This is a genomic window from Gilliamella sp. LMG 34361 (genome assembly GCF_984569075.1).
Window position 1 is genome coordinate 2,648,452 of record NZ_OZ474903.1, and the last position, 115,343, is coordinate 2,763,794.

87 protein-coding genes and 3 tRNA genes (1 of these 90 running past the window's edge) are annotated in these 115,343 nt (G+C 34.5%); 49 read left to right on the top strand and 41 right to left on the bottom strand.

Annotated elements, in window-relative coordinates; translation table 11 throughout:
* Positions 1 to 241 precede the first annotated feature (241 nt).
* The 17 genes from tssB (at position 242) to tssE (ending at position 21,431) form a co-directional block, all read left to right on the top strand.
* A complete protein-coding gene (tssB, locus tag AC5LXI_RS12425) occupies positions 242 to 742 on the top strand; it encodes a type VI secretion system contractile sheath small subunit (RefSeq protein ID WP_493442619.1) in 501 nt (166 codons plus the stop codon).
* 73 nt (positions 743 to 815) lie between these two features.
* Entirely contained in the window at positions 816 to 2,348 is a 1,533-nt protein-coding gene (gene tssC / locus AC5LXI_RS12430; RefSeq protein WP_493442620.1) for a type VI secretion system contractile sheath large subunit, read from the top strand.
* Positions 2,349 to 2,383: 35 nt separating this feature from the next.
* Positions 2,384 to 3,736, top strand: a complete 1,353-nt coding sequence (gene tssK, locus AC5LXI_RS12435; protein ID WP_493442621.1) for a type VI secretion system baseplate subunit TssK — start codon at positions 2,384 to 2,386, stop codon at positions 3,734 to 3,736.
* Between the two features lie 10 nt (positions 3,737 to 3,746).
* Positions 3,747 to 4,412 carry a type VI secretion system protein TssL, short form gene (gene tssL, locus AC5LXI_RS12440; RefSeq protein WP_493442622.1) on the top strand — a complete coding sequence of 222 codons (666 nt, stop codon included), beginning with the start codon at positions 3,747 to 3,749 and terminating at the stop codon, positions 4,410 to 4,412.
* 11 nt (positions 4,413 to 4,423) lie between these two features.
* Complete coding sequence (locus AC5LXI_RS12445) at positions 4,424 to 6,184, top strand: OmpA family protein (RefSeq protein ID WP_493442623.1); 1,761 nt, start codon at positions 4,424 to 4,426, stop codon at positions 6,182 to 6,184.
* 36 nt (positions 6,185 to 6,220) lie between these two features.
* Positions 6,221 to 6,709, top strand: coding sequence for an Hcp family type VI secretion system effector (locus AC5LXI_RS12450; RefSeq protein WP_086363291.1), 489 nt, complete (start codon positions 6,221 to 6,223; stop codon positions 6,707 to 6,709).
* 77 nt (positions 6,710 to 6,786) lie between these two features.
* The gene (gene tssH / locus AC5LXI_RS12455) at positions 6,787 to 9,558 is read left to right on the top strand and encodes a type VI secretion system ATPase TssH (protein WP_493442624.1); all 2,772 of its coding nucleotides are present in this window, start codon (positions 6,787 to 6,789) and stop codon (positions 9,556 to 9,558) included.
* A 20-nt stretch (positions 9,559 to 9,578) separates the two neighbouring features.
* Positions 9,579 to 10,775, top strand: a complete 1,197-nt coding sequence (locus AC5LXI_RS12460; RefSeq protein ID WP_493442625.1) for a hypothetical protein — start codon at positions 9,579 to 9,581, stop codon at positions 10,773 to 10,775.
* Positions 10,768 to 11,178, top strand: coding sequence for a hypothetical protein (locus AC5LXI_RS12465; protein ID WP_493442626.1), 411 nt, complete (start codon positions 10,768 to 10,770; stop codon positions 11,176 to 11,178). Before AC5LXI_RS12460 ends, AC5LXI_RS12465 begins: the two co-directional genes overlap by 8 nt.
* A 95-nt stretch (positions 11,179 to 11,273) precedes the next feature.
* Positions 11,274 to 11,540: a PAAR domain-containing protein gene (locus AC5LXI_RS12470; RefSeq protein ID WP_493442627.1), complete on the top strand. Its 267-nt coding sequence runs from the start codon at positions 11,274 to 11,276 to the stop codon at positions 11,538 to 11,540.
* A gap of 4 nt (positions 11,541 to 11,544) precedes the next feature.
* Complete coding sequence (locus AC5LXI_RS12475) at positions 11,545 to 12,678, top strand: hypothetical protein (protein ID WP_493442628.1); 1,134 nt, start codon at positions 11,545 to 11,547, stop codon at positions 12,676 to 12,678.
* Entirely contained in the window at positions 12,679 to 16,008 is a 3,330-nt protein-coding gene (locus AC5LXI_RS12480) for an ImcF-related family protein (RefSeq protein WP_493442629.1), read from the top strand.
* A 26-nt stretch (positions 16,009 to 16,034) separates the two neighbouring features.
* Positions 16,035 to 17,657: a type VI secretion system protein TssA gene (tssA, locus tag AC5LXI_RS12485; protein ID WP_493442630.1), complete on the top strand. Its 1,623-nt coding sequence runs from the start codon at positions 16,035 to 16,037 to the stop codon at positions 17,655 to 17,657.
* 46 nt (positions 17,658 to 17,703) lie between these two features.
* Positions 17,704 to 19,467 carry a type VI secretion system baseplate subunit TssF gene (gene tssF / locus AC5LXI_RS12490; RefSeq protein WP_493442631.1) on the top strand — a complete coding sequence of 588 codons (1,764 nt, stop codon included), beginning with the start codon at positions 17,704 to 17,706 and terminating at the stop codon, positions 19,465 to 19,467.
* Positions 19,431 to 20,471: a type VI secretion system baseplate subunit TssG gene (gene tssG, locus AC5LXI_RS12495; protein WP_493442632.1), complete on the top strand. Its 1,041-nt coding sequence runs from the start codon at positions 19,431 to 19,433 to the stop codon at positions 20,469 to 20,471. The genes tssF and tssG overlap by 37 nt, the downstream gene beginning before the upstream one ends.
* Before the next feature lie 16 nt (positions 20,472 to 20,487).
* A complete protein-coding gene (tssJ, locus tag AC5LXI_RS12500; RefSeq protein WP_493442633.1) occupies positions 20,488 to 21,006 on the top strand; it encodes a type VI secretion system lipoprotein TssJ in 519 nt (172 codons plus the stop codon).
* Positions 21,003 to 21,431: a type VI secretion system baseplate subunit TssE gene (gene tssE / locus AC5LXI_RS12505; RefSeq protein ID WP_493442634.1), complete on the top strand. Its 429-nt coding sequence runs from the start codon at positions 21,003 to 21,005 to the stop codon at positions 21,429 to 21,431. Before tssJ ends, tssE begins: the two co-directional genes overlap by 4 nt.
* A gap of 653 nt (positions 21,432 to 22,084) precedes the next feature.
* On the opposite strand, the gene AC5LXI_RS12510 is transcribed toward tssE, so the two are convergent.
* The 7 genes from AC5LXI_RS12510 to AC5LXI_RS12540 all read right to left on the bottom strand — a co-directional run bounded on the left by AC5LXI_RS12510 (position 22,085) and on the right by AC5LXI_RS12540 (position 33,793).
* Positions 22,085 to 22,996 (bottom strand): putative type VI secretion system effector, encoded by a 912-nt coding sequence (locus AC5LXI_RS12510; protein ID WP_493442635.1) that lies wholly within the window; start codon positions 22,994 to 22,996, stop codon positions 22,085 to 22,087.
* Between the two features lie 253 nt (positions 22,997 to 23,249).
* Positions 23,250 to 24,161 carry a putative type VI secretion system effector gene (locus AC5LXI_RS12515; protein ID WP_493442636.1) on the bottom strand — a complete coding sequence of 304 codons (912 nt, stop codon included), beginning with the start codon at positions 24,159 to 24,161 and terminating at the stop codon, positions 23,250 to 23,252.
* Positions 24,162 to 24,414: 253 nt separating this feature from the next.
* Complete coding sequence (locus tag AC5LXI_RS12520; protein WP_493442637.1) at positions 24,415 to 25,329, bottom strand: putative type VI secretion system effector; 915 nt, start codon at positions 25,327 to 25,329, stop codon at positions 24,415 to 24,417.
* Positions 25,330 to 25,582: 253 nt separating this feature from the next.
* Entirely contained in the window at positions 25,583 to 26,494 is a 912-nt protein-coding gene (locus AC5LXI_RS12525) for a putative type VI secretion system effector (protein WP_493442638.1), read from the bottom strand.
* 116 nt (positions 26,495 to 26,610) lie between these two features.
* Positions 26,611 to 30,015 carry a T6SS effector BTH_I2691 family protein gene (locus AC5LXI_RS12530; protein ID WP_493442639.1) on the bottom strand — a complete coding sequence of 1,135 codons (3,405 nt, stop codon included), beginning with the start codon at positions 30,013 to 30,015 and terminating at the stop codon, positions 26,611 to 26,613.
* Complete coding sequence (locus AC5LXI_RS12535; protein WP_493442640.1) at positions 30,002 to 30,964, bottom strand: hypothetical protein; 963 nt, start codon at positions 30,962 to 30,964, stop codon at positions 30,002 to 30,004. Before AC5LXI_RS12535 ends, AC5LXI_RS12530 begins: the two co-directional genes overlap by 14 nt.
* 3 nt (positions 30,965 to 30,967) lie before the next feature.
* The gene (locus AC5LXI_RS12540) at positions 30,968 to 33,793 is read right to left on the bottom strand and encodes a type VI secretion system Vgr family protein (protein ID WP_493442641.1); all 2,826 of its coding nucleotides are present in this window, start codon (positions 33,791 to 33,793) and stop codon (positions 30,968 to 30,970) included.
* 523 nt (positions 33,794 to 34,316) lie between these two features.
* Between AC5LXI_RS12540 and AC5LXI_RS12545 the strand changes: the two genes are divergently transcribed.
* From AC5LXI_RS12545 to AC5LXI_RS12555, 3 genes are all read left to right on the top strand, one after another.
* On the top strand, positions 34,317 to 35,210 hold the full coding sequence (locus AC5LXI_RS12545) for a tyrosine-type recombinase/integrase (protein ID WP_493442642.1): 894 nt from the start codon (positions 34,317 to 34,319) through the stop codon (positions 35,208 to 35,210).
* Positions 35,211 to 35,355: 145 nt separating this feature from the next.
* On the top strand, positions 35,356 to 35,574 hold the full coding sequence (locus AC5LXI_RS12550) for a hypothetical protein (RefSeq protein ID WP_493442643.1): 219 nt from the start codon (positions 35,356 to 35,358) through the stop codon (positions 35,572 to 35,574).
* Between the two features lie 5 nt (positions 35,575 to 35,579).
* Positions 35,580 to 35,981, top strand: a complete 402-nt coding sequence (locus AC5LXI_RS12555; RefSeq protein ID WP_493442644.1) for a tail fiber assembly protein — start codon at positions 35,580 to 35,582, stop codon at positions 35,979 to 35,981.
* On the opposite strand, the gene AC5LXI_RS12560 is transcribed toward AC5LXI_RS12555, so the two are convergent.
* From AC5LXI_RS12560 to AC5LXI_RS12605, 10 genes are all read right to left on the bottom strand, one after another.
* The gene (locus tag AC5LXI_RS12560; RefSeq protein WP_493442645.1) at positions 35,978 to 36,412 is read right to left on the bottom strand and encodes a tail fiber assembly protein; all 435 of its coding nucleotides are present in this window, start codon (positions 36,410 to 36,412) and stop codon (positions 35,978 to 35,980) included. The genes AC5LXI_RS12555 and AC5LXI_RS12560 overlap by 4 nt on opposite strands.
* 3 nt (positions 36,413 to 36,415) lie before the next feature.
* On the bottom strand, positions 36,416 to 37,426 hold the full coding sequence (locus AC5LXI_RS12565) for a phage tail protein (protein WP_493442646.1): 1,011 nt from the start codon (positions 37,424 to 37,426) through the stop codon (positions 36,416 to 36,418).
* An 875-nt stretch (positions 37,427 to 38,301) separates the two neighbouring features.
* On the bottom strand, positions 38,302 to 41,616 hold the full coding sequence (locus AC5LXI_RS12570) for a hypothetical protein (RefSeq protein WP_493442647.1): 3,315 nt from the start codon (positions 41,614 to 41,616) through the stop codon (positions 38,302 to 38,304).
* On the bottom strand, positions 41,606 to 42,961 hold the full coding sequence (locus tag AC5LXI_RS12575) for an SWIM zinc finger family protein (RefSeq protein WP_493442648.1): 1,356 nt from the start codon (positions 42,959 to 42,961) through the stop codon (positions 41,606 to 41,608). The genes AC5LXI_RS12570 and AC5LXI_RS12575 overlap by 11 nt, the downstream gene beginning before the upstream one ends.
* Before the next feature lie 330 nt (positions 42,962 to 43,291).
* Positions 43,292 to 43,489: an ATP-binding cassette domain-containing protein gene (locus AC5LXI_RS12580; RefSeq protein WP_493442649.1), complete on the bottom strand. Its 198-nt coding sequence runs from the start codon at positions 43,487 to 43,489 to the stop codon at positions 43,292 to 43,294.
* A gap of 59 nt (positions 43,490 to 43,548) precedes the next feature.
* Positions 43,549 to 44,763: an MFS transporter gene (locus AC5LXI_RS12585; RefSeq protein WP_493442650.1), complete on the bottom strand. Its 1,215-nt coding sequence runs from the start codon at positions 44,761 to 44,763 to the stop codon at positions 43,549 to 43,551.
* Between the two features lie 464 nt (positions 44,764 to 45,227).
* Entirely contained in the window at positions 45,228 to 46,829 is a 1,602-nt protein-coding gene (locus AC5LXI_RS12590; protein ID WP_065614542.1) for a bifunctional aspartate transaminase/aspartate 4-decarboxylase, read from the bottom strand.
* Between the two features lie 29 nt (positions 46,830 to 46,858).
* On the bottom strand, positions 46,859 to 48,559 hold the full coding sequence (gene aspT / locus AC5LXI_RS12595) for an aspartate-alanine antiporter (RefSeq protein WP_493442651.1): 1,701 nt from the start codon (positions 48,557 to 48,559) through the stop codon (positions 46,859 to 46,861).
* Positions 48,560 to 48,857: 298 nt separating this feature from the next.
* Entirely contained in the window at positions 48,858 to 49,256 is a 399-nt protein-coding gene (locus tag AC5LXI_RS12600; protein ID WP_493442652.1) for a hypothetical protein, read from the bottom strand.
* A 26-nt stretch (positions 49,257 to 49,282) separates the two neighbouring features.
* Positions 49,283 to 50,350: a class I SAM-dependent methyltransferase gene (locus AC5LXI_RS12605; RefSeq protein ID WP_493444307.1), complete on the bottom strand. Its 1,068-nt coding sequence runs from the start codon at positions 50,348 to 50,350 to the stop codon at positions 49,283 to 49,285.
* Positions 50,351 to 50,487: 137 nt separating this feature from the next.
* On the opposite strand from AC5LXI_RS12605, the gene AC5LXI_RS12610 reads away from it, so the two are divergent.
* From AC5LXI_RS12610 to AC5LXI_RS12685, 16 genes are read left to right on the top strand one after another with little or no spacing between them, the layout of a single operon-like run.
* Positions 50,488 to 51,207: a beta-ketoacyl synthase chain length factor gene (locus tag AC5LXI_RS12610; protein ID WP_493442653.1), complete on the top strand. Its 720-nt coding sequence runs from the start codon at positions 50,488 to 50,490 to the stop codon at positions 51,205 to 51,207.
* A complete protein-coding gene (locus AC5LXI_RS12615) occupies positions 51,204 to 51,986 on the top strand; it encodes a lysophospholipid acyltransferase family protein (RefSeq protein WP_493442654.1) in 783 nt (260 codons plus the stop codon). The genes AC5LXI_RS12610 and AC5LXI_RS12615 overlap by 4 nt, the downstream gene beginning before the upstream one ends.
* Positions 51,987 to 52,006: 20 nt before the next feature.
* Entirely contained in the window at positions 52,007 to 52,261 is a 255-nt protein-coding gene (locus tag AC5LXI_RS12620; RefSeq protein WP_493442655.1) for a phosphopantetheine-binding protein, read from the top strand.
* A 16-nt stretch (positions 52,262 to 52,277) separates the two neighbouring features.
* Entirely contained in the window at positions 52,278 to 52,526 is a 249-nt protein-coding gene (locus AC5LXI_RS12625) for an acyl carrier protein (protein ID WP_493442656.1), read from the top strand.
* Between the two features lie 4 nt (positions 52,527 to 52,530).
* The gene (locus AC5LXI_RS12630; protein ID WP_493442657.1) at positions 52,531 to 53,094 is read left to right on the top strand and encodes a COG4648 family protein; all 564 of its coding nucleotides are present in this window, start codon (positions 52,531 to 52,533) and stop codon (positions 53,092 to 53,094) included.
* The gene (locus AC5LXI_RS12635; protein ID WP_493442658.1) at positions 53,064 to 54,443 is read left to right on the top strand and encodes an AMP-binding protein; all 1,380 of its coding nucleotides are present in this window, start codon (positions 53,064 to 53,066) and stop codon (positions 54,441 to 54,443) included. The genes AC5LXI_RS12630 and AC5LXI_RS12635 overlap by 31 nt, the downstream gene beginning before the upstream one ends.
* A complete protein-coding gene (locus AC5LXI_RS12640) occupies positions 54,440 to 54,796 on the top strand; it encodes an ApeI family dehydratase (RefSeq protein WP_493442659.1) in 357 nt (118 codons plus the stop codon). Before AC5LXI_RS12635 ends, AC5LXI_RS12640 begins: the two co-directional genes overlap by 4 nt.
* Positions 54,787 to 56,520: a glycosyltransferase family 2 protein gene (locus AC5LXI_RS12645; protein WP_493442660.1), complete on the top strand. Its 1,734-nt coding sequence runs from the start codon at positions 54,787 to 54,789 to the stop codon at positions 56,518 to 56,520. The genes AC5LXI_RS12640 and AC5LXI_RS12645 overlap by 10 nt, the downstream gene beginning before the upstream one ends.
* Positions 56,513 to 56,935, top strand: coding sequence for an acyl-CoA thioesterase (locus AC5LXI_RS12650; RefSeq protein WP_493442661.1), 423 nt, complete (start codon positions 56,513 to 56,515; stop codon positions 56,933 to 56,935). The genes AC5LXI_RS12645 and AC5LXI_RS12650 overlap by 8 nt, the downstream gene beginning before the upstream one ends.
* Entirely contained in the window at positions 56,932 to 57,537 is a 606-nt protein-coding gene (locus AC5LXI_RS12655) for an outer membrane lipoprotein carrier protein LolA (RefSeq protein WP_493442662.1), read from the top strand. The genes AC5LXI_RS12650 and AC5LXI_RS12655 overlap by 4 nt, the downstream gene beginning before the upstream one ends.
* A complete protein-coding gene (locus tag AC5LXI_RS12660; RefSeq protein ID WP_493442663.1) occupies positions 57,515 to 59,824 on the top strand; it encodes an MMPL family transporter in 2,310 nt (769 codons plus the stop codon). Before AC5LXI_RS12655 ends, AC5LXI_RS12660 begins: the two co-directional genes overlap by 23 nt.
* A 21-nt stretch (positions 59,825 to 59,845) precedes the next feature.
* On the top strand, positions 59,846 to 60,412 hold the full coding sequence (locus tag AC5LXI_RS12665; RefSeq protein WP_493442664.1) for a DUF3261 domain-containing protein: 567 nt from the start codon (positions 59,846 to 59,848) through the stop codon (positions 60,410 to 60,412).
* Positions 60,413 to 61,594, top strand: a complete 1,182-nt coding sequence (locus tag AC5LXI_RS12670) for a beta-ketoacyl-[acyl-carrier-protein] synthase family protein (protein WP_493442665.1) — start codon at positions 60,413 to 60,415, stop codon at positions 61,592 to 61,594.
* Positions 61,594 to 62,067, top strand: coding sequence for a hotdog family protein (locus AC5LXI_RS12675; protein ID WP_493442666.1), 474 nt, complete (start codon positions 61,594 to 61,596; stop codon positions 62,065 to 62,067). The genes AC5LXI_RS12670 and AC5LXI_RS12675 overlap by 1 nt, the downstream gene beginning before the upstream one ends.
* 5 nt (positions 62,068 to 62,072) lie before the next feature.
* The gene (locus AC5LXI_RS12680) at positions 62,073 to 62,804 is read left to right on the top strand and encodes a 3-ketoacyl-ACP reductase FabG2 (protein ID WP_493442667.1); all 732 of its coding nucleotides are present in this window, start codon (positions 62,073 to 62,075) and stop codon (positions 62,802 to 62,804) included.
* Positions 62,801 to 64,027: a beta-ketoacyl-ACP synthase gene (locus AC5LXI_RS12685; RefSeq protein ID WP_493442668.1), complete on the top strand. Its 1,227-nt coding sequence runs from the start codon at positions 62,801 to 62,803 to the stop codon at positions 64,025 to 64,027. Before AC5LXI_RS12680 ends, AC5LXI_RS12685 begins: the two co-directional genes overlap by 4 nt.
* Positions 64,028 to 66,172: 2,145 nt before the next feature.
* Here AC5LXI_RS12685 and purD read toward each other — a convergent pair.
* Together purD and purH are read right to left on the bottom strand one after the other, a co-directional pair.
* The gene (gene purD / locus AC5LXI_RS12690) at positions 66,173 to 67,477 is read right to left on the bottom strand and encodes a phosphoribosylamine--glycine ligase (RefSeq protein WP_493442669.1); all 1,305 of its coding nucleotides are present in this window, start codon (positions 67,475 to 67,477) and stop codon (positions 66,173 to 66,175) included.
* Between the two features lie 27 nt (positions 67,478 to 67,504).
* Positions 67,505 to 69,097: a bifunctional phosphoribosylaminoimidazolecarboxamide formyltransferase/IMP cyclohydrolase gene (purH, locus tag AC5LXI_RS12695; RefSeq protein WP_493442670.1), complete on the bottom strand. Its 1,593-nt coding sequence runs from the start codon at positions 69,095 to 69,097 to the stop codon at positions 67,505 to 67,507.
* Positions 69,098 to 69,349: 252 nt separating this feature from the next.
* On the opposite strand from purH, the gene idnO reads away from it, so the two are divergent.
* From idnO to idnR, 3 genes are all read left to right on the top strand, one after another.
* Complete coding sequence (gene idnO, locus AC5LXI_RS12700; RefSeq protein ID WP_086359370.1) at positions 69,350 to 70,114, top strand: gluconate 5-dehydrogenase; 765 nt, start codon at positions 69,350 to 69,352, stop codon at positions 70,112 to 70,114.
* 126 nt (positions 70,115 to 70,240) lie between these two features.
* A complete protein-coding gene (locus tag AC5LXI_RS12705; RefSeq protein ID WP_110432875.1) occupies positions 70,241 to 71,491 on the top strand; it encodes an MFS transporter in 1,251 nt (416 codons plus the stop codon).
* Between the two features lie 135 nt (positions 71,492 to 71,626).
* Positions 71,627 to 72,619, top strand: a complete 993-nt coding sequence (gene idnR, locus AC5LXI_RS12710) for a DNA-binding transcriptional regulator IdnR (protein ID WP_493442671.1) — start codon at positions 71,627 to 71,629, stop codon at positions 72,617 to 72,619.
* A 75-nt stretch (positions 72,620 to 72,694) separates the two neighbouring features.
* On the opposite strand, the gene araC is transcribed toward idnR, so the two are convergent.
* On the bottom strand, positions 72,695 to 73,618 hold the full coding sequence (araC, locus tag AC5LXI_RS12715) for an arabinose operon transcriptional regulator AraC (RefSeq protein WP_110432873.1): 924 nt from the start codon (positions 73,616 to 73,618) through the stop codon (positions 72,695 to 72,697).
* A gap of 203 nt (positions 73,619 to 73,821) precedes the next feature.
* Between araC and AC5LXI_RS12720 the strand changes: the two genes are divergently transcribed.
* From AC5LXI_RS12720 to AC5LXI_RS12730, 3 genes are all read left to right on the top strand, one after another.
* Positions 73,822 to 75,483 (top strand): ribulokinase, encoded by a 1,662-nt coding sequence (locus AC5LXI_RS12720; RefSeq protein ID WP_493442672.1) that lies wholly within the window; start codon positions 73,822 to 73,824, stop codon positions 75,481 to 75,483.
* 39 nt (positions 75,484 to 75,522) lie between these two features.
* Positions 75,523 to 77,031 carry an L-arabinose isomerase gene (araA, locus tag AC5LXI_RS12725; protein WP_493442673.1) on the top strand — a complete coding sequence of 503 codons (1,509 nt, stop codon included), beginning with the start codon at positions 75,523 to 75,525 and terminating at the stop codon, positions 77,029 to 77,031.
* Between the two features lie 124 nt (positions 77,032 to 77,155).
* The gene (locus tag AC5LXI_RS12730; RefSeq protein ID WP_493442674.1) at positions 77,156 to 77,848 is read left to right on the top strand and encodes an L-ribulose-5-phosphate 4-epimerase; all 693 of its coding nucleotides are present in this window, start codon (positions 77,156 to 77,158) and stop codon (positions 77,846 to 77,848) included.
* Between the two features lie 627 nt (positions 77,849 to 78,475).
* On the opposite strand, the gene AC5LXI_RS12735 is transcribed toward AC5LXI_RS12730, so the two are convergent.
* From AC5LXI_RS12735 to AC5LXI_RS12780, 10 genes are all read right to left on the bottom strand, one after another.
* The gene (locus AC5LXI_RS12735; RefSeq protein ID WP_493442675.1) at positions 78,476 to 79,861 is read right to left on the bottom strand and encodes an MFS transporter; all 1,386 of its coding nucleotides are present in this window, start codon (positions 79,859 to 79,861) and stop codon (positions 78,476 to 78,478) included.
* A complete protein-coding gene (locus AC5LXI_RS12740; protein WP_493442676.1) occupies positions 79,854 to 81,893 on the bottom strand; it encodes a beta-galactosidase in 2,040 nt (679 codons plus the stop codon). The genes AC5LXI_RS12735 and AC5LXI_RS12740 overlap by 8 nt, the downstream gene beginning before the upstream one ends.
* A gap of 356 nt (positions 81,894 to 82,249) precedes the next feature.
* Positions 82,250 to 83,155 (bottom strand): GTPase Era, encoded by a 906-nt coding sequence (gene era / locus AC5LXI_RS12745; protein ID WP_493442677.1) that lies wholly within the window; start codon positions 83,153 to 83,155, stop codon positions 82,250 to 82,252.
* Positions 83,152 to 83,826: a ribonuclease III gene (gene rnc, locus AC5LXI_RS12750; protein ID WP_493442678.1), complete on the bottom strand. Its 675-nt coding sequence runs from the start codon at positions 83,824 to 83,826 to the stop codon at positions 83,152 to 83,154. The genes era and rnc overlap by 4 nt, the downstream gene beginning before the upstream one ends.
* 11 nt (positions 83,827 to 83,837) lie before the next feature.
* Positions 83,838 to 84,836, bottom strand: a complete 999-nt coding sequence (gene lepB, locus AC5LXI_RS12755) for a signal peptidase I (RefSeq protein ID WP_493442679.1) — start codon at positions 84,834 to 84,836, stop codon at positions 83,838 to 83,840.
* Between the two features lie 20 nt (positions 84,837 to 84,856).
* Entirely contained in the window at positions 84,857 to 86,653 is a 1,797-nt protein-coding gene (lepA, locus tag AC5LXI_RS12760) for a translation elongation factor 4 (RefSeq protein WP_493442680.1), read from the bottom strand.
* A gap of 127 nt (positions 86,654 to 86,780) precedes the next feature.
* A complete protein-coding gene (locus tag AC5LXI_RS12765) occupies positions 86,781 to 87,689 on the bottom strand; it encodes a MucB/RseB C-terminal domain-containing protein (RefSeq protein WP_493442681.1) in 909 nt (302 codons plus the stop codon).
* Between the two features lie 98 nt (positions 87,690 to 87,787).
* Positions 87,788 to 88,348, bottom strand: a complete 561-nt coding sequence (locus AC5LXI_RS12770) for an RseA family anti-sigma factor (protein WP_493442682.1) — start codon at positions 88,346 to 88,348, stop codon at positions 87,788 to 87,790.
* A 47-nt stretch (positions 88,349 to 88,395) separates the two neighbouring features.
* Positions 88,396 to 88,968: an RNA polymerase sigma factor RpoE gene (gene rpoE, locus AC5LXI_RS12775; RefSeq protein ID WP_493442683.1), complete on the bottom strand. Its 573-nt coding sequence runs from the start codon at positions 88,966 to 88,968 to the stop codon at positions 88,396 to 88,398.
* Between the two features lie 199 nt (positions 88,969 to 89,167).
* Positions 89,168 to 91,639 carry a class I adenylate cyclase gene (locus tag AC5LXI_RS12780; RefSeq protein ID WP_493442684.1) on the bottom strand — a complete coding sequence of 824 codons (2,472 nt, stop codon included), beginning with the start codon at positions 91,637 to 91,639 and terminating at the stop codon, positions 89,168 to 89,170.
* Positions 91,640 to 91,746: 107 nt separating this feature from the next.
* Between AC5LXI_RS12780 and AC5LXI_RS12785 the strand changes: the two genes are divergently transcribed.
* The 3 genes from AC5LXI_RS12785 (at position 91,747) to AC5LXI_RS12795 (ending at position 95,225) form a co-directional block, all read left to right on the top strand.
* Positions 91,747 to 92,373, top strand: coding sequence for an NUDIX hydrolase (locus AC5LXI_RS12785; protein WP_493442685.1), 627 nt, complete (start codon positions 91,747 to 91,749; stop codon positions 92,371 to 92,373).
* Positions 92,374 to 92,686: 313 nt separating this feature from the next.
* Positions 92,687 to 93,487 carry a YdgH/BhsA/McbA-like domain containing protein gene (locus AC5LXI_RS12790; protein WP_493442686.1) on the top strand — a complete coding sequence of 267 codons (801 nt, stop codon included), beginning with the start codon at positions 92,687 to 92,689 and terminating at the stop codon, positions 93,485 to 93,487.
* Positions 93,488 to 93,719: 232 nt separating this feature from the next.
* Positions 93,720 to 95,225 carry a hypothetical protein gene (locus AC5LXI_RS12795; RefSeq protein ID WP_493442687.1) on the top strand — a complete coding sequence of 502 codons (1,506 nt, stop codon included), beginning with the start codon at positions 93,720 to 93,722 and terminating at the stop codon, positions 95,223 to 95,225.
* Between the two features lie 266 nt (positions 95,226 to 95,491).
* Here AC5LXI_RS12795 and AC5LXI_RS12800 read toward each other — a convergent pair.
* The 5 genes from AC5LXI_RS12800 to AC5LXI_RS12820 all read right to left on the bottom strand — a co-directional run bounded on the left by AC5LXI_RS12800 (position 95,492) and on the right by AC5LXI_RS12820 (position 97,620).
* Positions 95,492 to 95,566, bottom strand: a tRNA-Gln gene (locus AC5LXI_RS12800).
* Positions 95,567 to 95,591: 25 nt separating this feature from the next.
* Positions 95,592 to 95,676, bottom strand: a tRNA-Leu gene (locus tag AC5LXI_RS12805).
* A 37-nt stretch (positions 95,677 to 95,713) separates the two neighbouring features.
* Positions 95,714 to 95,790, bottom strand: a tRNA-Met gene (locus AC5LXI_RS12810).
* Positions 95,791 to 95,907: 117 nt separating this feature from the next.
* The gene (locus tag AC5LXI_RS12815) at positions 95,908 to 97,005 is read right to left on the bottom strand and encodes a tRNA nucleotidyltransferase/poly(A) polymerase-related protein (protein WP_493442688.1); all 1,098 of its coding nucleotides are present in this window, start codon (positions 97,003 to 97,005) and stop codon (positions 95,908 to 95,910) included.
* A complete protein-coding gene (locus tag AC5LXI_RS12820) occupies positions 97,006 to 97,620 on the bottom strand; it encodes a TIGR04211 family SH3 domain-containing protein (protein WP_493442689.1) in 615 nt (204 codons plus the stop codon).
* A gap of 216 nt (positions 97,621 to 97,836) precedes the next feature.
* Between AC5LXI_RS12820 and AC5LXI_RS12825 the strand changes: the two genes are divergently transcribed.
* Together AC5LXI_RS12825 and AC5LXI_RS12830 are read left to right on the top strand one after the other, a co-directional pair.
* Positions 97,837 to 99,954 (top strand): alpha-galactosidase, encoded by a 2,118-nt coding sequence (locus AC5LXI_RS12825; RefSeq protein WP_493442690.1) that lies wholly within the window; start codon positions 97,837 to 97,839, stop codon positions 99,952 to 99,954.
* A 335-nt stretch (positions 99,955 to 100,289) separates the two neighbouring features.
* Complete coding sequence (locus tag AC5LXI_RS12830) at positions 100,290 to 101,294, top strand: substrate-binding domain-containing protein (protein ID WP_493442691.1); 1,005 nt, start codon at positions 100,290 to 100,292, stop codon at positions 101,292 to 101,294.
* A gap of 89 nt (positions 101,295 to 101,383) precedes the next feature.
* Here the strand turns inward: AC5LXI_RS12830 and AC5LXI_RS12835 are convergent, their stop codons facing one another.
* Entirely contained in the window at positions 101,384 to 103,165 is a 1,782-nt protein-coding gene (locus AC5LXI_RS12835; RefSeq protein WP_493442692.1) for a carbohydrate porin, read from the bottom strand.
* Between the two features lie 374 nt (positions 103,166 to 103,539).
* Here AC5LXI_RS12835 and AC5LXI_RS12840 point away from each other — a divergent pair, with 374 nt between their 5' ends.
* Positions 103,540 to 106,638, top strand: coding sequence for a beta-galactosidase (locus AC5LXI_RS12840; protein WP_493442693.1), 3,099 nt, complete (start codon positions 103,540 to 103,542; stop codon positions 106,636 to 106,638).
* A gap of 49 nt (positions 106,639 to 106,687) precedes the next feature.
* On the opposite strand, the gene recB is transcribed toward AC5LXI_RS12840, so the two are convergent.
* The 3 genes from recB to AC5LXI_RS12855 are packed head-to-tail and all read right to left on the bottom strand — an operon-like array spanning position 106,688 to position 110,899.
* Positions 106,688 to 110,155: an exodeoxyribonuclease V subunit beta gene (gene recB / locus AC5LXI_RS12845; protein WP_493442694.1), complete on the bottom strand. Its 3,468-nt coding sequence runs from the start codon at positions 110,153 to 110,155 to the stop codon at positions 106,688 to 106,690.
* Positions 110,134 to 110,577, bottom strand: a complete 444-nt coding sequence (sixA, locus tag AC5LXI_RS12850; RefSeq protein ID WP_493442695.1) for a phosphohistidine phosphatase SixA — start codon at positions 110,575 to 110,577, stop codon at positions 110,134 to 110,136. Before sixA ends, recB begins: the two co-directional genes overlap by 22 nt.
* Positions 110,578 to 110,602: 25 nt before the next feature.
* Positions 110,603 to 110,899 (bottom strand): YfcZ/YiiS family protein, encoded by a 297-nt coding sequence (locus tag AC5LXI_RS12855; protein ID WP_493442696.1) that lies wholly within the window; start codon positions 110,897 to 110,899, stop codon positions 110,603 to 110,605.
* 149 nt (positions 110,900 to 111,048) lie between these two features.
* Between AC5LXI_RS12855 and AC5LXI_RS12860 the strand changes: the two genes are divergently transcribed.
* Positions 111,049 to 112,443: an MFS transporter gene (locus AC5LXI_RS12860; RefSeq protein WP_493442697.1), complete on the top strand. Its 1,395-nt coding sequence runs from the start codon at positions 111,049 to 111,051 to the stop codon at positions 112,441 to 112,443.
* 50 nt (positions 112,444 to 112,493) lie between these two features.
* Here the strand turns inward: AC5LXI_RS12860 and AC5LXI_RS12865 are convergent, their stop codons facing one another.
* Both AC5LXI_RS12865 and nlpI read right to left on the bottom strand, forming a co-directional pair.
* A complete protein-coding gene (locus AC5LXI_RS12865; protein ID WP_493442698.1) occupies positions 112,494 to 114,260 on the bottom strand; it encodes a DEAD/DEAH family ATP-dependent RNA helicase in 1,767 nt (588 codons plus the stop codon).
* Between the two features lie 296 nt (positions 114,261 to 114,556).
* A protein-coding gene (nlpI, locus tag AC5LXI_RS12870; RefSeq protein WP_493442699.1) for a lipoprotein NlpI crosses the window boundary here: on the bottom strand, positions 114,557 to 115,343 show its 3' portion. It continues 68 nt past the right edge of the window; only the last 787 of its 855 coding nucleotides appear in the window; its start codon lies beyond the right edge, outside the window — the gene reads right to left on this strand; the stop codon is at positions 114,557 to 114,559.

The window sequence follows — 115,343 nt, forward strand, 5'->3', positions numbered from 1 at the left end:
ACCAAAAAGTAAAAAAAACTTGTCAACTTATTTTACAATAGTTTAACATATTAGGTATTGAAAAAATAAAAAATCTGTGAAATTGCAAAAAAGTTTGTATTGTATTAACTAAGTTAAGCTATACATCGCTATAGGATATTTTTATACAATAGTTGATTGTAGACCATAGAATAAAAAGTAATTTTACATAAAAAATTATCTATTTTGCTTTGATAAATATTAAATTTAATAAGGAAAAATTATGTCAAACAGCTATCAAAATGAAGTTCCTCCTGCTCGTGTCAATATTCATTTAGATCTCCACACTGGTGGGGCTAAAAAGAAAATTGAATTACCACTAAAAATTTTATCGATTGGTGATTATGGTCGTGGTAAAGATAAACGTTCATTATCCGAAAAAGAAAAAATATCAATTAATAAGAATAACTTTGACGCCGTCCTAAAAGATTTTCGACCTGAAGCAACAATTAGTGTTCCTAATACCCTTGCTGATGATGGTAGTGAAATTAGTATTAATCTAGCATTTGAATCAATGAGTGATTTTTCACCCGAACAAATTGCTAAGAAAATCCCACAACTTCGATCGTTACTCGCTATGCGTAATTTATTAAGAGATTTAAAGTCAAATTTGTTGGATAACGCTACACTTCGGTATGAACTTGAAAAAATCGTGAAAGATGAACAACTATCTGATGAACTTCGTGCTGAATTAGAATCAATTGTATCTCAAAGCATTAAATAGATATTTTTAATAAATCAGTTTAGCAAATTTCAAAACAGGATCGCTGTTTTAATGGCAATATAAGGGAAGAGTTATGACCATACAAAAGGAACAAAAAAATACGAGTAAAATTGAGTTAGACGATAATGGTAGTGTTTACCAGTCTTTATTTAACAAAATCAATTTAAACCCGATTGAAAAAGCAGGTGGAATAGATAAATATGATGACAATGACGTCTTGTCAGAGTCTTCACTAGATGAGCGTGTTACAATGGCTGTTAACATTTTGCTTAAATTGATTCAAAATTCCTCTCAAAAAATTGAAAAATTGGATAAACATTTATTGGATTATCATATTAGCCAAATAGATCAGAAATTGAGCCGTCAACTTAATGCTATTATGCATAATGAAACATTTCAAGAAATTGAAGCAACATGGCGAGGGTTGAAGTTTCTCGTCAACCGGACTGATTTTCGTCGCAATGTAAAAATTGAATTATTAGATGTATCAAAAGAAGAACTTCGTCAAGATTTTGAGGATGCACCAGAAATTATCCAAACAGGTTTTTATCGACATACTTATATTCAAGAATATGACACTCCAGGTGGAGAACCAATCGGTGTAACAATTTCAAATTATGAATTCGATCGTGGTCCACAAGATATTGCTTTATTACGCAATATCTCAAAAGTTTCAGCTGCAGCACATATGCCATTCATGGGTTCAGTCGGCCCTAAATTCTTTGGTAAAGAGACCATGGAAGAAGTGGCTGCAATAAAAGATATTGCTAACTATTTCGATCGTGCAGAGTATACAAAATGGAATAGTTTCCGTAATACAGACGACTCTCGTTATGTGGGGCTTACATTACCAAGAGTATTAGCGCGTTTACCTTATGGTCCTGATACTGTGCCTGTACGTAGCTTTAACTTCATTGAGGACGTTAAAGGCCTTGATCATAACCGTTATTTATGGGCTAATGCTTCATATGCTTTTGCTGCTAACATGGTACAAAGCTTTATTCGCAATGGCTGGTGTGTTCAGATTCGAGGGCCGCAAGCGGGTGGACTGGTTGAGGATCTACCAATACACCTTTACGATTTGGGAATGGGTAACCAAGTTAAGATTCCAACAGAGGTACTTATTCCAGAAACACGAGAATTCGAATTTGCAAATTTAGGCTTTATTCCACTCTCTTTTTATAAAAATAGAGACTATGCATGCTTCTTCTCTGCTAATTCAACACAAAAACCAGCACTTTATGACACAAAAGAAGCTACAGCTAATAGTCGAATTAATGCGCGTTTACCTTATATTTTCTTATTATCACGTATTGCACACTATTTGAAGGTGATTCAACGCGAAAATATTGGTGCAACAAAAGATCGCCGAGTATTAGAACTTGAATTAAACAAATGGATTAGTAACCTAGTTACAGAAATGACTGATCCTAGCGATGAAGTTCAAGCTGCACATCCATTACGAGAAGCTAAAGTGATGGTTGAAGATATTGAGGATAATCCGGGTTTTTTCCGTGTTAAAACTTTTTTAATCCCTCATTTCCAGATTGAAGGAATGGATATTAATTTGTCGATGGTATCACAAATGCCAAAAGCCAAAGCATAATATCATTTATATAAAAACAGGGAGTGTTAGGATACATGAAAATCTTTCGACCTCTATGGAACGAAGGCGTCTTTTTGACGCCTCAACAATTCCAACAGCAAATATTGTGGAATCAATTTTCTTCACAAAAATTAGCCACTTTGTCGGTGGCTAATCCATGGGGCATTGAAAAACTGATTATTGATACGCAAGCACTGACGGTAGATCGTCTTAAAGTCGAATCAATCAGTATTCGTTTTCCTGATGGTGTGTTCATCAATACCGATGTTGCCGATAAATTACCGGAAATCAGGGCACTTAATACTGATATACCAGTTGAACTTGAAGAAGTTACTGTTTTTGTGGGCATTCCGTTATTGCTGGCTAATGGTGGAAACTGCTTGCAAGATAATCAACATCTTGAGAGACCGTTACGTTATCGACAAGAATGGATGGAAGTGACCGATCTGTTTGGTCAAAATGCTGAAACGATTGCCGTTGAACGTTATGCCTTGACATTTTTATTCGACTTTGAAGACCATAGCGACTATTTAACCTGTCCGATTGCAAAATTAAAACGAGATCTTAATGGCCAATTTGTCCTTGATTTTGGCTACATTCCACCACTAATGAATCTATTTACTCAAAGTGGAACATTATTAAAAGAGTTAGAGCTTCTCTGTGTTCAAATACAAGCAAAACGTCAGCGATTAATGGGTATGCGTCATGAACGCAATCAACAAATGGCCGAATTTGCGATAGCTGATGTTTCTTTATTTTGGCTTTTAAATGCATTAAACACATTTGAACCGCAGCTTAAATTCTTGCGGGATAATCCGACTATTCATCCAGAAAATCTTTATCAAACGTTAACCGCATTAACAGGTGCTTTACTTACATTTTCATTGGCGAATGATGTTGATGGTATTCCCACTTATCAGCATACTACACTCAATGACGTGTTCCCTCCCCTTTTTGGATTAGTACGCAATTTATTAGAAGAAAGTTTACCATCTCGCGTGATTAAAATTGATTTGGTTCATGACAAAGATACGTTATGGACAGGAAGATTAAACGATTCTAGACTGGTTGAAGATGCTGATTTTTATCTCTCTGTTCGTTCAAGTATGCCGGGACATCAATTACAGTCACAATTTCCAATTTTATGTAAAGCTGGAGCACCTGATGATGTAAGGCAGATTATACATTCAGCTTTATCCGGAATCCCACTAAAAGCGCTCAGTCATGTACCCGCGGCTATACCGATGCGTTTAGAAAATCAATATTTTGCATTAGATCTTTCACATAATGCGGCAAAAAATATGTTGCTAACACGATGTTGTGAATTTTATGTGCCGAGGGCAATGCCTGATATTTCATTGGAATTGTTCGCGGTTTTGCGATCATAGGATAAACATTATGAGTATAGAATCCCAAAAACTGGTTATTGATGAGTTACTAAGAGATTCAATCTTAGTGGTAGTACAACTAAAAGCCAAAGCAGATATTCCTTCTGGACATAAACTATACGAGCTTTGTAAACAGCAGATAATAACGGTTCGTGACAAATTGAATAACGCTCAATATAGCCATGATGTGATTGACGATATCAGTTACGCTTTATGTGCATTATTAGATGAAACGGTCTTGCTTTGCCATCGAGATAACCCTAAAAATCAAGATTACGATGAATGGTTAGGTTCGCCATTACAAGTTATTTTTTTTAATACCCATAATGCCGGTAATGATTTATTTGAAAAAATTCGAACACGATTGAAAGCGGATATAAAAGAGATGTTAGTGTTGAGTTGTTTTGATCGAGTATTAGGATTAGGATTTCAAGGGCGTTATCTTGATAAACCTCAAATAGAACGAGAGCACCTCATTTTAGCATTGCGCGAAGCTGTTCGCGAATATGAACCCGAACAATCTCACCCGATAATTGAGTATACACAAACTTATCGGTATTGGGGACGAAAAACCCTTTTATTATCTTGCACTGCATTATCAGTTGTTGTTGTTGTTGCGCTATATTTCATATTAAATCATCAACTTGATACATTGATTCAACAAATTGTCGGTTAAAAAGGAGTTTTATGAGCGATTACCCTAGGCGTATCGAGATTATCTACGCGGTCATATTAAGCTTATTGCTACTGTTTGTTTTCTTACCGATAACAATTGGTTGGAAGATGATTGGTTCCATCCTAGTTGTAGCAATTGCCAGTGGATTATTATGGCGAATGCAACACTACCGACGAGTACTTGCTTCATCAACAGCAAACATTCAGTTTTTGACACAAAAACTTGATTTATTACCAGCAAGACAACGTTATCGTTTACCAATTTTATTAGTAACGGGGAGTGCTGCGAAAGATTTTTTTCCTCACGATTTATCATTGGCTGAATCGAATGTGTTAGTCTCATCTGAAGCGGTTTGGATCTATGTTGATGAGTATTCTCATCTTCCTATAGTCTATGATTCATTAATCGCAAAATGGCCTGATATGTTAGGGCGGGTAGGCTTATTTCTTGCCCTTGCTCCAGAATTAGAAGATAAACAAGGATTATTGATCGCTAAATTGCAAGCATTTCGTCAATCTTGGGTTGACACATGTCGTATAGCAAAATACCAAGTGCCTGTCTATTTATCAACACATATTGGTTTTAACGATTTAATTTATGATGAACAAAATCCATTGCCGATTTACTGGTTTCAACTGGTCAATAAACGTCTATACTTACTTGATCGTTATTTATCACCTATTAATAACTGGGTAAATGACATCAAAATTGCTTCAGATGAACGAGAACGTCGTTTGAGAATACGACCTTTTTTGAGCGAAACTCAGTCTTGGATTGAACGTACTATATTAGCGACGTTAGTCGATTCAAAACAACCTATCGCTAAATGTGTACCAACTGCTATGGCGATTTATCCCACTAATCAATCGGTCACGAACGATAATATAATGCAGAAATTATGGGAAAGCTTGACCACATTGTCTCTCCCGAATACACATAAAATCCAAGAAGGCATCAGCCCGCCTGATGCATTAGTTAAATTTATGCCTATAGCGTACCCATTCTCGCCAATTTGTACGATGATCTGTAGTTTAATCATGATCACCTCTGTTTTTGTGAGCGGTTGTTTGGGTGCGTCGTTTTGGAATAACCTTAAACTTGCCCATCAGATACAAAATGATATTCACCATTACAGACTCATTTCTATGGAATCTTATGAAGAAAAACGGCAAGCGCTTGCACAATTAAAAGATGATATTTCCATATTAAATCAATATCTAGCGCAAGGTGAACCGGTTCGTTTAGGATTGGGACTTTATCGAGGACAACAGTTGGTTGAACCATTAAATATTGCAATGAGTGATTATATAGCAAAACCCCCAGAGCCTGAAAAAATCATTGTCAAAGAAACCGAAGTAGTGATCAAAGATCCACCTCCCGTTATACGTTTAGATAGTTTATCACTCTTTGAAAGTGGGCAGTCAAACCTAAAACAAGACTCAAGTAAAGTATTAATTAATGCTTTAGTAGAAATGAAAAAACAGATCAATGCTAATCAAGGAACAGGATTGCTTATTTTAATTACAGGTCATACTGATTCGACTGGTGATGAAAGCAAAAATATACAGTTATCATTAGAGCGGGCGGTTGCAGTAAGAAACTGGATCATAAAAACAAGTGATATTCCTGAAACCTGTTTTGCAATACAAGGATATGGTGCTAAAAAACCGTTAGTAAATAATGATACATTAGAAAATCGAGCAAAAAATCGACGAGTAGAAATTAGTTTAATTCCTCAAATGTCAAATTGTATTTTGACAAATGAACAATGAAAATGTGTAAAAAAACCAACGAAAGGAGTAAATACCATGGCAGTTCCAGCATATATGTTTTTAAAAGATGACGGTGGGGCAGATATTAAAGGTTCTGTAACCGTAGTAGGTCGTGAAGGTAGTGTTGAAGTGGTTGAGTTTGACCATAAAGTCTACATACCGACAGATGGCAATACAGGTAAATTAACAGGAACTCGTGTCCATAAAGCACTTGAATTTGTTAAAGAAGTAGATGCATCATCGCCTTATCTTTATAAAGCAGTTACCACTGGCCAAAACTTAAAATCTGTTGAAATTAAATGGTACAAAATTAATGATGCAGGGCAAGAAGTTGAATATTTCAATACTTTAATGGACGGTGTGAAAGTAGTATCCATTAAACCTGAAATGCATAACATTAAAGATCCAACCAAAGAACAATATAATCATTTAGAACGTATTGAACTGCGTTATGAAAAAATAACGTGGACTTACAAAGATGGCAATATTATTCACTCAGACAGTTGGGTTGAAAGTCGCGGCTAATGTCTCATTGGTTGATCCTGTTGAAAAACTGGTTCAACCATTATTGGTTTAAAAATGAAATAATAAAAGGAATAGTCATGATTGCGGATCCCTCTGTGTTATTAAGAAGACTAAATCCCTATTGTGCAAAAGCACTTGAGGCAACGGCTGTATTATGCCAAACACGCGCACATACGGAAATCACACTTGAGCATTGGTTATTAAAATTATTAGAACAAGGATCTGGCGATATTACGGTTATTGCAAGGCACTATCAGCTTGATATGGATAACGTTTGGCAAGGATTACTCAGCTACTTGGATTCAATACCGCATACGATTAATAAAAAACCCAGTTTATCATCATCGTTGATTGCTATATTACAGTCAGCATGGTTAAAAGCCTCATTAGAAGATAATGAAGACATGATTCGCTCCGTGCATATTTTACAGGCACTACAAACCATGCCTCATTGCTTAAAAGCGCAACAAGCATGGCCTTTGTTGAGTCTATCGGTTATCTCATTACAAAAAATGCGTTCAATGTTAGATCAAATGTCTGATGAAAATCCGAGTAATCAATATAGTTATTCATCAAATGAGATCACCGCATTACCCGATCAAGTAGATAAAGAGTTGCAATCGTCCGCTTCAAATACTCATTCTAAGCAGAATCATCACCAAGCAGCACTTAGTCGCTTCACTGAGGATGTCACTGAAAAAGCCAAAACCGGAAAAATTGATCCAGTATTTGGTCGTGATGATGAGATTCGACAGATGGTGGATATTTTATCCCGTCGTCGTAAAAATAACCCCATTTTAGTAGGAGAACCAGGAGTCGGGAAAACCGCACTAGTTGAAGGATTAGCATTGCGTATCGCTGAAGGTAATGTACCAACCAATCTTAAAGGTGTCAGTATACTTACGCTTGATCTCGGTTTGCTCCAAGCAGGAGCCGGCGTTAAAGGTGAATTTGAACAAAGGCTTAAAAATGTTATTGACGCGGTTCAGCAATCTCAAGTACCGATATTATTGTTCATTGATGAAGCTCATACTATCATTGGTGCGGGGAATTCTGCCGGTGGTGCAGATGCCGCCAATTTGTTAAAACCAGCTTTAGCAAGGGGAGAGTTGCGAACCATTGCCGCCACAACATGGTCGGAATATAAACAATATTTTGAGAAAGATGCCGCACTTGAACGGCGTTTTCAAATGGTCAAAGTCGATGAACCGGATGATGAAAAAGCTAGCCTTATGTTACGCGGATTAAAATCACGATATGCGCAGCATCATGGCGTTCATATTCTTGATGAAGCAGTCAAAACCGCGGTTTTATTATCTCGACGTTATATTAGTGGTCGTCAATTACCTGATAAAGCCGTTGATCTATTAGATACAGCATCTGCCCGTGTCAGAATGGGGCTGGATACGATTCCTGAATCAATTACAAAAATTGAAGCTAAAATTGATGCACTCATTATTGAAAAAGAAGCCATTGAGATTGATGTTTCTCTTGGTGAACCCGCCTTAACAACGCGTCTAATCGATATTGATAACCAATTAAGCCAATTACATAAAAAATTAACGTCCGCGCAAACTCAATTCGAAAAAGAAAAAAAACAGATTGAAACATTAATTGAATTACGAAAAAAACTAACACCTAAAGCTGATAAAAAAATACGCAAGCAATTGGCCGAAGTTCAGAAAACATTAACTGAACTGCAAGGTACTGCACCATTATTGTCGTTAGATGTGGATAGCCGCACAGTATCTTCTGTCATTGCAGATTGGACAGGTGTTCCATTAGAAAGTCTATTAAAAGATGAACAAAGCCATTTATTGACACTTGAGGACGATCTTCGTTTACGTGTAGTAGGACAAGATAATGCGTTGTTTGAAATTGCCAAACGGATTCGGGCAGCTAAAACAGGACTCACTTCAGAAGAAGCCCCGATGGGGGTATTTTTGCTCGTTGGGCCTTCGGGGGTGGGTAAAACCGAAACAGCTTTGGCACTAGCTGATACATTATTCGGGGGTGAACAATCGCTGGTTACTATCAATATGTCTGAATACCAAGAAGCACACACTGTCTCCCAACTCAAAGGATCACCTCCTGGCTATGTCGGATATGGTCAAGGTGGCGTTTTGACAGAAGCTGTCAGAAAACGGCCTTATAGCGTGGTTTTATTAGATGAAGTTGAAAAGGCGCATCGCGATGTGCTTAACTTATTTTATCAAGTTTTTGACCGTGGATTTATGCGAGATGGAGAAGGTCGGGAAATTGATTTTCGCAACACATTAATTCTTATGACGTCGAATTTGGGTAGCGATGAACTTATGGCACTTTTTGAACAAATGCCTGACGCAGATGTAGCTACACAGCATGAATTATTACGTCCGATTATTCGAGAACACTTTCAACCAGCACTGCTTGCACGTTTTCAAACTGTTATTTTCACACCCCTATCAAACGATTCACTACGACATATTGTGGAAATGAAATTAGACAAAGTAGCTTCACGGTTACAAAAACATTATAAAATCGATTTTAATGTGGGCAAACAACTCTACGATCAATTGGTTAGTGCGTGTTTATTGCCAGATACTGGAGCAAGAAATATCGATAGTATTTTGAATCAACAAATTTTACCCGTGGTATCAAGCCTTCTCTTGCAAAGAAATAGTCATCATCCTGATACAACACAAACATTAATTCTCGATTTTGATAAAAGCGAAGGCATTGTACTTGAGTGGGCAAAACAATCAAATCAGAAGGTAAAATCGAAAAAAGCACAGACAACTAAATCGACAAAAGTGGCTCCTTTGAAAACCATCAAAAATAGTAACAAACCAAAAAGCAAGATTAGGTAGATAAAAAGGGTATATTTATAATGAATAAATTTCAGCCCATTTTTGACAAATTAGGAAATGCACTATATTCAGTCAGTACATTAATGTTTAAAGGTTTAGCCCTTGCAACTGCCGGGGTATCAAAAGGCTCGATATTTTGTTATCTACAATTGGAATATCAATTTCTTTCAGCATTAATTTCGCTGGATAAAGGCCCCAATTTGGGTACTACAGATCTCCCTCTTTATCACAACCGCTGGAATTTAAGAACCAAGGCGGCAGTTGAAAAAACTCGTTTATTATTAAATGATGCAATAGCAAGAATGGATAACAAAATAACATTAGGCGTTAAGCGAATATTTCCTCAAGCCAAAGTAAATAAATTATTTTATCTAGGTTTTAAAGCATCAGAAGGCGATATTGGTATATCTAAAAAGATGGCCGGAACATTAAAATCAATGCGGATTGCCGTTGTTGTCGCAATGTTAGAACTCTATAATTTTAATAGTATCAGCAAAAGTAACCCCAGTTTAGATAAAGATGAATGGTTTTCGACATTGAAAATGTCTGCCGGATTTGCGTTAGCATCCGCGGGGGTAGAAGTGTTAGCCATGGTCACTGCCGTTTCAAAAGGCACACGTAATGTGATTTATGGTTTAGGTAAAGCACTATCCGGGGTTTTAGGTGGCATTGCCTCATTTTTTACTGCATGGCATGCTCTTGAAAGAGCAGATGAGGCAGAGAGTAATGAAAATAATGGCATTGCAGGATTACTTAGAGTATCAGCTTTTACTGGTTTTATCAGTGGAGTTTCGTCGACGCTAGCGGCTTTTTCCTACCATTTTGTTTGGTGTCGCAGCTTACTAACTACTCGGGCGATGTTTGCAATAATAAAAAAACTCGGAAAGGCCGTATTTGTGCGTAGAATTGCTTCATTTGCAGCACTAAGAATGGTACTTTTTAGACTTGCAGGGTTATTAGAAGTCATAACGTTAGTATTTGATATTGTGGTATTACTTGTTACGGATAATAATTTAGAAACTTGGTTAAAACGTTGTGCGTTAAGAACTGATAAACATTTAATGCCTCATAATAAAAAACATATTTATAAAACTCCGCAAGAACAAAGAAATGCCTTTAATCAAGAAGAGAGCGAATCTAATGATGCTATAACGTTCACAGAAGCGTTAGTATTAGTGGAGCAAGATATCGACGAACGAGGACTATTATATGTCTAGTGATTATCAAGTATTAAAAGGTACGGTGAGTCAATTGGTTGTAACTAATGAGGAAAAAGAGATGCGTTCAGACCATATCGGTTTAATAAACCTTATTGGAATTATTATACTCAGCTTCTTTGAGGTAATCGTCTCAACAGCATATATACTCGGCTCATTAACCAGTGGTAGCGTAAAAATAGCTGGGCAAGGTTTTTGTTGTTATATCGGTAGCAAATGGGTGGAAGTTAAACTGGTTGGTGTCGGTTTTAAAGACAGTGATTATATTGAAGTGATTGTCAAACCACAAAAAAATAATAGCTATAAAGCCTATGCCCTACGACTACCGCAGCAACATGCTTTCTTTTTTCCCGTTCTGTTGGCACCACATAAAAATGATGTTGTTACACGAAATGAAACATAGTCCAATAGTTGAATAATAGGACGGACCATTTCATTCACGTTTAAAGTACAAAGGTTATTGATAATAAATAAGTTAAGTAACATGGAGTAGTAAAAATGGGAAAAAATGTGGTTAGATTAGGTGACCCAACAACACATGGTGGAGAGGTAATTTCTGTTTCATCAACAATGACTGTTGAAGGCAAACCTGTTGCGTTGATTGGTGATCTAGTGAGTTGCCCTAAAAAAGGGCATGGTGTTAACAAAATTATTGAAGGATCTCAAACTTGCTTCTCCGATGATAAAGTTGTGGTAATTGACCAGTGTTTGTGTGAATGTGGTTGTAAAGTAATTTCAACCATTCACAGTATGGAGATGGAGTAATATCATGTCTTGGCCTAAACCTAAAGTGATGGACACGTTAAAACCACCTGTAAAGTTACATCTAGGGCGATGGTTTTTATTTTTTATAGTATTGATATTTATTACCGGCATAATACTTGCTTTGATGTGGCCAAATAGTGATTACAGCAAACAGTGGACATTTTGGGCTGGTACAATATTTATACCATCAATGATTGGTGGTATTGCGATTGGTATTCGTTTTTATCTCTATGGCCTAGCACAAGAAGAATATGAAATATGGCAACATGAGCAGAAACATATTGAACAAAATTGGCAAGCATGGGCAATGAAATCATTAGTGGTTCTTGATAGTTATTATCTTTTACCTAATCAAATAAGCATACAACAACTATTTTCAGGTAGTGCTGATTTAGAGAATCAAATCAATAAATCATTAGCATTTAATGATACAGTAGAACTCCATCAACGCATTGAAGATCTGTTTTTTTCTATCCATCATCAATTATCTATTATTCCTGTAACTGAGCCTATCAACATCACTGTGTATTCATCAAATGACGCTTACAATTATGTCGATGATGATATCCATCAAGCCTATAAAACAGTAAAAATAGTACAGCCTTATACTCTCACTCATCAGATTATGCCTTCTGCTAATCCCGACAAATTGACAGAATGGATTGACTCAACTCAAACTGGCTTACAGTTAGTGATTATCAATAACACTATTTCATCAGGTACCGCTTTCCTATGTGCTTTTTTATTGATGGATAAACAACATTATCTTGATTTAGCAATTGATATTGCAAAAAGTGAAATATTACGGCCAATGGTAACTGACGATCTATTTGTCGGTGTTAATCAGATGGTTGAGATACAACCTGCAACACATCAAACAAATCAACTATGGTTTGCCAACTTGGATCACAAACAAGAAGTCAATATTGCAAAACTGTTAACTGAATTGAACATCTCCCCAGAACAGATATATAAATTAGAAAGCCTCGCAGGTAATCAAACTGAACTTTCTTATTGGCTTTCATTGGCGCTAGGATGCGAGATGATAACAAAAACAAAACAAAATAATTTAATTGCTGCAAGAAGCCAAAATCAATGGCTATTTTCAGTGGTGACAGCAGTAAGCGAGGAATCATAAATGAAAAATAAATGGAAGAAAATTGGATTAATTTTCATTATATTATTGACCGCACTATTCTTCGCTGTTGGTCTCTTTTTTTGGGGAACTTGGTTAGGTTACCCAACAATAGGACAAAAAATTACCATTTGGTTACAAGCGATGCTATTGTTATTCGGCTTATTATTGACGCCGATCATTATTACAAACAGTCGTAAAATATGGGCTAAAGATAAAGCCAAGCGAGAATCATTAAACCCAATTGAACCTAAAAAATCTGAAAAACCACTGCCATTTCCCGAATTTTTAGAGATAAAAAAGCAGTGTCGATATCGTTCAGGATTGTTTTGGCGTTATAAAATTCGCAAATGTTTAGTATTGGGGTCTTCTTCTGATACTCAACAATTATTACCTAATTTGACAACTGAACTCTGGCAATTATGCGATGATACCTTAATGATTTATGGTGGTGATATTAAGGATGAAGTAAATATTTCATGGCTGCAAGCGTTAAAAAAACAGTTTTCACGTTGTATTCCTTTTTTACGAAAACCACTTGATGCGTTAATTATAATCCTACCTAAGCATTATCTTGACAATACACGACAACAACAATTAGCGCTAGAAAAGGATATACTACAACTGCAAGCTCTTAATAAAGCATTAAATTGGTCTGCGCCAGTTTATTTAGTTGCGGGGCAAAGTAGCGAATGGTCACAAGCAGGACGTATGGAACAAAGCGTTGGTCTGCTTTTTCCATCATTAAACAAAGAGACGATGGAATCTGTTGTGGTGTCGCTGAATCAATTGGCTAAAGAGTGTTGCCAACGTGGCGTAGAGCAGATTAAAAAAAATACCCATTACTCTTTTTTGCTTAAACTGAGTCAGGATTTAGTTAAATGTGATATCAATAACATTACACGTTATTTAACGTCGCTTATTTCATTCCCTTATTCTCCACATGTTCGCGGACTTTTTTTTACACCTGATCAGTTATCTGCGAAAGAAGATCAACCACTTTTTGAACATTATTTGTCAATGACACCTACATTGCAGTCAATTAGCGATGATGCTCAATTACAATTAGGGCAAAGAATGGGCGTTCAATGGGGAACTTTGTCTTGTTATGTTTTACTTATGTCCATGGCAGTGACAGGAGTGGCATTACTCACATCATATTTCCGTAATGCCTCACTAATTGATCATAGCCTTGAACTTGTTAAAAAAGCGGATGATTCTGTTACACAAGATTATGTCATTCAATTACAAACACAATATGAGTTGCAACAACGATTAGAACAACTACTTTATCGTCAGGAACAAGGTGCACCGTTAACTTATCGATTTGGATTGAATCATAATGATGTTTTATTAAATAAATTATGGGCTAGCTATCGAGTGACCAATTCGCGTAATATTGCTACACCATTTTATAATCATATTACCAACTACCTAACCCAGCTAACAGGATTACCGCCTAATGATCCAAACCGCATAAAATTAGTCGATTCGGCCTATGATTTATTAAAAGCCTATTTGATGATTAACCTTCCTGACAAAAGTGATGGGGTGTATTTGAGTCAATTTGCTACAAAAATATGGCGAGCACCTAAAGGCGTCAGTGATGGCGATTGGCAGCGGTTAATGCCAGAATTAGTTCGGTTTTGGGGACAAGCACTCAATTCACACCCTGATTGGGCACACCAAAATGATCCTCGTTTAGTCAAAGATGTTAGGCAGATTCTAATTAACAGAATTGGTGTTAAAAATGCTGTTAACACGCTTTATCAAGAGATAATTCAACGCGCAAGTCAACATTATGCAAATCAAAATCTGATTCAATTACTAGAAGGATTAGATAGCCGATTACTATTTTCCAATGATGTTGACATACCCGGTGTATATACTAGAAAAGCATGGGAAGAGACAATAAAAGATGAAATTGATGATGTCGCTAAATCACGGCAAGAGCAAATCGATTGGGTGTTAAGTGATGGTGAAAGCACATTAACAGAATCCATTTCACCTGAAACACTAAAACAACAACTTACAGAACGATATTTTAGTGAATATGGTATGGCATGGTTACATTTTTTAAATACTATTCAATGGAATCAAACCAATAATGTTTCAGATGTGATCGAACAGCTAACCCTGCTGGCAGATACTCGGCAATCTCCTTTAATTGCGTTAATGAATGTAGTCAAATACCAATCAGAAGTGGCTGATACCGGAGGCAGCTTGTCAGATAATTTACTACGTTCTGCCCAAGAGTTAATAGGTAATAAATCACAAACTGGGTTACCAAAAAATAATGATGCCTCAAGTCCATTAACGGCTATATTTTTACCCATAACCAGTTTGCTTAAAAATGACAATACAAATGGACTATCTTTGCAAACATACCTACTACGAGTTACTCAGGCTCGACTAAGATTGCAAAATGTCGTAAATAGTGCCGATCCACAATCAAGAATGCAAGAATTGGCAAAAAGCGTTTTTAAAGGTACTTCTGTCGATTTAACCGAAACGCGAGATTATGGTAACTTAATTGCGGCAAATCTTGGCGAAGAATGGTCTGGTTTTGGCTACAGCCTATTTAAGCAGCCGTTAGAACAATCATGGCATGTAGTATTGGCTCCAGCCGCAAAGAGTTTCAATAATATTTGGCGAGATTATGTTGTGAGTCAATGGGAAAAATCTTTTGCTGGGCGTTACCCGTTTAAAGATAGTGATAATGAAGCATCATTAGCTGAATTGGCTCGTTTTTTGCGCGCTGATACCGGAATTATTGATCGTTTCATTGCTAATGAATTAAACGGTGTATTAGAAAAAAAAGGCGGAAGCTGGGTTATTAATACCGCAAATGCACAAGGACTTAATTTTTCACCAAAGTTTATTGAGACACTTACATTCTTTAATGAAATTTCGACAGAATTATTACCATCGGGTGATGTCTCTTTTTCATTTGATTTAATGCCAAGAAGTGGCAACAATATTACTCGAACCGAATTAGTAATTAATAAACAGAAATTGGAGTACTTCAATCAAATCCATATATGGCAAAGATTTAATTGGCCTGGTGATGGATATTCACCTTATTCACAACTTAGTTGGAGCAGTGACACATCTGGACTGCGACTTTATGGTTATTATAGTGGTGATTGGGCATGGATACGTCTACTCGAATCAGCATCAATAAAGCCTTTAGATTCAAGTCGCTATGAACTGGTTTGGAAAGCGCCGGATCAACGTAAATTACGGTTCATTTTACGAACACAGTTAGGGGGTGGTCCATTGACGTTACTGAAATTACGTAATTTTACGTTACCACAAACGATATTTGAATAATAATTAATAAATAATGGGTTATTGTTATGTTTAGTCAACTATTGAGTCATATTTTTGGACAGCAAGATTCTAAAGAATCAATGACTCTGCAATTAAATCAACATTGGGCTGATTGGTTACAACCAATTAGTCTGGACAAGCCGGTTGGTGAGGATTTAACGTATTATGATTCTTTTCAAGAAATCAAAGAAGAAATTACCAAACTGTCAGGTGTTAATTACACGTTTATCTCAACAGAAAGCGAAATAATATTGAAACAAAACAGTAAAGATATTCGTGTTGCCACTTATTATTGTTTAGCTCGTTTACATCTCGATGGTAGCGAAGGATTTGCTGATGGTCTTGAGCTGCTCGCCGGATTATTGGATAAATTCGGTTCGTCAATTTACCCTTCACGTCACAATATTCGCAAAAATGCCATAGAGTGGCTTGCCAGTAGTAAGTTTATTGATGAACTCAATAAATTACAGCCAATTCCAGAGACGTGTTTAACGCGCATTATTGTCGCATTAAACTTGATTGATATCTGTTGCGAAGCGTTGTTTGTTAGTGAGGATCTTAATCATCCGATTAGTTCTCCCGATTTGACAGCATTGGTTAATTTTTTCACTAATGAACTAAAACAACCTGTCAATATAAATAAATCTGAAGAAAATACCGCTTCATCGACGGCTTCTCCTTCTCCATTATCAGTACCAGATAGCGTTGATGGTGAGATAAAAATTAGCTCTCAACGAGACTTACTTGAACAAGCACGAAAAATGGCATCTTTTTTACGTCAACAACCAGAAGGCTACTTAGCCGCAGGGCGCTTTTTACGAGTTGTTCGTTGGGATACTATTCTTGATTTACCACCAGCTGATTATCGAAGTAGAACACGATTACCTGCACCAAGAACTGCGCTCAAACAACAAATCAATCGTTTAATTATTCAACAAGAATGGCTCCAGCTTTTTGAACGAGTCGAAGCCGCGTTTACGGAAAATGCTAACCACTTATGGTTAGATTTACAGCGAGCGACAATAATGGCACTGAAAAAAATGGGCGGACAGTATCAATCATGGGGTGATATTTATTTGACCGATATCGGCTTGATGCTTGAACGGTTAAATGGTATTGAACATCTTTGTTTTGAAAATGGCATGCCTTTTGCTGATGATGAAACATTAAGTTGGATCACTAACAATGCACGTATCCATCGTTTAGATGACGGTGACAGTATGGCCCCAATTTCCGTATCAGGCGAAAATGACTGGAATGAGATTGAAAAACAAGCGTTAGAACTCGCTCAGACCGAAAATTTAGAGAAAGCGTTTCAATGGCTGCAAAATTTACCGTCACTATTTTCTCCTAAACAACGATACTTTTTGCAATACACGCAAGCACGAGTCGCTGAACAATTTGGTGAGCATGATATTGCATTTAAACTTTTAAGTGGTTTAAATGAACAACAACAATGTATTACATTATTACAATGGGAACCGGAATTGTTATTTGATGTAAAACGATGTTTATTGCGATTAGTCAAACAAAAAAATCAAGTTAAAGACGGCATAAAATTTAATGTCTCCAATCAAATTGAATTACTACAACATGAATTAATGCAACTTGATCCAGCAAGAGCATTGAGTTTGATGAAGAGTCATTAATTATATATACAGAGGAATAATAACATGATAATGAAAGAGATAAATAATGGATGATTTAATTCTACGCTATTACGAATCAGAGATGCGCTATTTACGAGAAGCAGGAAAAGAGTTTGGGAAGATTCATCCTGATCGGGCCAGCCAATTGAATTTAGATCGTGTGGGTGACCGCGATCCTTATGTCGAACGCTTATTTGAAGGCTTTGCTTTTTTGACGGGACGACTACGTCAAAAAATTGATGACGATTTACCTGAACTTACTGAAAGTTTAGTTAATCTGCTTTGGCCACATTATTTACGTTTAATTCCCTCATTATCGATTGTAGAGCTTACGCCTGATTATACAACGCTGTCACGGCAAGAAATCATTCCTAAAGGATTGAAAGTGCAAAGTGAACCACTTGGTCAGGTAGGCACTAAGTGTCCTTATCGAACAACCCAAGACGTAATTTTGCAGCCCATCAAGATTAGTCAAGCTAAATTAGGGGTCCATCACGATGGACGAAGTCTCATCACCTTACGCTTAAGTTTTGGTGAGTTAGCTGATTTTGAACAGCTTGATTTGTCTAAGTTACGACTATATTTAAATGCAGATGGCCCTATTGCATCAACACTGCATTATGCCTTAACGCAACAGGTTGCTTCAATACATTTACGCTATTCAACCAATTCTGAAAATCGGATAGCAGTGCAAGGGAAAATAACATCGGTTGGTTTTTCTGATGATGATCGCCTATGGCTAAAACCAGATAACGCTTTTGCTGGATATCAGCTTTTATTAGAATATTTTGCTTTTCGTGAAAAATTTATGTTTGTTGATCTGCATGGATTAAATATTAATGAACTACCTGAGCATTGCAGCTACATTGATGTTGAGCTAGTTTTGAATCAAAATTGGCCAAGTGATATGCCGTTTGATCATGATAATATTCGTTTGCATTGTGTTCCTATTATTAATCTATTTGATATGGAAGCTGATCCGATTACTGTCAACCAGTTAGAGAGTGAATATTTACTGCGTCCATTATTGCGCCAAGATGGGCATGTGGAAGTTTATTCTGTTGAGCATGTTGAAGCCATTACCCGTAATGGGCGTTATCGTTATGTCCCCTTCACCAGCTTTAAGCATCGAGGTGGTATGTTAAGACATGATGCTCCAGAAAGATACTATCATACCCGAGTTCGCAAAGGTGCATCTGGATTACATGAAACTTGGTTAATTCTAGGCGGTAAAATTTGGGATAAAGATGAAGTACTTGAAACTGAAACACTATCATTACAAATAACCGGAACAAATGGTATGCTGCCTCGTAAAGCATTACGAAATGCTCGTATTAATGAGCTTTTGCATGCCCAAAACAGTATAGCCCATGTTCGAAATTTGTGTTCGCCAACATTACCTTGTTATCCGCCAACAGAAGATCGCTTTTACTGGCGAGTTTTGTCACACTTAGCACCTAACTATCTCTCATTAATGAATGCGGAAGTCTTGCGTGGAACTTTGGCATTATATGATTGGACAGATAACGAACTTAATCGCAGGCGGTTAGACGGCATTGTTAATGTATCTCATAGAATGATTAAGCGTATCGAAAAAGGGATGTTACAACGAGGTATAGAAATAGAAGTTACGCTTAATAGTTATCAATTTGCTGGTGAAGGCGATGTGATACTTTTTGGGGAGCTGTTGCATCAATTTTTTGCATTGTATGCCGATGTTAACTTATTTACCAAATTGGTTATTATTCTTTTACCAACAGGACAAAAAATTGTATGGAACCAGAGCAAAATATCGAAAACAGCCTTTTAATGCAAACACTTGAAAATGTGTTGCCAAAAACGAATTTTTATCGTTTTTGTCAGCTACTTGAACAGATGTACGCAGATGAACCGGTACTTGGTAGGTATGAAACACCAGCTGCAGATCCCTTGCGTTTTGCTCCGTCTATTGATATGTCTTTTCCTGCAGGTGAACTAAACTATATCGAAAGAGCGCCTTACGTAAATCGACCAACTACTGTAAGAACTCGATTTTTAGGATTATATGGAGTTGACTGTGCACTACCTCTTGGTTTACTTGATAATATCATCCGTCGTGAAGAAAATTATCAAGCGATGACTGATTTTTTAGATATATTTAATCATAGAATCATAACACAGTTTTATCGAATCTGGTTAAAATATCATTATCCGGCAAGTTTTTTAAGTGGAGGTAAAGATCCAATATCACAATGTTTGCTAGGATTGACGGGATTGGGTGTCAAAGGGGCAGCTGAACAAATTGGAGCACCATCATCCCGTTTTTTGGCATTATTAGGTTTGATCACACAAAAAACGCGGACAGCGGAAGGAATTATGGGGTTAGTACGTGTTTTGGTAGATGATGCAAAAGTTGTTGTCAATGAATTTTATCCTATTTGGCAATCAATCGATAACCCAGCTAAATTAGGCAGTAAGGAACAACTAGGTCTAAATGGAAGTGCCGTGTTAGGGTCTCGTTTCAGAGAGTGTAATCAAACCATTCATATTGCGATCACTCCACAACATAAAGAGCAAATTGTTGATTTATTACCGGGTGGGCAATTACATCATGATCTTTTGGCTTTGTTACGGGCTTATCTAGGTTACCAAGTTGATGCAAAAATGACACTCTATATTCAACGTCATTTTTTACCGCGTAGCAGGCTTACATCGAAAAATAGCCGATTAGGCCAAACAGCATCATTTACTAAGATCTCTGAAAATGGTGGAATTACTCAAGATGAAGTTGCTGTAAATATTGGACATTACTCAGGAATTGATTATGTTGCATAATAAAAAAGGAATAAGTATGAGATTAATTAATACATTTATGGCTAGTGTATTAACCATTGGGTTAACCGGATGTGGAATTGTACAAAGCGCATATGAAGGCACGGTTGACTTAAGTAATTCTGTTTTTTCATGGGATGTTAGGACAATACATCTAGATATTACTGCAAGAGCTGAATTAAATATGGATGATGACGACCTTTCTTCGCCAGTCGTCATTCGCATTTATCAATTAAAAAATGCCGATATGTTTAATTCAGTGTTTTATGAAGATCTGGTTAATCAAGATAGTGATGCACTAAAGGAATCATTACTCGAAAGTAAAGAACTGATTTTAAAACCAAACACGTCAGTTTCTGTTGATATTCCTTTTGATAAAAAAGCTGACGTAGTCGGTATTGCCGCACTTTATAAAGACCCAAATTTGAAAGAAAATAGTTGGCGACTTGTGTTGACACGTAGTGATTTGCATATCAATAAACCACGTGAGATTATCGCAAGCCAATATACAATTAAACTACTGGATGAAAGTAAATGAGTGCTTCATTATACGATATTCTTTATGGTTATTTTGAATCAGGTATCCCCATTGATGATGTTGCCGAAAATGAACAAACTGTTATTAGTGTTATGGATAATATTGAACGTATCTTAAATAGTCGGGCTGGTACAATAAAACATATGCCTGACTATGGTTTGCCTGATATGTCAACAATCTTCCAAGCCTTGCCTTCATCAGCTTATATTTTAATGAGAGCGATAGAACAAACATTATTAACGTATGAACCAAGGATTTCCTCGATTGATATCAATATCGAAGAAACAAACAATGATGCCATGGTATTGGCTTATGAACTTATTTGTCATTTAAAAGAAGGTGGACTAGTAAAGTATGGGACTTACTTTATGCCTGATGGCAAAGCCCTTTTAAAATATACCCGTAAAGGAACAAATACTAACTAATATTAGAGACATTTTTAATGCGTTTTTAGGATAATGTCAAGTTAACTCATCTTAAGTATAATCATATAGATGAAAACAAGTAAAATCTATCAACATCATCATTATCTAGGATATTATTAGTCATTGTGTATGACTCTATTATCGTTTTACGATAAGCTATCGTGATATTGAACTCATCATGATGTAAAATGATATCTTTGTGACTTATAAATCCATTGGTTATTGGTGCTGAATTTACCACCAACAGATTCACAAATTGAGAAAAATAACATGGAATAACCCTAAATTATATTAAACCAGGTAGTTCTTATAAAAACAGTTATATAGAACAATGAAACAAATAGTATAATTTTCTACTTGGTTTGGGTACTAATCATGGGATATTTATTGGATATTTTCCTTAATTGATGATTTATCATGCCGTTAGAATATATCCCAAAAAGTATAGCGTTACCGTGTTGCCTAAGGTCAGTTGCCCAAGTAAAGGCAAACTATTAAAACTGCCTTTACCCCAAAACACTAAATGAGTATCAATATATTACTCTTGCGGATAATTTTTTAAAAATAGTTACTCTTGGCGTTTATCTTCAAGATTATTATCCATTTCGGTATCAATTACCGTAATATAATCTGGTTTAGCTAATAAATTCCGATTATTTTTTTTTACAAAACATTTCTGGATCATAATAAAAAAAACTCCAGCCATCCCCTCCTTTATAAGGTCTTATAAAACGATCAACATTATCATTCCATTCTAATGAATATTTACCTTGGGCAATTAATTTCCGCACCTGCTTTTTACTTATATCAATTAAATCAATATTAGTAACATTTTGCCAACCCAATACGGAAAAAATTCGTTCTGCCAATTTAACATGCGTATTTATCATTTTATGATTTAAAATTAAAATTGTTGGTATATAAAGTGCACCAATTCCAATATAAGCTGGAATTAGATTATCCAAAGTAAAATCACTTGATAGATAGACTAAACCTGCTGTAAACAATAAATAAAATAAAATTACTGGGATATGATAACGTTTTAAAGCGTGTTTACGTCCAGCAAAACAATGGGGAATAAGCGAAATAATTTGCTCACTTGGTTTAAGCATAGCATACACTTCATAATGGTCAGTATGCTTTTCGGCTACAACTTCAACCAAATCACCGTCATTAAATTTTAAATAACCTAGCCAACCTTTTAACTTAATTGTATTATTTAGTTTAGCTGTAAAATATTGTGCTGGAAAATAATTACTTACATGTATACTATCATCATGCCCTAATGCCGCTAAACCAGCACTATTATTCCCAGTTAATGTTGCAAGCGCCGCTCTACTTCGTATTTTAGCATTCAGTTTTTTCCTCTCTTCTTTGCTCATATAAGCATCATCACCCACCGGCGCATAACAGAATATTCCTTTAAACTCTGTAAGTGTACCCGTTATTTTTACTAAATTTTTAGGCGGTAAGATGGGATCAGTAATACTCACCCCTGTTTTTTTTAATAACTCTTCTTTATTATTATAAAGAATATCGGTTCCATCATATTTTGCGTAGGGCATAATAGGCCTTTTTAATTTTTATTATTACAGTTTTTTTGCTTTCGCATTCAATAATAGGTATTCATTTAAGATCAGTTACCATAATCAACGTATTTTCTGGTTTTTTCATCGCGAACCCACCGCTCTAATCGGCTCTCGAAAATGTCATTTTGCACGGAAAATAGACAGTTACCCTTTGTGTTTATCTTCAAGATTATTATCCATTTCGGTATCAATTACCGTAATATAATCTGGTTTAGCTAATAAATTCCGATTATTTTTTTTTACAAAACATTTCTGGATCATAATAAAAAAAACAAAAGCCATCTCCTCCTTTATAAGGTCTTATAAAACGATCAACATTATCATTCCATTCTAATGAATATTTACCTTGTGCAATTAATTTCCGCACCTGCTTTTTACTTATATCAATTAAATCAATATTAGCAACATCTTGCCAACCCAATACGGAAAAAATTCGTTCTGCCAATTTAATATTGGTTGTTATCATTTTATAATATAAAATTAAAATCGTTGGTATAACGAGTACACCACTTCCAGCATAAGCTGGAATTAGATTATCCAAAGTAAAATCACTAAATAGATAGACTAAACCTGCTACAAATAATAAATAAATTAACAATATTGGGATATGATAGCGTTTTAAAGCGTGTTTACGTCCAGCAAAACAAGGGGGGATAAGCGAAATAATTTGCTCACTCGGTTTAAGCATAGCATACACTTCATAGTGATCAGTATGCTTTTCGGCCACAACTTCAACCAAATCACCGTCATTAAATTTAAAATAACCCAGCCAACCTTTTAACTTAATTGTATTATTTAGTTTAGCTGTAAAATATTGTGCTGGAAAATAATTACTTACATGTATACTATCATCATGCCCTAAGGCCGCTAAACCAGCAATATTATTCCCAGTTAATGTTGCAAGCGCCGCTCCACTTCGTATTTTAGCACTCCGTTTTTTCCTCTCTTCTTTGCTCATATAAGCATCATCACCCACCGGTGCATAACAGAATATTCCTTTAAACTCTGTAAGTGTACCCGTTATTTTTACTAAATTTTTAGGCGGTAAAATGGGATCAGTAATACTGACCCCCGTTTTCTTTAATAACTCTTCTTTATTATTATAAAGAATATCGGTTCCATCATATTTTGCGTAGGGCATAATTGGCCTTTTTAATTTTTATTATTACTGTTTTTTTTCTTTCGCATTCGATAATCGGTATTCATTTAAGATCAGTTACCATAATCAACGTATTTTCTGGTTTTTTCATCGAGAACCCACCTCTCTAATCGGCTCTCGAAAATGTCATTTTGCACGGAAAATAGATAGTTACCCTTTGTGTTTATCTTCAAGATTATTATCCATTTCGGTATCAATTACCGTAATATAATCTGGTTTAGCTAATAAATTCCGATTATTTTTTTTTACAAAACATTTCTGGATCATAATAAAAAAATCCAAAGCCATCTCCTCCTTTATAAGGTCTTATAAAACGATCAACATTATCATTCCATTCTAATGAATATTTACCTTGGGCAATTAATTTCCGCACCTGCTTTTTACTTATATCAACTAAATCAATATTAGCAACATTTTGCCAACCCAATACGGAAAAAATTCGTTCTGCCAATTTAACATGGGTATTTATCATTTTATAATATAAAATTAAAATTGTTGGTATATAAAGTGCACCAATTCCAATATAAGCTGGAATTAGATTATCCAAAGTAAAATCACTTGATAGATAGACTAAACCTGCTGTAAACAATAAATAAAATAAAATTACTGGGATATGATAACGTTTTAAAGCGTGTTTACGTCCAGCAAAACAAGGGGGAATAAGCGAAATAATTTGCTCACTTGGTTTAAGCATAGCATACACTTCATAATGGTCAGTATGCTTTTCGGCTACAACCTCAACCAAATCACCTTCATTAAATTTTAAATAACCCAGCCAACCTTTTAACTTAATTATGTTATTTAGTTTAGCTGTAAAATATTGTGCTTCAAAATAATTACTTATATGTATATTATCATCCTTATGCCCTAATGCCGCTAAACCAGCACTATTATTCCCAGTTAATGTTGCAAGCGCCGCTCTACTTCGTATTTTAGCATTCAGTTTTTTCCTCTCTTCTTTACTCAAATAAGCATCATCAGCCACAGGTGCAGAACAGAATATTCCTTTAAACTCTGTAAGTGTACCAGTTATTTTCACTAAATTTTTAGGGGGTAAAATGGGATCAGTAATACTCACCCCTGTTTTTTTTAATAACTCTTCTTTATCTTTGTAAATAATATCGGTTCCATCATATTTTGCGTAGGGCATAATTGGCCTTTTTAATTTTTATTATTACAGTTTTTTTGCTTTCGCATTCAATAATCGGTATTCATTTAAGATCAGTTACCATAATCAACGTATTTTCTGGTTTTTTCATCGAGAACGCACCACTCTAATCGGCTCTCGAAAATGTCATTTTGCACGGAAAATAGACAGTTACCCTTTGTGTTTATCTTCAAGATTATTATCCATTTCGGTATCAATTACCGTAATATAATCTGGTTTAGCTAATAAATTTGGATTATTTTTTTTTACAAAACATTTCTGGATCATAATAAAAAAAACAAAAGCCATCTCCTCCTTTATAAGGTCTTATAAAACGATCAACATTATCATTCCATTCTAATGAATATTTACCTTGGGCGATTAATTTCCGCACCTGCTTTTTACTTATATCAATTAAATCAATATTAGTAACATTTTGCCAACCCAATACGGAAAAAATTCGTTCTGCCAATTTAATATTGGTATTTATCTCTTTTTTATATAAAATTAAAATTGTTGGTATATAAAGTACACCAAATCCAATATAAGCTGGAATTAGATTATCCAACGTAAAATCACTTGATAAATACACTAAACCTGCTACAAATAATAAATAAATTAACAAGAATGGGATATGATAGCTTTTTAAAGCGTGTTTACGTCCAGCAAAACAAGGGGGGATAAGCGAAATAATTTGCTCACTTGGTTTAAGCATGGCATACACTTCATAGTGATCAGTATGCTTTTCGGCTACAACTTCAACCAAATCACCGTCATTAAATTTAAAATAACCCAACCAACCTTTTAACTTAATTGTGTTATTTAGTTTAGCTGTAAAATATTGTGCTGGAAAATAATTACTTACATGTATACTATCATCATGCCCTAATGCCGCTAAACCAGCACTATTATTCCCAGTTAATGTTGCAAGCGCCGCTCTACTTCGTATTTTAGCACTCCGTTTTTTCCTCTCTTCTTTGCTCATAAAAGCATCATCACCCACCGGCGCATAACAGAATATTCCTTTAAACTCTGTAAGTGTACCCGTTATTTTTACTAAATTTTTAGGCGGTAAGATGGGATCAGTAATACTGACCCCCGTTTTTTTTAATAACTCTTCTTTATTCTTATAAAGAATATCGGTTCCATCATATTTTGCGTAGGGCATAATTGGCCTCTTATCTAATTTGATTAAATCAAAAATATGATTGAAAAAGATTTGCCATTCGCCAGAAGTGTATACTGGTCTATTTTTTTCAATCTCTCTTTGTTGTCGCTCTTCTCTTAAGGAACAACAGGATAAGTTAAAATGTTTTGCCAATCACCAGGCATAATTACTGGTTGATTTTTTTGCATCTCAATTTGTTCTCGCTCTTGTTGAGCTTTTTCCCACTCTTTTTCGTATTTCATTAAAATCGCTTTAAATGCTTCGACTTCTTGTTGCTGAGATTTAAAGCGAGAAGATTCATTGTAATGTGGATAACTTTGAAATCTGCCAAAACGGCAACACTCTAACCACTCTTCTATATCATCAGGTTTATTCAATTCATATATCGCTTGGCAGATAAATAGCCCTAAACTTATCCATGGATTTAGTGCGAATATAAATAATAGCATTACACTTTTACCAACAGCCCATATTATTCTTGTTAAAATAAATTTTTTAACAAGAGCTGTAGTTATTAATTTAAGACAGGTATCCGTAATTTGCAGTAAACTTCTCTTTCCTAATTGCAAGAATATATCAACGGTACTAACAATAGCTGTAATAAATCCCATCCAATAAAAGGCTTTTTCTTCTTTTGTTTTATTTGATGTATCCTCATTCCAACTTATCGCAATTTGGGTGACACCTGAGATAAAGCCAAAAATGTTACCAAAAAAATTAAACTTATTAAGTATTTTTTCATTTAGCTGATTATTTTGACCATGAACAATAGCAAATTTAAAACTTAACGAGATTATCCCTGTTGCCGCCATTATGAGTTTATAATTCGCTTCAAACTGTTGTGCTTCGGTTTTATAACGATCATCTGAAATTATTTCATATAAAGTTTTTAGTTGATAAAACGCCATAAAACCAATTAAGCCCTTGCCTGCGGTTGTGGTACTTAATATACCGTTCATTTTTTGATTGATGTTTTGGTAAACAATACTCAACTTTGTGCCTGCTGTATTAAAATTATTAGCTACTGTTCTTTTAAGGCGATTTGACCAATTATAATAAGCTTGCATTTTCCTTCGTAAAGCCGATTTAGATAACTGAGGAGATGGATTAGTAGCAATAAAAAAAGCTTCAGCAAAAGCAGACGAAATTTTACCGCCTTGGACTTGCAGATATTTTAGAAAAACCACAGATGTAGCAAGTATATTTGCTTTAATAGGTTGTATATACATAGCCGTAATTTGGGCATCGGTTGAATTGCCATTTACTAAAAAATTACGTTGACTATCGAATATAGTTGCAAATCTTTTGCCTAATTCAAGTGAATTTGATGTTTCTTCTTTGTCTAAAATGCTAAAATCGAAGTTAATCAGAGTATCTACCCAAGCTTCAAATATTTTCGATTCTTCAGATTCTTCAGCTTCTTCAGAAAAGCTTAAAACTGTTGACAATTTATCTAATAATTGCTCATAATCTTCTCGTTGCATTGGTGTTGTTTTATCTAAACCATGCATAAGATTGATGTATTTTTGTTGCTGCTCTTTAGTTAATTTTCGTTTGGCAAATACTGCTGACCAGACTATATTATGTGCATCTAAGGTTTGATCAGTAATGAATTGTGTAAATAGTTTAACAACTCTATCATTATCAACATGCGTTCCTAACGTCATTAAAATATCGTTTGCAAATGCAAGATAATCATCACTGTCTTGTGCAAAATCATCGGCAGCCAATGATAGCGGGTGTTTTTCCTTTTGTTTGAAGCAATCAATCCACTTAATTAAATCTTCAATTAGTCTTTCAACATAACTGCCACTTTCTTGTAAAAATTGATTATATTTTTTTCTGTAATTATCATAAGCAAAGGAGCGCAATTCATTGTGTAATAACCTATTTTTATACTTACGCCAGCGCTTTTCAGCCGATGCTTCAGTTCCGTTTTGTTTATGCCAATTTACTTCATAATCTTTAGCTTTTACTTCAAGCTCATTTCGAATTAAGATACATTGATTCTTTAATTTTTCAATTTCGCTTCTATGTGATCTATCATTTAATGCAAATATATCTTCAAGAATACTTGCATACTTATCCTCGCCTAACTCTTTTAATAAGTAATTTTGCTCCGTGAAATTTACCAATTCTTTGGCATTCCATTTACATGAATTCAAATGAATATCTGAATCAGATGTATAGGGGTTGTGATAAGAAAAATTTGGATCATATGCAGTAAAATTTTTTGCCTGATTGACAATTTTAATTACTCTTTCGCCTTTTGCTTTCTCTGCTGTAGACCATCCTGGTATTCTTCTTGTAGAAGACGGTAGACCAGAGGCGCTTGGAGGATCTATTGGCTTTCTATAATATTCGACATCTGAAAGATATTCTTTATTTTGTTGGTGAATATGTTTTTTAAAATTTTGCTGGTTCTTGATTGAATCATCATTTTTAACAAATTGTTCAAAAAATTCAATACTACTGCATGTGGAGTTTTCCCATTGTCTTTCTGTTATCACTTTTTTAAATGCTGCAAGTGCGCTATTTCCCCAATTACTTAATTCAGCTACAATTCCTATACTATCCATCAAAGCTACCATCATAGCCGGAGCTTTTGTATTATTACGTTGTTTTGATTGGATCTTACGATATATAAAAGCTGAGTAACCTTCTGTTAACTGAGAGGATTCTTTAGAATAGTATGATAAATTAAGCCAAGGGGTTAAAGTTGTTCTTCTTTCAAATAAAGATTTATCATAATTGAATACTTTATGCTCAGAGATTTCAGTAATTTCACTTGTTGAAATTGGTGAATTATTATCCCGATAATTATATAAATAAGGAAATGTTTCAGGATTTTTACCATAAAATAGGTTAGATACATCATTCGGTTGTAATAAATAATCACTATATTGACTTTCTATTGTACTGGCTATCGCATCTTTAGTTACGGGGGTGATACCATTTGCGCTTTCTTGTTTTTGTATCCACTCTTTTGGTCTTATAACCTGCATACGAATATCACGTTTATCTTCTTCATTAAGATATTTCCTTAAAGTATCTAGACTCCATTTATGTTCACTATAAGCTAACCATGCTTTATCGCATTTATCGGGTTTGGTCAGAACTATAAATGCAATATTACTTGATTCATGTGCACTATTGCTGCAACTTGTTTCAATATCACCTAATGGGATGGTCTGTTGCTCATTATTTGCATTTTTTATATCATCACCAAATCGTAATAAATCTAATTCTTTGCTAATATCTATCTGCCAAAATCCACCATTTTCATCTACTTTATATACCGAAACGTCTAAATCTATTGCATTATCTTCATATTGACAAAAAAGATAAAGATAACCTTTTCTAGTCGTTCTTAGTACATATTTACTATCTTTATTTAAGGATAAAAGTTCTTTTTTTTCTGCCCATTTGGGTAAATCAGCAACCATTTGTGCTGGAGATACAGCATAACGAACAGGATAGATTGGTAATCCACAAGAACGACATTTTTCACATAAACTCATTTTTTCCTCCTGTTTTGTTCATATTTAAATCATCTTTGATTTTATTCCATTGTGACGAGGTAATATTTTTTAGTTGAGCAATCAATGGGCAATTATCATTTTGTTTAATAACTTGTGAAATAACATCATGGTCGATAAATTCAGGATGGATAGTTAAACTGTAATAAGCGTATTCTGATAGGTCATTTTTATTTTTATATCCTCTTCTTTCAGCATTTTCAAAAGCTTTCATTATAATTGCATCTGCTTGATTTTCGGATATCGTATAGTGAGGATGAAAAAAATGGTAACGAGCAAGTGTTTGATTACGACTTTCAATCCAACCAATTTGTCTCCACTGCTGTTGGCTAATAATACAATTAAAATTTGTATGTCGGCTCATATGTCTAGTATTTTTTTCGATAACTAATTGTCTATCACTATTTATATACAACCAAAAATAGATGAATTTAACTAACATGTTTATTTGCTCATCAGATAAAATATTCAATAACACAGGTAGTACTGCCGGATCGTAATAACGTAACAGTTCAATGCTTTCATTATTCTGTTGAATAGCCACACAACCCATATTTTTGGCTAACATTTCAATATTCAATGGTGAAAAAATCCAACCATATACAGAGCGAGGTTTTGCAAATAACGTATTTTGAGGAGTTACCTCCAAATAAAATTGCTCAATGCTTTGTTGTAATATAATTCGATCTTTTTCTTTAGCTAAATTAAGTTTAATTAATCCAGGTGTAGGCTTAATGTTGTAACTTACATATTGAAATAGTACTAACTCTTTTTTTGCGATTTTATCCTCAAAGTTTGTTTTTTTATTATTAGATTGATAAATAAGATAAAAATATCCATCCGTTTGTGATGATAAATCTATAATCTTCTGAAAAATTTCCTTTATTCTTTCAGAGTTATCTCTTGGTATTACTTGATTATTACTATTCATTATTTATCCCAGTGTAACGTTACCTTTTTGTAAATTACTTGCTTCTTGAATAGATATTTCACAACCAGTAGGTAATTTAGGATTCATTTTTTGACTTACCGGTCCCATTTTTTGTAATGCATTACTTTTGATATAAACATTATCAGCCGTGCCTAGCTCAATCCCTGAACTGCTGATTTTGATATATGAGCCACCGCAGATTAATGTGATTTTTTCACTGGCGGTAATTGTCATTTCTCCATCAACACTGTCTATTTGAATATCTTGCTTGGCAGCCATATTCAAGTCGGCATTTTGTGCCTGCACCTCAATATCACCCTGATTGGCAAAGATTTTCATTCCTGATTGATGAGCAAATAGACCGATGGATTCACCTGACGAGATGGTGATATTTTTTAATGCATTAATGTCAGTTTGGTTTTCACTGGTTACCGATACACTGTTCGAGGTTGACAGTTGGATGTTTTCCGGACTGGTTAAAGCTATCCCCTCTTGTGCATAAGCTATAATGCCACTTTGGGATAACTGGGTTAATGTCGCTTTAAGTTGCTCTTGACTGTCGGTATCCGCACCATGGGCTTCAGATTCGGTGGCGGCATTTTGTAAGGCTTTGGCAATCGATAGCGCATTTTCAAGCTGAGCAATGGCTGCTTGCATATCAAGCTGTTTGCCTCGTGCCTTAGGCGCAGTCTGACTGGTTAGGTATAAGCCTCTATTGGCAGCAATTGCCCCCCATTCATCAGTGCGCAGCTCAAACCCTTCGCCACGTCGGATTTTGTTTTGGTCAACTAAATGCCCGATATTAAGCTGAGATTTACCATATTCGGTCGCTAACTTGATGTGCTCTTGTCCGCGCTTATCATCCATCCGTAACTTATTATTCGCCGGTGTGCGAATCACATTACGATGTTTGTTTATGGTGGTCACATGGTCAGGGTGAGTGCTGTCATGCATCGCATGCGCGATATAAGGTCTGTCAGGATTACCATTAGTAAAGGCAACTGCAACTTCTGTGCCGTCAATCAATGGAAAGTGAAAACCATAAGTACTACCGGCATACGGTTTAGCTAACCTTAACCATAAGCTCTCTTTACCGTTTCGCCACTCTTTTAAGTCAAAGTTAAATTTAACCCGATAGCGCCCTTGAGTATCAATATAACCATACGTGTCATTATCCGGACTGGTCACCCGTGCCGGTAAGGTGCCATCAATGGTCGGGAAAGGAATTGGCTCCGGGCGGTAAGATTTTGATGGCTGGTAAGGTATGGCGGTAAAACTCAGTTCATATGCATCACTGCGGTTTCCCTGACCTTGTACCGTCAATATCATTATCCCTTCATCTATTCCGGCAATGGTACTGCCTTTGATGCGAATATGTTGTCCCGGCGCTAAATTGGCTTGGTTACTCTTACCCCGGATAAGAATTTGACGGCTTATTGCTCGCTCATGACGAATACGGGCATACCATTCACCACTTTCAACGCTCTTACTCGCTTTACCTATATTACCTATACTACCTAGAATACTACCTATACTATCCGTATTACTTGCACTAACAAAACTAGTGCTAATAGAACGACTATTATCGTTATTATTGTCGTTACTGTCTTGACTGTCGTCGGTATCGATATTGTCACTGTTTTCATCATCGTCATCATTATTTAGAGGGGTACTATTAATGCTATTATTGCTGTTACCATTGCTATTTAACCCTTTATAGTGTTCATCATAACGATAATCGGTGCCATAAGTGGTGTTATCTTTCGGTTGGCTGTTGACTTCACCGAGTAAATTCGCCTGCGCATCCCGGTAGTTATACTCCTGCACTTTTACCGAAGTTTCCACCATTTGGCTGTGTAATGACATATCCCAGACACTTTCAACGCCGTTATCCAGTGTGCCACTCGGTTGTTTGCAGACAATATCCGCCACCTGCTGATAGCCTTGTTCATAATCACTGATAACCATCACATCACAATGGTGTTCACCATGCGCTTCAAAGCGAAAATAGACCCCCACATCAGCAAGCAGCCTTTGAATAAACTCAAGGTCACTCTCCTGCCACTGGGTGATAAACTCTCGCTCCGGATATTGCTCTTTAAGCGCTAAGCGATAATCAATCCCGGTATAACCATGACCACGCAACACCTCTTCAACCACACTAATAACGCTTTGATTTTGAAAAATGGCACAGTTATGACTTAATGCCAGTTTGGCCAATCGCGAGGACAAAACAACTTGATAACGCGCCTCATCTTTACTGACTGATAATTGACTGAACTGGGTTATCACACCATACAGCGTGCGTGAGCCACCTTGAGAGAAGAGTGAGTTTAATAAATTGAGCGGGTTGAGTTGGGTTAAAGAATTAAGTGAATCGAGAGGATTGAATTGGGTTAAAGAGTTAATTGAATCAAGTGGATTGGACGGTAGAAATTTATCTAGCTGCTTTAATGACTCAGGCGGTTTTAGTGCATCTAAAGGATTAACGGAGGAGAGAGAGGAGAGAGAGTTAAGTGCCTTAAGTCCTTTATTAGCAATACCACTTAAATTGTTGGGAATAGCCGGGTTAAAAATTAAATGGGCATTTTGATTAAGAAATGACGCAACAGATAGATGTTTATTCGAGCAAGTGAAGGTAATGGTATAATGCCAAGGCTGGTTAAGTTGCTCATTCCCCTCAACCTGCAAGACTGAAACCTCAGCCACTAAACCATCAATATTTAACGTATAACGATTGTGACCTGCTCCATTAACTAAACCATGCTTTAGACCACGACTTAAATCATTGCCCAACTGACTGATCAAATTGGTTAATCCTTTATCCATGTTATCCTCAATATATTTTATGCATATAGCAAATACAATTGTGTTTTATTGAACTATTTTAAGATTATTAATAATTATTTAGTGTAATTCTTCACTAAGGATTTATTGTTATAAGTAAAACGATTTAATGAATTTACATTAAAAAAATAATCTAAATATGAATATAAAATACACTGTTGTGCGTATTTTGCAATATGCTTTACATTTCTTTAAATTTCAATTAAATAGATAACTCGGTGATACTGTTAATAAATAAAATAGTATTAAAAACTTGTTACCTAAACATGTTCAAGCAAGGATTAACAAAATTTTACTTTTTTAGATTTCTTATTGAATATTTTAGGGATAGTAGAATGCTACATAATCAACAGTCGCAACAAGCATAACTATGTGTTCTAACATTATATGGATGAAATTGCTGATTCTATGGTTTTTAATAAGACGATAGAACATTACGCATAAGAAATTAATAACAGATTTTCTCTATTTTAGTGCAAAATATCTAATTTTTAAGCGGTATATTATGTTTTTCTTATCTAAATTATTCCAATCATACAAATCAAAAACTGTTAATAAATGGTTAGACGAATATGTAAAAATCTTAGCTGAACGAGAATTAAAACCTAAAACTAGAGAAATAAAGGCTTATCTTATTAAAGTTATTCGTCGAGAAATTGGCAACAAATTAATAAAGGAAATAACACCTGCCAATATAACTAAAATTATTAAAATCTATACAGATCAAGACAAGACCCCTTCTGGTAAAAATATATATCATCTTTTAACGGATGTGTTTAGGGAAGCCTACGCCCAAGGTTGGAATGATAAAAATCCTGTCGATCCAATTAAATGCCCAAAAGTTGTGGTGAAACGATCGCGTATGACCTTAAATGAGTTTAAAAAAATATTAAACGAGGCAGAAAAAACAGGTAACAAGGTTATGCATAAAGCAATGATGCTAGCATTAGTAACGGGTCAACGCCGTTCTGATATAGCAGTGATGAAAAAATCAAATGTAAAACGAAACCACTTATTAATTGACCAATACAAAACTGGCGCAAAAATAGCATTACCAGTTAAATTAGCGTGCAAAAAAATTGGCATGTCATTACGGGATATTATCGATTCCTCAAAAGAAGATTATTTACTTACTATTAATAATAAACCGATTAAATTAGAAAGTATAACCAAACAATTTGCGCAATTACGTGATAGGACGTTCAAAAGAAGTTATTGGACTGGTACACCTACCACGTTTCATGAAATTAGATCACTGGCCGAGCGTCTGTATCGGGAGCAAAACATAGATACAATGACCTTGCTCGGTCATAAATCTCAACAAATGACTGATAAATATAATGATAATCGGGGTAGAGAATATAAAAAATTGAAGGTGGGTAAATCCACCTACTTATGAGGTAGGTGATCAAACAACGTTTAAAAAACGGCCGAAATATAACGAGTCAGAGTTAACTACATTAAATGATTATACATATCATATAAATGGCAATACTGTTGTTTTAAGACGGGCAGACGGACTTATTATTCAATATTTTACGGCAATGTATTACGGTTGTGATTCAAGAAATGGAAATGGAACAGTAGCAACATTACCTATCTCATTTTCAAATAATTTCTATTTTGCGATAGCAAATGACGGCGCTGAAGGTTGTCATACTGTTACAGCATTACCGGATACACTTTCAACGGTCAAAATTTGGGGCAAAGTTGGCGATATTTATGTTGATTCCCTACTTCAAATAATTGCAATCGGGAGATAAATAACATGATCTATTATAATCCAAAGAATAACTGCTTTTATGATTCAAATATTAATGACGTTCCAACAAACTCAGTCGAGATATCCAATAAAGATCATGCTGAATTGTTAGAAAAACAGTCGAAGGGATTTGTAATTAAATCTGATATAAATAGGCGCCCTGTTGCTATTGAACGCGTTTTTACTAACGATGAAATAATATTACAAAATGAATCACTGCAACAACAATTGATAAATATTGCCAATGAACAAATAATTATTTTAGAGCGAGCCATAAAATATAATCGTGCGGAGGATGCAGACAAACTTCTACTTGAACAACTTGAACTATTTACAATCAATGTATCCCAAGCCAATTTGTCTGATCCTGACTTAACATTTCCTGAACTACCTAAAAAAGCCCTTTAGGGCTTTTCAGGAATAACAACATCGGGGTTACTTAAATCGAGTTCATATAAATCAATTGAGTAATTTTCTAATAACTCTAATCTTTTTTTGTCTGCGTCAGTCGCTCGACGTAGACGAACTGATCTATTCAATATATCAATTTCTGCATTTGCAACATTTAATAATGAATCGTGCAATGCTTTTTTTTGTTGTATTTCATATTCCTTTTTATATTGTTCATTCAACACCCAATCATCGATTTTCCATTCATGAAATTCTGACGGTTTAGGTTCTGAATATGATAAATCACTAAAAATTACACATCCTTTATTTATAGCACTATATAGCTCATTATGTTGCTGTTCTGATATTTCGATAGAATCCGCTGATATTTCATTGTTAATTTCATCGATATAAAATGACTGCGTTTTATAATTAAAAAAATGTTTCATTATTTAAAATCCTATTGCTATGTAAAATAACCCCGTATCCGCAAATTGTCCTATTGGATTTTTTCCCCAACATCTGAAATGTGTATTAGATATTGGATTGGTTGCTGTCGAATTGACACCAGCATAACCGTCATTGGACACAATAGATAAACAGCGATTAGGGAATGCAGTATAAAATGGGCATACACACCCTTCTACATCTTTTATTGAAAGGTATGAAACCAGTCCCCACTGAATTATTAGTCCTGAGGGAAATCTTTGATAACCAGAGCCTTCAAATGCATTCGCAAACAAGTCAAGACTGATTACATTACTATCGTTAATCATAGGCCGTTTTTTAAACGTTGTTTGATCACCTACCTCATAAGTAGGTGCACCATTCTGCATTTTTTTTATCGCCGGCAGAGCGTTAATATCATTAGCGGTTAAAGTAACATTTGATTTCAACTCATAACCATTAATTTGAGTTATTTTCGGAACCAGTTTGTTTAACTCTTTTTGTAGTTCTTGCTGAGTATTCGCCTTGTGATTTTGCATCGTGGTTGATAATAAATCATCGACATATTTACGAGTAGCGAGTACCACAGATGGATCTATTTTTAACGCTACAGAATCAACATTATCAACAATAATAATCATTCTGATAACCTGCGTTCGGCCACTGCCTTCGGATAGTTGTGGTTTATAAGTTGCCGGGCAATTACCAACAGCGACTAAAGTATTATTCTCATCATATAAACCTATTTCATGAATAAACCAACCACCTTGTGTTTCAGGAATAACTAATTCAGCAATAATTTGATTGGGATTTTTTTCATCAGTTGTTAATGAATTAAGTGGTGCTTTATAGACTTCATGAATAAGGTTGGTTTGAGTGGCATTTGGTGTAGTCGCACTACCATTTCCATCCCCAACGGCCATCTTAGTTAATTTGAGCGGAGTACTTAAAGCAGCCGCATTTGCTAGTAATGCCGCCCCTTGTTGGGTAATTAATGTATAAAATTTTTGACTCATATTTTCATCCTATAAATAAAAAATCGAATCGCCAATAAAGCGATCGAATGAGCTGATTGTGTTTGTTTTAAATATCCAATTTATGAATAAATTATCAAAATGCATTGAATTTGCATTCCATAAAATGGCTTGCTAAAGATAATGACACAATTAAAAAGAGTGAGTTAATGAATAGATTTGTAACCCAAATTATTACAAACCGCTAAGGAAACTACTTGCTAGGAATATAAGATATGAAAACACTTCCAAGAAATTAGTAAATTTTTTGTTTATTAGTTAACTCTATTTTGGTTGGTTTGAATATTAAATATTTAGTGCTGGTTGTACATCAACATGATTAATAAATACTCGATATTTTTTCAATATTTTAGTTTTTCTTCATAAACATTTAGTAATATGAGGAGATCAATTACATCTTGTAGTATTGATATTTTATCATTACCTACTTTTAATAGCTGACATCTTAGAGTTAATTAATCATCTAATAGTATAAAAGTAAGATAAGTTAAGAATTAACCAGAGTTAACTTGCCGTTTTCGCATTCCAAGGCATTAGTTCCCCTGTTTGTTCTTATTGAAAAGACGAATGAGTTTTTTGTTAAGTATATGTGTCAACTATAACGTCACCATTTGCTTGTAAAAATAATTGAGGAGTGTATACCATCAAATTAATATTTGAGGATTAATAAAGCACTCTCGTTTGGGTGACTATGGATAAAGGGTTAGCTATGCTTAAGGCTCATTCTAAATAAAAAACAATTACCTAAATAGACATACTACTACAAAAGTATAACATTCTACTTAGGCATTAAGATTGATAATGCACTATAAATAACTAAATAAATATAGAGTTAATAGTGCTGTAACAATCTTTGATTAAAGGTTAATATTCAAAGCTTCTTGCAACTGTTTTGCTTTCGCAACCGTTGTTGACTTTAATTTTGATGAAGCTATCTCGTGCAGACCTTCCCATTTAGCATCTTTGATGTAACCACGCAATGCAGCTTCTTTCAAATAAGCGGCATACTGTAACGATATATCTAAAATACGATTTGTCCAGACTGGTATTTTTTCCCCTCGACTAATTAGATTACCAACAAAACGAACACATTCAATTAAAATAGGCCAAAGTAATGGTAAAAATTTAATTTCTTTTTCTAATGACCTAATAAGTTTTACAGGACTTACAATGGGATTTTTTAAAAATAGTAAAATTGCTCTACGAACAGTTTCTTCATCAATGTGACTTGTTAAAATATAATTTTCAGCAAAATAGGCACCCTCGCCATTTTGAGCGAGAAGTCCAATAACAACCATCAATAAAGTATTTGATAATGCGGGTATTTCTGTACTAGACAATGGTTCATCTTGATTGCTTAGCCAATTCCGATATTTGCTAACCAGTAAGGCCTTTTTATCATTATCCCAATGCAAATAAACACTTTCTTGGCTATCTGTTGTAAATTTAGGGTGTTCTATGGGGGCGGGATATGCTTGACATTGCCCTTCTATTTCTAAATCAAAAAACCAATTTGTTTTTACTATATGAAAAACACGGTCATTAATATCTGGTAGTTTCAATGTAAAAATGAAAGCGGAATTAGATTTGCTTTGCTCAAATAAATCAATTGAGATAATAGCGCCATCATCAAGTACTGGAATATTTTTTTCTTTTTTAGGCCAAATTTTATCAAAATCAGTTATATTAACTTCATTAGATTTTTTTGATTTAACAGACTTAATGTCTGGTAATTGGGTAATAATATATTTTGCTACACTGATTGCCCGTGAACTACCTGTTTTTTCAGCTAAAGCTCTCAAACCTAAAAGATCCAGTTGGTTTGGCGACGCAAGTCCATTGGTAACTGCAAACTGAACTTCGGGTAAAAATTCTGCCATAGCATTTACAATTTCATCAGTTCCCACTAGTAATCTCGGTGCATGTACAGATGCTAAAATTAATTCATCTAAAATTGGCCATACAACGGATAAAAGCCCTTGCTGAGCAATATTTGACAGTGTTGCAACTAAGCTCATTAATTTAGAAGGGGTTCTATTTGCCCAATCTAGCAAGAAAACATCAGCAATTCCTGGGATAAGTAAGCCTCTTTCCCATGCCTCATTCACTGCTAAGGCTATATCAGCTATAGCACGAGATGATGCTGAACGCTGTGCTGCAAGAAAATTCATTGCCGCGCCAGCAGTTAACGGTATTTGCCTCCTAGCAATTTGCCTAAAAATGAGTCCCTTGACATGTTCCGTTTCATTGAAACAAGAAACACTCATACGCATAGCGGCATCCCCCCACAGCGGAAACACCGAAAACGCATTAGTCAAATCGTGTAAAGAACCAAATCGTTTAGGGAAATATTGCAATGATGAAGTGGTTGGAATTTTTATATCCCAAAAATATTCCTCATTATAATCTAATAAAACTTCTTTTACAGGGCAATCAAGATAAGCTAAAACTATGTTACCAGCGTTAACAGGCATTTTTTTACCTGATTGTAAAATGACATCAACATTTAACGTTTTTAATAAGTTTAAATTTTTACTACTTTGTGTTTTGGTATCCAAACGAGTTAAAGCTAAAAATATATCCGCTTCAAGTGCATCAATATTATTTTTCTGGTATTTTTCTAGTCGTTTACAAAGATCATCTACTGTAATTGAAAGGTCATTCTTACTGGGAGTTGATAAAATACAAGGCAATTGATCTAAATTTTTGCACACTACATAATTACGAGCATGCAATACTTCATGTATCATATCTTTCTGATCTGCTCCCCAATAGCCTTCAGGTTCGATTCCTTTCACCCAACAAGCAATCAAATTAAGTAGTACATCAACAGATGTTGGTTTCACCCCCGCCAAACTTGTTCTAGCCGATTGAGGATCGGTATAAGCGATCTTATTTGCAACAGCTAAAAATCTTTCAGCAACAGTATCACAAACAAACTCTCTTCGACTAACCAGTTCACTGGCAAGCTCTGTTAGTGCTTGAGGTGTAACTTCTCCCGAATCAAATTGAGGACATGTCCACAAAGATGGTGTTTTTTGCCAAAGATGTTTAATGTCCTGTGTATGACTTTCTTCATTTTGTGCATAATTGAGTTGCCAATGGTTAGCCAATTGACTAGTTAGCTTTGCAATAGATTTATCTTTATCGTCACACCATATTGCCAGCCATGGTGTGAGTTGCGCTACATCACTAGGGGCTTTTCTTGTCATTGCTGTTTTTAAAACTAACTGTTTTGTTGATTTAACCTTTGCTGAGAATGAAGCTATCATTACCTCATTTAAAAGTTCATCATCAACATTCTCAATCAATATAGGCGCAATTTTTGCAATTACATCTGATTCACCTTTGGCAAGTAAAGGAATCAAAACAGCTGTTCTTTCACATAACGTTGTAGTACTTATCCCTAACTCCTCTATTGCACTAACCCAAACCTTTCTATCCCCATGTCGAATGGCAATATCTAACGCAAAAAAGATAAACTCTATGGCGTCTTGTTTTGAGAGCCAACCTTGTTTAACACCTTCGATAAATACAGAAAAGAATGGTCCAGTTGCAGGTACATTGACGGCAATCCCTATTTTAATATGCTCAGAAAATCTGCGTTTTATTTGTTCTTGTGTTGGTAACTCTTGAGTCGATACTGCTCTAGAATAGTCTTCAGCAGGTAATCCCATAGACAAAGCAGCATAAACAGCCCAATCTTTCATATATTCGTAGCTTTCAGGAATAGCTAAATTTAACTGATCAACAAGTTGAACGGCAATATCACCAAATACACTTGAAGAGTGTTCAAATACTCTTCTTCTGGATACGCAAGCTTTGCTGATAAAGTTAGTCGCATATTTTTCACCTTTATCCTTAATAATAGGCAGTAATAAGGGCCTATCAGCAAAATAAGCAAACTCTAGAGCACGGGTGATAGAAACGCCAATCCTAATAGCATACAATGTGATATGTTTGAGATTGCATTCAATATATCCTTCATTGCTGTAATCGCTGTTTGCCTCTCTTTTAATAAGACGCTCCCAGTCTCCATTTTTTAGACCATTCAGCGCTATTTTTTGTTGTTCTTTTGTGCCTAGTGGTTGCTGTAATATGGTATCTATAGTTACTTTTTCCCATCCCAAAGAGTTAAAAATAGCAACGGCTTCTTCAAGCTTAGAGTTCATAAATACCTTCCTTGATTTGTACAGCTAAAACATGCTTACAAGGGCCTTTTTTCTGTTGATTTTTAAGATACCAAGTACATGTACATTGTGGATTGCAATTCAGTTGATTTATAGGAATAGACACACGATAACTATCATCTGTAGAATTGACTATCCATGTCATCTCATCAATTTTTTCGATCCGATCAACTAATTTATGCGCACCAATAAGACGTGGATTATCTTTTAAAATTCGGTTCGGATCTTCTGGTAATTCGCGATGAAAATAAGAACCTTCGTATGCATCAAACCCAAGTTTCCCAGAAACGGCAAGATAAGCAAGTGCGCGCTCAATGCGATAATCCTCTAATGCTGAAATATTTGACAATTGTTCTTTATTAATAAGCGCATCAAACTGTAAAAGATCATTCACTATTTTTGAATCTTCTTGTTCTACTGATGAAACTAAAGAGGTTAACAATGCTCCTTCACCAGAATATCCTTGCCATGCTTCAGCTGTTAAGCTAAGTGTTAAACGAGCACCCAAAAGGCTTACTTCAATCATGCATGGCCCCTGCTCGTTATTTTGCAAACAGTAAAAGGTTAAACTTTTAATATTCGTTATTAGGCGCTTAAGTGCATTGAGACGATGCAAGCCAGATATATAAACACTATGCGTATCGCTTCTAGACATTAATTTAATACCTGAACGCGATAATACAAGCCAACCAGATTGATTTTTACTCGTTACATTAGGTAGAGTACTCACAAACATTTGTGCTTGAAGTCCTTTTATTGTAAAAACTGGCTTCATGTTTTTATGAATTTCAGCGATATTGCCTAAAGCTCTTATCCACCGATTAGGCATTTGAACAGGCCGTTGTAAAATGATTTTATCTAACCTATTGAGATGATTGCCTTTATCCTCTATATGCCGTGTTGCTAACCCTTGATCACCTATATTTAAATGAAGTCTGTCTTTACTATTAACCTTAGCAAGCGCTTGTCTTAAACCAATACCAATATCAACATTAGTCGTACCTCGATAAATCTCTCCATCAAGGCCTTCTCTTAATAAATCTAAACGTGCATATACCCCATTACAGGCAGAAAAACACTCTGCTCTTACACGATCACCTTGCGCTGAAAGTACCGGATCTTTTTGAAACTCAGGCTTATACTGGAAATAGTTCGTAGAAGTAATGTCTGCTAATACAAGCAAGCCTCTTGCAATAATTTGAGGGTAAAGAGAAAAACCAGAAAAAAATACCGGATGATGAACAATACCTGTTGGCGTCAAAGCAGGCGAAAGCGCTAAAGCTAGTGCTCCATCAGTAAAATTTGATTGCTGAAAAAAAGCCCGCACGGTTTTTCCTAAATAAAAAAATTAAAACAAATGCTACATATGATATCTGTTACGATTATATAGTTTATTGATGATTAGTTTATCAAAAACCACCAAAAAAGTGAGTTTTTTTAAAGGGAAACATTGCTTTTAGCATTTATTTATCAGAAGATTATTTATATTAGGTTTTTTATGAAAAATATCTATTTTTAACGCTTATCTGTCCATTTTGTTGGCAATATTGAGCGCCAAATATTTGTACAATAACCAAATTGAAATGCAATAAATAATCTATTATTTGGTTGAGTTATTAAAATAGCAATATAATTAAAAAATTGAATAATTATTTAATTAACTAAAATCTATTTTTTCATCTAATGTGATAACACCAGATGTCGCGGCAATTTGCTCTGCTAATAATTTAATAAATATCGATTTGCCAGAGCCGTTATGACCACCATAGACAAACCCTCGTTCAAATTGAGTCGTTACATGATTAACAACAAGGATATCTTGAATTTGGTATTCAATATCTTGAGCAATAAGCATACTAATTTAATTATCCATCCAATTACACTTTAAAGTTATCCTATCTACCTATTCTGATCCTATTTTCCCATTGTTCGGTTTGCATAGAATGCATTTAAAAATGCGAGTACTATTGAGCCGATTACGACGGGGAAATAACCAAATTTTTGTGCAAGATAATAACTCAGTGATATCACGATAAATCCACATATAAAACTTGGTGCCGATTGAGCATTACAGGCAGTAGAACGTGCCTGTGAACTATCTGAGTTGTCCATTATGATAGCTGTAATCGCAATAGACATTAAAGGTAAACTAAAGAAGTAAAGAAAACAGGCTAAATAGACATTAAAAATATTAACATAACCTAACGAGATCGGAATGAATGCAAGTAAAGCAAACGCCTGAAAAAGTAATGAATAGGTTAAACTTTGTTTCCTAGATAATCGCTTGAGGATTTTTGCAACTAATATAACCGCCACTAAGCTAACAATGGATCCAAATACTTTTAATAAAATAGCAATATCTGATAATGCCCAACCATCATCGACAAGTATTGGTGATAATAGATTATAAGCCGGTAGGAAACTAAACGGCATAAGTATCAAAATAATTAACCAATTAATTCTACCTTTCCAGATGATAATCAGATCTTTCCAATATTTAGGATCCATATTTTCATATATTGGTTTATTTTGACAGTAACGGTACTCTGCAAAAAAGAAAAGTTGAATTAATGTAAATCCAATTAAAATAGCAATTAATAATAAACAACCCATCCAACCAATATAGGCATAAAGTAGTAAAATTACTCCGCCACCTAAAATATTACCTATCATAGAACCACTGGTTTTGATACTTGAAATTAGATAACGTTGCTGAGCTAAAAAAATATTACAGGCTAATCCTGATATGGCTAATTCTTGAGTTGCAGTCATGGTCGAAAAAATAAAAATGATGGGTAAAATGATATAAAACTGTTGTATAGGATCTAACAAAGCTATAAATATTAAACATACTAACATTAGCGTTAAAGAGATAAATAACCAATTACGATAATGAGACATTCGCCGTTTTAAATATTTATCAATAACCGGTGCCCATAGAATTTTTAACCCGATTGGTAACATCATTAAAGGAATAAGACTTAATTGGTCTAACTCCATGCCATCTTTTCTTAAAATTAAAGCTAAGGCGATAGTCAAAAAGCCAATACCAACATATTCTGTAATATAAAGACTTACAAATAATAACCATACATTTTTAGGTAATTTAATTGTTGCATTGTCATTCATTTACTAATTATCCTTTTGCAGTACCTATTTTGTGGTCATAATATTTTCATTAATACCATTCTTTAATAGTAAAAAATAAAACAAACTTAAACCTTTCGTACATATAATATTTAACTGATTTATCAATAATTTATTTGTCCAGAAATACCTACTTGTCGTGGTTGTTGATAAGTGCTATATCGAGAAGATGAGGACATAAAGCACAAGCTAAATAAACTAAATTTTGCAGTTATTTCTACATCCGAACACATCAAAATTGATAATGATTTTCATTTGCGATCATATAGATTGGGAAATAAGCTGTCAAATTACTGTTTAAAAAAAATCAATATTATTAAATTAACTTGATTTTATTCAGAAGGAATAACTAAAATTTATAATCAAGTTGAATGATATATAAAATAAAACACCCTAGTTAAACTAGGGTTTGATATGTAGACAGATGAATTAATCTAAGTGATTAACTATTTTTTCTTCGCTTTTCCTTGATACTCAGCATAATACTCTTGAGCAAGTTTTCGCATTGATAAACCAATCGCTGCATATTGGTATTCATTTAAGTTGGCTAATGAAGCTCGAGCCGAAGGATGCTGTACAGCAAATCCTTTACCAGGTAATAAAACAACCCCTGCTTCATCGGCAATTCTAAATAACATCTCAGATGGATTTTTATTTTTTAAGATCCATTTAGCAAATTTGTCATCATAAAGCTCACGACAAATATGTTCTAGGTCAATTAAGGTATAGTAATCGACACTATTTTCATCAGTATGATGCGCAAGCCCTAAATGTTGATATAACGAAGCCGCTCGACGACGGATCAATGATTTTAATGCTGCTTTATAACTTTGATCGGTATCCATCATCTCACACAAAGCAAATAACACCATTTGTACTTGTTGTGGAGTTGAAAGCCCAGCAGTATGATTTAACGCCACTGCACGACTGTCGGCCACTAAACGGTCAATAAATTTTAGATTTTCAGGATCAGTTACAATAGAACTATAGCGTTTATCTAAAATTTGTCTCGTTTTGCTTGGTAATGCCTTAATTTTTTTATCGAATATATTATCACGTGCTGTGGCAATCACCCCTAAACGCCAACCAGTTGCGCCAAAGTATTTAGAAAATGAATAAACTAAAATGGTATTTTTTGGACAAATAGCAAACAAAGATTGGAAATTATCGGCAAATGTGCCATAAACATCATCAGTTAAAATAATTAAATCAGGACGTTTTTTCACAATATCAGCAATGATCTGCAAACTTTTATCATCAATTTTTACTGATGGGGGATTAGATGGGTTAACTAAGTAGAAAGCTTTAATAGTCGGATCTTCTAATTTGCGTAATTCCGCTTCAGGATATTGCCAGTTCGCATCAGGATCAGAGTTAACTAAAACCTCTACTAATTGATAATCATTAAGCTCTGGAATTTCTAAATAGGGTGTAAAAATAGGTGCGCCAATGGCAATTTTGTCACCTTTTTGGATTAAGTTATTTTCTTTCATCGAATTGAAAATATAGGCCATTGCCGCTGTACCGCCTTCAACGGCAAAAAGATCCAGATCATCACGTCTTAGATATTGTGCTCCCATTTGAGTGAGGACATATGCTTTAACTACCTCTTCACTAAAACGTAGCATTCTGTCTGGTACAGGGTAATTACAGCCTAAAATACCCTCCACCATCTCTTGTAAAAATGCATTTTCATCTAGGCCTAGCTGATCGCGAATATAAGAAAATGCTTTACCTAAAAAAGACACACCAGGTGTTTGATAATTTTGACGAACAAAATGTTCAAAACGCCCAGTTAAACCAACTTTAATTGGCATGCCTCCGACACCTTCATTCATATATGAAAAAGACATTTCAGATTCTTGTAACGCAAACACACCTAGTTGAAAAAACGCTTGTCGTGGCCAAGTTGCCAAAAAGTTGGGATTACCACGCCCCGCATTTAACATCACACGATCAGTATGGCTTTGTGCTAGTTTAATTAAATTATCTTTCAATTCAAAAGGACTTAAATTCGCGTATTTCGCATATTCATTATTACTTTTCATAACCATGTATCCTTAATTTGAGATGTCAATTAAACAAAAGCAACAACTAATGGTCCTAACAAGGTAAGGAAAACATTAGCTAAAGCATAGGTAATTGCAAAAGAGTTGGTAGGCGTTGAGTTACCGGCTTTATTTAGTACTTCACCAAAAGCTGGATTCGCACTGCGAGAGCCAGCTAAAGCCCCGGCAAATACAGCCGAATTTTTATAACCTAGCACATACTTACCAAAATAAATGCCAAGTAACATCGGCAATAAAGTCACCACAACACCGATTAAGAATAATGAAAGACCTTGATCTTTAATAGTATTAATGGCTTGTAAACCTGAGCTTAACCCAACCACGGCTACGAAGCCAGCTAGACCAAAGTCTTTAAGTAATTGCACTGCTCCAGTTGGAATATTTCCAACAGTTTGATGTAAAGAGCGATACCAACCAAACAATAAACCTGATAATAATGCACCACCACCTGCACCTAAAGTGATTGGAATATCACTGACTCGGATCACAATAAGACCAATAATAAGTCCAACTACCAGACCTAAACCATGGAATATCCAGTCAGTTTTTTCACTTTTGGTAATCGGAGCACCAATTCTGTCAACCACACGCCTTAAATCACCATCGGTACCATAAATGGTAATAACATCACCTAACTTAAATACCATATCATTATTTAATGGCAATGGTTGCCCATCACGATGAACAGCAATTAAATAAATACCATGTTTTAACTTCATCACTTCGTCAGATGAAAGCACTTGCGTTAAATTTTGACCGACATATCGAGTATTACGCATTTCAACATCTTGGGTATTCATCACCACATCCATACCCTGTGCTGAATTCACTTCTTCACCCAATAAATCAGCTGCAGCAATCATGGCATCCCGATGACCAACAACCAAAATAATATCTTTGGCTTTTAATAAGGTTTCAGGTGCAGCTTCAATAATACGATTGCCACGTTTGATTCGCTCAATACTAATACCATTAATCACCTTTTCTAAACTTTCAACGGTTTGATTAACCTTATTAGTAATACGATATAAACGACCAGTTACATCAGATAAAGCAAAGTTTTGACCACTACCTAATAAAAGTGAACCATGTAATTGTTCTGCTTCGGCCTTAATTGCATCGTCGTTAATTTCTCGCCCCATAATTTTCGGCAAAATGTTAACACAGACAATAATCGCACCGAGTGAACCGAAGATATAAGTCACTGCATAACCAATGGTCACATTACCTTGTAATCGGCTTAACTCTTCTGGGCTTAAACCTAGCTGAGTTAACGCATCTGATGCCGTACCCATAATGGCAGATTGTGTTAATCCTCCTGCAGCTAAACCAGCAGCAAGACCTTTATCTAAATTGAATAATTTGGCTAAAACTACTACCGTTACAAAACCAGCAACAGCAATAAATAGCGCTAAAAAGATTTCACGTAGAGTTTTAACTCCTAATGAACGGAAGAATTGTGGTCCACTTTCGAACCCGACTGCATAAATAAATAGAGCGAAAAGCACAGCTTTAACACCAGCATCGACAGTGACACCAAATACACTTAATGCAACTGCCACCAATAATGAACCCGCAACCCCACCTAATTGGAATTTACCGATTCGAATTCCACCAATCAAATACCCTAAGCTTAAAGAGAGAAATAAAAGTATTTCGGGTGAATGCTTAAGTCCATCTAAAATCCAATTTGAAAGCCATTGAAACATAATAATTGTCCTCAAGTGCTAAGATTTATGAAATAGAAAAAGATAGAAAAGAAAAGATTGGAACTTGAATAATATTCATACTAATTTATGAATATGGATATATTTTAAACTTCAATACCAAGAATAGATAGTTAATTTTAACGATTAATATTATTGTCAGTAAATAATAAAATGTTTTATAGAAAGTAAAGGAAGGTAATATTGGCGCATCCAACTATTATGAATGAGAATAAGCCCAAACCAATGTTGGGCCTACCGGTTTTTCATTAGAAAATAGGATTCATTTTAGATAAAATTCTTAGTTAGCTCTGAATAGACTTTCTCTAATTTTAACATCAAGATTATTTACCCAACGATTGTAATTACGGTGAACTTTTCCACTGCTGCCTTGTAAGTTTGGACTAACAGACACATAATTAATTGAATAACTTGTCGCAGAATAAGGGATATCAACTATAACTTCAAATTTACGGTTGAATAAATGCCCCCTAATAGTATTACTATTTAATACTTCCATTTTCCAAGAACCAAATGATGCTTTGCTTTTTGTTTCACAATCCAAAATAGCTTGCTTAACCTGTGCTTTAGTCAAACCATTAACTGGGGTAGTAATATTTTTTGGCGTTTGATATTTACCTGCACAACCAAATAATAGTGAAACTAAAAAAAATGCTGCAATATATTTAAAAAATCTCATTGTTTACTCCTTAAAGATGATTTTAATTAACGTTTTTTACATATTAGTAAAGTGTGACCAAATCCAAGTCCATCAATATCTGTCTCAACATGGAATCCAGCTTCATTTAGGCATTGATAAAATACTTTAGAGTGATAAAAGCGACTATTACCATTTGCTAAACAAGAAAAATAGAGGGAGGAAGCATTTAAACTTAAAGCGCCTGCTGCAAAATTTTGGCGATCCCAAAAAAGATCCATAATACAAACATATGCATCATCATGCATACTACGGTTTATCAATTTTAAAATATGTACAATTTGCTCTGTACTAAAGCAATCTAAAAACTGGCTCATCCACCATAAATCAGCATGATTGGGTAAAATATCTGTTTCTAGTAAGTTTACAGCAATACCATCGATACGATTTTCAAGGTTTGCTTGTTTAACATTTTCTTTAGCAACTGCTATTTGCTCAGGCAAATCTAAAATTGTTACTTGAGTTTCAGGCAAATGTTTAGCTGAATAAATCGCCCATTTGCCAGTATTACCGCCAATATCATAAATATGCTTGGGTTTTAATTCCATAATATGAGATAAAGCAACAGGAAAAGAGTGATCGGAATAAAAGTGATCAAAATCAAACCAACTTTTTTTCGCTTGTTCGGGCAACGACTGCAACATAGGGTAAATCGTGTTTCCATCACCAAAAACTTTAAGACCGCTTGGTTCGCCTTTTTCAAGTGCTTCTTGCAGAAAAAACATACTTTGGTAGCAAATATCTTGGGAAAAATTTAAGTTAACTTCGGTCATTTTATCATGTAATAAAAAATGTCCAACTTTACCTAAAATATAATTGGAGTCTTGCTGATAAATGACACGCAGACTAAGTGCAACATCCAACAAAAGTTCAATTGCATAAGATGATAAAGACACTTTTTTAGTTAACTCTTCTAAATCAATACCTGTTTTACCAGACTGATCTATATAAAACAAAATTCCTTTGTTTTTTAGACAAATAATGGCTTGAAATAAAATAGGAGCAAAAGCAATTTTTTGAGCTTCTGTGATCGCCTCTAAGGCTGTATAAATTTCCTTATTAAATCCATACTTGATGTTTTCTTGTCCTGTCAATGTATTGCCTTTTTATGGTTTTACTGTATTGTATAAATAAATCGAAAATTTTAAGTAATTATCGAATCAATAATATTACAAAAAGTTACTAAGTAAAGAATTAATTAAAAAACATTAATATGAGATTTTCTTTTTCAATCGAAAATTGGTTTGCTTTATCTGCTGGTTTATCTTCTAAATCTGACTGGGAATTGTGGTCTAAACAGGAAAGTCATAATTGGGATTTACCATTACCCAAACTCAATAAATTGCCTATGATGCAAGCAAGAAGAATGAGTATTCCTTCACGTCTCGCTGTTGAAGTTGGTTTAGAGCTTATTGAAAATAACGAATTGGATTTGGCAATTTTTTCAAGCCAACATGGTGAATTAGAAAGAACATATAAAATTCTTACCTCACTTAATCAAGCTAATGACATTTCACCTACTGATTTTGCACTATCTGTACATAATACTGCATCGGGACTATTCACCATTAATGCTAAACAATCGATCCCCATCACATCGCTTAGTGCGAATAATGATGGTTTTCAACAAAGTTTGATTGAAGCACTACCAATATTGCAACAAAAAGATAAAAAAGTACTATTAATTGATTTTGATGGAATTGTTCCTAAGCCTTATCTAACTCATATTAATCAATTAGTTCCGTATTATGCAGTAGGTTATATCTTAACTAATGGCGATCAGTTTACTTGCCAAAGTGTTGATAAAATCTCTGAACAAAATCCAATTAACTACCCACAATCACTGATATTTTTACAAGCTTATCTAAATAAAAAACAGAATTTTATCATACAAGGATTATCACAAGACTGGCAATGGACAATAAATATATGAATAAGCGAAAATTCTACACCATAAACCAGTGGTGGCGATTATTTGCGACCGCCTTGGGATTTATTATATTTGGCCTTTATGGATTATTCGTTTTATCTTTAATATGGTTTAGTTTATTAAGATTATTTGTTTGGAATAAACAAAAAAGAACCCTTATTGCTCAGTATAGTATCAGTGTTAACTTTAAAGTGTTTTTATGGATAATAAAATCATTAGGTATTTTCAACTATCAATTTAATGGTATTGAAAAATTAAAACAGGATGAAGGATGTTTGATCGTTGCCAACCACCCTTCCTTGTTAGATGTTGTCCTTCTAGCATCCGTCATGGGGCGATGTGATTGTTTAGTTAAAGGTGCATTACTTAATAATATTTTTATCAGTCGCATTATAAAAACAGCTGGCTATATACTTAACGGTGAATCAAGCCGAATATTAACACAATGTAATGAAATCCTATCAAATAAAGGTAGAATTTTGATATTTCCTGAAGGGACTAGGAGTATACCTAATCACCCTATTACGTTGCAAAGAGGCGCAGCTAACATAGCATTAAGGTGCCATGCTAATATACGAATCATACATATTGAATGTAATCCACCATGGTTGATAAAACAACAAAAATGGTATGACATCCCTGAAAAAAAAGCGAGATTCAATATAACAGTTGGCGAAAAAATTATAATCGGTGACTTTCTAGACGAAAATACAACTATTGCAGCAAGAAGGCTTACAAGGCATCTGACAACGTTGTTAACGCTAGAATCCCCAAAAGAGTAAGAGACAAAAAGGGAAATTAAATGGAAAAACTACATCACGATTTAAAAGCATTAATAATCGAAGTTCTTAATTTAGAAGAGATCACACCTGAAGATATTGATACTCAAGCACCATTATTTGGTGATGGTTTAGGTTTAGATTCAATAGATGCATTAGAACTAGGTCTTGCTATCAAAAATCAATATGGTATTGTTTTATCATCAGAAAGCGAAGAAACTAAAAAAGCATTTTACTCAGTCAAAACGCTAGCTGATTTTATTAGTTCTCAACAGTAATTAAGGAAGATTTTTAATGGATAAGCAACAAATTTTTCAACAAGTACAATCAGCACTAGTGCAACTTTTTGAATTATCTGCCGATCAGATTAAACCAGATTCTAAACTTTTTGAGGAATTAGACTTGGATAGTATTGATGCTGTAGATTTAGTCGTGCATTTACAAAAAAAGATTGGCAAGAAAGTTGATCCTGAAACTTTTAAAGCAGTAAGAACGGTTCAAGACGTTGTTGACGCTGTATACAATTTGCTAAATACTAAATAGTATAATGAATAAAGTTAGGTTAATAATAAAAGCAATAACAGGTTTAATCCTGTTTTGCTATCCATTAGTTATCTACTTATCTTTAAAATATCAAGTTATTAATTTCGCCGTTTTAGCTATTGCTGCATTATTAGTACTTCGGCTAATTACCTTACCTAATTTAATATCAAATATAGGTTGGTTAACCAAAGTAACAACTTGTTTAGGTTTGTTATTGGCGTTAATCAGTTGGATATTTAATAAATTTCAATTTTTGCTCTATTACCCAGTAGCAACTAATCTTCTATTCTTAATATTTTTTGGATATTCATTATATCAACCACAAAATATTATTGAAAAATTCGCTAGATTAAAGGACGATCATTTACCAGAAAGCGCTATAAATTATACCAGAAAAGTCACTATCTGTTGGTGTTTATTTTTTATTTTAAATGGTTCGATTGCATTAGCAACTTGTCTTATTAACGATATGTATTGGTGGACCATGTACAACGGATTAATAAGTTATATTCTCATCGGATTATTAATGGGGGTGGAATGGATTGTTCGTCAAAAAGTAAAACATTAGTTTTATTATCTGAGCAGTTATCACGACCTGATAATGAAATTATTGCCTTCAGAAAACAACTAGCTTTAACAGTTAGCGATCTAAAACAACAAATTAGCATAATTGTTAATAAATTAGATAATCATCCTGAAAAAAATTGGGTTTTATATATGGATGATAGTTTTAATTTTATTGCAGGATTTCTTGCTCTTCTCTATTCAGGGAAACATCCTCTTTTACTAAATCCTAATCATCTAGAATTCCCCTATGAAGCTATTTTAACCGATATCGATATTAATATTAAAAATACTAATTTGCCAAATAACTTACCGATTATCAATATCAGTAATATCGATCGACAGGAAGTCTCAAAATCAATAAAGTTCAATAATTTGGAATTTGCACAAACATTATTTACATTATTTACTTCTGGATCAACAGGCTTACCCAAACCAATAAAAAAATCAATTTCTCAACTTGAACAAGAAATTGAAATACTAGTAGATAATTTAGCCGTTTTAACAAATGACCTATTTATTGCCTCTGTTTCACATGAACATATGTACGGATTAACTTTTAAGATAATGCTGCCTTTGAGCTGCAAAATACCTTTTGTATGTGAAACAATACTCTATCAAGAACAATTAGCAACTTACCAAGCTAAAAAAATAACTTATATTTCAACGCCATCAATTATTAAAAATTTAGATAATAATTTATCTTCAATTAATTGTACTTGCGTATTTTCTTCTGGCGGTGAACTTAGTTTTGAAAACGCTAAGTTTTGTTTACAAAATTTCAATGTTTTACCTCATGAAATTTATGGTTCAAGTGAGACAGGTATTATAGCCAAAAGGCAACAACAATCGGTTAACACGCCTTGGGAACTATTTTATCCATTACAAATAAAATTTGATTCAGATCAACAACCATTATTAATATCACCATTATTAAATCAACCCGAACCACTAAATGACAAATTACAAAAAATTGATGACACTAAATTTTATTTAAAAGGTCGCATGGATAAAATTGTCAAAATTGCCGAACAGCGTTTATCCCTAACCTATATTGAGAACCAAATAAATAAACTTATAGTAGTTGAACAAGCCATTGTTATTCCACTAGAACATAATAATAGAACAATATTAGGCGCAATCATCAAAATAGCGTCAACTTATAGAAAAGAGTTAGATAGCCTAAATCATTTTAAATTTACACAATATTTTCGACATTTACTAAAAGATACATTATCATTAGTCGAAACACCTAAAAAATGGCGTTTTATTGAAAATTTTCCAAAAAACTCACAAGGTAAATGCACTTATACTGATTTAAAAGCATTATTTGATGCACCAAAAAAGTTATGAAAAAAGAGTTAGCCAACGAAATAAACATTACTAAAACCGAAACAGAAGCTAATATTGAAATCATCATTTTACCAGATCTTTTTTGGTTTAAAGGGCATTTTCCCACTCAACCTCTATTGCCAGGGGTAACCCAGCTTAATTGGGTTATTGATTATGCCCGAAAGTTATTCAATCCTAACTTATCAATATCATCTATTGAAGTTATCAAATTTCAATCACCAATATTACCTAATGATAATCTAAAACTAACGCTAATTTGGGATGAAGTTAATCAAAAACTAAAATTCACTTATAGTTTTATTCATAGCAATAACAAAATAGCAAGTACGGGAAGGCTTACACTATGTCAGTAATAGTACCTTCCCTGTTTGAAAGTTACTGCTTTATTATTCCTTGTTACAATCATAGTGATGCCTTACCGAGTGTTTTACAAAATATTGAGCATTATCAACTTACCTGTTTTCTAATCGATGATGGTAGCTCGAATGAACAAGCACAAAAACTGATTGACATCACCAAGCAATATCCATGGGTCAACTTGGTTCGGCTAGCTAAAAATGAAGGTAAAGGTGCAGCTGTAATGTGTGGATTTAGTCATGCATCCGCTCAAGGTTTTGATTATGCCATTCAGATAGATGCTGATGGTCAACATGATAGCCAAATTGTTAAACAGCTTATTGAACAATCTCAATTAAATCCGAATGCGTTAATATCAGGTTGTCCTATCTATGATGATTCAGTTCCCAAACATCGACTTATTGCACGTTATATAACCCATTTCTGGGTATGGTTCGAAACGTTATCTTTTAATATTAAAGATAGCATGTGTGGTTTTCGTATCTATCCATTAAAACCGACCTGTGAACTTATAAAACAACATCAAATTGGTAAAAAAATGGATTTTGATACCGACATAATGGTGCGATTATATTGGCAAGGTACCGATTCTATTTTTGTACCGACACAGGTAACTTATCCTGTTAATGGTATTTCTCACTTTAAAGCATTCAAAGATAATCTATTAATTTCTTGGATGCATACTCGACTATTTTTTGGCATGTTGCCTAGGATTCGAGCATTAATAAAGCAAAATCGACTTAAGAAAAATCAAGATACACACTGGTCCCAAACCGAAGAACGCCGAGGTTTATGGGGTATCCAATTAATTTTAATGCTATATCGATTGCTAGGCAGACGTGCCGCTCAAATAATCATGTTCCCAGTAATTAGTTATTTCTGGTTAACAGGTAAAAAACAACGACAAGCCTCTAAAGCATATTTAGAAAAAATCCTCAAGCAATATTCAAATGTACCATTGATTCAGAAGAAAAAACTAACTTCATTCCGACATTTTCAACATTTTGGTGAATCACTGTTAGATAAACTTGCCAGTTGGCATGGTGATATCAAACTTGATGACATCTATTCACCTAATAAAAATGAATTTTTAAAGTTAGTCTCTGAAAAAAAAGGAATTATCTTAATTTGTTCGCATTTAGGTGATATAGAAATGTGCCGAGCATTAGCTGAATTATCGCATAATGTGACAATTAATGCCTTAGTACACAAAGGTAATGCGGTACGATTTAATCAAGTATTAAAACAAGTCAATCCAACTTCAATTATCAACCTAATTGAAGTTGCAACATTAGGGGCGGATACAGCCATAATACTACAACAAAAACTAGAAGCGGGTGAATGGGTCGCCATTGTTGCTGATAGGACTTCAATTAATCCTTATCAAAGAGTGCCAGAAAACACTATTATTTGGGCTAACTTTCTTGGTAAATCGGCACCTTTTCCTAAAGGGCCATTTGTATTGTCTTCAGCATTAAAATTCCCAGTTTACTTTTGTTGGGGATTAAAACCCAATGGTCGATTCCAAATATATCTAGAGCATTTTACTGATGAGCTAAAGTTATCAAGAAAAAATAGACAAGCAGAATTAGAACAAACCGTGCAATATTACGCCAATCGACTAGAATATTATTGTTTACAATCACCACTTGATTGGTTCAATTTTTTTGATTTCTGGCAATATAATCCACCTGAAACGTTTGGTAAAAAAGATGAATAATGTTAATCACTGCTGTATCACCATCGATTATACCCCTTCTTTCCATGACACCGATGCTATGGGCATTGTTTGGCATGGCAACTATCTTAAATTTTTTGAAAAAGCTCGCGAAGCACTTTTTCGAAAATTCAACTATGGTTATAAGGAAATGGTTAATTCGGGTTATGTTTGGCCTATCGTAGATGCCAAAATCAAATATACCGCACCAGCTCTAGCTGAACAAACTTTAGAAATTTTTGCCAAATTAGAAGAGTATGAGCATCGAATTAAAATAAGCTACCTGATAAAAGATAAAAAAACCGGCAAAAAAACAACTTCAGGCTACACTACTCAAGTTGCAGTTTCAGCAACTAATCAGGAAATGAGTTTCGTCACGCCTGACATATTTTTGCAATGTTTTGGAATAATCAAATGAAAAAAAAATTAGTTATCTTAGCGTCCATACTGCTATTAACTTTTTCAACATTATCGAAAGCAATTACTCTAAATGATTTACAACAGTTATTTAGTAAGAACCAAGTTATTCGAGCTGATTTTACTCAAGATCGCTATATTAATGGTTTAGCATCACCGATTCACTCAACAGGAAAGATGATCATATCCAAGGAATTAGGATTATGGTGGCAACAAAAAACACCTTTTGCCATGACCCTAAAAATGAATCAACAGCGAATGGAGCAACGTATAGAAGGTCAAGCCGCAGAAGTGATAACTGCTGAAAAACAGCCTCAACTGTTCCAATTTAACCATCTCTTAACTGCAATTTTCACCGCCGATAAAAAGATACTTGAGACTAATTTTGCTATAACAATTGCCGAACAAAATAAACAGTGGACAGTAACACTACAACCCAAGTTAGCTCCTTTAAACAAAATTTTTAAAAGTATTGTTCTTAATGGAAAATCTTATTTAGAAACAGTCACTATAAATGATATGCAAAATGATAAAACAGAGCTTACCTTTACAAATCATAAAACAACAAAACTAAGTCAAGATGAACAGTTGTTATTCAGATAATCGATTAACATTAAGAAGAAGAGCTATCTTATGGTTAATAATAGTCGTCGGTGTGATTTTCGCTGCTTATTACCTTTTTATTAACAGTAAAATCAACAGCAGTGTTCTATCTTTATTACCAAAAGAGCAAACTAGCAATATTCCTACCGAACTTATTGAAGGTTTTCAAAACCGATTAGATAAACAACTCGTTTGGTTAATTAAGCCAACTAATGACGAATTAGAGCCAGTTTTTTGGTGGTATCAAACTTTAAAAAAGCAATCTTTTATCGGTCAGGTAAATGGTTATTTTGACGAACAATTTCAAAAAAATTGGGGAGAGTTTGCTTTTCAATATCGTAACCAATTGCTGGACTCAAAAACCAGTGAAAGGCTACAAAGTCGCACCCAACTAAGCTGGATTCAAAGCCAATTATATTCTCCTTTTAGTGGTATAAGCGCAACTGAATTGGAAAACGATCCACTACTATTAACCCGCTCATCACAATTAAATCAACTCGCTAACTCTGGTGGATTAACCGTTCAAAATAATTGGTTATCAGCGCAAGACGAACAAGGTAATCAATGGTACATGATTTTTGCTGAGTTAAATGATTCATCATTTAATATGGCTCAATCACATCAAATTACCAATCAATTAAAGGAAATTACCCAACAATTACATGAAAAATGGCCAAATGTTGAAATATTGAAGCGAGGTGTGCTTTTTTATAGCGATTATGCAAGTAGTGAAGCTAAAAATGATATAACCACCATAGGCAGTCTATCAATTATAGGCATTGTAATATTAATAATTAGTATATTTCGATCGATAAGACCGATTATTTTATCGCTACTATCAATTTTTGTAGGTATTGTTTGTGGTTTAGTTGCTGTTTTAACTCTATTTGGAGAAATTCACATAATGACACTAGTAATGAGTACCAGTGTCATAGGTATCACGGTTGACTATTCACTTCACTATTTGACTGAACGACTGTTACATGGCAATCAAGAGTCACCTTATGCAAGTTTAAAAAAACTAATATCAACGCTAACTTTAGCCTTATGCACAAGTTTTATTGCTTATATTATTCTATTAATTGCACCTTTCCCCGGTTTGAAACAGCTATCAATATTTGCAATATTTGGCTTAATCGGTGCGTTTTTAACTGTAATATGTTGGTATCCATTACTAGTTAACAAGCTACCTGTACGTGAACATGTTGGTTATCAGTTATTGAGTTGCTGGTTAAATTTATGGAAACATAAGCAAATACAATGGATGATGGTCTTAATGGCCACATTATTTATTGGTTACGGATTGATTAATTTAAAAGTTGATGACGATATCGGTAAACTACAAACATTACCAGCAGAATTACAACAACAAGAACAAAAAATTATCAGTATTACCCATCAAACAACTGACCAAAAATGGTTTATTGTGTTTGGTGATACTGCTGAACAAACCTTACAGCGACTTGAACAATTTTTACCTAAATTAGAACAAGCAAAGTCAAGTGGTTACTTTGAACAATATCAAAGCATAAATTTACCTTCGCGCCAAAAACAGCAACAAAATATTGCAATAGTTAAACAATACAGTCCGGAAATTTTATCCGCCTTATCACAAATGGGCATTAAGGCAAATCCACCTAGTTTTAAACAACCTATTATCACTGCACAACTATGGCAACAAAGTGAATTTAGTCAAGGACGAAAACTACTTTGGTTGACTTTACAAACGGGACAAAGTGCTACTTTAATTCCAATAAATGGTATTAAAAATATTAGTGAAATTAAAAAATTATCTGAAATTGATCAAGGTATCTATTGGCTTGATCGCCGAGATGAGTTTAATACGATGTTTACTTATTATCGAATACACTTATCCCAACTCATTGCTGGTGCGGTAATCCTTATTTGTGCGAGCTTTATCTTCTATCATCGTAAATACGGTCTTAAAGCAGCCTTTAAAAGCACATTACCAACCTTATTATCCATTGGTATTGCATTAGCAATGCATGGCATAATCAATCAAACTCTTAATTTGTTTTCAATGTTAGCACTAATTCTTGTTATTGGTATTGGTATCGACTATAGTCTATTTTTAAGCAACAATAAAAGCCAAACTCAAAGCGCATTATTAGCGGTTACAATGGCGGCATTAACCACTATATTATCTTTTGGACTATTAATAATTAGCCATACTATTGCTATCAAAGGATTTGGGTTAGTATTAACTAGTGGTATTTTTACTGCATTTTTATTTGCACCATTAGTCAGCAATAATCAACAAAAATAGGAAAATATTAGGTACAAAAGGATGAAGAAATATTTAAATTTAACTTTTTTATTATTAAGTTTGTTGATTTCAGCTTGCTCATCCCAACCTAAATCAGAAGCTTGGTTAACCAAAGAAATTAAAGTTAACTTACCAAAGATAGATTTAAACCAAAACTATCATGATCAACAACTATTAACTTTTAAATATAATAATCAAGAAAACTCGGTTATTACCGTTGTTGACATCCAAAACAACCAATTAAAAGTGATGGGGTTATCCACTATAGGTATCCGTTTGTTTGAAATCCAATACAATGGTAGTGAAGTTAAAGCAAAACAATATATATTTATTAAACAGCTTCCCCCGCCAGAGCAAGTATTATCGGACATAATGCTAAGCATTCTACCAACAACTTCGTGGCAAAACGTATTACCCCCTAATTGGCAACTTGTGGATAAAGGTTTATTTAGAACACTCATTAATGATCAAAAACAAACTATCATTAACATAACTTATAACAAAAAAGTTTCAACAGAGATTAGAAAACCAATAAAAATTGATCACGCTATATTTGGTTATCAAATTGCAATAAAGAGTATGGAATAAATGATTTATGTTGCTGCGCTTGGCGCTATAAACACCTTAGGACACGACAAACAACAAATCGCCAATAACTTGTCCAAAAATTATTGTGCAAGTCATTATTTAACTAAACAAGAAGGATGGTTGTTAAATGGTCAAAATACTTGGTTAGGTAAAGTGAACGGCGTTCTTCAGACTATTCCTCATCAATTTATACAATATGCAACAAGAAATAATCATTTACTTTATGCTGCATATTTGCAAATTAAACAACCAATACAACTAGCTATCGAAAAATATGGTCCAAAACGAATTGCGGTCATAATGGGAACCAGTACTTCTGGGATACACGAAGGTGATATCAACATTAAGCACTACTTAGAGACTCATCATTGTGAGCCTAACTTTTATTATCATCAGCAAGAACTTGGTGATCCTTCCCGATTCTTAACCGAGCTATTAAATTTGCAAGGCCCTAGTTACACCATATCAACCGCTTGCACATCTAGCGCAAAAGCTGTAATAAGTGGTCAACGACTGATTGAATCAGGATTAGTTGATGCTGCGATTGTTGGTGGAGCAGACAGTTTAAGTCGGATGCCGATTAATGGCTTTAATGCACTCGAAGCGTTATCAAGTAATCCTTGCATGCCATTTGCACAAGATCGTACTGGCATAAATATTGGTGAAGCCAGTGGGTTAATGTTACTAACCAAAGAGGAATCAAGTAATATTGCATTATTAGGTACAGGTGAATCCTCGGATGCTTATCACATCTCCTCTCCTCATCCTGAAGGAATAGGGGCGCAAACTGCGATGGAAATGGCATTAAAAAATGCTAATTTAAAACCAAATCAGATCGGTTATCTCAATTTACATGGCACAGCAACGATTCTTAATGACCAAGCTGAAAGTAAGGCAGTTTATCGATTATTTAAACAAAACCTTCCTTATTGTAGTTCAACAAAACATCTAACAGGACATACATTAGGTAGTGCAGCTATTACTGAATTAGCTATCAGTTATTTATTATTTAAACAAAATATTTATTTACCACAACAAGATTTTTCAATATCACCTTATGACAAAAATCTAGATAAAATTAACATGGTTACAGAAAAAATGATGCTACAAACACCAATCATTATGTCTAACTCGTTTGCTTTTGGTGGCAATAATGCATCTCTCATTATTGGAAAGGTATAATGCAATATAAATCAGCAAGTGACTACTTACCACACAGAACACCGATGATTATGATTAATAAAGTTCATCTAGTCGACGACAAGCAATGCATTTGCAGTGTTGAAGTTAGCAAAAATGGCATACTTTCTCCATTTTTAACTAAGGATGATCAGCTACCCAATTTTTATGCTATCGAATTAATGGCACAAACCATTGGTGTTTGGAATGGGTATCATGGTTCGAAAAAAAACCACTCACCACAATTAGGCATGTTACTCGGTGGACGAGCAATTAAAACTACTGTACCTGCATTTGCACTGAATAGTGAATTAATGATAACCGCCAATTTAGTCCTGTTTGATTCTAAGTTGGCTAACTTTGATTGTAATATTTGCATCAATCAACAATGTGTTGCATCAGGCAAACTCAATGTTTATGAACCTGATCATAATGAATTTGACCAACTCTTTGGTTTACAGCGATTAAAAGGATAACTATTATGCGTCGTACAGTACTTGTAACTGGAGCAAGTAAAGGAATTGGTAAAGCAATAGCTTGTAAACTAGCGTTAGATGGTTTTGATATCGTCATACACTACCATAGTGATAAACAAGGAGCGCTTGAAACTAAAAAAATTATTGAGCAGTCTGACCAGATAGCCAGATTAATCCAATTCGATGTTAGCAATACCGATCAATGTCAACAAATTATTGAAGAAGATATTGAACAACATGGTGCTTATTACGGTGTGGTAAATAATGCTGGTATTATTCGCGATGGCGCTTTTCCAGCTTTAACACAAGATGACTGGAAGGCGGTAATTCATACCGATCTTGATAGTTTTTACAATGTATTACATCCTTGTATTATGCCCATGATTGGACTACGTAACGGTGGAAGAATTGTTGTTATATCATCAATTTCAGGCATCGTTGGCAATCGTGGTCAAGTCAATTACAGCGCAGCTAAAGCAGGTGTAATTGGTGCAGCCAAAGCGTTAGCGCTTGAATTAGCTAAACGAAAAATTACCGTCAATTGCATTGCTCCAGGTCTAATTGATACTGGTATTTTAGATATTGAACCTATCGCTTTAAAAGAAGCAATGTCCATGATCCCACTTAAAAGAATGGGACACGTTGACGAAGTCGCAGGGCTTGCTAGTTATCTAATGTCAGATAATGCTGCATATATAACACGACAAGTCATTTCAATTAATGGAGGAATGGTATGACTAAACGAGTAGTTATAACCGGCTTAGGTGGAGTCACTGCATTTGGTAACGAATGGACTGATGTCGAATTCAAACTGAAAAAGCTTGAAAATGCAGTTCGATATATGCCTGAGTGGGAAATTTATGATGGGTTACACACCAAACTTGGCGCACCAATTGATGATTTTGCATTACCTGAACATTATACACGAAAAAAAATTCGTTCAATGGGCAGAGTATCTTTACTCTCAACCAAAGCAACTGAAATCGCATTAGAAAAAGCAGGATTACTTGATGCTATTGAGCTAACTAATGGCGATACAGGTATCGCGTTTGGATCATCGACAGGTAGTACTCAACCAGTTGCATCATTTGCAACTATGTTAAATGAAAAGCATACCAACAACATTACTGCCACTACCTATATTCAAATGATGCCCCACACAACCGCTGTTAATACTGGCTTATTTTTTGGCTTAAAAGGTCGATTGATCACCACGTCAAGTGCTTGTACTTCTGGAAGTCAAGCTATTGGTTATGCATATGAAGCCATAAAATACGGTATGCAAAAAATCATGGTAGCCGGCGGTGCTGAAGAGTTATGTCCATCGGAAGCAGCTGTTTTTGACACCTTATTTGCCACCAGTCAACTTAATGACACGCCTAAATTATCGCCAAGACCCTACGATCGTGACCGTGATGGCTTAGTTATTGGTGAAGGTGCTAGTGCATTAATTTTAGAAGAATATGAACATGCCAAAGCCCGAGGTGCAAAAATTTATGGTGAAATTATAGGCTTTAAAACCAATTGTGATGCAAGCCATATTACTCAACCAAGGCAAGAAACAATCCAATACTGTATTGAACAATCCCTTAAAGATGCAAGATTAGATCCAAACCAAATTGGCTTTATCAGTGCCCACGGTACCGCTACCGCTCGCGGAGACGTTGCTGAAAGTAATGCAGTTGCCAACATCTTTGGTAACAAAACCCCTATATCATCGTTGAAAAGTTATTTTGGCCATACCCTTGGCGCATGTGGGGCAATTGAAGCATGGTTGACGTTAGAGATGATGCACACAGGTTGGTTTAACCCAACTATCAACTTAAATCATATTGATCCTCAGTGCGGTGATCTTGATTATATTGTCGGCGCTGGGCGAAATTTAGATATTGAATATTTTCAAACCAATAACTTTGCTTTTGGTGGAATTAACACCTCAATTGTTATTAAAAGATTATAGTTTGATATTTTTTGAATAAGCTTAGCGTTTAAATTTATCTAAATTTTTATACCATTATTCAGGAATATTAAGATTGTTGATGGAATTTTTATTATTCCATTCGCATATTAAATAGTTCAAACGATTTTACAAATGACGGTACTTTAACAACTTTAATAGTTGCTAAAGTACACATTCATTTTGTTTAAGATTTTGTTTAAAATCTCGTTTACCATCCTAATTTTTTTTAATTTATTTTTTATAACAATAATATATTATTACTCAGAGTTTAGTTTACTATAACCATTTTTAACCATGATAGATATCTTTTATGAGGTTATAGCATAGTGGCGATATCTATCCATAATTTTTAAACAAACTGTTATCTTTTTTTATAAAGAAATTTAATAAAATAGCGACTGATTAACTAAGATAAAAGTAAATTAATTGCCAATAAAAATATTAGATTATTTAGAGACTGAGATTGAATTCTACTTATGAGACTTAATGCCGGTGAAATATCATTTATAAAAAACACATAATAAATAGTCATACTTAAAAAACCACAAAGAAAAGTAGTTACCATTCCTGTCAATATCAATTTTGCGAAGCTCATTTTTGAATTTACATGCTCAAAACTATTTTTGATAACTACTGTGAAAAGTATATAGAGAATTACTGACAATAAAAGTCCAATCAATACAGGTGCCAACACTAAAGATATACTTGGCTGCAAAAAATGATAAATTATTGCTAACGATACATAGAACAAGAAAATACCAAAAAATGGGAAACGCATTTTTTTTAATTGGTCTGAATTAAAATTAATTGCTGATCGATAAATAATATTTTTTTTAACGATAAAATAAAACATAATGATTAGCACAAATAAATCTATTATAAGAATTAGCCAACATATGAAAATGAGATATAAATATGAAGATAAATCATCGCGAATGAGGTCAAAATTAATAAAAAAATAATTATGAAACAGTATGAATATTTTAACGCTGAATTCAAAAAACTGTGTTTCCAAACAATAGGTAATAAGATAAAAAATCACAGAGAGCAAACTGATTACTTTCCAATTTTTAGATACATTATATAAACAATACTTTTGGCAGAAAAATACACTGATAATAAAAACTAAAAAATAATAATACATAGAACCCAAAGTTAAACTATGAATTAGTTGAGCTATGTAAATATTGCCTTCACTAAGGTAGCTATCCGATTTGATAACAAGATTAAATATGGAATTGAATAATGAACATCCAAAATTGATAAAAATAAAAAGGCAAGGTAGTTTAAAATAAGATTGATTTTGAGTATCCATTATATCCCTATAAATGTTCATTATTGAATAATATAAAAAATGATAACTATCTTGAAAGATGAATATAAAGATTATATTTTGGTTTAAAAATCCTATCGCCTTTATAATCAATATAACCTAAAAAATAGTAACCAAAATAAAAAATAGATGTGTATAAAAAATTATTGCTCCATCAAAGGTTAAGAAATCTCAATTTATAAATTTTCTTTTCTTTTTTCTTTTTTTACCTTTTATTTTGTTAATTAGTAAACATATAAAAGCTATTGCAGGATTGAAAAAAAAGAGAATAAAAAACAATAAAATGATTAATAGTTCATATTCTGGAAAAGATTCTATAATTTTTTCTCGATATAATGAGGATAAGAATAAAATACTCATTAGAAAAAAATAAATTATTCTTGTTACCCATAATAATCTTTTTAACGATTTTATTCTTCTATAATGAGTTGGTGTACAATCTGAGTAAGGTATCGTGATACCCAACAGAAAAAGCTCAATTAAAAATAATAAAATATAAAAAAAAGTTACCATTTTTTATTTCTTCAGAGAGTCAATTTATCTAATAACACTGCATCATTGAAATTGGTAATAATATTTTAATTAAAGCTAGATACCTTAAATGACTTTTTTCCCCTTTGTCGCAGGATCGTCAAGTACAACTAACTAATTACTCAATAAGCATTACTCATAAATATAGCCTAGATTATATACAAAAATAAATAACTGTAAAACTAAGATCTTTATAGCGAATTTTAGAAAAATCAATCAACCTTAAGTCATGATAATGAATAGATATGGCGTCATTTGACGCCATTATCAAATATTTAGTATTAGAGCTGAACGTTATAAATCATTTTTTCGCGTTCAATGGCTCGATAACCAATATCATGCCGATAGTAACAATCATGCCAATGAATATTTTTGAGTTGTTCATATGCGCGCTTTTGGGCATCTGATACGCTGTTACCTAGTGCGGTGACACATAGAACTCGTCCACCATTGGTACAAACTTGGCCATTTTCCAAGCACGTACCGGCGTGGAAGATTTTACAATCGTTTTCTATTACGGTTGGCAGACCTAAAATAACATCTTTAGTGTCGTAATCACCCGGATAACCACCAGCTGCGAGCACGACACCTAAGGCTGGTCTTGGATCCCATTTTGATTTTATGATATCTAGTTTACCTTTTGTGGCAGCTAAACAGAGTTCTATCAAGTCGGATTGCATTCGCATCATAATCGGTTGAGTTTCTGGATCGCCAAATCGACAGTTAAATTCAATGACTTTGGGATTACCTTGTTTATCTATCATTAAACCGGCATAAAGGAAACCAACATACACATTACCTTCTTGTGCCATGCCATTAACTGTTGGATAGATGATTTGTTCCATCACTTTGTTGAATATCTCATCGGTTACTACCGGTGCTGGAGAATAAGCGCCCATTCCTCCGGTATTAAGACCTGTATCGCCATCACCTACCCGCTTATGATCTTGACTAGTTGCCATTGGTTCGACATGTTTACCATCGACCATTACAATAAAGCTGGCTTCTTCGCCATCGAGAAACTCTTCAATTACCACCCGATTACCGGCATCACCAAAGGCATTACCCGCTAACATATCGCGCACCGCCTCTTCTGCTTCTTGAAGTGTCATGGCAACAATCACACCTTTCCCTGCTGCTAAACCATCAGCTTTTATTACAATTGGCGCACCTTTTTGCTGAATATAAGCAATAGCTGGTTCTATTTCGGTAAAGTTTTGATATTCAGCAGTTGGAATATGGTGACGAGCTAAAAAATCTTTAGTGAAAGCTTTCGATCCTTCTAACTGTGCGGCCGCTTTAGATGGTCCAAAAATTTTCAATCCGGCTTTTTGAAAACTGTCAACAATACCAATTACTAATGGCGCCTCTGGTCCGACTATGGTTAAGTCTATTTGTTGCTCCTGTGCAAAATTTAATAGTCCGGCAATGTCGGTTGCTTTTATATTGATGTTTTCTAAATTTGCTTCAAGTGCGGTACCTGCATTACCCGGCGCAACAAATACTTTGGTCACTAATGGTGATTGTGCTGCTTTCCATGCTAAGGCATGTTCACGCCCACCATTACCGATAACTAAAACTTTCATACAAGGTCCTTTCAATACTTTTAAAGATTAATGCCTAAAATGACGCATATTGGTAAAAATCATCGCAATATTATGCTCGTTTGCAGCTTGTATCACTTCATCATCACGAATCGATCCACCAGGTTGTATAACGCAAGTAACGCCCACCGCAGCGGCCGCATCTACGCCATCCCTAAAAGGAAAGAAAGCATCAGAAGCTACTACCGAACCAGCAACTTCTAGGTTCTCATCTTTTGCTTTAATGCCGGCAATTTTTGCTGAATAAACACGGCTCATTTGTCCTGCACCTATACCAATTGTCATATTATCTTTGGCATAAACAATGGCGTTAGATTTAACAAATTTTGCTACCTTCCAGCAAAATAGTGCATCGGATAGTTCTTTTTCAGTTGGTTGACGTTTGGTAACAACTTTTAACTGATCTTTAGTGACCATACCTAAATCTTTTTCTTGTACAAGAACCCCACCGTTAACACGTTTAAAATCTAAACTAGTTGTAGAATTACTCGACCAACTACCACATTCAAGGACACGAACATTCTTTTTAGTTTGTGTAATAGCTAAAGCATCTTGATCAATTGAAGGTGCAATAATCACTTCAACAAATTGTTTATCGACAATAGTTTGAGCGGTCTTAGCATCTAAAGGGCGATTAAAAGCAATAATGCCACCAAATGCAGAGGTTGGATCAGTTTTAAAAGCATTTAAATATGCAGTTAAAATGTTATCACTCACTGCAACACCACATGGGTTGGCGTGTTTAACAATTACGCAAGCAGGTTCATCAAAGGATTTTACACATTCCAATGCTGCATCAGTATCGGCAATATTATTATAAGATAATTCTTTACCTTGTAGCTGTTTAGCGGTTGCAATAGAAGCTTGCTCAAGCTGTTCTTCAACATAAAATGCAGCTTGTTGATGAGCATTTTCACCATATCGCATATCTTGTTTTTTAATATACTGCAGATTTAAAGTTCGAGGAAACTCTCCAGCAGGCTTATCAGTGTCGCCATAATATGGTGGGACAAGTTTACCAAAATAGTTAGCAATCATACCGTCATATTGAGCAGTATGTTCAAAAGCTTTTATTGCTAGACTAAAACGATATTTAAAAGAGAGGCAATTTTGTTGGTTATCCAACATATCAATGATTGTGTTATAGTCCTGACAATCAACCACAATTGCAACATCTTTATTATTTTTGGCGGCAGAACGTACCATAGTTGGCCCACCAATATCGATATTTTCTATCGCATCTTCTAAACTACAGTTTGGATCAGCAACAGTTTTTGCAAAAGGGTATAAGTTCACAACGACCATATCAATTGGGTCGATCTTATGTTGTTGCATGACGTCATCATCAACACCTCGACGGCCTAAAATACCACCATGTATTTTAGGATGTAAGGTTTTAACTCGACCATCCATCATTTCAGGAAAACCTGTATAATTAGATACTTCAGTAACAGGAATATGGTTGTCGATTAATAGTTTGGCGGTACCACCAGTGGAAAGGAGTTCTACATTACGATCTGATAAAGCTTTAGCAAATTCAATAATTCCTGTTTTATCAGAAACACTAAGTAGAGCACGACGGATAGGACGAAACTGCTGCATGAAAAAGCTCCGAAATTAAAATTCTAAATCCAAGTCAGTGAAGGGCTATTATATATAAAACCAAGAGCGATGTTTAGTATTAACTTTTTAAAATTAAATCGAAAAATTTTTTACCTCAATAATTTGATATTGATCACAGAATTAACATTTTCCGGTTAATCATGGTGTTTTAGGCTTTCTTTTTTAGATTTTTTGCTCTAATGTTATGCGTAACTGTTACGCATAACATTTTTAAAGAAAAGGGAGAAAGTCATGCAGTCTTTATTTGAATTGAAAGGAAAACGCGCACTCATCACCGGTTCTGCTCAAGGAATTGGTAATCTTTTAGCAAATGGTTTAGGTCAATATGGCGCTAGCATTATCATCAATGATATTACTCAAGAAAGAGCTGATAATGCAGCCAAGTTATTACAGCAACAAGGTATTGATGCGGTTGGTGTAGGTTTTGATGTCACTAATTTAGCATCCGTAACGCAAGCAATTAATTATATTGAGAAAGAAATCGGTGCTATTGATATTTTAATTAATAATGCTGGGATTCAACGTCGTCATCCTTTTACTGAATTTCCTGAAGCAGATTGGGATGCAGTCATTAACGTAAATCAAAAAGCGGTGTTTTTAGTTTCACAACAAGTGGCTAAACATATGATTAACCGTCGTGAAGGGAAAATCATCCATATCTGTTCAATGCAAAGTGAGTTAGGTCGGGACACTATCACACCTTACGCCGCCTCGAAAGGCGCGGTGAAAATGTTAGTAAAAGGAATGTGTGTTGAACTTGCCCGCTACAACATTCAAGTCAATGGTATTGGTCCTGGTTATTTCGATACTGAGATGTGTAAAGCACTGGTCGAAAATAAAGAGTTCACTAGCTGGTTATGCCAAAGAACACCAGCAGCTCGTTGGGGGAAACCTGAAGAACTGATTGGTTCAGCGGTATTTTTATCCTCTAAAGCATCTAATTTTGTCAACGGACACATTCTTTATGTCGATGGCGGAATGCTGGCTGCGGTTTAATCACCCATCACAAATTACACAGATGTTTATGATTCAAAGCTAATGAGCGTTATTTGAGATGATTAAAACCATAAACATTTGTCGTAATTTATCTAGGATTTTATTTAGTTTATAAAGGGAATGAATATGAATATCACACAAAAATTAGCACCATCGAGATGGTGGCGATTAATGCCAATAATTTTTATCACTTACAGTCTAGCTTACTTAGATCGTGCAAATTATGGTTTTGCCGCTGCCGCCGGTATCAATGATGATTTAGGCATTACTAAAGGTACGTCATCATTAATTGGTGCACTGTTTTTTCTTGGCTACTTTTTCTTCCAAGTTCCAGGTTCTATTTACGCGGTTAGAAAAAGTGTTCGAAAACTGATTTTTGTTTGCCTTATTTTATGGGGAATGTGTGCAGCACTAACAGGAATGGTCAGTAATATACCTTCACTTATGGCGATACGCTTTGTTTTAGGTATTGTTGAAGCTGCTGTGATGCCGTCAATGTTAATTTATATTAGTACTTGGTTCACAAAAGCTGAACGCTCAAAAGCCAATACGTTTTTAATATTAGGAAATCCAGTAACAGTATTGTGGATGTCTATTGTTTCAGCTCATTTAATTGACCTTTATGGCTGGCGTGAAATGTTTGTTATTGAAGGTTTACCAGCCGTTTTATGGGCCGTAATTTGGTGGATTTTGGTCAGAGATAAACCATCAGAAGTGAAATGGTTAACCGACGCAGAAAAAGCTGAATTCCAAGCAGTAATGGATAAAGAGCAGCAAAATATTAAACCAATGCGTAATTATGGTGAAGCATTTCGTTCAGGTAATGTAATTAAACTTTGTGCAGTACATGCTTTATGGAGCATTGGAGTATATGGTTTTATGATGTGGATGCCATCTATCATTAAAGCATCTGGTAATGTTGATATCGTTTCAGTTGGTTGGTTAGCGGCTATCCCTTACTTTGTTGCGATTGCAATGATGTTAATTGTCTCTTTTTATTCTGATAAACTTCAAAACAGAAAATTATTTGTTTGGCCATTATTGTTAATTGCGACTATTGCTTTCTTTACCGCTTATTTACTTGGTGCCGAACATTTCTGGATCTGCTTCATCTTATTATCTATCGCAGCAGGATGTATGTATGCACCATATGGACCGTTTTTTGCCTTAATTCCTGAACTATTACCTAGTAATGTTTCGGGTGTTTCGATTGGTTTAATTAATAGTTTTGGCGCGCTTGGTGCATTCATTGGCGCATGGTTAGTTGGTGTTATCAATGCTGCAACCGGTAGTGCCGGAGCATCTTATATTTTTATGGGTGCAGCTTTAGTATTATCCGTCGTGCTTATGGCTAACGTTAAAGCACCTAAAAAATAATCTCCATTTTCAATAAAAAGGTAATAGTGGTTATTACCTTTTTGATTTAATTAAAGATAACTAATGTTATTTATTTTGCTATTTTACTGATAAAATAGCCGCTTTCTTTTGAATAATTCCTTTAAATAACGATTTATGAAAGATAAACGCATTAGTTTACAAGATATTGCCGATTTAACTGGTGTGACTAAAATGACAATTAGTCGCTATTTAAAAAATCCTAAGCAGATATCAGAAAAAAATAGAGAAAAAATCGCCAAAGTACTAAAAGAAATTAATTATATACCTAATCTTGCCCCACAAATCATGTTAGGTTCTCGTAGCCGTTGTATCGGTATCGCCATTCCATCATTTAAAAATCAGATATTTTTAGAAGTTCTAGCTGGTATTGAATCAGTTGCGTCAACACATCACTATCAAACCATTATTACTAATTACAATTATGATAAGCAAATTGAGGAAGAGAAAATTATCAATTTACTATCTTATAATATTGATGCATTAGTTTTGATGGAAAAACAACATACAACAACTACGCTTGAATATTTAAAGACAGCTAAGATTCCTGTTATTGAGTTAATGGATATTACCAATACGTTTTTTGATATCCAAGTTGGATTTGATAACCAAAAAGCTGCATATGACATGACCATGCAGATGATTGCCTCCGGTAAAAAAAATATTATCTATTTTAATTCAATTGCTAGCGTGCGAGATAGTCAGCGTTATCAGGGTTATGAGCAAGCAATGCAGCAATCAGGATTGGTTCCCCATCAAATTTTACCAAATTCAATTTCGTCTATTGATTTAGGAAAACATTTATTTCATCAAGCGATACAAAAATATCCAAAAATGGATGGCGTATTTTGTACTAATGATGATATGGCCATTGGTGTTTTACTTGAATGTCAAAATTATAATATTCCTGTTCCTGAACAAATCGCTATTTCAGGATTCCATGGATTAGAGGTTGGTCGAGCCAATAAACAAAATATTGCTACAGTTGTTACGCCACGATTCGAAATAGGTAAAGTCGCCATTGAATTACTGTTAAAAAGGCTTGATGGAGAGATAATTCCTAATAGCATCTGTCTGCCTTATCACATTGAAAAAGGGCAAACCATTTAAGATAAATTCAAACTAGCAACAGGTTGAATTTAGATTGCATCATTAGTAAAACCAGAACTAAATGGTTAGCTTAATTCATTCAACAATAGAATCACTTTGTCTATCATAAAAATAAAGCGAATTGACACTTTGAATTTTCCTTTCATTTTGTTCTTGGGTACTATTACGATATTTTTGCGGACTCAAACCAATTCTCTTTTTAAAGATCCGCGAAAAATAGAGTTGATCATCAAAGCCAATTGAACGACTGATTTCTGCAATACTCATAGTCGTGGTTTGTAATAACAGTTTCGCCCGATTTACTCGTTGCTCTTGTCGCCATTCACCAATCGACATACCAATTTGATCTTTAAACATATGGGCGATCCTTGATGTCGACAAACACACTCTTTGTGAGACAATATCCAGTGTAAAATTATTTTCATCAAGTGTATCAATTAAATAGTTACAAACTTGCAATACGCGAGTATCGATTTTAGGTGGATTAGTAGCAGAGGTCTCTTGTGCACAGCGTATTAAGAATTGCTCTAACATACTCATGGCTAAATTTTCCGAATAAATTATATTTGATTGCCCCACCTCAACAATTTTTATAAATAATTGTTCTAGCTCATCTTTTACTTGAGTATTAGGGCGATAAAACCCGGTTTCTTTTAAGCGATTTTCCCAACTTAATAAATATTTCCATGTTGATTTAGGTCTAAAATAAACCCAAAAGTGGAACCAATTATTTTCATCTTCTTTGCGACCATATAAATGGGGCTCTTTGGGAGGAAAAAGCACAAAATCACCTGGATAACAATTAAATGATTCATTATCACGATAAATAGTCCCCTGCCCTGCATAAGTTAAGTTGATAATGTAACCATTTAACCCTTTAGGGCGATCGATGAAAAAATCAAATTTTCCTTCTTTTTCTATCGGAGTTAAACCAGATACAAGATGGACATTAAATGAATAACCCGGTAGTAACGGGTCATTTTGTTGTTCATTGCTCATTTAGCATCCTCAATTCTTGGCAATTTTTTTATTTTTACATAAAAATTATTTTTGAATAGTGATAATTTTGAGATCTCCATCACAAAACAATTTAGGTGTGCAGAATCGTCTATATTTATAGCAACAACGTACCTATTTGTTTTATCGGATATTAATTATTCTTCCCAAAAATTCCATTTAATTAGTCTTTGAGGTACTAGCGGATGAATAAAAAAATAACCATTGGATTAGATTTTGGTAGCGATTCTGTCAGGGCATTAGCCGTCGATTGCCAGAATGGAAAAGAATTAGCCACAGAAGTTATTTATTACCCACGTTGGTCTAAAGGTCAGTTTTGTGATCCTAAAAAAAATCAATTTAGACATCATCCACTTGACTATATTGAGTCAATGACGCAATCAATACAATCTGTTGTAAAACAACTTAAATCAGATGCACAAAATGTAGTTGCAATTGGTGTAGATTCAACTGGCTCTACTCCTGCCCCAATTGATGAAAATGGGGATGTTTTAGCTTTAAAACCAGAGTTTATGGATAATCCTAATGCTATGTTTATTTTGTGGAAAGATCATACTTCAGTAAATGAAGCAGAAGAGATTAATAACGTTTGCAAAGATGCCCGTTATGCAAAATATTTAGAATATTGCGGTGGAGTATATTCTTCGGAATGGTTTTGGGCCAAAATTATGCATATTTTTCGTCAAGATAGTGACGTGAAAAATGCTTCTGCATCTTGGATTGAACTTTGTGATTGGGTACCTGCTTTATTATCAGGAACGACCGCACCAAACGAGATAAAGCGTGGTAGATGTGCTGCAGGTCATAAGTGTTTTTGGAGTGAAGGATGGAATGGACTACCGCCCTATGACTTTTTTGAAAAAATCGATCCTGTCTTAGTTACTGCTTTACCTTATCCTTTATTTGAAAAAACTTATACTGCTGACAAAAAAGTGGGGGCAATTACCCAAGAGTGGGCTGAAAAATTAGGTTTACCACCAACGGTCGTTATTGCTGGTGGTGCATTTGATTGCCATATGGGTGCCGTTGGTGCTGGTGCAAAACCTTATACGTTAGTGAAAGTAATTGGTACTTCAACCTGCGATATTTTATTAGCTGAGCAAGCTGTCATTGCTAATCGTTCAATTAAAGGTATTTGTGGCCAAGTTGATGGGAGTGTAATGCCAAATTTTATCGGTCTTGAAGCAGGTCAATCCGCTTTTGGCGATATATACGCATGGTTTCAAAAACTGTTGTGTTGGCCATTAGAAAAATTGATTTCAACTTCACCAGAATTGCAATCGACAGTACAAACTTTAAAACATAATTTTTTAAGCGATATTGCACAAGCTTGGGCCGAAAATCCAAATTTAGATACTATCCCAATCACCCTTGATTGGTTCAATGGTCGAAGAACTCCTTACGCTAATCAACGAATTAAAGGTGTTATTACCAGTTTAACTATTTCAACTGATGCTGCCACCTTATTTGGTAGTTTGATTTTATCAACTGCTTTCGGTGCAAGAGCCATTATGGAATGTTTTATTAATCAACATGTGCCTGTTAATGACATTGTTGCATTAGGAGGAATAGCTAAAAAATCGCCCATCATCATGCAAACTTGTGCTGATGTAATGAATAGACCACTGACTGTGGTGAGTTCAGAACAATGTTGCGCATTAGGCGCTGCAATATTTGCCGCAGTCTCAGCTAATGTCTATACAGATATCCCAAGCGCTCAAAGTAGGATGTCCAGTAAGCTCGAAACCACATTCACCCCTAATGAGAATAGGGTACAAAAATATCAAGAATTATATGAAAAGTATTTAGTTTGGTCAGCATCAAGTGAACCAAACTATAACGCTTAGTTTTACCAACAATGTGAATAAATTCTAAAGGAGTCCATTATGTTTGTTTATGAAAAAGCTGAAATTTGGTTTGTTGCTGGTAGCCAACACCTTTATGGACCAGAAGCACTTGAACAAATAAAAAATAATATCCAACAGGTAACGGATTATTTTAATACAGAAGCAAAATTACCGGTAAAGATTATTCTTAAACCACTTGCGACAAAACCTGACGATATATACAGCCTTTGTCAGGAAGTTAACTATTCTTCAAAGTGTGTTGGATTAATAACGTGGTTACATACGTTTTCACCGGCTAAAATGTGGATTAATGGATTAAATCATTTACAAAAACCTCTTTTACAACTTCATACTCAATTTAATGAAGTCGTTCCTTGGGATTCAATGGATATGGATTTTATGAATCTCAATCAAACTGCACACGGTGGGCGCGAATTTGGTTTTATTGGTTCTCGTATGCGCCAACCTCATTCTCTGGTAACGGGTTATTGGAAAGATAAAGATGTGCATGATCAAATTGCACGATGGATGCGAGTTTGTGTTGCAATTGATGCCGAAAAAACCATGAAAATAGTTAGATTTGGCGACAATATGCGGGAAGTTGCAGTAACAGAAGGTAACAAAGTTTCTGCACAAATTAAATTTGGTTATTCGGTCAATACCCATGCCGTTGGTGATTTAGTGTCAGTCCTTAATTCAATTAATAATAGCCAAATAAATCAGTTAATTGATGAATACGAAACACTTTACCAACTCACCCCTATTGCGCAAATTAATGGTGAAAAAAGACAAAATCTAATTGATGCAGCAAGAATTGAATTAGGAATTGAGCAATTCTTAAAACAAGGTAACTATTCCGGATTTACTACAACGTTTGAAGACTTATATGGTATGAAGCAATTACCAGGTCTTGCCGTACAGCGATTAATGGCTAAAGGTTATGGCTTTGCTGGTGAAGGAGATTGGAAAACCGCAGCCTTACTTAGCACTATGAAATTAATGGCAAAAGGCCTTACAGGTGGTACTGCATTTATGGAAGATTATACCTATGATTTTACTAAAGGTAATGAATTGGTTGTCGGTTCACATATGTTAGAAGTTTGCCCATCGATTATAGATGATGGCGTGAAACCTTTGTTAGATATCCAACATTTAGGTATTGGCAATAAAGCTGATCCTGCACGGCTTATTTTTCCATCAAAGCCAGGTTTAGCAATAAATGCAAGTTTGATCGATATCGGTAATCGTTTCAGATTAATCGCAAATGAGATCGAAACAATTAAACAGCCTTATACACTACCCAAATTACCTGTAGCTTGTGCAGTTTGGAAGCCAAAACCATCTCTTAATGTATCTGCTGAAGCATGGATTTTAGCAGGTGCTGCACATCATTCAGTTTATACTCAGGCACTTTCAATGGACTATTTTAGACTTTACGCACAGCTGCATAATATTGAACTTCTAGTTATTGATGGTAACACAAGAATCAATGATTTTAGAAATGAATTACGTTGGAATGAGATTGCGTATTGTAATCCTCATTCTTGATAAATTTATCTTAGCCAAGTAATAAAATAATAAAAGAATGATTAGATAATAAACTAAGTACAATTATAACAAATTGTTCTTACTAATTATTTGATTAATTCATATTACCAATGAGAGGTAATGTATGTTTACATCATTAAAAGAACGAGTATTAGCGGCAAATTTACTACTCCCACGTTATCAATTAGTCACTTTTACTTGGGGAAATGTATCAGAAATTGATAGAAATAATGGTGTCATTGCCATTAAGCCATCTGGCGTTTCTTATGATAAGTTGAAAATAGAAGACATTGTTATAATTGATCTTGATGGAAAGAAAATTGAAGGTAAGCTAAATCCTTCAAGTGATACCCAAACGCATATTGAACTTTATAAAACGTTTGAACAAATTGGCGGAGTTATTCACACTCATTCCCGTAATGCAACAATTTGGTCACAAGCAGGATTAGATATTCCTGCTTTAGGAACTACTCATGCAGATTATTTTTATGGTGATATTCCTTGTACTCGCTTATTAACACCAACTGAAATAATTAATAATTATGAACTCAATACGGGGAAAGTCATTATTGAGGAGTTTAATAAACGTAATATTGATGTTATGGCAATACCTAGTGTTCTTGTGTCTGGGCATGGTCCTTTTGGATGGGGAAAAAATGCTGATGATGCCGTACATAATGCGGTTGTTTTAGAAGAAATTGCTGCTATGGCATTAGCAACTCGCAATCTGAATATCGGTATAAAAATTCAACAAGAATTATTGGATAAACACTATTATCGTAAGCATGGTAAAAATGCCTATTATGGTCAATCATAAAACTATCAAAAATTAGATTTCTTAAAAGTTGTACTATTTAAAAATATCAGCCATCCGCCAAACACTCCTGTTTGGCACTTTTACTTCAAACAATTGTTAAAATTTTATTATTCATTATAATTTTACCAATATGGTCTCTATTAAATTTAGTTTTATTTGAATCATTATTTAAAATTACAATTCGTTCATCAAATAACTTAATTATATTTATCTTATAGTTTATATTATCAAACTAAAACGGTATATTTTTACCTAGTATGGAATTTTTAGATTAGGATATGATTCATTTAATTTAAGGTTTTTTGAGCATTTCTTATTTAAGAAAATATTTAATTTAATTTACTTAATATATTTGAGTTAAATAGATAAATAATATTAGATATCATTTAAAATAAATAAAACACTAACTATTTTGATAATAACCATATCATAAAATAACAATTGTTAAATCTAGCTAGCAATTCATTGAAATTTTTATTTTAGTTTTAGATAACAATCGTTAGGATCATTCAGTTTTATGAATAATTTATTTTCTAAACTAATTTATCTATATTAATATTAAGCCCAAATGACTATTTAGACATTTGGGCTTAAAAATTCGATATTAATTATTACAGTATATTAATATTAGATTTCCTCACTTTTAAATTTACCATTAGATAAATCCCGTTCAACTTCACTATAGATTGATTCAAGTTTATAAAAACACAAAATAGCGATATTGATTAACGCAAGAATTAAAGGAAAGTAGATAAATAAAAATTCTATCACAGATAGAACTTCATTTGTTTGCTGTACATCACCACCACTAATAAATCCAAAAGCGCCTAGTATCCAACCAATACTAGCTGTACCCATACCCATACCTAATGTCTGACCTAATGTTCCTGCACTAAATAAAATCCCTTGAATTCTTAATTTACTGATCCATTCACCATAATCAATAGTATCCGCTAAAAAAGCGAACATAGTTGCACCAACTCCACAAAAACCAATACTTCGAACAACTGTAGATATAATGATATATAGGGCATTTTGTTTATCAATTAACGGAATTAAACAAGCAATACAACAAATAATAAGTCCAAACAATGCAAGGTTTCTTTTACCCAAATGACGAAGAAGAAATGGAATGATTAGTAGGGTCAATAAACTAGGAATATATTGAGCCATACTTATATAAGACATATAGTAAACATCATCTAAAATATATTTTGAATAATAAACGCTCACAGTTGAAAGTGCAGTTAAGCTAGTAAAAGTTATGAATAAATAGAAAAATATCATAATCCAATATTTATTTTTTAGTATAGCTTTTAAAACTTGCTCAAATTTTATATTGCTATCGTTATCTTCTTTTATTGGTTTAATTCGTTCTCTAACATTTAATCCAGTAATAATTAAACAAACTGCAGTAAAAAAACCAAAGATAGCAAATAAAATTATCCAAGAAACTTTAGTATTCCCAAAATATCCAACAATTGGGAGAGTAAAAACTCCAACAGTTAGAGATCCTAACGTAGAAAGTCCATTTCTAAATACACTTAAAACACCTCTTTCATAAAGACTTCTTGTAATAAGAGCAAGTAATGAGCCATAAGCAATATTATTTGCAGTAAATAAAATATTAGCTAATAAATAAGTTATGCATACATACCATATTTTTATATTATCACTAGCTTCTGGAATTGTTGACATTAAAAATGCTGATAATCCAAAAGGAATAGCAGTAAATAGAACCCATGGCCTTGCCTTGCCATATTTAGTATTTGTTTTATCAATTTTTATACCAACAAAAACACATAAAATACCATCTATAACGCGAGCAAAAAACATCAAAGAGCCAACAAGAATGGCGGAAACACCAACAACCTCTGTATAAAAATATGCCAAAAAGGTTACCATTAAAGTATAAGTTAAATTTGTACCATAATCGCCTAGACCAAAAGAAAATCTTTCCTTGAATTTAATTTTTTCTGAATCGATATCAGAATTATTTATAAAACTATTCATGATTATTCCCCAACAAAATAATAGCTAAATCCCAATCTTTTAATATAAATTTGTCGTTATATTTTAAAATTGAACCGGTTAATAAATTACGTCCGCCTATTTCAGTAAAACAAACATTTATAGGGTTAGAAGAATAATTAAAGTAAAATCTAATTTTTTCTTTTTTATAATTGACGCCATTTTTAATAACTAGTGGAAAACTATCCTGGCATTTAAGATCTGCCAATTTTTCCTCATTAAAAATATATTCATAAATTTGTTGTAGTACGGAAGTACTTATATTACAACCTATATAAGTGGCAGAACCGCGCCCATACCTATTACTAGTAACTGCTGCATATTTTCCCCAATATGGATGTTGATACTTGGCTAAAATTTTTGTATTAACATCTGGCTCAATCAGCTCCATCCAATCATTTATCTGGCAATCACAAATGGTCAGATCAATTTCGTCTGATATCAAACTTACATTATTAGGTTCAACGAATAGTTGATATGAAATCCCGCAAGCTTCTGAAATAATGCCAGGTTGAACAACAGTTCGCACCTTCATATTTTCATTTGCAAAACCAGATTTAAATGAATAAATTACATTACCTCCATTCAGAACATAATTATTTAATTGTTCTAATTTAAGGTCACTAACACTATAAAGAAGTGGGATTATCAGAAGATCGTAATTAAATATAGAGTCATCATCAATCGAAACAATATCTACCTCTATGTTCATTTTATATAAGGTATCGTAATAAGAACGAAAAATATCGTTATATTGATGTAATGAATCCCTGCTAAATTGATGACCATGCCAAGGATGCCAATCAATAGCTGTTAAACACTCATTACTTACAATAATTGCTACTCGATTATATTTTTTTATTTCACGTAAATGCTTTGATAAAAGCTTTAACTCATTACCTACAATAGAAGCTTCTTCATAGATTGGATTTGGCTGTAAATCATGACTTAAAATTCCTTTCCAATATGTTTCAAATGAGTTATGAATTGAATGCCAGTGCCAATAACCAATTAAGCTTGCGCCACTAGCAATATGGCTATACGCTTGTAAACGTAACTGACCGGGATAAGGAGTCCAGTTTTTGAATGCTTGAGCTTGTGTTTCTAATACAAGGTAATTTTTTTTCTTGGTGCTACGAGCTACATCTCCTGAAAATGCAATTTCAATACCAGTTAACTGATCTTGACTGGGATGGTAAACATCAACACCAGTTATATCTAAAATTTCAGATGCATCAAAATGATTTACTTCAGATTGAATTCCATATGACCATGTTCGCCATTCAAAATCAAAATTATGAGTTAAAAATTGTTTTTCTGATTTATATTCATTAATAATATTAGCTTGCCATTGCAAAAAATTTTTTACTAATTTACGCTGAAATTTCTGAAACTCAGCACCTAAACTAGCATTTATTGTTCCAACTGTTGATGGAAAATCTTCCCATGCATCGATTCTATTGCTCCAATAATCTAAACCAAACTCATGATTTAATGTTAATAAATCACCAGAAAATTTTTCTTTCAAATATTTAACGAACTCTATTTGTATATTATTTCCACAAACATCATAATATTTAGTTTCATTATCAATCTGAAATCCAATAACGGCAGGATGATTAGCTACGGCTTGCATTAATTTTCTTATAAGACGTTCGGCATAAAATAGATAAGCTGGATGCGTAATGTCCATTTTTTGACGATGACCATATTTATTCCGACCATTTGGCGTTATGGCCATGACTTCAGGATATTTTTTTTCAAGCCAAGCTGGAATAGCATAAGTAGGAGTGCCTATAATCACATCAATGTTATTTTGGTACATCTTATCGAGTACTATAAGAATAGAACTAAAATCAAAAACGCCTTCTTGTTTTTCAAACGTACTCCAAGTACTTTCTGCGATACGTACATAGTTTATTCCTGCATCTAACATTAATTTAATATCTTCATCTATTCTCTCTTTTGGTAAATATTCTCGATAATAAGCGACACCATAATAAATTTTGTCCATAATTTATATCTCTCTTTTTTGTTAAATTAGCTACTATTTTTTATGATAATTAAACATACTATTTATATATATGGATAATCTTGTTATTAATATGGAATAATTGGCTTGCTAATTTAATATGAGAGATATATCACATTATTTATGCTCTTAATTTACACTGATTCCTTTTGCTTTTTTTATTAAAAGCATAAGTGTAATTTATACGTAGGTTCATATAGGATTGATTATTTGAAATAAATATAAATATTTTGGTTTCAGCAGTCGAGTTTATTAATCTCTTGAAAGGATTATGGGGATTAAAAAAATCAGGTATCTTCTGATACCTGATTTTCCATTTTTAGGATTAAATGTAGCAATTAATCGTCACTATAACCTAAGCTTCGAAGTGCTCGCTCATCATCAGCCCAGCCGGCTTTAACTTTTACCCATAATTCTAAATGAACTTTATTATCAAAAAATAATTGCATATCTTTACGTGCTTCTATGCCAATTTTTTTGATTTTTTCACCTTTATTACCAATGACCATTTTCTTTTGACCATCACGTTCAACCAAAATTAAACCATTGATACGGTACATGCCGGTAGGCTCATCGACTTTAAATTGTTCTATTTCAACCGTGACAGAATAAGGTAGTTCATCACCTAAAAAGCGCATTAGTTTTTCACGGATGATTTCTGAAGCCATAAACCGTTGTGAACGATCAGTAATATAATCTTCGGGGAAATGATGTTCACCAACAGGTAAATGTTTTTTTACAATGTCTTTGATGATATCAACGCCTTCACCTTTTTCAGCACTAATAGGCACAACATCCAAAAATTTGATTTTTTGGCTGATTTCTTGAATATGGGGCAACAGCTGAGTTTTATCTGTAACATTGTCAATTTTATTGATCACCAGTAATACAGGCGCTTTACAATCTTTAAGTTTGCCTGCAACCATTTCATCATCATCAGTCCAGTGTGTGCCTTCAACAACAAAGATAACCAATTCAACATCACCAATTGAACTGCTAGCAGCACGATTCATTAACCGGTTAATCGCTCTTTTTTCTTCAATATGAAGACCGGGGGTATCAATATAGATAATTTGATCATCATCTTGAGTATCAATACCTACAATACGGTGACGTGTAGTTTGTGCCTTGCGTGAAGTGATTGATACTTTTTGACCAAGTAGTTGATTTAATAAAGTTGATTTGCCGACATTTGGTCTACCGACTATAGCAACAAATCCACAATGTTGTTTTGATTCTGTCATTTTATACCTAATTGGTTTAGTGCTTCTTGAGCTGCAGCTTGTTCAGCTTTACGACGACTTAAACCTCGTCCTAAATATTGGTGATCATCATTGTCAATTTTGCATTGAATGAGAAACTCTTGCTCATGATTATCACCAGTAACTTCAAGAATTAAATAGCATGGTCGTTCATGTCGAATACCTTGCAGATATTCCTGTAATCGTGTTTTAGCATCTTTTTGCTTAATGCCAGGTTTAATTTCATTTAAACGCGTTGTATACCAAGCCAAAATTAACTGACGAATATTTTCAATATCACTATCTAAATAAATAGCACCGATGATAGCTTCGACGGCATCAGAAATAATCGACTCGCGGCGATAACCACCACTTTTTAATTCGCCTTGGCCCAAAATAAGATAATCACCTAATTTAAACTCTTTACCCATTTCAGCAAGAGTTTGACCACAAACTAAACTTGCTCTCATTTGGCTAAGATCACCTTCATCTTGCTTGCTAAATCGATGATAAAGCTCATCAGCAATAACAAAACTAAGGATTGAATCACCTAAAAACTCTAGCCGCTCATTATGCATTTTATTCGCACTGCGATGAGTCAGTGCGAGTTGCAATAAAGATGTATCTTTAAAATGATAACCAATCGATTGTTGTATTTGATTCAAATTTTTCATAGTTATCACAGTTAGTGAATTCCACCAATACGGCTGAATCGAATTCCTGTAGGCCATTCATCAGGTTGTTTTTCAAAGCTAATCCAAATAGCGGTTGCACGACCAACAAAATTTTCTTCAGGTACAAAACCAAAATATCGGCTATCACCACTATTATCACGATTATCACCCATCATAAAGTAGTTACCTTGTGGTACAACCCAAGTTGCTAAAGGTTGGCCTTTTTGATGATAAAAATAAGTTGGGTCTTCCATTTTTCTTGGCGTTGTTAGAATGTCGTGAGTAAATTGACCTAAGGTTTCTTGTTGAATTGTCATATCGAATGTTATTCGAGTTTGAGAATCAACAATACCTTTATCCTTATATTGTTTTATTGTATAGAAATCTGGATTTTGCTTCCATTCATCCACTTCTTTCCAATTACTTGATTGTGGCTGAGTATAATGTAAATCTAATGGTTCAGATTGCTGACCGACACAATTATTATCGCTTGTCTGGCACGCTGGATAAATAAGTATTTTCTTTTCCTTTGACAAATAAACAATTTTATCACCTGGTAAACCAACAACCCGTTTTATTATATCTCGATTTGAACCATCAGGATGTTTGAAAACCGCAATTTCACCTCGTTTTGGATGGCCGGTTGAAATTAAGACAGTATTTGTAATCGGATCACGTAATCCATATGAAAACTTTTGTACAGCAATAAAATCACCAACTAATAGTGTCTGCATCATTGATCCTGAAGGAATTTGAAAAGGTTCATAGATAAATGAACGAATAACAAATACCACAAACAGAACAGGAAAAAACGATGATAAATTCTCAACCCAACCTTTAGGTTTCCCGACTTCAGCTAGAACTTTTCCATCAATTTCACCATTGGTTTGCTTACGAATTTCTTCAACTTTACGTTGTCTAGCTGGTTTCCATTTAAATTTTTCTAAAAACCAGAAGATAGCAGTAATAAAAGTTGCTGTTGTCAATATGATGGCGAATATATTAGCCATTATTTATCCTCTTTAACTAATTAATCTTTACCTACATGCAAAATAGCTAAAAACGCTTCTTGAGGTAGTTCAACATTACCTACTTGTTTCATGCGTTTTTTACCCTCTTTTTGCTTCTGTAAAAGTTTCTTTTTACGACTAACGTCACCACCATAACATTTGGCCAATACATTTTTTCGTAATTGTTTTACAGTAGAACGAGCTATAACATGATTGCCAATTGCCGCTTGAATTGCTATATCAAACTGCTGACGAGGAATAAGATCTTTCATCTTTTCCACTAATTCTCGTCCACGATAAGGTGCATTATCTTTATGCGTGATAAGCGCTAATGCATCAACTCGTTCGCCATTAATTAATACATCAAGTCTGACCATGTCAGCAACTTGGAAACGTTTAAAACTGTAATCTAAAGAAGCATAACCACGTGAAGTCGACTTAAGTTTATCAAAAAAGTCTAAAACAACTTCAGTCATTGGAATTTCATAAGTTAACGCAACTTGATTGCCATGATAAACCATATTAATTTGCACACCACGTTTTTCAGCACATAAAGTAATTACATTACCTAAATACGTTTGTGGCACTAAAATGTTACATTCAGCTATCGGCTCACGTAGTTCTTGAATATTATTTACTGCCGGTAGTTTAGCAGGGCTATCAACATAAATGATTTCATTTTGAGTAGTTAAAACTTCATAAACTACTGTCGGTGCAGTGGTAATTAGATCAAGATTATACTCTCTTTCTAATCGTTCTTGGATGATTTCCATATGCAATAAACCAAGGAAACCACAACGAAAACCAAATCCTAACGCACCAGAATTTTCTGGCTCATAAAAAAGCGAAGCATCATTAAGGCTCAATTTACCTAATGCATCACGAAATGCCTCGTAATCATCAGAACTAGTAGGAAATAACCCGGCATAGACTTGAGGTTTAACCTTTTTAAATCCCGGTAATGGTTTATTCGCAGGAGATTTTGCTAAGGTTAAAGTATCCCCTACAGGCGCGCCTAATATATCTTTGATTGCGCAAACAACCCAACCTACTTCACCACAATGTAAACAGTCTTTATCAACTTGTTTTGGTGTAAAGATGCCTAAACGATCAACATTATAAGTCATTCCTGTACTCATAACTTTGATTTTGTCACCTTTATTTAACTCACCATTTTTGATACGAATTAGTGATACAACACCTAAATAATTGTCAAACCATGAATCGATAATAAGTGCTTGCAAAGGAGCATTGGAATCACCTTCTGGCGCAGGGATATCATGAACAAGCTGTTCAAGTACATCAACCACACCAACCCCGGTTTTAGCCGAACATCTTACTGCATTGCTAGCATCTATACCAACAATATCTTCAATCTCTTCAGCCACTCTTTCCGGTTCAGCTGCAGGTAAATCAATTTTATTAAGTACCGGTACTACTTCAAGATCCATATCAAGTGCGGTATAACAGTTAGCAAGGGTTTGTGCTTCAACCCCTTGTCCAGCATCAACAACAAGTAATGCACCTTCACATGCGGCAAGCGAGCGTGAAACTTCATAGGAAAAGTCAACGTGTCCTGGTGTATCAATAAAATTTAGCTGATATGTTTGGCCATCTTTAGCATGATAATCTAAAGTAACACTTTGTGCTTTAATTGTAATACCACGTTCACGCTCCAGATCCATTGAGTCTAAAACTTGAGCTTCCATTTCGCGATCAGAAAGTCCACCACAGATTTGGATAATACGATCAGAAAGCGTTGATTTACCATGGTCAATATGAGCAATAATTGAAAAATTGCGGATATTTTTATTCATATCAATAAGTTATATTTTAGTTATGTACTGTTAATTATCGTTAATGTTATTGGCTATAAATAACAAGTTAAATAATCACGAAAATAGAAGCAAACATTCTACACATTAATAGTCAGTAAGCATAGTGTTATCGAGAGGTTTCCGATGATTTCTCAACAATATTTTGAGCAATTCTTTCTATTGTGGCCTCAGGTAAATTACCTATAATGATAATATTTTTGTTGTCAAAATTAGTCGAAAATATGGTTCGACCACCTTGCTGAATAAGTTGATTTGGTTGACTCGCTTGCTCTAAAGAGACATTTACTGTAAAAGAAAACACACCGTCAGAAAACAACTTGGTCGCAATATCAGAACCATAAAAATTGACGTTATACGCTGCAATTTCTTTAAATCCTTTTGGCAACCATGCTAAACGCCAAGCATCAAGTAAATTATTCTCTTTTTCGATAGATAATAAAATTGGGTAGCTTTGATTACCAATATAATTTTTGAATTTTTGGGCATCGAAATTAGTATCAATATCAACCACTTTAAATTGATTAACAATGTCATTATCATCATTAATTAAATCTATTCGTAACGGTAAATAAGTTTCATCATCGATCCATATTACATAACTATAACGATCTTTATCTTTAGCAATTATTTTCACTAATTGAGCACCACGATTCGCCGTCCTAGTTTTACCTAATAAAATAAAGTCATAAATACTAACTAATGAATTAAAATCATTATAGATAACATCAGGAAATGCCTCGGTTATACGAGAACTAGCAATCGAAAATGAAGGGTTATCTGGTTGAAAATAGCTGGTAGTGTTGTTATGTAAAATGATCTCTTTAGCAGGACCTTCAAGATAAAGCAACTGCGCACTAATATTCTCTTTTTTAGCTGCACCTAAGTGGTTATATTCGAAGGTTGAGGCAAATTGTTCTTTATCTTGTGATACAAAGTGAATTTGATAATCACTCGTTTGCACTGCTTTGCCCATTTTATTTAATAAATTTAATGCTTCACTGGTTCCTTCTGCCATGGCTGAGGTAGAGGATAATATAAAAAACAGAGTAATAATAAAATTGTTACTCTGTTTTAGCTTTATTTTTATTAAAGAAAATAGGAAATTCATCTTTTTTAATGGGCATTTAACCTTTTTTGTAATTCATAATCTTGAACCAGCAATCGAATCTTATCATATTGTCTTTTTTCAAGTAATTGCTGATCATTATGTTGTTGTATCCCGCCAACAGGTGCAACATTTACACCCATAGGTACCGTATTAAGCGTTGGAACTCCATTAGTTTCATCTGATTGACCTTGATGATATTGAACTCCAGCAATAATTGCTAATGTAACACAAGCAGCAAGTCCGACTTGACTAACCTTAGCCATAGCGTCTTTAATTCGTAGCCAAAATAAATTTTCAGCTTTAGGAATTGAAATCTCATCTTGAGAAGGTTGATCCGTTAATTGTGGGTATAAATCATCATCTGCAATCGCCATAGCCACTTGATTACTAATATCTAATGTTAATGAACTACCGTGCAATTCTCCTCGCATAGCTTCTCTTGCGAGATGATAGCGATGCCAGCAGGATTGCAAACTTTCATCGTGACCAAGTTCATCGACAAAGTGATCATCGATGAACTCACCATCCATTAGTAATGAAAGCTGCTGTTTCTGTTCTATTTGCATAGTAGATACCTTAATTTCTTGCTACCTATTTTAATTTGTTCAAACCATCAATTTATTAATGGTTTTATTTTTTCATCAATAGCATCACGCGCTCTAAAAATACGTGATCTAACTGTTCCAACTGGTGTACCCATAATTTCAGCTATTTCCTCATAACTTAATCCATCAATTTCACGTAATGTAATAGCCGTTCTTAAATCATCAGGTAATGCTTCAATTGCGGCAAAAACTACTCTTTCAACTTCTTTAGAAAGTACTAAACTTTCCGGGTTATCGACATCTCTTAACGAATCAGCACCTTCGTAACTTTCAGCTTCACTTGCATCAATATCTGAAGATGGTGGTCGTCGACCTTGCGAAGTTAAATAATTCTTTGCTGTATTAACTGCTATTCGATACAACCAAGTATAAAAAATACTTTCACCTTTGAAAGAGCTTAATGAACGATAAGCTTTAATAAAGGTTTCTTGCACAACATCAGGGATTTCAGAAGGTAAAACATAACGTGATACCAAATGAGCTAGCTTATTTTGATAACGAACGACAAGTAAATTAAACGCATTTTTATCTCCGTTTAAAACGCGATCAACTAAAACTTGGTCTGTTATTTGCTCCCCCATTAAAGGCCATCCCTCATTATGTTAACACTATTAGTGTGGCCCAAAACTGTGCACTCTAACAGTTAGATTCGTGAATTTAAAAAAAGTTCCCATTATTTTAATAGAAATTTCTTTTTTTTAGCTAATTATTTTATTTTTTAGCATTTTATATACTTAAAAAGTGCGCTCCTCAACTTTTTTAGTAAACATTTTAACTTAATTAATTGAGTAAGAAGATTTCACGTTCACCCGCCGCATTATAAGTGATTTGGTAAAATTGCGGTAAATTAAAATTAACTGAGCTACTAGTAGTAAAGGTGAAGCGGTCATCTGATAATACATAAAAATCATTAATATCTTTGACCATGTTTTCTTTGGTACCGTTACAATTACGGTAAATTTCGATTTGATTATGCTCGTTTAAAATATATAAATCAAATCCATTTGCGGTATCTTCAAAAAAGAATTGAATAATACCTTCATAAGCAACGCTATCAATCTCTTTAGGTAATTCATTACTTTCATCTAAAATATTTAGTGGCCTACCTTGGACTTTATTATTTGAAACTGCCCCATAAAAATCAATGGCACTTTCAAATTGATGAAAAGAAACGCCAAATCGCTCGAAAAATAGATACCAAGAGGCACCATCAATTCTTAGTGGTTTAACTTGAATTAAATTATTTTTAGTTGTCGTTAATCGCAAGTCAACACAATCGTACATCAGTTTTTTCATTTGGCTTTTAATTTCACTGATGAGCTGATTGCTATAACAAAAGATTTCGACCGAATTAGGTAAGTCAGCATCTTTATGCATACGATTAAGTAAGGCTTTTATAGCTTCTAGCACACATAAAGTTCCATTAAAATGTAAAACTCGAATTTCATTCCACGAATTACGATAGAGCAAGTCAATGGAGTTAACTAAACTTAGTTCTTGTTTACCATAATTTAAAACATTAGTGCTGATCTCATCTTCTAATTCTAAATTAACCGTTGGATCATTTTCTAAATTTAATATGATGGCTAATTGACGTATTTCACACGGCCCATATAACTGTTCTTCGGTTGCCGTTGGAACATCAATCGGAAAGTAATTTTTTAGATCTTTAATCAGCTTGGTGATTTTTTTGTTATCCCGGTCATCACCATCGTAATAATAAAATTGGGTTGAATCTGAAATCAGCCCATTAAAATAACACCATCCAACTAACTTAACTAAGTATTTGCTGTATTCTAAATATTGATGTCCAACGATCGAATTAAGTTTAGGGCTTTGATTATAAACATACCACCCCGCTCGATTAATTCGATCTTCTTTAACATGAATAAAAGTTAATACATCTTCTTGTAAATTATCAGATATATTTAGTTTTAGTGTAGAAATTTTACCAGGAAGAACTTCAAAAGAAGCATATAATTTACGAGTTAATATCGCCAAATCTTGTGGACTAATCAGTGAATCTAGATTGTTACGACGTCCAAAATTAAGTAAATTACGATAACCGGTCATCATTGTATGTAACAATATTTCGTGTATTTCACGAACTTGTTCGATTTTCCACGTTTTACTGGCATCTAATTTTGCCAATAATTTGGGACGCCACCCCCACTGTCTCACAAATTCATTTAACACTTCACGTCGCCAAGACGGTGAGTCACAGTTTTGTGATAATTTTTCATTCACTTTTAAATAAAAGCAATGTCTAACTAATTCAAGGCGCTGAAAATCTTTAATTTCGATTAAATAGTTCGAGATTCTATCCAATAACATGGAATATGAATCGAGATAATGATGGGTATGGATTTCACCTTTCTGAATTAACTCCCGCATCTCAAAAGCGATAGGCTTATTCTGTGGATAGATTGAAGAATAAGCTTCAAGTAATAATGTCTTTAATACGGCTTTGAATGGTGAATCGATACTTTTATATAGTTGCCATAAACTTGCACCAAAATACTCTTCTGCAGATAATCCGGTTAATGGTCCAAAATCAATCCATTCTTCACGCTTAATGATATTTGAAACAACTAATGCTTGAACACATTTTTCATAGTTAGGATACGTGACATCGTTAACAGTAAAATCAGAGGGAACCGCAAACCATAATAATCTTTTACCCGCTAAAAGATTGGCTGAGCGATAAAACTCTTCAAGCAGTAATATGTGCTGAGCGGAACCACAATTTTCACCCATTAGACATTCATGATGTTGATTAATAAATCGATCGACATCAACAACAAATAACGTAAGTTTAACACCGAGATCTTCAGCCCATACTTCTATCAATCGACATTTTTGCATCAATGCTTGCTTTTTAGCTGAAGATAAACTATTTTCGATACAGATCCATATATCTAGATCTGATGAAATAGATTGCCCGATAGAACACGTACTGCCCATCGAATATAAAGCAGAAATATCAGCGTGATTTGTTTTATATTTCGCATTGAAATTAAAGTCATTTTTTAACTGTTCAGTAATTTCTTTCGGCGACTTATAATATGCAATACCTAATGGTGTTTCTTCACTCACATAACCAGGAAGATCGGGATGGTGAAAATGAAAAAGAGCCGGCAATAATGAAAAAACACGTTGAAACCCCAAAGACATGCTACTTTGTGCCCGATCGTGTTTTAATATTGCAAGATCATCAAGTTCTTTTTTTATGTTATTAATATCGTATTGCATAGCATTATTCAGGTGAAACAGATGTACTATTGACGAACAATTTCTCCAATAATTTTTATTATAACGTAAAAATAATGTAAATTTACAAATTTAACGAAATAAATATTATGATCACCTTAGAAAAAATATCACAATCTTTGAAAAATACCAAAAATCAATTTCAATTTATAAATAAAGCCGCTGTTTTAATCCCAATTATCAAGATTGAAAATCAATTACACCTACTTTTTCAGGTCCGTTCCAAAAAACTCAAATGGCAACCAGGTGATATCTGTTTTCCTGGTGGACGTGTTGAATTATCTGATATCAACCCCGAATATACCGCCAAGCGTGAAACGTTCGAAGAACTAGGAATTACACTTGATCAAATCACCGTATTAGGACAATTACCTAAATTTATCGCCTCGTTAGGCATGATAATTTATCCCTTTGTCGCAAAAATTGGTCATATAGATAACTTGGACAACTTACTAATCAACCATGATGAAGTTGAATCTATTTTTACGGTACCAATTGAATGGTTTATCAAGCACTCACCAACACAAGCAACCATGTTTGTTGGTTTTAAACCTGATGATAATTTTCCTTTTAATTTAGTACCAAATCGAACTGCAAATTGGCAAAAAAGATCAGAACATCATGTCCACTTTTATCAATATAATGATTTTGTTATTTGGGGATTAACTGCACAAATTATTAACAGTTTTATACGCACGATAAATGTTGATATCTAGTTATAATATAAAGATTTATTGTAAGAAATATCTCTACTATCCCATAATATTTTTTAGCATAAAATGCTCAAAAATATATTCTTTGCAAAAAATTGGATCGATATCTACACAAATATTCTGATTAATATATACTAATAAGTGGTTATTTTCTTTTACACCATTTCCATCCTGTTTTATCTAGCTGTTTGTAAGAATTAGTAAAATATACATCCGAGAGCGTTTTTCGTTTTCCATACTCTCATGCAATACACTCATAGAATAAGCGTTAAAAATTGTTTTTTATTTTTATAACATAAATACGAAGGACATTATTATGAAACGTTTTAATAAATCATCTATTGCATTAGCTTTACTATTATCTCTACCTGTTGCCAATATTTATGCGGCATTACCATTAACAGCAGAAGAAAGTAATAACCTCATTCCTTTCAAAGAAATTTCAGTAACTGGTAGTTACTTACAAGCGCAAAATGCAGCAGATGATATATCTAAAGCTGCGGACGAAGTTGGTGCTAAATATTATCATATAACTGGAATTGAGCAACCATCTACCGGCACAACAACTAATCGTGCAATTGTTTATGCTGATGTTTATAAATCAAATGCACCTATTGCGGTAAGTAAAGAAGAAGTTACTCATAACGGTGTTGTGCTTTATCCACGTTCAAAAGCCCTTTATTATTTACCATTTGCTGTAGTTAAATTCAAAGGCGATTACAATAACACATCTGAAATTTTGGATGCTGCAAGCAAAATCGCTACTGAAAAAGATGCCTATGCATTTTATGTTTATTCAATTATTGCCGATGATGTAAAAAATCGTCAACAAGACATTGATGTAGCTTTATATAAAAAAGATGCGCCTGTTCGTGACTTTATCATCTCTAAAGCAATTGCAGGTCAAGATGCTTATGAAATCACTAGCGATGCTTTCAAAACCATGGAACCTTATAAAACTATCGTTTTCCATGGCACATTTAACAACACTAGCGAAATTAGCGCTGCGGCACAAAAATATGCTATTGCTAACGATGCGCACTTCTACTATGTAAAAGAAGTATCAACTAACCGCGCTGAAACAGCTCAAACAGTTTATGTAAATTTATATAAATAACGATCCATTACATAATTATCCATGTGTTAAATATTATATTTTTACACATGGATTTTTACGAAAATAAACTTTTAGTCTCAAGCTCTACCTAACAATGCAATTCATAAAAAGATTTTTATCCAAGAATTAGGTTTTTCACGATTTAAGTTTGTAATAATAAGTATCAGCATAATTTAAACACAATAAATGTATCTTTTTTTATTTAAATTTAAGAATTAAAAGGTAAGGTAAGATGATATTATTGAAAGGATTTAAATTTATACTGTTTTTTCAATTTCCATGGTTAACACGATTTATCATATTCTTTTTAATTTCAGTGTTTTTAATAAACAATTTAGCTTTGGCTTTGAATGCAAAAACAGTAGAAGTTATTCATGGTTCCGCCCCCTATTTTATTAATCCAGATGCGATAGGCATAAATGGATCTCGAGAATATAATCAACAAAACTTTCACTATTTTGGAGTAAAATTACAAACTACAATAAACTCTGAATTAAATAGTTTAAACGACACAATAAAAGCCATAAATTTCCCTCAGGTTGATCCTAATACAACCACACCAAATCAATTGTTAACAATGTTAAAGTCTGATTATGGTTTTGAACCTATAATAATGCCATTTTCACCTACTAATCCAATTGATAGTCAGAACGTCTCTGATGATGACGGCGATGTTATAACTAAAATAACCCCACCTGATGGCGGTTTTAAAATAGATTGGTTCTATCGAGCAGCCAATATATCCTATTTATTATTGGAATCAGATAGAGATAGAACCTTCTGTGAGCTCGCACGGTTGGGGTGGAATCCTTATATCAGAATTTCAGGCACCATCGCTTTAGTTTCTGAATATGGCATACCAAATTATACAATTTATTCTACGCCCAAGAGTGACTTTTTGATTTACAATGCGATCAAACCTACCGTTTGTGCCAATCGACCATCAATTGTAAACTCATTTCCTTTCGAAAATCGAGATTACACTGGCGACTGGGCACGTTTAACTTGGGGCGATAAGAATCAATACATAGTTGATTCTGGCTTCGTCAATAAAGTCAGTGCTGGTGGTTTTCCAACTACTGGATTTGATCAAGCACAATTTCTCATGTTTATAGCCGGCGTACCGTTTGATTTATCGACAATAGCATCATCAAATAGTTCAAAAGGAGTAAATGTAGAGATAAAAAAAATTAATGACAATGATGTAGATAGCCATCTAGCTAACACGGCTGTTCAAGTCAAATTGCTAGGAGAAGCCACCGAAGCAAATCCTACATTTTCTATAAAATCCAATGGTGAAGATATTTATTCGTTTACTATTAAGAAATGGTTCTCCGCACCCAGCCAAGATTTTTATCCTTATAATCAATATACAAGTGTTTGCCAGGGAAACTATGTCGTTCCATCTATTGAAGATTTAACCAATAGTGACCAAAGTCTTATAACTAGTGGTGGTGCTTGCCAATCTGATAATAAGTCAGATAATTGTCTAGCCATTACAACTAATCACTATTATCGTCGGGTTGGAAACAATCTTTTAGCTGAATGGGGTGATGTAACTAACGAAGGGAATTATTATCATCACGCCTATCCAGGTAACCATTTCCCTAGAGGACGTTTATATTGGACTTCGAACGAAAGAGATAGTAACAACCAATACGCGGTAGGTTCAACAAAAGGCGCTATTGAATGGCAGTTGAAAGATAATGAATTATATTTTGTTTGTGTGCTGAAATAGAAAATATATTCATAAATTGCGTTATAAGATGATATAACGCAATTTTCATTCTTATTATAGTTAAAATAATTTTAATTTCGCTTTTAAAAAGCAGATAATCGACTTTAGTATTTACTGTTAAAAGCAACTCATCATTTATATATTAAATAAGATAAGTAAACTTAATCAAAAAAATAAATAGTGGCTGATTTTTCAAATATGACTATCAATTGACATTAATCAATTCACTCAAAAGTGTGATACATAGATAATGTTTGAAAATTAAATGGCTGGGGTACCAGGATTCGAACCTGGGCGTGGCGGGATCAAAACCCGCTGCCTTACCGCTTGGCTATACCCCAATAAAGGATAAATATTAAGATTAAATGGTGCGGGTGAAGGGACTTGAACCCCCACGCCTCGCGGCGCCAGAACCTAAATCTGGTGCGTCTACCAATTTCGCCACACCCGCATTGTATACTCTCGGTAAAAGTACAACTTAATCTTAGTGGTGGCTACGACGGGATTCGAACCTGTGACCCCATCATTATGAGTGATGTGCTCTAACCAACTGAGCTACGTAGCCATTTCATTCGCAACGTCATAACCAACACTGCGAGGCGCATTATGCTTGTGTTACGTCAAATCGTCAACCCTTTTTTTTAGATATTTTAAAAAAAAGTGACGATTGATTAAGATGCAATCAAATACCGTCTAATAACACTTCAATTCGCCTTTTTTGTAACTCGTCTTGAATCTGCTTTCCTTTATAACCTTCAGCAATAATATTTTGAACATTGACGCTTTGAGCTAATTTATATGCATTCTCAAGATATTTTGCTTGAGGAAATGCTTCTGTTTTGGCATAAGATTGGCTAGCAATGATTAATTGATTTAGATGATAAGGATTGCGCCAAACATCTATTCGATAAAACAACTCAATAATTTGTTCGGCAGTTAATCTTGTCACGTTTTCAACTTCATGGTGGTGTTGCTGTACCATAATCGCTAATTTTGTGTATTGATTTGGCGCTTTAATTTGTAAACACAGTTTTCCTAGCGCTGTTTTCGTTACAAATTCACCACACAATACCGCAAAGCGAATTGCTGAATCATCAGTTAATAAAGTTGATTTTTTTAAAGCATCTGCAATTGTATTAGAAAGCACTAATGATGGAAATAATAGTGATAAAGCGCCACATTGATCCAGCACTTGAAAATAAACTTGCGGGTCGTCGCTTGCTAGTGCTTTTTCTGTCTCTTTCCATACACGCTCGGGAGTAAGTGTGTTTATTTCTCCCGCTAAAACCATTTCTTTCATTAACTTTTGCGTTTCAGGAGCAATTTTAAAATCTAAATGATGATAACGAGCAGCAAAACGTGCAACACGTAAGATTCGTAAGGGATCTTCTCTAAAAGCGGGCGAAACGTGGCGCAATAATCTAAGTTTGATGTCATCAACGCCACGATATGGATCGACAATATTACCATCTTCATCCATGGCAATAGCGTTAATAGTCAAGTCTCGACGGATAAGATCTTGCTCTAAAGTAATATCTTTACTAAAATCGCAAATAAATCCAGTGTAGCCTTTACCCGATTTTCGCTCGGTTCGAGCCAACGCATATTCTTCTTTTGTAGTGGGATGTAAAAAGACAGGAAAATCTTTACCAACCTGTTGATATCCTAAAGCTAAAAGCTCATCGGGTGTAGCACCAACCACAACCCAATCACGATCAACAACAGGAAGATTTAGCAATCTATCTCGAACAGAACCACCAACAAGATAGATTTTGCTCATTTAACGCATCCAACGATCTTTTTTGCGACGCCCAGGCATAATAGCTGGCAAAATAAGACCTAAAAGTAAACCGCCACCAGCGACTAAACCACCATAAGTAAACCAAGTAACAATAAGATCACGGCGCTTATCATCAACTTGATTTAGAATTGATTCGAGTTTAGTGTCTTGCATTTTATTAAGTTGTTCTAACTCTTTATTCTTGGCTTGCAAGCTTTCAATCGTTTGTTCAGCTTGTTTTAATTTTTCAGCATAATCATTGACTGCACTTTGTTTATACTGTTCGGCGTTATCAACTTTATCTTTATATTCGGCAAGTTTTGCTTCTAACATTGGAAGAAGTTCTTTAGAGCTAGGTTGATCTTTCAATTTATAAGATTCAATCCAAGCTGAACTGCCATTAGAGAGTTTTATTCGGGTGTATTTACCGTCAGCACTCTTTTCAAGTTCAGTAACTTTTTCCCCTGCTTTAACAGCGCTTGTGTAAGCATATTGAGAACTAGGGCCACGACGGAGATAAACATCAACATTTTCAGTTACATATTTATCTATGGCTTCAACACTAAAAACTAATGTCATTAAAGAAAATAAAGTAATAATGTTCTGTTTTTTCATAATATTTTAATTTTCACCCATGATTACAAATCATAATAACACAAAATATTGCCTTTTCGCACCAATAAAAATTGCTTGATTAGCATTCCAAAGGAATTTAGATGAAAACGATTACATTAATTGGGATCTTAATCACAAAATTAAATATTAATTATATTAATTACTAAAAATTATTATTATTCTATACTGTAAAAGTGGTTAACCTTTGGAGAGAATATGAACTACAATCTTAGAACCAGCGATATAGATATCATCTTACGCACTCGACCTTATGCTGAACTCTGTTATTTTGGTAAACGATTACAAAATCTAAACACTAATGAAATTGATATGCTTATACCTGCTGTACCCAATTCGCGTATTGATGTTGACGTTCCTTTTACTCTTTGTCCAGAAGAAGGAGTTGGGAACTTTAGTACACCTGGACTTGAAGGTCATCGAAATGGTAAGGATTGGTCACCAGTATTTGTGACAAAAGAAGTAACCCAAAAAAAAAATGATATAACCATAATTAGTGAAGACAGTATTGCCAAACTTCGTTTGACGAGTAAACTGATTTTAGATGAAACAGGTGTATTGCAATGCCAAAATAGTCTAACTAATTTAGGTAAAGAACCATACCAAGTCAACCGTTTATCTGTAACCTTACCGATCCCTGAGCGTGCGAAAGAATTGATGGCTTTTAGTGGTCGTTGGATTAAGGAGTTCTTTCCACACAGAACAAGAATCGATCATTGTGGTTACCTACAAGAAAATCGACGAGGTCGTACTTCACATGAATACTTTCCGGGTATGGTAGTTGGTACTGATGGATTTAAAGAGCAAACTGGTGAGGTTTGGGGGATTCATTTAGGTTGGAGTGGTAATCATCGCATTCAAGTTGCAGTCAAAAGTAATGGTAAACGTTTTATTCAAGCCGAAGCCCTTTATCTTGCAGGAGAAATATCATTAGCTAAAGGTGAAACATTAAGTACACCTTGGTTATATGCAACTTATAGTGAAGAAGGCTTAAACAAAATGAGCCAGCATTTCCATCAATTTTTACGCAAAAATATCATTCATTTTGCAAGTGATAAACCTCGCCCTGTTCATCTCAACACTTGGGAAGGTATCTTCTTCAACCACAACCCTGATTACATCATGAAAATGGCGACTAAAGCAGCACAAATGGGTGTTGAACGTTTTATTATCGATGATGGATGGTTTGGTAAACGTGATGATGACTATCAAGCATTAGGTGATTGGTATTTAGATAAACGCAAATATCCAAAAGGACTTGAACCAGTCATCAAACATGTCAAAAAACAAGGAATGGAATTTGGTATCTGGGTAGAACCAGAAATGATCAGTAAAAATTCCGATCTCTATCGAGCACACCCTGATTGGTTACTTGAATTACCTGGCTACAATCAACCTGAAGGTCGTCACCAATACCTACTTAATTTACAAAATCCAGATGTGTTTGACTATCTACTTGAAAGATTAAATTGGCTATTAGGCAGTTATGATATTGACTATATTAAATGGGACATGAATAGAGAAATTGTTCAAGCAGGCCATGAAGGTCATCCAGCTATAGTTGGACAAACCAACGCTGTCTACCGTTTAATGGATATTTTGCAAGAAAAATATCCTAATGTTGAAATTGAATCATGTTCTTCTGGTGGTGGTCGAATTGATTTTGAAGTCTTAAAACGTACTCAACGTTTCTGGGCCTCTGATTCGAATGATGCATTGGATAGACAAATTATACAACGCGGCATGAGCTACTTCTTCCCACCTGAAGTAATGGGGGCACATATTGGTGGTAAAACTTGTCATACCACCTACCGTGAATTAGACATGAATTTACGTGGATTGACTGCATTATTTGGGCACATGGGTGTCGAGCTCGATCCAGTTAAAGAATCGGCAGAAGAACAAAAAGGTTTTACTCACTATATCCGTTTACATAAACAACTACGTCCATTATTACATAGTGGTAACAGTGTTCGATTAGATGTTGATGATAGTGCTGCTATGCAAAGCTATGGTGTGATAAGTCAAAATAAAACAGAAGCGGCATTTGTTATAGCACAATTAGCATTACCTACTTATGCATTAAGTGGTAATTTACGCTTAACAGGATTAATAGCTGATAAGCAATATAAAATCGAAATTCTAGATCTACCCGATCATGTCGATCCGAAAATGAACGGTCATGCCATGAAATCATTTCCAAAATGGATGACAACAGATACTACACTTTCAGGCGATTGGTTAATGAATATTGGTTTACCATTACCTGTACTCGATCCGGCTACTGCTATGTTAATAAAAGTGACAGTAAAATAGCGGGATGTGATTAAATTTTAACTAATTTGAGGGGAATTTAGGCAATCAGTCATTCCCCTTATTAATAAATTAGAACTGAAACGATTCAGGTGCCAATGGTTTATTGGCAAAGCCAAAATTTTGCATTATTATCATGCGCTAAATCAATAAAATTGAACAGATAACATATCTGTATCAATTACTTAAGGTAAATGAGAACGTGTTAAGTAATCATTGATAATTTCACAGTGGATCTTTTTTGACTTAATCGTTAATAGTTCTGCTTAACTTTATATCAATAAAAAAACTAAATATAAAGTTTATGAAAGTTATAGTAATAATTTAAAAGGTTTTTTATGGCGACGATAAAAGATGTTGCACATTTAGCTAAAGTTTCTGTTGCGACAGTATCGCGAGTTATCAACAACGCCGAAAACGTCAGTGATAACACGCGCGAAACCGTTAAAAAAGCCATGGAAAAATTAAATTATTACCCTGATGCTAATGCGCGTGCATTATCACAACAAAATTCTAATACCATTGGTATTGTTGTTGCTGACGTGTCTGACCCTTTTTTTGGCGCTATGGTCACAACCGTCGAAAAAGTCGCATCTCAAACGGGACATTTTTTACTAATTGGTAACGGCTACCACAACGAACAACAAGAATATAATGCGATAACTCACTTAATAGAGCATCGCTGCTCATCTCTAGTTGTTCATGCAAAAATGTTACCGGACAGCAGATTGATAAAGTTAATGGAGCAAATGCCAGGGATGGTTTTAATCAATCGGTTATTAAAAGGTTTCGAAAAACGTTGTATTGCCCTTGACGACCGCTATGGTTCATATCTAGCAGTTAAGCATTTAATCCAAAACGGCCATAGCAAAATTGGGTATTTATGTTCCAATCATGAAATTTCTGACTCATCAGATCGGTTACAAGGTTACAAAGATGCATTAAACGAAAACAGCATAGATGTTAATGACAATTTTATTGCGTTCTCCTCGCCTAATGAAGAAGGGGGAGAACAAGCAATGATGTCACTCCTTGAACGTAATCGAGAAATCACTGCAATTGCCTGTTATAACGATTCAATGGCTGCTGGCGCAATGTCAGTATTATATGATAATGATATAAAAATTCCGATAGAAATATCTATTATTGGATTTGATGACCTATTAATTGCACGATATTTACATCCCAAATTAACAACCATTCGTTACCCACTACATACAATGGCGAAACAAGCAGCGGAACTTGCATTACGACTAGCAAAAGGCGAAGAACCGCCTGCAAACTTAATTAACATTTTTACTCCGACACTAACTAAACGATACTCAGTTAACAAAATAGGATAATCAACATTAAATTGTAAAATAATAAAAAATGTCAAAAACTCTATAGTAACAGTTTTCGACATTTAACTATTTTATCCAAATAAAATCATTTAAAACCAAACTTCGGTTTGCACACCAAAACTAATTTGATTTTCTTTGCCATTAAAGTCAAATTTACTAATTTCATTTTGCATTGACTCTATATACGAAACATAAAAACGAATATCCGGCCTTGAAGCTAAAATGCTTTCACCCACTTTAAACGAATGGAAGAGTGTTGTTTTGACTCCTTCCTCAATATAACTTTTACCTTTAACTTTATTTTTTTGTTTAAAGTAACCTAACTCGACACCACTTTGATTATAAGTATCCCAAATATAAGCAGGTCTTATTGCCGATTTGAAACTGGTAAAATCGGTATGAGCTGAATTCAAATCATACGAATAGACATCTTTACCGGCTGTCAGAGCTAAAGCATGAGCTACAATTACTTTATCAGCTAAATAAGCCTCACCTTCAGATACCAAACGATAAGCCTTACCACCAGTATGAGTACCAATATAATCATTATCTGAATTAGCAGCAAATTCAGGGTTATTAGTATTAATGTTGGCTAATTGTGAAGCAACTGAATTAGTTGCAGTTTGTAAGGTTAATTGATTAAATCCACCAAAGAAATTATTTTGTCTTAGAACAAAGCTACCTAACCAAGCATTTTTTACGCTAACACTATCTTGAATTTTTGATTTATTGGGTGCCGAATAACGACCATTAATCGCCAAAGTTGCATCTTGCCACAAAGGTATATTTCGATAGCGAAGCTCAACTTCATTTAAATCAACTTCTTCACGCTTAGTTATCGTTTCTACTTTTTGGGTATTATCATCATTTTCAACGGAAACTTTTTTAACTTGTTTAACATTGACATCCGCTCTTACTAAAGCTACATCAAGTTTCCCCACTCCAACGGCAAGATCTTCAATACCGATTCCACCTCCGGCAGGTGTTTTTTGAGTTTTCCAATCTAACATTTGAATTTCATTATATGGCAGCGAATGTTTACCTACCCATAAATTTGCATCAGGAAATCCAGGTATAAATCCTTTGGTAGATAAGTAAATATCAGAAAACTGCATAATATTATCATCTTGGGTATTAAACAAACCAGCGGCTTTATTAGTAGCCACATTACCATCAATCATAACAATAGCATCAACTCTATGACCATTCTCATCATATACTTTCTGTTTAAAAATAAGATCGTACCAGCCACCATATTCATTACCAAACCGACCTAATGCACCTTCAGCATAATTTTTAGGCTTACCATTTTGGGAAGTAGACCAACCTCCACGAAAATAACCATTAAATGAAAAACCGATTTCATCTTTGATGTAGTCTTTAAACTCTGATAGAGTAAAGGCATTTTTAAGTGGTTTTGTTTGCGCTATTGAATTGGCAGTATCATTTGACTTAATATCGTTAACTATAACAATCTGATTGTCGACTGCTGGTTGTTGTTGAACAACAGGATCAGAATTAACATTAATTTGGGTACCGGTTTGTTTTGGTGCTGAGGTTTTAGTTGAAGTTCGTGCTAGAGCAACACTCTGATTTCTCAATACCTTTTGCTGATTATTAATCACAATCTGTTGTTGTTGAATATTTTTATTTAATTGTGCTAGTTGTTTATTAGATTCAATCACTTGCTTTTTTAAATCTATGGATTCTTGAGAAATTGTTAATAATTTTTGTTCTAACATAGATATTCTTGCTTCTAACTCATCTTGCGTTGCCGCAAAAGAGGTTGGTATATAGCACAAGCCTAGTAGTGTGATTAAAACAATTCGTTTAGGTTTTACTTTTAATACTGCTTTAGTTAAATATTTCATTTTTTCTACTCATTTTTTATAGAAATTAAAGAAGCCTCAAAAATTTGAGACAAAAAAAACCTAAAAAATAGCGATAACTATTCTTTAGGTTTTGCCCATATAACTACAGTAGCAATCCAGTGCTTAATAAATAAGCTTTTTTAATATAACTAATTAAATTGATCTTTCAAAAATTAAATCCCTGTAATGTGACAATTGTCACATTAAAATATAATTACTACTAAAATTGCCTAATTTTTGGAAGGATTTTAATCAAAAAATGTAATCGATTACATAAATGTTAACTTGATCACTGTTTTTAATAATGGAATTACTATAATTAAAATATAACAAATAGATTTATAACATTACTAGATATATAACAAGTTAAACAAATGGAGAAGCTTATGAATCCGTCCTTCAATGAAATTATTAACAGACAAGATTGGAATAATCTATCTGTATTAAGTATGAATAAACTTGATACCCACCCTAAATTTCATAGTTGGCGGGATAAACAAAGTGCCAAAAACAACGCTGAATCAAATGCTACAATTTCGCTTAATGGCGACTGGTTTTTTAGTTATTACAAAAATCCTCAACAAGTACCTTCGTCATGGTTAAAAAAAGAGATCAATAAAAACACTATCCCAGTGCCATCAAATTGGCAATTTCATGGTTATGATGCGCCAGTTTATACAAATATCCGTTACCCATTCCCTTACAATCCCCCATTTGTTCCTGAGGATAACCCAACCGGTTGTTATTCGCGCTATTTTAAAATTGATAAAAAATGGTTACAAAAAGGAAACACCAGAATTATATTTGATGGCGTCAGCTCGGCATTCCATCTTTGGTGTAATGGAAACTGGGTTGGTTATTCACAAGACAGTCGCATTGCTGCTGAATTTGATTTAACACCTTTTTTAATAGAAGGTGAAAACCGAATTGCCGTATTAGTTTTAAAATGGTGTGATGGTAGTTATTTAGAAGATCAAGATATGTGGCGATTAAGCGGCATTTTCCGCGGTGTTTCGCTACTAAACAAACCAAAATCACATTTAAGTGATATTCACGTTCAAACAAGGCTTGATGCATGTTATCAAAACGCCACATTAACATTACAAGTTGACGTAAAACATCAAGGTGATCTCGATGTACTAAATGTCGGTATTGAATTATGGCACAAAGATAAACTTGTTCTTGAACAAACACAACCAATTGGAACACCTTTTGTCGACGAAAAAGGTGGATATAACGATCGAATGACATGCCATATCCCTGTGACTAATCCAAAATTATGGAGTGCCGAAACCCCAAATTTATACCGCCTTATTATTAGTTTAAATCATAATAAAACTGGCTTGATTGAATCCGAAGCCTATAACATCGGTTTCAGAATTATTGAAATCAAACATGGTCAGCTCCATTTAAATGGACAACCCCTTCTCATTAAGGGAACTAATCGTCACGAATTCTATCCTGATATGGGCTATGCCGTTACCGAACAAGCCATGCTACATGATATTAAACTCATCAAACAACACAACTTTAATGCCGTACGTTGCAGCCATTATCCAAATGACCCACGCTGGTATGAACTTTGTGATGAATACGGCCTATACTTAGTCGATGAAGCAAATATTGAATCACACGGCATGTTCCCAATGTCGCGCTTGTCTGACGATCCTCGTTGGTTAGCCGCTTATAGTGAAAGAGTAACTCGCATGGTTCAACGCGATCGTAACCATCCATCTATTATTATTTGGTCATTAGGAAATGAATCAGGACACGGTGCAAATCACGACGCACTTTACACATGGATAAAAAGCAATGATCCAACTCGGCCAGTACAATATGAAGGTGGAGGAGCAAACAGTAAAGCGACAGATATTATTTGCCCTATGTATGCGCGTGTTGAGCAAGATCAACCCCACCCTAATGTACCTAAATGGGCGATAAAAAAATGGATATCCATGCCAGATGAAAACCGACCACTTATCTTATGTGAATATGCTCACGCAATGGGAAATAGCTTAGGTACATTCTATAAATATTGGCAAGCCTTTAGACAATATCCTCGGCTGCAAGGTGGATTTATTTGGGAATGGGCCGATCATGGCATTCGTTGCCACAGCAATACAGACGAAAGTTATTGGGCTTATGGTGGTGATTTTGGCGAAGCGTATCACGACAGACAATTTTGTTTAGATGGACTAGTCTTTCCTGATCGGCAACCACATCCAAGTTTAATTGAAGCAAAAAAAGTACAACAACCATTCCAATTCAAACTTATCAACCAAAAACCATTGATTATAGAAGTAAATAGTGAATACCTATTTCGTACGACCGATAATGAAACACTAGAATGGGAATTACTACTTGATGGTAAAAAACAAAAAAGTGGTAGAGCCAAACTCACTATTTCACCTAACAGCACTATTGAACTCAAACTAATGGACGACATTAGTAATCAGCTTGATGGTGAAGAGTTACACTTATCACTCAAAGTTATACAAAACAAAGCTACGACATGGTCACCAGCCAAACATGTTGTTGCATGGGAACAATTTAAATTAACCAACAGTTTTATTCCACAATTGGCATTAAGTAATAACAAAAAATTACTTAAATTAACTGAAAATAATAACGAGTTTATTGTTAATTGGAAAAACCAAAGTTGGCAAATTAACAAAAAAACAGGGCAACTAAATCAATGGAGTAAAGATAAAAAACCACTGTTAGCCAGTGCGATTACCGATCAGTTTATACGAGCACCTATCGATAATGATATTGGTATTAGCGGTGATTTCGACAGTAATAATAACCCATACGCATGGGTCGAACAGTGGAAGGCAGCCGGTTACTTTGATTTGAGCCACAAATGTTTAGCAATCAGAGCATCACAAACAGATGATTATGTAATGATTGAAGCTTTACATAGCTATTGGGTGAAAAACCGCAAAATCATTCAAAGTAAATGGTTACATCAGTTTGATCAAGATGGCAACTTAACTCTCTGTGTCGAAGTGGATATTGCCAATGACATGCCTGCACCTGCACGTATTGGTCTAACATATCAATTAAAAGAGATACCAAAACAAGTTAAATGGCTTGGCTTAGGGCCACATGAAAACTATCCAGATAGAAAAAACTCAGCTATTTTTGGTGACTGGTCATTGCCATTTGCTGACCTTTATACACCTTATATTTATCCATGTGAAAATGGCTTACGTTGCGATGTTAAACAATTAATCCTTAATGAAATGACCATTACCGGTCATCAATTTCAATTTAACATAAACCAATATGGTACTAAACAGTTGATGGAAAAAACTCATCGACACTTATTAGAACCTATGCCAGAAGCGTATGTCAGCATTGATGCTTATCATATGGGAATTGGTGGTGATGATTCTTGGACCCCTAATGTTCATCGTGAATACTTACTGACCGATAAACATTATTGCTATCAACTAAAATTCAAGTGCTAAATTAAATATTATCTCTAATTAAAAGGCACAAATAATTGTGCCTTTTTATTTAAGTTAACTCCTCACCATCAAATAGCTTATCAAGTTTTTCGATAAATTCTTGTTTTGGTAGATGATAAAAAATCCCTTGATTAGGAAGTCCTCGTAAAAACAGATAATAAACCCCACCAAAATGTGTTTCGTATTGGTAGTCGGCTAAACGGCTTCGCAAAAATCGGTGCAATGCTAAACAATAAAGTTGATACTGCAGCTCATAACGATGCTCACACATTACTTGATTTAAAGCTTGCTCGGTATAGGCTGCAACCCCATCACCTAACCAATTCGACTTATAATCAACAATATAATACTTACCTCGATACTCAAACACTAAATCGATAAATCCTTTTAACATGCCTTGCACGGTTTCAAAGTCTAATGGTGGGCATTGCTTAGATAAAACATCATACTGCTTACATAAACCATCTAATTGGGAACTGGTCACCGCATGATGAATTGGAAAATAAAACTGCAATTCATTAATACATTGGCTAGTTAAAATATCTTTTAATAGCGGACCATCTTGATCTAGTTTAGTCACTAAAACTTGTTGAAGCCAATCACTGAGCACCGTTAACCAAGGTTGTTCTAAACCCAATTTTTTAATCGTGTTTGCACATAACTCGTTAGCATTAGTTGGCGTTAAATTTTCCATGATCGAATGAAGTAATGTACCGACATAAGCACCCTTAGGAAAATGATGGATATCATATTGCGTCTGAGATGATAAAGAAGCCTCCAACGATGTAAGGTTCTCACTCCTATCACTAATCATAGCCGAATTAAAACTGACAACACTGTTGTGCTTTTGTAACTCGGTATAGCTCGTCACTCGCCAACTATCAGATAATTTACGTTTAAACACATTAGCGGTTAGTGAAAGGTTGGCGGCTGCCACGGCATTATACTGATCACCTAAAATAGGTAATTGCAGTTCAATCAAATCTGCAAATTCAGCAATCGAACGTAATTCACCTTTTAACAAATAATTAATTGCCGAATGGCTTTTTTTCAATAGTGCTAAACCAACACTGCAATGATAAATTGAGCGCGTCATGGCGACATAAAGCAGACGCAAATCTTCTGCTAAACGTTCATCTTCAATCTGTTGTTTAATTTCATCGGTTAATAGCCAAGCATAGGTAGGTTGATAGTCATTATTTTTATCATGATAAAATTGGCTATCAGCATTACGAAATTGTGCTGCAAAAGGTAACCAAACAATAGGAAATTCTAAACCTTTCGATTTATGAATCGTAATAATTTTTACTAAATTTTCATCACTTTCTAAGCGTTGCTCATGATTTTCTAAATTAGAGTCAGGGCTAACAATTTGTCTTGATAACCAACGAACTAAAGCATGTGGACTATCTAGCTCATCTGCTGCTTCTTGCAGCAATTCGCCTAAATGCATCAAATTGGTTAAAGTCCGTTCACCATTAGGGCTTGCTAAGATATTTTCCGCCAACTGGCGTTTTTTCATCATCCGTCGCAGCATGACTAACACACCGTAATATTGCCAGATAGTCTGATACTGTTTGAACTCTTCTATCAAACCTTCCCATTTATCTTGATCAGCAGTAATTTGCTCCAGATCGCTCATCGTTTGTCCTAATAGGCTCGTCATAAGTGCTAAACGCAAAGCCGATTCATTTTCTGGCATAAGTACAGCTTGTAATAAACAAAGCACCTCTTGTGCTTCTTTCGACAAAAAAACACTACTACGATTAGATAAATATACGCTTTTAACGCCAACCACCGCCAACTTTTGTTGGATGATTTGAGCTTCACGCCCAGTACGAACCAAAATCGCAATATCAGCAGTAGTAATTGGTCGCTGACCATCTTTATCTTTGATTAAAATTGTAGGATCGGTCAACCAAGTCACAATCTGCTTAGCACAACAGTTAGCGATATGTTCTTGATAATCTGTTTTCGTACTTATTTCATCAGGCAATAAATAAGCTGCTAACGCATTAACTTCTTGTTGATTGACCACCACCCCTTTATGCTCATTACGCTCTGCACTTTCCATTGGTAAAAAAGGGATATTTTCAAAGATAAAAGGATTTTCATGATGATTAAATAGCGCATTAACCGCATTGACCATTGACGCTGATGAGCGATGATTAACCTGCATCGTAAAGTTATTTTCACCGGTTGATAATTTTGCCTTTAGATAAGTAAAAATATCTGCACCTCGGAAACTATAAATCGCTTGCTTAGGATCACCAATAAACAGTAAACCTGTCTCTTTTGGATAATTACGATAGATACGATCGAAGATCTTATATTGCACTGGGTCGGTATCTTGAAATTCATCTATCAATGCTACGCAATATTTTTTTGCGATACTTTGCGCTAATCGCTTACCATTTCTTGTGCGCAAGGCTCGATTCAATTGGCTTAACAAATCGTCAAAGCTCATCTCACCACGTTTAATCTTCTGCACATAGATCCGTTTTTGAATGACATTAACCATATCCATTAAAATTTCGCTACGCAAATCAATAGAACTATTGCATAACCTATCTATCAGCTCAAAAACAGCATGAACAGGAGGATTCTTACCTTGCTTGGTTTTTTCAATTAAAATTGATTGACCAAATTTAGTTAACTCACTAGGTAATTTAAACGATCGCGTTGGTAACTGTGCCCAAGCCGTGACTTTAGCAAACCAATTTGGTAAATACCGACTACTATAAGACTGTTTATTAACGCCTGATTGGGCGATGATGTCAGGAAGATCGGCAACTGAATCTAACCACTGTTTTTTAACCCAATTAATCTGCTCAAAATATTTTTGATGAAATTGCCGAATTTTTTCGGTGATATTATGTCCTTCATCTTGCGACTGATCAAATTCGAAATTTAGATAAGATTTGATATCGTCTAATAACGCTTGTGGATCTTGCCAATAATCAAGAATTAAATAGGCTAGCGTTTTATCAAGAGGCACAAAATAATGACGCCAAAAATCTTGGACAACTTGTAACTTAAGCTCTTGCTCATCCATGATTAACGTTTGTTCAAACAACACACCGGATTCAAAAGCATGGCTAGTTAAAATACGCTGACAAAAACCATGGATAGTATAAATAGCTGCATCATCCATTGATTGTTGTGCTTGGGTTAATCGTTGTATGGCATCATTGGGCTCTTCAACTAAATTGATCAATTGTTGATAGATTGGATCATCATGATGACCTTGCAACAATCCTAAACGCAATTCTTGGATATTTTGTCTGATTCGCGACCGAAGTTCTTGGGTTGCAGCTTTTGTGAAAGTCACAACTAGGATTTGATTAACATCAAGAGGTGTAGGATAGTTATTTTCACCAACCCCAAGTAATAATCGCAGATAGATAAAAGCGAGCGAATAGGTTTTACCCGTCCCTGCTGACGCTTCAATAAGCGTTCGACCGGTTAACGGTAAATCAAAAAGATTAAGTTTTTTTATTCCACTACATGAAACCATTCTAGCTTTCCTGCTGCATTGGGTGCTAACTCAACACAAGCAATAGCAGCTGTAGGGAACATTGGCGGTGAAACTTCTGGGCACAATTCACTAACTAAATAACCAACTAATGGAAGATGTGAAACTATAATCACATTCTCAATACCTTGAGCGGGGAGTGTCGTTAATAAATCGGCAATATGGGAAGGACTACCACCTGGCACCAAAAAATTATCAGTTTCAATCTTAAGCACAGGGCAGTATGCTGACAATTCAGAGTAAGTCTGCTGTGCCCTTAAATAAGGACTTACCAACCCTAAATCAAATTTAAAATCTTGCTGATTTAGCCATAAACCAGCCTGAGTTGCTTGTTTTCGTCCAAAATCAGTCAATGATCGAGTTGCATCTGATGAAGCAGAAAAACCTGCCTCACCATGTCTCATAATACAAACCTTCATAAAATAACGATTAACGCAATTTTAATTGGAAAATCATACATTCAGCACCGCAACAAAAGGTGAATTTAGCAGTTAACTTATAACCTTTTTCAACTTTATCGATGCTACTATTGATTTCGCAAGGTTCGGTTTCAACATCTTTTGCTGCTTGAGTCAATGATGTTAATTTAGCTTTTGCTTCTGATTCAGTTGCAAAAACGTTCTCATATTCTGCACTACAATTCTCATTATCAATAATTGTGCCGACATCAACGCAACAACAAGCGGGCGTTTCGTTAGCTTTACATTTGTTTAAAGAATCTGTCATCCTGTACCTCTGTTTTACCGATTAAACTGCTATTAGTATACTCTCAATCACAACCAAGGGCAAAATGTAAAAAAGCTTTACCATAGAGCAAACTTTTGGCGTATATTAAAAACTATAATTTTAGATTTATATATTAATTAGACAATATCATGCAACAATATAATCACGTTCGAAAAATGGCGATTTTAGTTGCCGCAACGTTCTTTATGGAGAACTTGGACGCGACGGTGATCACCACCGCCATTCCAGCAATGGCAAAATCATTTCTTACAAGCCCTCAAGATTTATCTGTCGGAATTAGTGCTTACATGTTAGCACTTACCATTGGTTTACCTGCTAGTGGCTGGATCGCCAATCGCTTCACGGCCTATCGAGTCTTCTCGATTTCGATTATTTTATTTATGTTAGCATCAATATTGTGTGCCATATCGACTAATCTGACTATGTTTACCATCGCAAGATTAATTCAAGGTTTAGGTGGATCATTAATGGTGCCTGTAGGCAGAACGGTGGTATTAAGCCGAACGGAAAAACAACATTTAGTCAGCACTATTTCTATTTTAGTTTGGCCGGGCTTAATTGCGCCATTAATGGGGCCGATTATTGGTGGCTTCTTTGCGCAATATCTAACATGGCACTGGATATTTCTTCTTAATATTCCATTAGGTTTTATCGCCCTATTTTTTGCTCGTCGATTATTACCCAAAGAATTACCTGAAAAACGTACATTTGACGGTGTTGGATTTATCACCTGTGGTTTAGGCCTATTACTATTTGTTTATGGGCTTGAAATGATTTCTCATTCAAATAGTAGTCTCTGGATAGGCATAATAATATCTTTGGTCGGTAGTTTAATATTAATCTTTGCCTACTATCATTTAGCTCATACTCAACATCCATTAATTAGTCTATATGCTTTTTCTAAACGTACATTTAGAATGACATTTTTTGGTGGTTCATTAATACGAATTGGCTTAAATAGTGCTCCGTTTATCTTACCGCTAATGTTTCAAGTCGGTTTTGGTTGGTCACCGTTAACTGCTGGTTCACTACTGCTTTCATTGTTTGCCGGCAATATTCTGCTTAAAACAGTAAATACACCTTTAATTCATAAGTTTGGATTCCGAAAAATTCTGATTATCAATGGGCTGTTATTATCTTCAAGTTTTGTGTTATGTGCCCTTTTCACGCCACAAACACCTATCATCTGGATTATATTAGTTCTATTCTTTTCCGGTGGTGCTCGTTCTATTCAATTTACTACCATCACCACGCTTAGTTTTTCAGAAATTGATAAAACAGAAATACAGAGCGCTAACATTTTATCTACCATTTTCCAGCAGCTAAATAACGTACTTGGCATTGTGTTAAGTGCTTTATTTCTATTTATTGCATCTAACTATAATGGCCATAGCCAAACTGGTTTAATGGTGGAAGATTTTAGGTTAGCACTATTAATGGTGGCAGCAATGACCTTGTTAGCAATGATTGACTTTATTACCTTGCCAAAAAATGCGGGTAACAATCTAAAAGATAAGCAATAAAAAACCTCTGCCATTTGGCAGAGGTTCTTAAGAATCAAACTTAAAAAATATTAGAACTTAGGTGCGCTAGGACGGCCACGTTTTTTCGAAAAACCTTTGTCATTAGCTTCTGGTTTACTACTTTTACGTCCACGTTTAGCTTCAGATGGCTTACCAGCTACCAAGCTCATTTTCATTGGTTGATTAAGTACTCTAACCCGTTCAAAGTGCTTAAGGATATCTTTCGGCATGCCTTTTGGTAACTCAACGGTTGAATAAGTTTCATAAAGTTTGATATTACCAATATAGCGACTACTAATATCGGCTTCATTAGCAATTGCACCCACAATATGACGCACTTCAACACCATTTTCTTTACCAATTTCGATACGATACATATCCATTTCACCCACATCTCGGCGTTCACGACGTTTTGGTGATTCACGATTATCACCACGTAAGCGACGTTCACCATTTCGATTATCACGATCACGAAATTCTCTTGATGGTTTAAACACTGGATCTGGCGGGAGAATCAACGGACGATCACTCTGAGCTAATCTCAATAATGCTGTTGCAATCGTTTCAAGATCTGCGCCACTATCTGCTTGGATTTGCTCTAATAACGCTTGATATTGATCTAAATCGGCACTTTCTAATTGTTGCTGAATCTTCTGAGTAAATTTTGCTAAACGACGTTTTTCAAGCAACTCTTTAGATGGTAATGCTACTTCAGGAATCGGCTTTTTAATTGTTTGTTCAATATTCTTAAGTAAACGACGTTCACGACTATCAACAAACAAAATTGCTCGTCCTGCACGACCAGCACGACCAGTTCGCCCAATACGGTGAACATAAGATTCTGAATCAAGCGTAATATCGTAGTTAATCACTAAACTAATACGCTCAACATCTAACCCACGCGCTGCGACATCTGTCGCAATCAAAATATCTAACCGACCATTGCGTAAACGATCAAGCGTTTGCTCACGAAGCTGTTGTGTCATATCACCATTTAAGGCTGCACAACTATAACCGTGTTTTTCTAACACTTCGGCGACTTCTAAAGTAGCGGTTTTGGTACGCACAAAAATAATCGCTGCATCAAAGTCTTCAGCTTCTAAAAAACGCACAATTGCTTCATTCTTACGCATACCACGCACTAACCAATAGCTCTGATCGATATCTGGGGCAGTTTGATTAGTCCCTTTAATTTGTACTTCTTTCGGGTTATGCATAAAACGTTTAGTAATCCGACGTATTGGGGCCGGCATGGTTGCTGAAAACAGCGCTGTTTGATGATCTTCTGGAATTGTAGCCATAATGCTCTCAACATCATCAATAAAGCCCATTCGTAGCATCTCATCGGCTTCATCTAAAACTAACCCTTTAAGATTAGAAAGATCTAACGTTTTACGATTTAAATGATCTAATAAACGACCAGGAGTTCCTACAACGATTTGAGGACCTTGTTTTAATGCACGCAATTGCACATCATAACGTTGACCACCATAAAGCGCTAACACTTTAATCCCTTTCACATATTTAGAATACTCAGCACATGCATCAGCAACTTGTATTGCTAACTCACGTGTTGGCGCCAACACCAATAATTGTGGTGCTTTTAAACTAGCATCAATATTCATTAAAAAAGGAATTGAAAAAGCGGCAGTTTTACCACTACCCGTTTGAGCCATACCCAGCACATCATTCCCTTCTAAGAGTAAAGGGATACATTCGGATTGGATTGGTGATGGTTTAGTAAAACCAAGATCATTTAATGCGTTAAGGATTTCCTCGGATAAACCAAGGTCAATAAAAGATATTTCTTTTGTCATGTAAACTCGCTTGTAAATTTGACTATATATGATCAATATTTGATTAGCTTTGAACGCTATACCCAATAAAGAAAACCTATATATATTTATGCCAGTTCACTAAATTGAAAATTTACAACTCACCCCAATAACTAACTGCCAATACAACTCAATTAGATAAACATATCACTTTAATTCAAATAATATTTCAAAAATATATGAATTATAAAAAGCATGTAAAGAATCAAGAATATATTACGGGCAAATCAGAACTACGCTATAACAATATTTTCACTTTTAAACTGGCATGACCCTTGTTACTTTTCATCAAGTAACTTAATTTCATAGAGTGCCTGTTGATGTTCAACGAAGTTATAAATATTATTAGCTAAAGCATATTTAAATAACATTTTGGCACGCTCATTATTACCTTTACTTTGATAATATTTACCTAAATAAAAGTAAGCTTCACAAAGGCGCTCGGCTAATTGCCGATCATTTTCAACACCTTGTTGAAGATTTTGCATTAATTTAGATTCGCTCATCTTACCTAAATAAAATGCAATAATATCACTACTATAACTCGATTTATCGTTAAGAAGATCATAACGTTTTTGTAGCTGAGTTAAAGCAGCTCGTTTATCTATTTCTTTTTCAATCAAATAAAGCCATAAAATACGAATAGGCTCATTGACATCATATTTATAGAATTTTTCTGCATCAAGTTGTGCTACTTGATAATGTCCAGTACGATACAGAGTTATCGCACGATTAAAGTAGGCAAATGCATAATTAGGATCCAGCTCTAATGTAGTATTAAACGCCATTATCGCATTATCGAAATCGCCATCTCTTAACGCATAATTACCTAGAAGATTATAACTATCTGGAATTTCTGGATTAAAATTTAAAAGATGGTTGAAATCACTCTGTGCAAATGCTTTAAAACCTAGCGAATCGTATACCATTCCCCGTTCGAAAATAAGCTGCATCTTAGAGGCAGCATCAAGATCACGTCTTGATAACTGCTGACTAATCTGCGCTATTTTTAATTCATCATCATACGAAACTTGTAAAGGAACAACAGGTAACGGCGGAGAGAGA

Coding starts and splice junctions, on each gene's coding strand:
- tssB (WP_493442619.1), top strand. CDS start 242: ATGTCAAACAGCTATCAAAATGAAGTTCCTCCTGCTCGTGTCAATATT.
- tssC (WP_493442620.1), top strand. CDS start 816: ATGACCATACAAAAGGAACAAAAAAATACGAGTAAAATTGAGTTAGAC.
- tssK (WP_493442621.1), top strand. CDS start 2,384: ATGAAAATCTTTCGACCTCTATGGAACGAAGGCGTCTTTTTGACGCCT.
- tssL (WP_493442622.1), top strand. CDS start 3,747: ATGAGTATAGAATCCCAAAAACTGGTTATTGATGAGTTACTAAGAGAT.
- AC5LXI_RS12445 (WP_493442623.1), top strand. CDS start 4,424: ATGAGCGATTACCCTAGGCGTATCGAGATTATCTACGCGGTCATATTA.
- AC5LXI_RS12450 (WP_086363291.1), top strand. CDS start 6,221: ATGGCAGTTCCAGCATATATGTTTTTAAAAGATGACGGTGGGGCAGAT.
- tssH (WP_493442624.1), top strand. CDS start 6,787: ATGATTGCGGATCCCTCTGTGTTATTAAGAAGACTAAATCCCTATTGT.
- AC5LXI_RS12460 (WP_493442625.1), top strand. CDS start 9,579: ATGAATAAATTTCAGCCCATTTTTGACAAATTAGGAAATGCACTATAT.
- AC5LXI_RS12465 (WP_493442626.1), top strand. CDS start 10,768: ATGTCTAGTGATTATCAAGTATTAAAAGGTACGGTGAGTCAATTGGTT.
- AC5LXI_RS12470 (WP_493442627.1), top strand. CDS start 11,274: ATGGGAAAAAATGTGGTTAGATTAGGTGACCCAACAACACATGGTGGA.
- AC5LXI_RS12475 (WP_493442628.1), top strand. CDS start 11,545: ATGTCTTGGCCTAAACCTAAAGTGATGGACACGTTAAAACCACCTGTA.
- AC5LXI_RS12480 (WP_493442629.1), top strand. CDS start 12,679: ATGAAAAATAAATGGAAGAAAATTGGATTAATTTTCATTATATTATTG.
- tssA (WP_493442630.1), top strand. CDS start 16,035: ATGTTTAGTCAACTATTGAGTCATATTTTTGGACAGCAAGATTCTAAA.
- tssF (WP_493442631.1), top strand. CDS start 17,704: ATGGATGATTTAATTCTACGCTATTACGAATCAGAGATGCGCTATTTA.
- tssG (WP_493442632.1), top strand. CDS start 19,431: ATGGAACCAGAGCAAAATATCGAAAACAGCCTTTTAATGCAAACACTT.
- tssJ (WP_493442633.1), top strand. CDS start 20,488: ATGAGATTAATTAATACATTTATGGCTAGTGTATTAACCATTGGGTTA.
- tssE (WP_493442634.1), top strand. CDS start 21,003: ATGAGTGCTTCATTATACGATATTCTTTATGGTTATTTTGAATCAGGT.
- AC5LXI_RS12510 (WP_493442635.1), bottom strand. CDS start 22,996: ATGCCCTACGCAAAATATGATGGAACCGATATTCTTTATAATAATAAA.
- AC5LXI_RS12515 (WP_493442636.1), bottom strand. CDS start 24,161: ATGCCCTACGCAAAATATGATGGAACCGATATTCTTTATAATAATAAA.
- AC5LXI_RS12520 (WP_493442637.1), bottom strand. CDS start 25,329: ATGCCCTACGCAAAATATGATGGAACCGATATTATTTACAAAGATAAA.
- AC5LXI_RS12525 (WP_493442638.1), bottom strand. CDS start 26,494: ATGCCCTACGCAAAATATGATGGAACCGATATTCTTTATAAGAATAAA.
- AC5LXI_RS12530 (WP_493442639.1), bottom strand. CDS start 30,015: ATGAGTTTATGTGAAAAATGTCGTTCTTGTGGATTACCAATCTATCCT.
- AC5LXI_RS12535 (WP_493442640.1), bottom strand. CDS start 30,964: ATGAATAGTAATAATCAAGTAATACCAAGAGATAACTCTGAAAGAATA.
- AC5LXI_RS12540 (WP_493442641.1), bottom strand. CDS start 33,793: ATGGATAAAGGATTAACCAATTTGATCAGTCAGTTGGGCAATGATTTA.
- AC5LXI_RS12545 (WP_493442642.1), top strand. CDS start 34,317: ATGTTTTTCTTATCTAAATTATTCCAATCATACAAATCAAAAACTGTT.
- AC5LXI_RS12550 (WP_493442643.1), top strand. CDS start 35,356: ATGTATTACGGTTGTGATTCAAGAAATGGAAATGGAACAGTAGCAACA.
- AC5LXI_RS12555 (WP_493442644.1), top strand. CDS start 35,580: ATGATCTATTATAATCCAAAGAATAACTGCTTTTATGATTCAAATATT.
- AC5LXI_RS12560 (WP_493442645.1), bottom strand. CDS start 36,412: ATGAAACATTTTTTTAATTATAAAACGCAGTCATTTTATATCGATGAA.
- AC5LXI_RS12565 (WP_493442646.1), bottom strand. CDS start 37,426: ATGAGTCAAAAATTTTATACATTAATTACCCAACAAGGGGCGGCATTA.
- AC5LXI_RS12570 (WP_493442647.1), bottom strand. CDS start 41,616: ATGAACTCTAAGCTTGAAGAAGCCGTTGCTATTTTTAACTCTTTGGGA.
- AC5LXI_RS12580 (WP_493442649.1), bottom strand. CDS start 43,489: ATGCTTATTGCTCAAGATATTGAATACCAAATTCAAGATATCCTTGTT.
- AC5LXI_RS12585 (WP_493442650.1), bottom strand. CDS start 44,763: ATGAATGACAATGCAACAATTAAATTACCTAAAAATGTATGGTTATTA.
- AC5LXI_RS12590 (WP_065614542.1), bottom strand. CDS start 46,829: ATGAAAAGTAATAATGAATATGCGAAATACGCGAATTTAAGTCCTTTT.
- aspT (WP_493442651.1), bottom strand. CDS start 48,559: ATGTTTCAATGGCTTTCAAATTGGATTTTAGATGGACTTAAGCATTCA.
- AC5LXI_RS12600 (WP_493442652.1), bottom strand. CDS start 49,256: ATGAGATTTTTTAAATATATTGCAGCATTTTTTTTAGTTTCACTATTA.
- AC5LXI_RS12610 (WP_493442653.1), top strand. CDS start 50,488: ATGAGATTTTCTTTTTCAATCGAAAATTGGTTTGCTTTATCTGCTGGT.
- AC5LXI_RS12615 (WP_493442654.1), top strand. CDS start 51,204: ATGAATAAGCGAAAATTCTACACCATAAACCAGTGGTGGCGATTATTT.
- AC5LXI_RS12620 (WP_493442655.1), top strand. CDS start 52,007: ATGGAAAAACTACATCACGATTTAAAAGCATTAATAATCGAAGTTCTT.
- AC5LXI_RS12625 (WP_493442656.1), top strand. CDS start 52,278: ATGGATAAGCAACAAATTTTTCAACAAGTACAATCAGCACTAGTGCAA.
- AC5LXI_RS12630 (WP_493442657.1), top strand. CDS start 52,531: ATGAATAAAGTTAGGTTAATAATAAAAGCAATAACAGGTTTAATCCTG.
- AC5LXI_RS12635 (WP_493442658.1), top strand. CDS start 53,064: ATGGATTGTTCGTCAAAAAGTAAAACATTAGTTTTATTATCTGAGCAG.
- AC5LXI_RS12640 (WP_493442659.1), top strand. CDS start 54,440: ATGAAAAAAGAGTTAGCCAACGAAATAAACATTACTAAAACCGAAACA.
- AC5LXI_RS12645 (WP_493442660.1), top strand. CDS start 54,787: ATGTCAGTAATAGTACCTTCCCTGTTTGAAAGTTACTGCTTTATTATT.
- AC5LXI_RS12650 (WP_493442661.1), top strand. CDS start 56,513: ATGAATAATGTTAATCACTGCTGTATCACCATCGATTATACCCCTTCT.
- AC5LXI_RS12655 (WP_493442662.1), top strand. CDS start 56,932: ATGAAAAAAAAATTAGTTATCTTAGCGTCCATACTGCTATTAACTTTT.
- AC5LXI_RS12660 (WP_493442663.1), top strand. CDS start 57,515: ATGAACAGTTGTTATTCAGATAATCGATTAACATTAAGAAGAAGAGCT.
- AC5LXI_RS12665 (WP_493442664.1), top strand. CDS start 59,846: ATGAAGAAATATTTAAATTTAACTTTTTTATTATTAAGTTTGTTGATT.
- AC5LXI_RS12670 (WP_493442665.1), top strand. CDS start 60,413: ATGATTTATGTTGCTGCGCTTGGCGCTATAAACACCTTAGGACACGAC.
- AC5LXI_RS12675 (WP_493442666.1), top strand. CDS start 61,594: ATGCAATATAAATCAGCAAGTGACTACTTACCACACAGAACACCGATG.
- AC5LXI_RS12680 (WP_493442667.1), top strand. CDS start 62,073: ATGCGTCGTACAGTACTTGTAACTGGAGCAAGTAAAGGAATTGGTAAA.
- AC5LXI_RS12685 (WP_493442668.1), top strand. CDS start 62,801: ATGACTAAACGAGTAGTTATAACCGGCTTAGGTGGAGTCACTGCATTT.
- purD (WP_493442669.1), bottom strand. CDS start 67,477: ATGAAAGTTTTAGTTATCGGTAATGGTGGGCGTGAACATGCCTTAGCA.
- purH (WP_493442670.1), bottom strand. CDS start 69,097: ATGCAGCAGTTTCGTCCTATCCGTCGTGCTCTACTTAGTGTTTCTGAT.
- idnO (WP_086359370.1), top strand. CDS start 69,350: ATGCAGTCTTTATTTGAATTGAAAGGAAAACGCGCACTCATCACCGGT.
- AC5LXI_RS12705 (WP_110432875.1), top strand. CDS start 70,241: ATGAATATCACACAAAAATTAGCACCATCGAGATGGTGGCGATTAATG.
- idnR (WP_493442671.1), top strand. CDS start 71,627: ATGAAAGATAAACGCATTAGTTTACAAGATATTGCCGATTTAACTGGT.
- araC (WP_110432873.1), bottom strand. CDS start 73,618: ATGAGCAATGAACAACAAAATGACCCGTTACTACCGGGTTATTCATTT.
- AC5LXI_RS12720 (WP_493442672.1), top strand. CDS start 73,822: ATGAATAAAAAAATAACCATTGGATTAGATTTTGGTAGCGATTCTGTC.
- araA (WP_493442673.1), top strand. CDS start 75,523: ATGTTTGTTTATGAAAAAGCTGAAATTTGGTTTGTTGCTGGTAGCCAA.
- AC5LXI_RS12730 (WP_493442674.1), top strand. CDS start 77,156: ATGTTTACATCATTAAAAGAACGAGTATTAGCGGCAAATTTACTACTC.
- AC5LXI_RS12735 (WP_493442675.1), bottom strand. CDS start 79,861: ATGAATAGTTTTATAAATAATTCTGATATCGATTCAGAAAAAATTAAA.
- AC5LXI_RS12740 (WP_493442676.1), bottom strand. CDS start 81,893: ATGGACAAAATTTATTATGGTGTCGCTTATTATCGAGAATATTTACCA.
- era (WP_493442677.1), bottom strand. CDS start 83,155: ATGACAGAATCAAAACAACATTGTGGATTTGTTGCTATAGTCGGTAGA.
- rnc (WP_493442678.1), bottom strand. CDS start 83,826: ATGAAAAATTTGAATCAAATACAACAATCGATTGGTTATCATTTTAAA.
- lepB (WP_493442679.1), bottom strand. CDS start 84,836: ATGGCTAATATATTCGCCATCATATTGACAACAGCAACTTTTATTACT.
- lepA (WP_493442680.1), bottom strand. CDS start 86,653: ATGAATAAAAATATCCGCAATTTTTCAATTATTGCTCATATTGACCAT.
- AC5LXI_RS12765 (WP_493442681.1), bottom strand. CDS start 87,689: ATGGCAGAAGGAACCAGTGAAGCATTAAATTTATTAAATAAAATGGGC.
- AC5LXI_RS12770 (WP_493442682.1), bottom strand. CDS start 88,348: ATGCAAATAGAACAGAAACAGCAGCTTTCATTACTAATGGATGGTGAG.
- rpoE (WP_493442683.1), bottom strand. CDS start 88,968: ATGGGGGAGCAAATAACAGACCAAGTTTTAGTTGATCGCGTTTTAAAC.
- AC5LXI_RS12780 (WP_493442684.1), bottom strand. CDS start 91,639: ATGCAATACGATATTAATAACATAAAAAAAGAACTTGATGATCTTGCA.
- AC5LXI_RS12785 (WP_493442685.1), top strand. CDS start 91,747: ATGATCACCTTAGAAAAAATATCACAATCTTTGAAAAATACCAAAAAT.
- AC5LXI_RS12790 (WP_493442686.1), top strand. CDS start 92,687: ATGAAACGTTTTAATAAATCATCTATTGCATTAGCTTTACTATTATCT.
- AC5LXI_RS12795 (WP_493442687.1), top strand. CDS start 93,720: ATGATATTATTGAAAGGATTTAAATTTATACTGTTTTTTCAATTTCCA.
- AC5LXI_RS12815 (WP_493442688.1), bottom strand. CDS start 97,005: ATGAGCAAAATCTATCTTGTTGGTGGTTCTGTTCGAGATAGATTGCTA.
- AC5LXI_RS12820 (WP_493442689.1), bottom strand. CDS start 97,620: ATGAAAAAACAGAACATTATTACTTTATTTTCTTTAATGACATTAGTT.
- AC5LXI_RS12825 (WP_493442690.1), top strand. CDS start 97,837: ATGAACTACAATCTTAGAACCAGCGATATAGATATCATCTTACGCACT.
- AC5LXI_RS12830 (WP_493442691.1), top strand. CDS start 100,290: ATGGCGACGATAAAAGATGTTGCACATTTAGCTAAAGTTTCTGTTGCG.
- AC5LXI_RS12835 (WP_493442692.1), bottom strand. CDS start 103,165: ATGAAATATTTAACTAAAGCAGTATTAAAAGTAAAACCTAAACGAATT.
- AC5LXI_RS12840 (WP_493442693.1), top strand. CDS start 103,540: ATGGAGAAGCTTATGAATCCGTCCTTCAATGAAATTATTAACAGACAA.
- recB (WP_493442694.1), bottom strand. CDS start 110,155: ATGGTTTCATGTAGTGGAATAAAAAAACTTAATCTTTTTGATTTACCG.
- sixA (WP_493442695.1), bottom strand. CDS start 110,577: ATGAGACATGGTGAGGCAGGTTTTTCTGCTTCATCAGATGCAACTCGA.
- AC5LXI_RS12855 (WP_493442696.1), bottom strand. CDS start 110,899: ATGACAGATTCTTTAAACAAATGTAAAGCTAACGAAACGCCCGCTTGT.
- AC5LXI_RS12860 (WP_493442697.1), top strand. CDS start 111,049: ATGCAACAATATAATCACGTTCGAAAAATGGCGATTTTAGTTGCCGCA.
- AC5LXI_RS12865 (WP_493442698.1), bottom strand. CDS start 114,260: ATGACAAAAGAAATATCTTTTATTGACCTTGGTTTATCCGAGGAAATC.